The organism is Cobetia sp. 1CM21F, from assembly GCF_023161745.1.
In the GTDB taxonomy this organism is placed as follows: domain Bacteria; phylum Pseudomonadota; class Gammaproteobacteria; order Pseudomonadales; family Halomonadaceae; genus Cobetia; species Cobetia amphilecti.
This window is the reverse complement of the sequence record NZ_JALNTQ010000002.1, coordinates 1,201,418-1,310,226: the sequence shown is the minus strand read 5'-3', so window position 1 is coordinate 1,310,226 and position 108,809 is coordinate 1,201,418. Positions and strand designations below refer to the sequence as shown.

86 protein-coding genes, 6 tRNA genes, 1 rRNA gene and 1 pseudogene (1 of these 94 cut by a window edge) are annotated in these 108,809 nt (G+C 64.0%); 45 read left to right on the top strand and 49 right to left on the bottom strand.

What is annotated here, in order from left to right; translation table 11 throughout:
• Positions 1 to 183: 183 nt before the first annotated feature.
• Together rrf and rlmM are read left to right on the top strand one after the other, a co-directional pair.
• A 5S ribosomal RNA gene (gene rrf / locus MSG32_RS11310) occupies positions 184 to 299 on the top strand.
• A gap of 210 nt (positions 300 to 509) precedes the next feature.
• Positions 510 to 1,583, top strand: coding sequence for a 23S rRNA (cytidine(2498)-2'-O)-methyltransferase RlmM (rlmM, locus tag MSG32_RS11305; protein ID WP_043335379.1), 1,074 nt, complete (start codon positions 510 to 512; stop codon positions 1,581 to 1,583).
• 125 nt (positions 1,584 to 1,708) lie between these two features.
• Here the strand turns inward: rlmM and MSG32_RS11300 are convergent, their stop codons facing one another.
• Entirely contained in the window at positions 1,709 to 1,993 is a 285-nt protein-coding gene (locus MSG32_RS11300) for an antibiotic biosynthesis monooxygenase (protein WP_043335322.1), read from the bottom strand.
• A 62-nt stretch (positions 1,994 to 2,055) separates the two neighbouring features.
• Here MSG32_RS11300 and tusA point away from each other — a divergent pair, with 62 nt between their 5' ends.
• Complete coding sequence (gene tusA, locus MSG32_RS11295; protein WP_248379643.1) at positions 2,056 to 2,301, top strand: sulfurtransferase TusA; 246 nt, start codon at positions 2,056 to 2,058, stop codon at positions 2,299 to 2,301.
• Positions 2,302 to 2,336: 35 nt separating this feature from the next.
• Here tusA and MSG32_RS11290 read toward each other — a convergent pair whose 3' ends face one another.
• Both MSG32_RS11290 and MSG32_RS11285 read right to left on the bottom strand, forming a co-directional pair.
• Positions 2,337 to 3,071, bottom strand: a complete 735-nt coding sequence (locus MSG32_RS11290) for a hypothetical protein (protein WP_052384769.1) — start codon at positions 3,069 to 3,071, stop codon at positions 2,337 to 2,339.
• Between the two features lie 317 nt (positions 3,072 to 3,388).
• Complete coding sequence (locus tag MSG32_RS11285; protein ID WP_248379709.1) at positions 3,389 to 4,828, bottom strand: MATE family efflux transporter; 1,440 nt, start codon at positions 4,826 to 4,828, stop codon at positions 3,389 to 3,391.
• A gap of 378 nt (positions 4,829 to 5,206) precedes the next feature.
• Here MSG32_RS11285 and MSG32_RS11280 point away from each other — a divergent pair, with 378 nt between their 5' ends.
• From MSG32_RS11280 to MSG32_RS11260, 5 genes and pseudogenes are all read left to right on the top strand, one after another.
• Positions 5,207 to 5,779: an elongation factor P hydroxylase gene (locus MSG32_RS11280; protein ID WP_107335481.1), complete on the top strand. Its 573-nt coding sequence runs from the start codon at positions 5,207 to 5,209 to the stop codon at positions 5,777 to 5,779.
• A 236-nt stretch (positions 5,780 to 6,015) separates the two neighbouring features.
• Positions 6,016 to 7,062, top strand: coding sequence for a Fe(3+) ABC transporter substrate-binding protein (locus tag MSG32_RS11275; RefSeq protein WP_225347558.1), 1,047 nt, complete (start codon positions 6,016 to 6,018; stop codon positions 7,060 to 7,062).
• Between the two features lie 306 nt (positions 7,063 to 7,368).
• Positions 7,369 to 9,012 (top strand): iron ABC transporter permease, encoded by a 1,644-nt coding sequence (locus MSG32_RS11270; RefSeq protein ID WP_107336652.1) that lies wholly within the window; start codon positions 7,369 to 7,371, stop codon positions 9,010 to 9,012.
• A gap of 113 nt (positions 9,013 to 9,125) precedes the next feature.
• Entirely contained in the window at positions 9,126 to 9,662 is a 537-nt protein-coding gene (locus tag MSG32_RS11265; protein WP_043335366.1) for an HPP family protein, read from the top strand.
• Positions 9,663 to 9,878: 216 nt separating this feature from the next.
• Positions 9,879 to 11,003: pseudogene (locus MSG32_RS11260) on the top strand (DEAD/DEAH box helicase); the annotation flags it as partial.
• Positions 11,004 to 11,652: 649 nt separating this feature from the next.
• On the opposite strand, the gene MSG32_RS11255 reads toward MSG32_RS11260, so the two are convergent.
• Both MSG32_RS11255 and MSG32_RS11250 read right to left on the bottom strand, forming a co-directional pair.
• Positions 11,653 to 12,219, bottom strand: a complete 567-nt coding sequence (locus MSG32_RS11255; protein ID WP_225347560.1) for a hypothetical protein — start codon at positions 12,217 to 12,219, stop codon at positions 11,653 to 11,655.
• A 48-nt stretch (positions 12,220 to 12,267) separates the two neighbouring features.
• Positions 12,268 to 13,218, bottom strand: a complete 951-nt coding sequence (locus tag MSG32_RS11250) for a TatD family hydrolase (protein WP_248379641.1) — start codon at positions 13,216 to 13,218, stop codon at positions 12,268 to 12,270.
• Between the two features lie 326 nt (positions 13,219 to 13,544).
• Between MSG32_RS11250 and MSG32_RS11245 the strand changes: the two genes are divergently transcribed.
• Entirely contained in the window at positions 13,545 to 15,482 is a 1,938-nt protein-coding gene (locus MSG32_RS11245; RefSeq protein WP_107335478.1) for an ATP-binding cassette domain-containing protein, read from the top strand.
• A 167-nt stretch (positions 15,483 to 15,649) separates the two neighbouring features.
• Here the strand turns inward: MSG32_RS11245 and MSG32_RS11240 are convergent, their stop codons facing one another.
• The gene (locus MSG32_RS11240) at positions 15,650 to 16,102 is read right to left on the bottom strand and encodes a universal stress protein (RefSeq protein ID WP_043335309.1); all 453 of its coding nucleotides are present in this window, start codon (positions 16,100 to 16,102) and stop codon (positions 15,650 to 15,652) included.
• Positions 16,103 to 16,311: 209 nt separating this feature from the next.
• On the opposite strand from MSG32_RS11240, the gene MSG32_RS11235 reads away from it, so the two are divergent.
• Complete coding sequence (locus MSG32_RS11235) at positions 16,312 to 16,860, top strand: hypothetical protein (protein ID WP_054555152.1); 549 nt, start codon at positions 16,312 to 16,314, stop codon at positions 16,858 to 16,860.
• Positions 16,861 to 16,990: 130 nt separating this feature from the next.
• Here MSG32_RS11235 and slyA read toward each other — a convergent pair whose 3' ends face one another.
• Both slyA and MSG32_RS11225 read right to left on the bottom strand, forming a co-directional pair.
• On the bottom strand, positions 16,991 to 17,437 hold the full coding sequence (gene slyA, locus MSG32_RS11230; RefSeq protein WP_248379639.1) for a transcriptional regulator SlyA: 447 nt from the start codon (positions 17,435 to 17,437) through the stop codon (positions 16,991 to 16,993).
• A gap of 216 nt (positions 17,438 to 17,653) precedes the next feature.
• The gene (locus tag MSG32_RS11225) at positions 17,654 to 18,766 is read right to left on the bottom strand and encodes a DUF5924 family protein (protein ID WP_248379633.1); all 1,113 of its coding nucleotides are present in this window, start codon (positions 18,764 to 18,766) and stop codon (positions 17,654 to 17,656) included.
• Between the two features lie 425 nt (positions 18,767 to 19,191).
• On the opposite strand from MSG32_RS11225, the gene fadB reads away from it, so the two are divergent.
• The 3 genes from fadB (at position 19,192) to MSG32_RS11210 (ending at position 23,751) form a co-directional block, all read left to right on the top strand.
• A complete protein-coding gene (fadB, locus tag MSG32_RS11220; protein ID WP_153635130.1) occupies positions 19,192 to 21,342 on the top strand; it encodes a fatty acid oxidation complex subunit alpha FadB in 2,151 nt (716 codons plus the stop codon).
• A 93-nt stretch (positions 21,343 to 21,435) separates the two neighbouring features.
• Entirely contained in the window at positions 21,436 to 22,614 is a 1,179-nt protein-coding gene (gene fadA, locus MSG32_RS11215; protein WP_043335293.1) for an acetyl-CoA C-acyltransferase FadA, read from the top strand.
• Between the two features lie 204 nt (positions 22,615 to 22,818).
• On the top strand, positions 22,819 to 23,751 hold the full coding sequence (locus MSG32_RS11210; RefSeq protein ID WP_107335475.1) for an amidohydrolase family protein: 933 nt from the start codon (positions 22,819 to 22,821) through the stop codon (positions 23,749 to 23,751).
• 176 nt (positions 23,752 to 23,927) lie between these two features.
• On the opposite strand, the gene MSG32_RS11205 is transcribed toward MSG32_RS11210, so the two are convergent.
• The 4 genes from MSG32_RS11205 to leuS all read right to left on the bottom strand — a co-directional run bounded on the left by MSG32_RS11205 (position 23,928) and on the right by leuS (position 29,022).
• Positions 23,928 to 24,278: a hypothetical protein gene (locus tag MSG32_RS11205; RefSeq protein WP_248379630.1), complete on the bottom strand. Its 351-nt coding sequence runs from the start codon at positions 24,276 to 24,278 to the stop codon at positions 23,928 to 23,930.
• Between the two features lie 21 nt (positions 24,279 to 24,299).
• Positions 24,300 to 25,358 (bottom strand): DNA polymerase III subunit delta, encoded by a 1,059-nt coding sequence (gene holA / locus MSG32_RS11200; RefSeq protein WP_043335288.1) that lies wholly within the window; start codon positions 25,356 to 25,358, stop codon positions 24,300 to 24,302.
• A gap of 332 nt (positions 25,359 to 25,690) precedes the next feature.
• On the bottom strand, positions 25,691 to 26,236 hold the full coding sequence (gene lptE / locus MSG32_RS11195) for an LPS assembly lipoprotein LptE (protein WP_225347566.1): 546 nt from the start codon (positions 26,234 to 26,236) through the stop codon (positions 25,691 to 25,693).
• Between the two features lie 185 nt (positions 26,237 to 26,421).
• Positions 26,422 to 29,022: a leucine--tRNA ligase gene (gene leuS / locus MSG32_RS11190; RefSeq protein WP_248379627.1), complete on the bottom strand. Its 2,601-nt coding sequence runs from the start codon at positions 29,020 to 29,022 to the stop codon at positions 26,422 to 26,424.
• Between the two features lie 320 nt (positions 29,023 to 29,342).
• Here leuS and MSG32_RS11185 point away from each other — a divergent pair, with 320 nt between their 5' ends.
• Together MSG32_RS11185 and MSG32_RS11180 are read left to right on the top strand one after the other, a co-directional pair.
• Positions 29,343 to 30,023 carry a zinc ribbon-containing protein gene (locus tag MSG32_RS11185; protein WP_348983975.1) on the top strand — a complete coding sequence of 227 codons (681 nt, stop codon included), beginning with the start codon at positions 29,343 to 29,345 and terminating at the stop codon, positions 30,021 to 30,023.
• Positions 30,023 to 31,240, top strand: a complete 1,218-nt coding sequence (locus tag MSG32_RS11180) for a hypothetical protein (RefSeq protein ID WP_248379624.1) — start codon at positions 30,023 to 30,025, stop codon at positions 31,238 to 31,240. Before MSG32_RS11185 ends, MSG32_RS11180 begins: the two co-directional genes overlap by 1 nt.
• Before the next feature lie 124 nt (positions 31,241 to 31,364).
• Here MSG32_RS11180 and MSG32_RS11175 read toward each other — a convergent pair whose 3' ends face one another.
• The 6 genes from MSG32_RS11175 to miaB all read right to left on the bottom strand — a co-directional run bounded on the left by MSG32_RS11175 (position 31,365) and on the right by miaB (position 38,387).
• On the bottom strand, positions 31,365 to 32,117 hold the full coding sequence (locus MSG32_RS11175; protein ID WP_043335281.1) for a YdcF family protein: 753 nt from the start codon (positions 32,115 to 32,117) through the stop codon (positions 31,365 to 31,367).
• 103 nt (positions 32,118 to 32,220) lie between these two features.
• Positions 32,221 to 33,738, bottom strand: coding sequence for an apolipoprotein N-acyltransferase (gene lnt / locus MSG32_RS11170; protein ID WP_248379621.1), 1,518 nt, complete (start codon positions 33,736 to 33,738; stop codon positions 32,221 to 32,223).
• Between the two features lie 86 nt (positions 33,739 to 33,824).
• Positions 33,825 to 34,733, bottom strand: a complete 909-nt coding sequence (locus tag MSG32_RS11165) for a transporter associated domain-containing protein (RefSeq protein WP_052384764.1) — start codon at positions 34,731 to 34,733, stop codon at positions 33,825 to 33,827.
• A 128-nt stretch (positions 34,734 to 34,861) separates the two neighbouring features.
• Positions 34,862 to 35,554 (bottom strand): rRNA maturation RNase YbeY, encoded by a 693-nt coding sequence (ybeY, locus tag MSG32_RS11160; RefSeq protein ID WP_282460357.1) that lies wholly within the window; start codon positions 35,552 to 35,554, stop codon positions 34,862 to 34,864.
• Positions 35,555 to 35,667: 113 nt separating this feature from the next.
• Positions 35,668 to 36,777: a PhoH family protein gene (locus MSG32_RS11155; protein WP_248379618.1), complete on the bottom strand. Its 1,110-nt coding sequence runs from the start codon at positions 36,775 to 36,777 to the stop codon at positions 35,668 to 35,670.
• 260 nt (positions 36,778 to 37,037) lie between these two features.
• Complete coding sequence (gene miaB / locus MSG32_RS11150; protein ID WP_248379616.1) at positions 37,038 to 38,387, bottom strand: tRNA (N6-isopentenyl adenosine(37)-C2)-methylthiotransferase MiaB; 1,350 nt, start codon at positions 38,385 to 38,387, stop codon at positions 37,038 to 37,040.
• Between the two features lie 834 nt (positions 38,388 to 39,221).
• Between miaB and MSG32_RS11145 the strand changes: the two genes are divergently transcribed.
• Both MSG32_RS11145 and tmpT read left to right on the top strand, forming a co-directional pair.
• A complete protein-coding gene (locus MSG32_RS11145; protein WP_082388145.1) occupies positions 39,222 to 39,920 on the top strand; it encodes a TIGR04211 family SH3 domain-containing protein in 699 nt (232 codons plus the stop codon).
• Between the two features lie 40 nt (positions 39,921 to 39,960).
• Positions 39,961 to 40,632 carry a thiopurine S-methyltransferase gene (gene tmpT, locus MSG32_RS11140; protein ID WP_225996460.1) on the top strand — a complete coding sequence of 224 codons (672 nt, stop codon included), beginning with the start codon at positions 39,961 to 39,963 and terminating at the stop codon, positions 40,630 to 40,632.
• 136 nt (positions 40,633 to 40,768) lie between these two features.
• On the opposite strand, the gene MSG32_RS11135 is transcribed toward tmpT, so the two are convergent.
• From MSG32_RS11135 to ggt, 3 genes are all read right to left on the bottom strand, one after another.
• Positions 40,769 to 41,374 carry a YajG family lipoprotein gene (locus MSG32_RS11135; protein ID WP_052384762.1) on the bottom strand — a complete coding sequence of 202 codons (606 nt, stop codon included), beginning with the start codon at positions 41,372 to 41,374 and terminating at the stop codon, positions 40,769 to 40,771.
• A gap of 230 nt (positions 41,375 to 41,604) precedes the next feature.
• On the bottom strand, positions 41,605 to 42,888 hold the full coding sequence (locus MSG32_RS11130) for an MFS transporter (RefSeq protein WP_248379608.1): 1,284 nt from the start codon (positions 42,886 to 42,888) through the stop codon (positions 41,605 to 41,607).
• A 165-nt stretch (positions 42,889 to 43,053) separates the two neighbouring features.
• Complete coding sequence (gene ggt / locus MSG32_RS11125) at positions 43,054 to 44,814, bottom strand: gamma-glutamyltransferase (RefSeq protein WP_213114581.1); 1,761 nt, start codon at positions 44,812 to 44,814, stop codon at positions 43,054 to 43,056.
• Between the two features lie 352 nt (positions 44,815 to 45,166).
• Between ggt and rpe the strand changes: the two genes are divergently transcribed.
• Together rpe and MSG32_RS11115 are read left to right on the top strand one after the other, a co-directional pair.
• Positions 45,167 to 45,874 (top strand): ribulose-phosphate 3-epimerase, encoded by a 708-nt coding sequence (rpe, locus tag MSG32_RS11120; protein ID WP_043335268.1) that lies wholly within the window; start codon positions 45,167 to 45,169, stop codon positions 45,872 to 45,874.
• A gap of 4 nt (positions 45,875 to 45,878) precedes the next feature.
• Positions 45,879 to 46,214 (top strand): GIY-YIG nuclease family protein, encoded by a 336-nt coding sequence (locus MSG32_RS11115; protein ID WP_348983974.1) that lies wholly within the window; start codon positions 45,879 to 45,881, stop codon positions 46,212 to 46,214.
• 87 nt (positions 46,215 to 46,301) lie between these two features.
• Here MSG32_RS11115 and MSG32_RS11110 read toward each other — a convergent pair whose 3' ends face one another.
• Positions 46,302 to 47,603 carry an NAD(P)/FAD-dependent oxidoreductase gene (locus MSG32_RS11110; protein WP_043335266.1) on the bottom strand — a complete coding sequence of 434 codons (1,302 nt, stop codon included), beginning with the start codon at positions 47,601 to 47,603 and terminating at the stop codon, positions 46,302 to 46,304.
• 251 nt (positions 47,604 to 47,854) lie between these two features.
• On the opposite strand from MSG32_RS11110, the gene MSG32_RS11105 reads away from it, so the two are divergent.
• From MSG32_RS11105 to trpC, 5 genes are all read left to right on the top strand, one after another.
• Positions 47,855 to 48,559, top strand: coding sequence for a phosphoglycolate phosphatase (locus tag MSG32_RS11105; protein WP_248379605.1), 705 nt, complete (start codon positions 47,855 to 47,857; stop codon positions 48,557 to 48,559).
• A gap of 187 nt (positions 48,560 to 48,746) precedes the next feature.
• Positions 48,747 to 50,234 carry an anthranilate synthase component I gene (trpE, locus tag MSG32_RS11100; RefSeq protein ID WP_043335326.1) on the top strand — a complete coding sequence of 496 codons (1,488 nt, stop codon included), beginning with the start codon at positions 48,747 to 48,749 and terminating at the stop codon, positions 50,232 to 50,234.
• Positions 50,235 to 50,556: 322 nt separating this feature from the next.
• Entirely contained in the window at positions 50,557 to 51,192 is a 636-nt protein-coding gene (locus MSG32_RS11095; RefSeq protein ID WP_248379602.1) for an aminodeoxychorismate/anthranilate synthase component II, read from the top strand.
• 77 nt (positions 51,193 to 51,269) lie between these two features.
• Positions 51,270 to 52,316, top strand: a complete 1,047-nt coding sequence (gene trpD, locus MSG32_RS11090) for an anthranilate phosphoribosyltransferase (RefSeq protein WP_043335260.1) — start codon at positions 51,270 to 51,272, stop codon at positions 52,314 to 52,316.
• Positions 52,316 to 53,140, top strand: a complete 825-nt coding sequence (gene trpC / locus MSG32_RS11085; RefSeq protein WP_248379599.1) for an indole-3-glycerol phosphate synthase TrpC — start codon at positions 52,316 to 52,318, stop codon at positions 53,138 to 53,140. Before trpD ends, trpC begins: the two co-directional genes overlap by 1 nt.
• A gap of 153 nt (positions 53,141 to 53,293) precedes the next feature.
• On the opposite strand, the gene MSG32_RS11080 is transcribed toward trpC, so the two are convergent.
• The 7 genes from MSG32_RS11080 to ugpB all read right to left on the bottom strand — a co-directional run bounded on the left by MSG32_RS11080 (position 53,294) and on the right by ugpB (position 60,580).
• Positions 53,294 to 54,112, bottom strand: a complete 819-nt coding sequence (locus MSG32_RS11080) for an HAD-IIB family hydrolase (protein WP_107335461.1) — start codon at positions 54,110 to 54,112, stop codon at positions 53,294 to 53,296.
• A 105-nt stretch (positions 54,113 to 54,217) separates the two neighbouring features.
• Positions 54,218 to 55,039, bottom strand: a complete 822-nt coding sequence (locus MSG32_RS11075) for a DeoR/GlpR family DNA-binding transcription regulator (RefSeq protein WP_248379596.1) — start codon at positions 55,037 to 55,039, stop codon at positions 54,218 to 54,220.
• On the bottom strand, positions 55,036 to 55,863 hold the full coding sequence (locus tag MSG32_RS11070; protein WP_248379592.1) for a glycerophosphoryl diester phosphodiesterase: 828 nt from the start codon (positions 55,861 to 55,863) through the stop codon (positions 55,036 to 55,038). The genes MSG32_RS11075 and MSG32_RS11070 overlap by 4 nt, the downstream gene beginning before the upstream one ends.
• Before the next feature lie 180 nt (positions 55,864 to 56,043).
• Complete coding sequence (locus MSG32_RS11065; protein WP_248379589.1) at positions 56,044 to 57,183, bottom strand: sn-glycerol-3-phosphate import ATP-binding protein UgpC; 1,140 nt, start codon at positions 57,181 to 57,183, stop codon at positions 56,044 to 56,046.
• A 102-nt stretch (positions 57,184 to 57,285) separates the two neighbouring features.
• Positions 57,286 to 58,131 (bottom strand): sn-glycerol-3-phosphate ABC transporter permease UgpE, encoded by an 846-nt coding sequence (gene ugpE / locus MSG32_RS11060; protein ID WP_043335925.1) that lies wholly within the window; start codon positions 58,129 to 58,131, stop codon positions 57,286 to 57,288.
• On the bottom strand, positions 58,131 to 59,006 hold the full coding sequence (gene ugpA / locus MSG32_RS11055; RefSeq protein WP_043335922.1) for a sn-glycerol-3-phosphate ABC transporter permease UgpA: 876 nt from the start codon (positions 59,004 to 59,006) through the stop codon (positions 58,131 to 58,133). The genes ugpE and ugpA overlap by 1 nt, the downstream gene beginning before the upstream one ends.
• Before the next feature lie 203 nt (positions 59,007 to 59,209).
• Positions 59,210 to 60,580 carry a sn-glycerol-3-phosphate ABC transporter substrate-binding protein UgpB gene (gene ugpB / locus MSG32_RS11050; RefSeq protein WP_248379587.1) on the bottom strand — a complete coding sequence of 457 codons (1,371 nt, stop codon included), beginning with the start codon at positions 60,578 to 60,580 and terminating at the stop codon, positions 59,210 to 59,212.
• Between the two features lie 365 nt (positions 60,581 to 60,945).
• Here ugpB and MSG32_RS11045 point away from each other — a divergent pair, with 365 nt between their 5' ends.
• Positions 60,946 to 61,533, top strand: a complete 588-nt coding sequence (locus MSG32_RS11045; RefSeq protein WP_054555137.1) for a hypothetical protein — start codon at positions 60,946 to 60,948, stop codon at positions 61,531 to 61,533.
• A gap of 139 nt (positions 61,534 to 61,672) precedes the next feature.
• On the opposite strand, the gene MSG32_RS11040 is transcribed toward MSG32_RS11045, so the two are convergent.
• From MSG32_RS11040 to betI, 4 genes are all read right to left on the bottom strand, one after another.
• Positions 61,673 to 64,141, bottom strand: coding sequence for an acyl-CoA dehydrogenase (locus MSG32_RS11040; RefSeq protein WP_248379584.1), 2,469 nt, complete (start codon positions 64,139 to 64,141; stop codon positions 61,673 to 61,675).
• A gap of 397 nt (positions 64,142 to 64,538) precedes the next feature.
• On the bottom strand, positions 64,539 to 66,254 hold the full coding sequence (betA, locus tag MSG32_RS11035; RefSeq protein ID WP_248379582.1) for a choline dehydrogenase: 1,716 nt from the start codon (positions 66,252 to 66,254) through the stop codon (positions 64,539 to 64,541).
• A 401-nt stretch (positions 66,255 to 66,655) separates the two neighbouring features.
• Positions 66,656 to 68,137, bottom strand: a complete 1,482-nt coding sequence (gene betB / locus MSG32_RS11030; protein WP_248379569.1) for a betaine-aldehyde dehydrogenase — start codon at positions 68,135 to 68,137, stop codon at positions 66,656 to 66,658.
• Positions 68,130 to 68,786 carry a transcriptional regulator BetI gene (betI, locus tag MSG32_RS11025; protein ID WP_248379567.1) on the bottom strand — a complete coding sequence of 219 codons (657 nt, stop codon included), beginning with the start codon at positions 68,784 to 68,786 and terminating at the stop codon, positions 68,130 to 68,132. Before betI ends, betB begins: the two co-directional genes overlap by 8 nt.
• 470 nt (positions 68,787 to 69,256) lie before the next feature.
• Here betI and MSG32_RS11020 point away from each other — a divergent pair, with 470 nt between their 5' ends.
• From MSG32_RS11020 to MSG32_RS11000, 5 genes are all read left to right on the top strand, one after another.
• Positions 69,257 to 70,153: a choline ABC transporter substrate-binding protein gene (locus MSG32_RS11020; RefSeq protein ID WP_225996482.1), complete on the top strand. Its 897-nt coding sequence runs from the start codon at positions 69,257 to 69,259 to the stop codon at positions 70,151 to 70,153.
• Between the two features lie 86 nt (positions 70,154 to 70,239).
• A tRNA-Met gene (locus tag MSG32_RS11015) sits at positions 70,240 to 70,316 on the top strand.
• A gap of 174 nt (positions 70,317 to 70,490) precedes the next feature.
• Positions 70,491 to 70,566, top strand: a tRNA-Asn gene (locus MSG32_RS11010).
• A 78-nt stretch (positions 70,567 to 70,644) separates the two neighbouring features.
• Positions 70,645 to 70,720: transfer RNA gene (locus MSG32_RS11005), tRNA-Asn, on the top strand.
• Between the two features lie 108 nt (positions 70,721 to 70,828).
• A tRNA-Asn gene (locus MSG32_RS11000) sits at positions 70,829 to 70,904 on the top strand.
• Positions 70,905 to 71,421: 517 nt separating this feature from the next.
• On the opposite strand, the gene MSG32_RS10995 is transcribed toward MSG32_RS11000, so the two are convergent.
• Positions 71,422 to 73,530 carry a carboxy terminal-processing peptidase gene (locus MSG32_RS10995; protein ID WP_248379565.1) on the bottom strand — a complete coding sequence of 703 codons (2,109 nt, stop codon included), beginning with the start codon at positions 73,528 to 73,530 and terminating at the stop codon, positions 71,422 to 71,424.
• Between the two features lie 293 nt (positions 73,531 to 73,823).
• On the opposite strand from MSG32_RS10995, the gene MSG32_RS10990 reads away from it, so the two are divergent.
• On the top strand, positions 73,824 to 75,152 hold the full coding sequence (locus MSG32_RS10990) for a M18 family aminopeptidase (protein ID WP_248379562.1): 1,329 nt from the start codon (positions 73,824 to 73,826) through the stop codon (positions 75,150 to 75,152).
• 213 nt (positions 75,153 to 75,365) lie between these two features.
• Here the strand turns inward: MSG32_RS10990 and MSG32_RS10985 are convergent.
• Together MSG32_RS10985 and MSG32_RS10980 are read right to left on the bottom strand one after the other, a co-directional pair.
• Positions 75,366 to 75,442, bottom strand: a tRNA-Met gene (locus MSG32_RS10985).
• Positions 75,443 to 75,523: 81 nt separating this feature from the next.
• Positions 75,524 to 76,858: a D-amino acid dehydrogenase gene (locus tag MSG32_RS10980; RefSeq protein WP_248379559.1), complete on the bottom strand. Its 1,335-nt coding sequence runs from the start codon at positions 76,856 to 76,858 to the stop codon at positions 75,524 to 75,526.
• 182 nt (positions 76,859 to 77,040) lie between these two features.
• Between MSG32_RS10980 and MSG32_RS10975 the strand changes: the two genes are divergently transcribed.
• Positions 77,041 to 77,991, top strand: coding sequence for a LysR family transcriptional regulator (locus tag MSG32_RS10975; RefSeq protein ID WP_248379557.1), 951 nt, complete (start codon positions 77,041 to 77,043; stop codon positions 77,989 to 77,991).
• A 185-nt stretch (positions 77,992 to 78,176) separates the two neighbouring features.
• Here MSG32_RS10975 and ychF read toward each other — a convergent pair whose 3' ends face one another.
• From ychF to MSG32_RS10935, 8 genes are all read right to left on the bottom strand, one after another.
• On the bottom strand, positions 78,177 to 79,268 hold the full coding sequence (gene ychF / locus MSG32_RS10970) for a redox-regulated ATPase YchF (RefSeq protein WP_107335448.1): 1,092 nt from the start codon (positions 79,266 to 79,268) through the stop codon (positions 78,177 to 78,179).
• Positions 79,269 to 79,566: 298 nt separating this feature from the next.
• Complete coding sequence (gene pth, locus MSG32_RS10965) at positions 79,567 to 80,151, bottom strand: aminoacyl-tRNA hydrolase (RefSeq protein WP_043335900.1); 585 nt, start codon at positions 80,149 to 80,151, stop codon at positions 79,567 to 79,569.
• Positions 80,152 to 80,180: 29 nt separating this feature from the next.
• The gene (locus tag MSG32_RS10960; RefSeq protein ID WP_248379555.1) at positions 80,181 to 80,816 is read right to left on the bottom strand and encodes a 50S ribosomal protein L25/general stress protein Ctc; all 636 of its coding nucleotides are present in this window, start codon (positions 80,814 to 80,816) and stop codon (positions 80,181 to 80,183) included.
• A 179-nt stretch (positions 80,817 to 80,995) separates the two neighbouring features.
• Positions 80,996 to 81,937 (bottom strand): ribose-phosphate pyrophosphokinase, encoded by a 942-nt coding sequence (locus tag MSG32_RS10955; RefSeq protein WP_024951375.1) that lies wholly within the window; start codon positions 81,935 to 81,937, stop codon positions 80,996 to 80,998.
• Between the two features lie 72 nt (positions 81,938 to 82,009).
• A tRNA-Gln gene (locus MSG32_RS10950) sits at positions 82,010 to 82,084 on the bottom strand.
• Between the two features lie 29 nt (positions 82,085 to 82,113).
• Positions 82,114 to 82,986, bottom strand: a complete 873-nt coding sequence (gene ispE, locus MSG32_RS10945; RefSeq protein WP_248379552.1) for a 4-(cytidine 5'-diphospho)-2-C-methyl-D-erythritol kinase — start codon at positions 82,984 to 82,986, stop codon at positions 82,114 to 82,116.
• 56 nt (positions 82,987 to 83,042) lie between these two features.
• Complete coding sequence (gene lolB / locus MSG32_RS10940; protein WP_248379549.1) at positions 83,043 to 83,687, bottom strand: lipoprotein insertase outer membrane protein LolB; 645 nt, start codon at positions 83,685 to 83,687, stop codon at positions 83,043 to 83,045.
• 122 nt (positions 83,688 to 83,809) lie between these two features.
• Positions 83,810 to 85,576 carry a DUF6584 family protein gene (locus MSG32_RS10935; RefSeq protein WP_248379547.1) on the bottom strand — a complete coding sequence of 589 codons (1,767 nt, stop codon included), beginning with the start codon at positions 85,574 to 85,576 and terminating at the stop codon, positions 83,810 to 83,812.
• A gap of 598 nt (positions 85,577 to 86,174) precedes the next feature.
• On the opposite strand from MSG32_RS10935, the gene hemA reads away from it, so the two are divergent.
• The 5 genes from hemA to moeB all read left to right on the top strand — a co-directional run bounded on the left by hemA (position 86,175) and on the right by moeB (position 90,997).
• Positions 86,175 to 87,446: a glutamyl-tRNA reductase gene (gene hemA, locus MSG32_RS10930; RefSeq protein ID WP_192838326.1), complete on the top strand. Its 1,272-nt coding sequence runs from the start codon at positions 86,175 to 86,177 to the stop codon at positions 87,444 to 87,446.
• Entirely contained in the window at positions 87,443 to 88,528 is a 1,086-nt protein-coding gene (prfA, locus tag MSG32_RS10925; protein ID WP_043335881.1) for a peptide chain release factor 1, read from the top strand. Before hemA ends, prfA begins: the two co-directional genes overlap by 4 nt.
• 1 nt (position 88,529) lies before the next feature.
• Positions 88,530 to 89,378 carry a peptide chain release factor N(5)-glutamine methyltransferase gene (prmC, locus tag MSG32_RS10920; protein ID WP_248379545.1) on the top strand — a complete coding sequence of 283 codons (849 nt, stop codon included), beginning with the start codon at positions 88,530 to 88,532 and terminating at the stop codon, positions 89,376 to 89,378.
• Positions 89,379 to 89,665: 287 nt separating this feature from the next.
• Positions 89,666 to 90,166: an Lrp/AsnC ligand binding domain-containing protein gene (locus MSG32_RS10915; protein WP_043335877.1), complete on the top strand. Its 501-nt coding sequence runs from the start codon at positions 89,666 to 89,668 to the stop codon at positions 90,164 to 90,166.
• Between the two features lie 72 nt (positions 90,167 to 90,238).
• Positions 90,239 to 90,997, top strand: coding sequence for a molybdopterin-synthase adenylyltransferase MoeB (gene moeB, locus MSG32_RS10910; protein WP_248379542.1), 759 nt, complete (start codon positions 90,239 to 90,241; stop codon positions 90,995 to 90,997).
• 94 nt (positions 90,998 to 91,091) lie between these two features.
• Here moeB and gatB read toward each other — a convergent pair whose 3' ends face one another.
• From gatB to gatC, 3 genes are all read right to left on the bottom strand, one after another.
• A complete protein-coding gene (gene gatB / locus MSG32_RS10905) occupies positions 91,092 to 92,546 on the bottom strand; it encodes an Asp-tRNA(Asn)/Glu-tRNA(Gln) amidotransferase subunit GatB (RefSeq protein ID WP_248379540.1) in 1,455 nt (484 codons plus the stop codon).
• A complete protein-coding gene (gene gatA, locus MSG32_RS10900) occupies positions 92,546 to 94,024 on the bottom strand; it encodes an Asp-tRNA(Asn)/Glu-tRNA(Gln) amidotransferase subunit GatA (RefSeq protein WP_248379537.1) in 1,479 nt (492 codons plus the stop codon). The genes gatB and gatA overlap by 1 nt, the downstream gene beginning before the upstream one ends.
• Positions 94,025 to 94,154: 130 nt before the next feature.
• Entirely contained in the window at positions 94,155 to 94,442 is a 288-nt protein-coding gene (gatC, locus tag MSG32_RS10895; RefSeq protein WP_043332578.1) for an Asp-tRNA(Asn)/Glu-tRNA(Gln) amidotransferase subunit GatC, read from the bottom strand.
• Positions 94,443 to 94,771: 329 nt separating this feature from the next.
• Between gatC and MSG32_RS10890 the strand changes: the two genes are divergently transcribed.
• The 7 genes from MSG32_RS10890 (at position 94,772) to tldD (ending at position 105,676) form a co-directional block, all read left to right on the top strand.
• Positions 94,772 to 95,809 carry a rod shape-determining protein gene (locus tag MSG32_RS10890; RefSeq protein WP_043332576.1) on the top strand — a complete coding sequence of 346 codons (1,038 nt, stop codon included), beginning with the start codon at positions 94,772 to 94,774 and terminating at the stop codon, positions 95,807 to 95,809.
• Between the two features lie 64 nt (positions 95,810 to 95,873).
• The gene (mreC, locus tag MSG32_RS10885) at positions 95,874 to 96,851 is read left to right on the top strand and encodes a rod shape-determining protein MreC (RefSeq protein WP_348983980.1); all 978 of its coding nucleotides are present in this window, start codon (positions 95,874 to 95,876) and stop codon (positions 96,849 to 96,851) included.
• The gene (gene mreD / locus MSG32_RS10880) at positions 96,851 to 97,333 is read left to right on the top strand and encodes a rod shape-determining protein MreD (RefSeq protein ID WP_043332574.1); all 483 of its coding nucleotides are present in this window, start codon (positions 96,851 to 96,853) and stop codon (positions 97,331 to 97,333) included. Before mreC ends, mreD begins: the two co-directional genes overlap by 1 nt.
• Positions 97,334 to 97,543: 210 nt before the next feature.
• Positions 97,544 to 98,224, top strand: a complete 681-nt coding sequence (locus MSG32_RS10875; protein WP_248379535.1) for a Maf family protein — start codon at positions 97,544 to 97,546, stop codon at positions 98,222 to 98,224.
• Positions 98,225 to 98,409: 185 nt separating this feature from the next.
• Positions 98,410 to 99,873: a ribonuclease G gene (gene rng / locus MSG32_RS10870; RefSeq protein ID WP_043332570.1), complete on the top strand. Its 1,464-nt coding sequence runs from the start codon at positions 98,410 to 98,412 to the stop codon at positions 99,871 to 99,873.
• A gap of 80 nt (positions 99,874 to 99,953) precedes the next feature.
• Positions 99,954 to 104,219, top strand: a complete 4,266-nt coding sequence (locus tag MSG32_RS18095) for an AsmA-like C-terminal region-containing protein (RefSeq protein ID WP_248379532.1) — start codon at positions 99,954 to 99,956, stop codon at positions 104,217 to 104,219.
• Complete coding sequence (gene tldD / locus MSG32_RS10860) at positions 104,216 to 105,676, top strand: metalloprotease TldD (protein WP_248379529.1); 1,461 nt, start codon at positions 104,216 to 104,218, stop codon at positions 105,674 to 105,676. The genes MSG32_RS18095 and tldD overlap by 4 nt, the downstream gene beginning before the upstream one ends.
• Before the next feature lie 137 nt (positions 105,677 to 105,813).
• Here tldD and yjgA read toward each other — a convergent pair whose 3' ends face one another.
• Positions 105,814 to 106,317, bottom strand: coding sequence for a ribosome biogenesis factor YjgA (gene yjgA / locus MSG32_RS10855; protein ID WP_043332563.1), 504 nt, complete (start codon positions 106,315 to 106,317; stop codon positions 105,814 to 105,816).
• A 76-nt stretch (positions 106,318 to 106,393) separates the two neighbouring features.
• Here yjgA and pmbA point away from each other — a divergent pair, with 76 nt between their 5' ends.
• Positions 106,394 to 107,764: a metalloprotease PmbA gene (gene pmbA, locus MSG32_RS10850; RefSeq protein ID WP_153635169.1), complete on the top strand. Its 1,371-nt coding sequence runs from the start codon at positions 106,394 to 106,396 to the stop codon at positions 107,762 to 107,764.
• Positions 107,765 to 107,869: 105 nt separating this feature from the next.
• Here pmbA and mgtE read toward each other — a convergent pair whose 3' ends face one another.
• Positions 107,870 to 108,809, bottom strand: the 3' portion of a protein-coding gene (gene mgtE, locus MSG32_RS10845) for a magnesium transporter (RefSeq protein ID WP_043332561.1). 416 nt of this gene lie beyond the right edge of the window; 940 of the gene's 1,356 nt are visible here — the last part of the coding sequence; its start codon lies beyond the right edge, outside the window; the stop codon is at positions 107,870 to 107,872.

Genomic DNA, 108,809 nt, shown 5'->3' with positions numbered 1-108,809 from the left:
CAATGTGTTGAGCTAACCAGTACTAATTGCCCGTGAGGCTTGACCATATAACACCCAAGGGGTTTGCGCAGGCAAACGCCGGGATTGCGACAGGATCGAGACATATCGGTCAGCATGATTCATATTGCGAGTCGCGAGGCCACAAGCCTCGAGACTCAGGCATCGCAAGATGCCACCGTTTCGCCTGACGACCATAGCGAGCGTGAACCACCCGATCCCATGCCGAACTCGGAAGTGAAACCGCTTAGCGCCGATGGTAGTGTGGAGTTTCTCCATGTGAGAGTAGGTCATCGTCAGGCACTTATACTGAACCGCCCCTGCAGCCTTGCTGCAGGGGCGGTTCTCTTTGTGGTGAGGAAAGTTGCGCAAAGCAAGAGATGTACGCGCTTCGTGAGGCGTCTGCTGCGCCCATGACTACGGCCTGAGCGTTGTCACAGCCCCATCACGTACATGCACGCTTGTAGAAGGCAGCGGTGAGAAGCTAGACTCCCCAGCCTTCTGTATTGGAGATGATGATGCAACCTCAAGAACTGTTGCTGTATTGCCGCCCTGGCTTCGAGGCCGACCTGGCCTCAGAAGTCAGCGAGAAAGCGGCGTATATCGGCACGCCGGGTTATCCGATTGCGGCACGCGACAGTGGCTTCGTGCGTTATGTGGTGACGGGTGATGAGCCCGCCAACGCCCTGCATCGTGACATGCCGCTACAGGCGTTGGTCTTCGCTCGTCAGACCCTGGTGGCACTGGAGCCGCTGGTCGGCATGTCGCGGGAGAATCGTGTCTCGCCGATTCTGCAGCAGGTGGTCGACGCCGGCTGGAGCTTCGAGGAGATCCGCCACGAGATGCCGGATACCAATGATGGCAAGGCACTGTCGGGGCTGGGCAAGGCCGTCGGTCGTCCGCTGGAATCCGCGCTCAAGAAGCGGGGCGCCCTGCGCCGCAAGGCCGGTGGTCGGGCGTTGCATGTCTTCTGGACAGATGGCGATGAAGTCCAGCTGGGCATGAGCTTCCCGGGCAACCGCAGCGAATATGCTAATGGCATTCGTCATCTGCGTTCGCCGAGTCGTGCGCCCAGCCGCTCCACGCTCAAGCTGGAAGAGGCGTGGCACGAATTCGTGCCGCGCGATCAGTGGGAGCGTCGCATCGCCACTGGCATGCAGGCAGCGGATCTTGGTGCCGCCCCGGGTGGCTGGACCTTCCAGCTGGTCGAGAAGGGCATGTTCGTGTTCGCGATCGACAATGGCCCGATGAACAAGGACCTGATGGCGACAGGGCAGGTCGAGCATCTCAAGGAAGACGGCTTCACCTGGGAGCCGCCGTTGCGCCTGGATTGGCTGGTCTGCGATATCGTCGACAAGCCGATTCGTGTGACCGAGATGGTCGAGCGTTGGCTGAAGAAGCGCTGGTGCAACGAGGCCGTCTTCAATCTCAAGCTGCCGATGAAGCAGCGCTGGAAGGAAGTCTCTCGCTGCCTCGACTATCTGGCCGCCAGTCTCGAGCGCTCCAACGTCGGTGCCGAGATTCGCTGTCGTCATCTGTATCACGACCGTGAAGAGGTCACTGTGCACGTGCGCATCACGCACTGATTGGCTGTTGCTCAATCAGCATGCACGAGTGGCACATGCCCCATACAAGAACCCCACGGCCTGTCCAGGCCGTGGGGTTCTTGTATGGGGGGCGTCTGATGCCTTCGCTCGCCGGAGAGGCGCGCTCAGGTATGCTCCAGCAGGATTATCCGCTCCGGTTGGGATAGCATGGGCGCCAGGCGCGCCATCATGCGATCTCTGGCCGGACTGACCGACCATTCCTGCCACGCTCGCGCATCGCGCCATGAGGTGATCAGGATGCGGTGACCCGCGCGGCCGGTTTCCATCAGATTCTCGCCCGAGATGAAGCCCGGGACATGCGTGGCCTCGCGTACGACTTCACGCGAGGCCTGTTCGTAATCCTGTTCCAGTCCCGGCATGATATGCCGTTCGATCAGAACCTTGATCATGCCTGTCTCCCCTTTTTTGTACGTGCCGCCAGCCAGGGCGGCAGGATTGTCAGGAGTCTTCGATGACCGATATCACATTGCCCGAGCCCGATGCCGAACTGGAAACCAGTGGCCTGTATTGCCCGGAACCCATCATGATGCTGCACAACAAGGTGCGTGAGCTTGCCTCGGGTGACCTGTTGCGGGTAGTGGCGACCGACCCTGCCACCACCCGTGATGTGCCCAAGTTCTGCGCCTTTCTCGGCCACACCCTGGAACTGAGCCACGAGACGCCGGAACAGTTCCTGTATTACATCCGCATCAGTTGAGCCGCATCCGCTGAATCGCTGGCCATGACTGGCCCTCAGGCTTCGCGGTCATGGACCTCGACGCAGACCTGATCGCTCTCGCCGGTCATCATCAGCGCGAGAGCCTCCAGCGTCGCCGGGTCCTGCTCGCGAATCTGATTGGCGATGGCGCGCTGGAAGAAATAGACCACATCATGCCGGCTGCGCCCCGGGTACAGGCAGTCGTCGCCGGCCAGCACCGGTGTCTGGGTGACGCGAGCCTCATCGACCAGCAAGGCCTCGATGTTGCCATCGCTGTAGAGACGCCAGCCGAAGACCTGCTTGAGCTGCCACTGTGTCTCGCCGTTGGTCATGCACAGCGCGTGGGTACCCAGCGTGTCCGGCAGTTGCTGCAGCAGCGTCGTCTTGTCCGAGACTTCATAGTCGTAATAGGCCGCGGCATGTTCGAGCTCGAACACCTTGTGGTCAGGCGCCAGCATGAAGACTTCGTCGGTTTCCGGGTCGCGATAGCCGACGAAATGCCCCTGCTGCGGGTCTTCCAGCTCGTGGCAGGGCATCAGTCCCTCCATCCACGGCACCATGCCGACGACTTCACCATCCTCGCGCAGCCCCCAGGCCAGCACCGGAATGCTGTAATAGCTGTCCGGATCGCTGTCGAGCTGATAGAGCATTTCCAACCCGTCGTGTTCCGGCGCCAGCCGGAGAATACGACGTCGTGCACGCATCCTGTCACGCATGACACTCAGGTCGATGACCTTGGCGGAGCGGGGGGAAGATACTGGTACGCCCATGACGAACCCTCCTCAGCAGCTTGTCGATCGTCCTCGGCGTGTGCTGGTGCGTTCTCTCGCTTCTGCCATGTGTGTCGTCAGCGAGAGAGCACTGCCTTGAATAACCATTAGCACAGCCAGAGCCTTGACGGTAACCCCTCCTTGGACGAAATGACCGTCTATCAGCTTTTTCGTGTTTAAACGCAAAAGCCCCGCGTCACCCTGTCGGGTGTCGCGGGGCTTGCTCATCAAGGCGTTTCAGGCAGCTGTCAGCCCAGTATCCAGGCCGAGCTTCCTGTTGGGATGCAGGCTGAGATGCAGGTGCTATCCGTCAGACATCACTGGCTCGCCAATGCCTCGTCACGCACGCCACGGCGCGCAATGATCCACAGGCGCCAGCCAAGCAGCAGCGCCGCCACGGTCAGGCCGGCCACCATGCCGATCCAGTAGCCATAGACGCCCATCTGCTCGATGGGCCAGGGCGAGATCGGAAAGGCCTCACTGCCGACACCCAGCAGGTGTCCGCCTCCCAGCCCGACCACCCAGTAGGCGAACATGGTGATCAGCATGATGATGCGCGTGTCCTTGAAGCCGCGCAGTGCCCCTGCCATGGCGACCTGCAGGGAGTCCGAGACCTGATAGAGCATCGCCAGGGTGATCAGCGACATGGCCAGGACCTGGACCTTGAGGTTGCTGGTGTAGAGCGCCACGGCCGGCTCGGCCAGTACCCAGATCACGATGTCATTCACCAGCGCCACCACCAGCGAGAAGGCCACGCCATTCCAGGCCACGAAACGTGCTTCGCGCATGTCGCCGCGGCCGATGGTGTGGCCGACGCGCACGGTAAGGGCCATCGCCATCGACAGCGGCAGCATGAACAGCAGCGAGGTGAAGTTGAGCGCGACCTGGTGGGCCGCGACCTTGATCTCGCCGAAGCTGGCCACGAACAGGGCGATGACCGTGAACAGCGTGACCTCGAAGAAGATCGCGATCCCGATCGGCAGGCCGACCTTGAGCAGTTCGCCCATCTGCTTGAAATGGGGGGCGCTGGGCTGGCACCACAGCGCCACGGCGCGATACGCGCTGCTGTAACGCGTGTAGGCGAACATGCTCAGGCACATGATCCACATCGCAAGGCCGGTGGCGATACCGCAGCCGGCGGCGCCCATGGCCGGAATGTCGCCCAACAGTCCCGGCAGGGTGATCCCCAGCAGGTCATCCACGCCCGCAGACCCGTAGATCAGCACGTAATTGAGCGGGATGTTCGATATCAGGCCGATCAGGCTGATGATCAGTGCCGGGCGGGTATGGTTCATGCCGTCCGAGTAGGCGCGCAGGACCTGATAGAAGGCGGCACCCGGCATGCCCCAGGCGATGGCCATCAGGTAGAGGGTCGCCTGCTCGGCCACGGCCTCAGGCACCTCCATCAGGGTGAAGATCGGCGCGGCCAGATACCACAGCGCAAGCCCGGACAGGCTGCCGAGCACCAGCGAGATCCACAGCGATTGATGCACGTTGCCACGCACCTCACCGCTGCGATTGCCCCCCATCAATTGCGCGACCACCGGCGTCAGACCCATCAGGGTGCCCGCCATCAGCAGCAGCAGGGGCACCCACAGGCTTGAGCCCACCGACACGGCTGCCAGGTCCGTGGCCGAGGAGCGTCCCGTCATCAACACGTCCACGGCACTCATGCCTGCCTGAGCCAGCTGCGCGCCACAGATCGGCAGCGCCAGGGTCAGCAGGCGTGAGGTTTCCGCTCTGACGCGGGGAATCAGTGGCGGAGGCGGAGAACCGGGGGCCGTCTGAGGCTTGGAGGGGGTGGATGAATCGGCGGGGGGCACGGCAGGCTCCTGCTAGTAATCGAGAATCATTCTTGCTTGGCGCGCCATCCTAGCAGATAAGCAGGTTTCATGAACGCAAGCTGATGAATTATCACGGCTGTAAGCGACACTGTCAGCTGAAATGACGCGCTATACGCTAGCCACGTACAATGAGCCATCCGACAGAGCAGGTTTTCCTGCCGCCATCGAATGCCCACACACTGCCAGCGCTTGCCGAGAATTGCCGTGTCGTCCCATGAGTCCCTACCTGCCGTCCATTGCTCTGATTCCGCCAGCGGGAGTCCCCGTCGTGCGCATGACCTCGCCACCTTGATGGCATTGTTCGACGGCCTGTTCGGCGACACCTTCAACACCTTGCTGCGCTGTGATCCCGAAGAGCCACTGTATCTTCCGGCCGGCATGCAGGGGGAAGGCAGGCATGTCCCGGAATCAGAGCTTGGCTATCACCGCATCTATCTGGCACGTGGCTTCTTTTCCAGCGCGCTGCATGAGATCAGCCATTGGTGCATCGCAGGCGCCAGACGGCGGCTCGAGGAAGATTACGGCTACTGGTATGCACCGGATGGCCGCGACGCCGAGCAGCAGCGTGCCTTCGAGAGTGTCGAGGTCGCGCCGCAAGCGCTGGAACTGCTGTTTCACCGGGCGGTGGGCAAGCCGTTTCATGTCAGCGTCGACAATCTTGAGCTGGAGGTGGATCGAGACGCCTTCGCGCAACGTGTGATGCAGCGCGCTGCCGATGTCGAGCAGCGCGGCCTGCCCGCCCGCGCCGCTGCCTTCCGCCACGCACTCGCCGGTGTCTGGCAGCAGGGGATGCCGCTTGAGCAGGCCATCGCCCATGCCAGGCCCCTGTTGCCTGCGGTGGGGGAGGACGGCCGACTGGCGTGATGCCTTGTCTGCGCATGCCAGTCGGCAGTGGCGTCGCCCGCTGGGCTTGCCTCCCGGAACTCGCCTACCTGAGCCGGATTGCATTATCTGCAAATCAGCGTTGCACTCACGTTGCAGGTGTCAGGGCTTTGTGATTAGAATGATTCGCATTGACACAATGGTTCCGCTTTTACTGGCCTGCAGGTCTGCAAATGGCAGTCCTCGTCAGGACAGGACACCTTGAACAGGGGTATTCGATGACTGCTGTATCCATGATTTCTGCATCCTCCGCTCGCAAGCTGTTGTTGAGTGCGCTGGTCGGCGTGACGGCTGTCACGGCCATGCCGGCGCAAGCCCAGGAAGAGGTGAACGTCTACTCCTATCGTCAGGCCTATCTGATCGAGCCGTTCCTCAAGGAGTTCACCGAGGAGACCGGCGTCAAGGTCAACGTGGTATTCGCCAAGCAGGGTCTGGCCGAGCGTCTCAAGCGTGAGGGTCGCAACACGCCGGCTGACGTCCTGCTGACGGTGGATATCGGTCGTCTGCAGGAGCTGGTCGACGAAGAGCTGGTCAAGAGCGTCAATGACGACGTCATCGAAGCCAACCTGCCCGAGCAGTATCACGGTCCTGACAACCAGTGGTTCGGTATCACCACCCGTGCCCGCGTGCTCTACACCAGCGTCGAGCGTCTCGAGGCCGGTCAGGTCGCAAGCTATGACGACCTGGCGGACCCGAGCCTCAAGGGCCGTGTCTGTTCGCGTGCCGGTGATCACCCCTACAACGTGGCATTGATCGCCTCGCGTATCGCCCACAACGGCGAGGAAGCGACCCGCGAATGGCTGGAAGGCTTCAAGGACAACCTGGCGCGCAAGCCGCAGGGCGGGGACCGCGATCAGATCAAGGCGATTCGTGACAACGTCTGTGACGTGGCCATCGGCAACAGCTACTACTACGGCAAGATGCTCGACAACGACGAGCAGCGTCCGTGGGCCGAGAAGGCACGCATCGAGTTCCCGGACCAGAACGGTGTCGGCACGCACATGAACATCTCCGGCATGGCGATGACCAAGTACGCGCCGCACGAAGAGAATGCGCTCAAGCTGATGCGCTTCTTGACCGAGAAGACCGCCCAGCACATGTATGCCGAGGTCAATTTCGAGTACCCGGCCAACCCGGCTGCCGAAAGCTCGGAGCTGCTGACGTCCTGGGGCGAGTTCAAGCAGGATGACCTCTCGCTGACCGAGGTCGCCAAATACCGCAAGCGTGCTGCTCAGATGGTCAATGAAGTCGGCTTCAACCAGTAACGGCACTCACCGCTGGCGTAAGCCATCGGGTGGGATGTCATGAACGAAGAGGGGCTGTCGCGATGCGACAGCCCCTCTTCGTTTGAGTGAACAATGTAAAATAGACGCAATTGCAGTTGGCAGGTCAGTGAGGAAGAACAGATGACGCAAGGCAAGCGGCTGTTGGCAAAGCGAGGTGCGAGCCTTGAAGAGGGAGCCTGCACGGCAACCAGCGCGACGGAGCTCGCCCTGGAGCGCGCGACTCACAGCACGTCAGGCGCCGAAGACGCGGCGATAAGACGCCGTCAGCGGCGCCTGGGCACGCACATGGGGTGGTTCGCGACGGCCTGGGGGGTCGCCGCGCTGGTGGTGATGCCGGTGCTGGCCGTCATCTGGCTGGCGTTGTTCGGCGATGATGGCAGTGATCAGGCCGGTGACGGCATCTGGCCGCACCTCGTCTCCACCGTGCTGCCTGACTACGTCATGACGAGTCTGGCGCTGGTGGCCGGCGTGGCGGTGCTCAGCGGCAGCATGGGCGTGGTGTCGGCGTGGCTGACCACCATGTATCAGTTCCCGCTGCGGCGTACCTTCGAGTGGTCGTTGCTGCTGCCGTTCGCGATTCCCGCCAACGTCATCGCCTACATCTACACCGATGTCTTCGAATATGCCGGGCCCTTCCAGGGCGCGCTGCGTGCGCTGTTCGGCTGGGACTCGCCGCAGGATTACTACTTCCCCGAGATACGCAGTCTGGGCGGCGCCATCCTGATGCTGTCGCTGGTGCTGTTTCCGTATGTCTTCATGCTGGCGCGCTCGGCATTTCTCGATCAATCACCGTCACTGCGCGATGCCAGCCGCACCCTGGGCTGCAATGGCTGGCAGAGCTTCTGGCGCGTGGCGCTGCCCAGTGCACGCCCGGCGATCGCCGTCGGCCTGGCGCTGGCGATGATGGAGGCGCTCAACGACTTCGGCACCGTCGATTACTTCGCGGTGCGTTCGCTGACTGCCGGTATCTTCAATGTGTGGCTCAACATGGGCAGCCTGCGGGGCGCGGCCCAGATCGCGCTGTGTCTGATGATCTTCGTGGTCACGCTGATCTGGCTGGAACGGCATGCCCGGCGCCGGCAGCGTCAGTTCGGCAAGGGCGATCGCTATCGTCGCTATCGTCGCCCGACCCTGCATGGCTGGCGCGCCGGACTGGCGACACTGGCCTGCCTGCTGCCGCTGCTGTTCGGCTTCCTGTTGCCGGTGGGGCTGCTGACGCGGCATGCCATTCGCTACTTCGAGGAGTCGTGGACGCCGGACTTCGCCGGTTACGCGCTCAATAGCCTGATGCTGTCGGTGAGTGCTGCCGTGCTGACGCTGATCATCGGGGTGCTGCTGGCCTACGCCAAGCGGCTGGATCGCACCGCCAGCGTACAGCAGGCGCTCAAGCTCTCGAGTCTCGGCTATGCCATGCCGGGGGCCGTGCTGGGGCTGGGCGTGCTGGTGCCGCTGTCCGGTTTCGACAATGCGCTGGACAGCTTCCTGCGCGCCAACTTCGGGTTCTCCAGCGGCCTGCTGCTGACGGGGACGATGGGCGCGATCATCATCGCCTATGTGGTGCGCTTCCTCGCCATCGCCGCGGGCTCCATCGAATCGAGCCTCGACAAGGTCACGCCCTCGATGGACATGGCGGCGCGCTCGCTGGGCGAGAATACCTTCTCGACACTGCGCCGGGTGCACCTGCCCTTGATCCGTCCCGGCTTGCTGACCGCGGCGCTGGTGGTCTTCGTCGATGCCATGAAGGAGCTGCCGGCCACCTTGCTGCTGCGGCCCTTCAACTTCGACACGCTCGCCACCCACGTCTATCAGTACGCCTCGGATGAAATGCTCGAGCAGGCGGCGCTGCCGGCGCTGGTGATCGTGGTGGTCGGCATCCTGCCGGTGATCGTGATCTCGCGCACCATCGTGGCCTCGCGCAGCGAGTCATGATGAAGACAGCGTCGGCATCAGCTTATTGCCAAACGGGAGTTGTTCCTCGTGTGGAGATCGCCTAGGGTGCAGCGCTCGACACTGACATGACAACGCCGGAGATGGTTCGCACGATGCTCAAGCCTTACGTAGCCAAGATGCGTGGTGGCCCCCTGAAGCGGGGCAGGCCGCATGTTGCCGATGCCCTGTGGTCGTGGCTCGGGGCCTTTCTGGGCATGGCGTTGATCGGCTGGCTGTCCTCGCACTACCTGGCGGTCAGCTCGCTGTTGCTGGTGGGGTCCTTCGGCGCGACCTCGGTGCTGCTCTACGGCGCGCCGCACAGTCCGCTGGCCCAGCCGCGCAATGTACTGGGCGGCAACATGCTGTCGGCACTGGTCGGTGTCGCCTGCTATCACTGGCTGGGCGATGGCTGGCTAGCGGCGGCCATGGCGGTCTCGGTGGCGCTGCTGGTCATGCAGCTGACGCACACCCTGCATCCGCCGGGTGGTGCCACGGCCTTGATCGCGGTGATCGGCGGTCAGCCGCTGCACGAGCTGGGCTACTGGTACGCCCTGTTGCCGGTGGGGCTTGGCTGCTTGGCGATGCTGGTGCTGGCGGTGTTGATCAACAATCTGGCGCGTCATCGTCGCTATCCGCTGCACTGGCATTGAGCCCATCGGATGCGCGTTTCTGCAGGCGACGGCGGAAGATGGTAGACTGGGCTATCGCCTGACGCGAGCGACTGGCAGCAGCCGGATGAGGTCCCTCTGACCGACTCTTTCTTCTCTGCGCCTGATACGCCTCGCTCCCTCTCCCGGCACGTGCCCGGCCAGGCGCCATTCCTTAATGATCGACCAGCACGTGGCCGGTCAGCCGAAGAGATATTGATGACTGAGACTACTGCCAATTCCGTCCCGGCGTTTGCCTCCCTGGGGCTGTCCGCTCCTGTCCTGAAAGCGATCGCCGAGATGGGCTATTCCACGCCGTCTCCCGTCCAGGCAGGTGCGATTCCTGCCGTGCTGGAAGGCCGTGATGTGATGGCTGCCGCGCGCACCGGTACCGGTAAGACTGCCGGTTTCGCCCTGCCGCTGGTCGAGCGCCTCTCGCAGAGCGCTCCCGCGGGTGCCCGCAAGATCAAGGCCCTGATCGTCACGCCCACGCGTGAACTGGCCGCGCAGATTGACGAGAACGTCACTGCCTATTCCCGTCACCTGAAGCTGCGCAATGCCGTGGTATTCGGTGGCGTGAAGATCAACCCGCAGATCAGCCGACTGTCCTCTGGCGTCGAGATCCTGACCGCCACGCCGGGCCGTCTGCTGGACCTGCACTCCCAGAAGGCCATCGACTTCTCCGATCTCGAGACGCTGGTGCTGGATGAAGCGGACCGCATGCTGGACATGGGCTTCATCCACGACATCCGTCGTCTGCTCAAGCTGCTGCCGACCAAGCGTCAGACGCTGCTGTTCTCCGCGACCTTCTCCGATGAGATTCGCGGCATGGCCAACAAGCTGCTGAATGACCCGGTGGCGGTGGAAGCCAGCCCGCGCAACACCACGGCCGAGAAGGTCGAGCAGCATATCCACACCGTGGAGAAGAGCCACAAGCCTTCACTGCTCAAGCACCTGATCATCAAGGAAAACTGGCACCAGGTGCTGGTCTTCACCCGTACCAAGCACGGTGCCAACCGTCTGGCGACCAAGCTCGAGAAGTCCGGCATCAGTGCCGCGGCGATTCACGGCAACAAGAGCCAGAATGCGCGTACCAAGGCACTGGCCGGCTTCAAGAACGGCGAAGTGCGCGTGCTGGTCGCGACAGATATCGCGGCGCGTGGTCTGGATATCGAGCAGCTGCCGCAGGTCGTCAACTACGAACTGCCCAACGTGCCGGAAGACTACGTGCACCGTATCGGGCGTACCGGCCGTGCCGGCGCCAGCGGGCGTGCCATCTCGCTGGTCTCCAGCGATGAGCGCAAGGAACTCGGCGGCATCGAGCGTCTGCTCAAGGGCAAGCTCAAGCGCGTCGAAGTGGAAGGTTTCGTGCCGGAAGTCGATGTCGAGCCGGAGCGTGAGCCGCGTCAGCCGCGTGGTGGTCAGCGCTCGGGCGGCCAACGTACTGGCGGCAAGCCTGCCGCTGAAGGCCGTGGCAATGGCGGCCAGCGCTCTGGCGGCCAGCGTACTGGCAGCAAGCCTGCCGGTGAAGGCCGTGGCAATGGCAGCCAGCGTTCTGGCGGCCAGCGCACTGGCGGCAAGCCTGCTGGTGAAGGTCGTGGCAATGGCGGCCAGCGTTCTGGCGGGCAGCGCTCTGAAGGTCAGCGTTCTGGCGGCGCGCGCTCGGGCGGCCAGCGCACTGGTGGTCAGTCTCAGCAGACCGCGCGTGTCGATGATGACAACCGCGGCAACCGTGCACCGGTGCAGCGTGAAGTCGATGGCAATCGCGTCGCGCCGCAGACGGAGGTGAACGGCAACCGTGCGCCGAATGCGCCGAGCAATGATGAGCGCCCGCGTCGCCGCTCACGTGGTGGTCGCAACCGCTCCAGCGGTGGCAACGGTGGTGGCCGCTCCAACGGCTGAGCCGCGCCGTAGAGGCCAAGGCTGGAACGCAAACGCCCCGACAACCTTGCGGTTGTCGGGGCGTTTGCGTGTCAAAAGCAGGAGCGTCTGATCAGACGTCTTCTTCCCAGTCGATCTCGTAATCCGGGCCAGTGCCCTGGATGTCCTGCTCGCCACGCACGCCATCACCGCGCAGGCGGGTATGGATGGCCAGCATCACCAGCACCTCGTTGTCCGGGCGGAACGGCTGCAGGCCCTGTTCGAACAGCATGTTGTTGCGCTCGCGCGCCCAGTCACCTGGGGCAAGCTCAGGGTAGAGGCCTTCCGCCGGCGCGAACTCGATGAAGGGGTCCATGTTGTAGGCGTCGAACAGGCGGGCCAGTGCCTGCTCGTCATCCATGACGCCGGTGGTATAGAGCGTGGTCTGGTAGTAGTCCTGCTCCAGCTCCTTGAGCACATCGAGGGGGCTGACGCCGAAGCTGCGCAGGTCGTCCAGGCTGTAGTCGCCCAGCTCCAGCATCTCGCCATCCAGCCATTCGTCATCCGGCTGGATCAGCACATGCTTCATCTGGCCATCGGGCAGCGCCCAGGCGATGGCCAGCGGCAGACTGGAGTCCTCGCCGGTCTCGACGGCGATGAAGGCGGGGAAGTCCCCTGTTTCGGGTTCATATTCGTGCATGGTGATGTCCAGAGCAGGGAAGCGTGCAGGGAAAGTCGTTGATGCCGATTACAGGCGGAAGAAGCGTGTGGCAGTGGCGGTGGTGGCCTCTGCGAGCTCTTCCATGTCGATACCACGCAGCGCCGCGACCTCTGCCATGATCCACACCAGCAGTGAAGGTTCATGACGCCGCCCCTTGAGCTTGGCGGGCAGATTGCGCGGTACCAGATAGGGGCAATCGGTTTCCAGCATCAGGCGTTCGAGGGGAATCTCGCGGCACAGGCTGCGCAGGTGTTCGCCTCGGCGCTCATCACACAGCCAGCCGGTCAGACCGATGTGCAGATCGAGATCGAGATAGCCGTAGAGCGTCTCGCGCTCACCGGTGAAGCAGTGCACGACGGCGTGGCTGATATCGTCGCGCCAGTGCTTGAGCATCTCGAGCATCTGGCGACCGGCGTCACGTTCATGCAGAAACAGCGGCAGGCCTGTCTCGGCGGCCAGCGTCAGCTGCGCTTCGAACGCTCGGGCCTGTTCGGCGGGCGTCGAGAAGTTGCGATTGAAATCGAGGCCACATTCCCCCACCGCGACGACCTCCGGCTGCGCCAGTAGCTCTCGGATGCCGCGTTCGACGCCATCGTTCCGCTGGCTGGCATCATGCGGATGCACACCGGCGGTGGCAGAAAGGCCACGATAGCGTGCCGCCAGCGCCTGGGCCTCACGCGAGCCATCCAGGCTGGTGCCGGTCAGGATCTGCTGGCTGACGCCCGCCGCGCGTGCTCGCAGCAAGGTGCCCTCGACGTCGCGCGCGTAGCTCTCATGCGTCAGGTTGACGCCGATGTCGACCAGCGCAGAGGGGCTGGCGAAACGCAGCTCCGGTGCCAGCAGCGTCAGCGCGGCCGCGATATCGGCCTCGCCGAGTTCAAGGTCGTCACACAAGGCGGCAAGCGTCTCGTCGGACAGCCGCTCGCTATCATAGTAGGGCAGGGAGGCAGGATCGGCATGCGGGGGAAGCGCGGACATCGGACACCCTTGGGATCGCGGGGAGGGAGAAGACACGTGACAGCGCAAGGTCGGGCAATAGCCCGTCGGCCTGGCACTCGATAGCGCTGCATGACAGGCGGGCCTTGGCAGTGCAGGGCACGTGACGTGATTTCAAGCGGTCGGCCATTCTACCCAAGGCGCCGGCGTCTTTCAGCCCTTGCGGCGTCTTCCATCGCCTGCACGCTGCGCCTCGGGTAGAATGGCAGCATTCTCCGGCGCGCGTCGCTGGCGGCGGCCTGTCCGCCTGACTCCCACTTCCTCCGTGGCCTTCCCGGCCGTGGACCCGTCACGAGTTGCTGCTGCACATGGCATTGTTACGACTGGAAAATCTTCAGCTGGCCTATGGCCATCACGTCTTGCTCAACGGGGCGGACCTTGTCGTCGAGCGCGGCGAGCGTCTGGCGCTCGTCGGCCGCAACGGCACCGGCAAGTCGACCCTGCTCAAGCTGATCACCGGCGAATTCCAGGCCGATGCCGGTGAGCTGTGGAAGGCACCGGGCCTCAAGATCGGCGTGCTCTCGCAGGACTTGCCGGCCGCCGAAGGACGCACCATCTTCGATATCGTCGCTGAAGGCCTGCCGAAGGCGGGCGCGCTGCTGGCGGAATATCATCACCTGATCAGCGACCCCGAGCCGGACCTCAAGCGTCTCGAGCATGTGCAGGTCGCGCTGGAAAGCGTCGATGGCTGGCAGTTCCAGCAGCGTATCGATACCGTGCTGACCCGCCTGGGCCTGCCGGAAGACACCATGATGGAAGACCTGTCCGGCGGCTGGCGCCGTCGTGTCGCACTGGCGCGTGCGCTGGTGTCCGACCCGGACCTGCTGCTGCTCGATGAGCCGACCAACCATCTGGATCTCGATACCATCGCCTGGCTGGAAGAGCAGGTAGCGGCCTTCTCCGGCGCCGTGCTGTTCATCACCCACGACAGGGCCTTCCTGAAGCGCCTCGCGACCCAGATTCTGGAGCTGGACCGTGGCCGTCTCGGGCGTTACCCGGGCGATTACGCGGCCTACCAGGCCCAGAAGCAGCACGAGATGGATGTCGAGGCCAAGGAGAACTCCGAGTTCGACAAGAAACTGGCCCAGGAAGAGACCTGGATCCGCCAGGGGGTCAAGGCGCGTCGTACCCGCAATGAAGGCCGTGTGCGTGCGCTGGAGAAGATGCGTGCCGAGCGTGGCCAGCGGCGTGAAGTGCAGGGCCGTGCGCGTATCGCCGTCGACTCCGCCGAGCGCAGCGGCAAGCGGGTCGTGGAGCTGGAGAACGTCAGCTATCGCTACGACGAGGCGCAGGAGCAGTGGGTCATCCGTGACCTGAGCGTCGAGATCCAGCGCGGCGACAAGGTCGGCCTGCTCGGGCGCAACGGCGCGGGCAAGACCACGTTGCTGCACATTCTGCTCGGTCAGCTGGAAGCCAGCGAAGGCAAGCGCATCGAAGGCACCAAGCTGCAGATCGCCTACTTCGATCAGCTGCGCAAGGGCCTCGACATGGAAGCCACCGTCTACGACAACGTGGCGCGCGGCAGCGACCGTGTCACGGTCGGCGGGCGTGACATGCACGTGATGAGCTACCTGCAGAACTTCCTGTTCACGCCGGACCGCGCGCGTCAGCCGGTTCGTTCGCTGTCAGGGGGCGAGTCCAACCGCCTGCTGCTGGCGCGTCTGTTCACCATGCCGGCCAACGTGCTGGTGCTCGATGAGCCGACCAACGACCTGGATGTCGAGACGCTGGAGCTGCTCGAGGAGCTGTTGCTCGACTTCGACGGCACCGTGCTGCTGGTTTCCCACGACCGTGCCTTCATGGACAATGTGGTCACCAACATCCTCGCCTTCGAGGGCGACGGGGTCGTCAAGCCGTATGTCGGGGGCTACAGCGACTGGATACGTCAGGGCGGGCATCTGCCGCCAGCGCCGTGGGAAGTCGAGCGTGAGCGCGAGGAAAAGCACCGTCGTGATGCCCAGGCAGAAGACGAGCGCCGCAAGCGTGAGGCCGCCCAGGCGCAGCAGGCCAACAAGAAGGTCAAGCTGCCCTACAAGTTCCAGCGCGAGCTGGACCTGATTCCGGCGACCATCGAGAAGCTGGAAGCGGAGATCGCGACGCTGGAAGCCGAGATCGCGGCACCGGAGTTCTACACCGGGGATGCCAAGGCGGTGAAGAACACGCTGGAGAAGCTCAGCCACAAGCAGCAGGTGCTGGAAGAGACGATGGAACGCTGGATGGAACTTGAGGCCATGCAGGAAGGCTGAAGCCGCAAGTGACGGTCATAAGTGACGATGCTTGATGACCGTGCCGTGCAGAAAGCCCGTCAGCTGAACACACAAGAGGGCTGCCCATGGGCAGCCCTCTTGTCGTCCCTCACATGTCATCGACGTGAGGTGTCGTCTGGCATGAGGTGTCGTCTAGCCGGCCGCCATCATTCCTCGCTGTCATCCGCGCCGACGCGCACCGCGAGCACGTCACACTGGGCACCGTGCAGGACACCCGTGGAGGTGGAGCCCAGCAGCAGCGCAAAGCCATGTCGACCATGCGAGCCGACCACGATCAGGTCCACGTCGTGTTCGGCCGCGAAGCGATGAATCTCGCTGTCCGGCATGCCGACCACCACGTACTGGTCTTCGGCGGCGATATCATGAGGGGAGGCAATCTCGCCAAGCCGTTCACGGGCGTGGGAATCCAGCTGGTCCTGGATGCTGGTCAGATCCATCGGGATATCACCGCCATAGGCAAAACCCAGCGGTTCCAGCGTATGGATGATGGAAATCTTGGCGCCGTTGCGCTTGGCGATCGGCAGTGCCCGCTCCAGCACCAGATGGGAATCCTTGGTCAGGTCGACAGCGACCAGTACATGCTTGTATTCGTTGCTCATCCTGAGGTCCTCCCGCAGAGGTTGGCCATTCGAGTGGCGTCGTGCACCTGCTTCCATGCTAGGCTTGCCGCCCCCTTAAACACAATGACTTACATCAACGTAATGGCAGTGCGTGATACGCAACACTGCGGGGCTGCATAGCCTATCCTGCGCTTTCACGCCACGTCCTGCTTGATGAAACCCTTGAATAGACAACCGTTGGATAGACGATGACGACTGCGCTGATCATCATTTTTGTCGTGCTGGCGATGCTGTCGCCGCTGACCTGGCTACGCCCCAGTAAACGCGAGACGCGCACTTCACTGGTCCGCAAGGCGGTGATCGCCGATGGCATGCGGGTGGATCTCAAGGCGCCGGCGCTTTCTGATGCGCCCAAGGGCATCGTCGGTTACCGCCGCCCCTGGCCGACCGAGCGCGATGTCACGCCCTTCATTCTGGTGCAGGATGAATGGGCCAGTGATGCCCTGCGTGAAGCAGTGCCGGGCTATCGCTGGCGCGAAGAGAGTCGCCTGGCGGATGACCCTGATGTCGCCGCGGCGCTGCTGCGCTTCACGCGCACGCTGCCGGAGGATGCCCTGATGCTGGAGTCGTCGCTCTCCGGTCTGACGCTGTGGTGGGGCGAGAGTCTGGATGTGGAGAGCTGCCACGACTGGCGGCGCGAATTCGAGGCCTTGCATGCGCTGTTGATCGACAAGGCGCCTATCTCGCACAAGCGTCGACCGCTGGTGGGCACCGAGCCGAAGATGCCGGACGCCTGACACGCGCAGCCTTCCTGCCCGCAGAAAAAAGCCCCCATCGAGTCACTCGATGGGGGCTTTTTCATGTCCCGCTTGCGTTCATGTCCTGCTGGCGCGGCCGGCCATTTCCGGTCGGCGTGTTGGCTCTGGCTCAGGCGCTCTCCGGCACCTTCTCGGAGATTTCCAGACCATTGCGCTCCATGATGCGCAGGCATTCACAGAATTGATCGACCTGCGCCTCGCTCAGGCCCTCGAGCATCTCGATGCGAGTCTGCTCGGCGATGGCATCGATCTTCTCGATCAATGGCAGCGCCTTGCGGGTCAGGAAGATGCGCTTGGTGCGGCGGTCTTCCTCACAGGCACGGCGCTCGACCAGGCCCTGTTCGGTCAGTTGGTCCAGGGTGCGAACCAGCGACGGGGCTTCGATACCGATGGAGCGAGCCAGATCACATTGGGGCTGACCATCGCCCATGCGCCACAGGTGTACCAGCGTCATCCAGCGAGTCTGGGTCAGCCCTAGTGGGGACAGTCGCTGGTCCAGAATGGCGCGCCACAGGCGCGGCAGGCGGGAAAGCTTGAGTCCGATATCTTCATGCATGGATAGGTCGTCCGCTGAGTGCAAATGTGAAGGGGCTTTTGTCATTGGCGCGCGTCCAGTATCACTAAAACCTGAATGAGACTGATTCCTGCGCGCGCCGCCCTTCACATCAGCATGCTAGGCAGTCTGGATAATTACAAGCCTGCGAACGAATTTTACGTCCAAGGTCGAGTAACTCAGCGTTCCCGCTTGCAAAGTGACTCATGATGGCGACTGTCACAAACCCGGAATCAGGTTGGTAATACGCCAGCCGGGGATGCCGGGTGGCTGGCTGATGGTGCTGTCGGCCAGGGTCGCCTGCTGCGGATCATCGCTGACCACGAAGCGCAGACTGCCGATGCGCTGTCCGTTCATCGTCTCGACATCGATGCGCCACTCGCCCTCGCTGCCCTGCGGGAAGGCCGTCTTGTGCGTCCAGGCGCGGTAGCCTTCGCTGCGCCCGCCGTTGATGTTCAGTGCGATGCGATCGACGACTTCGCCGTCATGCCGCCAGACGTGATAGACCTTCTCCGACAGGCCGCGCGGGGCGCGGATGGCCGTGAAGGCGTAGAGGCCTCGGGCGGAGAGTTGCGTAGGCGTCAGCTGCATCTCGCCACGCGGTGCGCGCGCCGCGGTATCGAAGTCCGGCGACAGGCTGCTGGCATTGATCCACAGCGTGGCGGGCGGAATCCAGGCGCGTGCCCCCCATGCGCCTACCCCGAGCATCACGCTGATGCCGATCATCGCCAGCCCGCCGACCACCCCGCGCGCGATGCGCAGGTTGGCGACGCTGGGCAGCGCGAACAGGCTCATGGCGGCACAGGCGGCCAGCAGGCTCTCACCCGTGGTCAGCTCCAGCAGCAGGGGCAGGGTGACCAGTACCACCACGAACACGCACAGGGCGTGGAAGCCGAAGTACAGCCAGCGATGGCGCTCGGCCAGCCGGTAGTAGAAGGGATCGAGAATCGACAGCAGGGTCGCGCCGCACAGCAGCAGCGTGAAGCCCGCCTGGCCGCTGGCCCAGTCGGTGGTCGCCAGGAAGAACGGCAGCGTGAAACACAGTGTCTCCTGCTGGATCAGCTGGGCCACGAAGGTCGCCAGCTTGCGGGGCAGGGCATTCTGGCCGCGATGGCGGCGCAGACGGCTCCACAGGCCTTCGGCGATCAGGATCAACCAGGCCAGCATCATGCCCAGCGCCAGCATGCCGCCCAGCCATTGCTGACGATTGACGAGGAAGAAACTGCAGATGCCGGCGGCGAAGCCGATGGGCGGCCATAGCCAGTGCCAGCGCTTGGTGCGTTCGACAAGGCCGGTCAGGCGCAGATACAGGGCGGTGAGAGTGCTGCTCATGAAAGCATGATATCGATGAGGCCTTTGAAAGCCTGCTGGCGCGCGAGGAGGTGTCGCGGCCAGCCTGCGGGTTGGGAAAGCGTTCAGGGTAACGCGGCTGCCTTGCGCGGTGTAGCGTCGATCTTTGCCTACATCGGCTGTTGATGGCGTGCGCCAGTCAACCCGGGCCAGTATACAGACGGCTCGTGACCCCCGACCTTTCGCTAATGTCCGCAGGCTTGATCTTTGCCCGTCACTGGCCCAAGCTGGCTGTATTCAAACGCTTGTATGAAGCGCTGTGATGAGAGATGACTCTCGCGCGGTGCCTCAGCCAGCGGCGAGTCCGGCGAGGCCGGTTGCCAGCGCCCTCATGGCCAACGCCAAATGGCAGTGACCCTCGAGCGCCCGGCAGCCCCTTCACCTCTTTCTCTTGTGGAGATCCGTGGATGATCTATTCAGGCAAAACGCTAACCGTCGAGGCCAATCAGGACGCCATCGCCCTGTTGACCCTCGATCTTGAAGGCGAATCGGTCAACAAGCTGGCCAGCTACGTACTCAAGGAGCTGGGAGAGGCGGTCGAGGCCATCAAGGCGACGGCCGATCTCAAGGGGCTGGTCATCCGCTCCGCCAAGGAAGCGTTCGTGGTCGGTGCCGACATCACCGAGTTCCATCAGATGTTCGAGAAGGATGAAGCCTTCCTCATCGACATGAACATGAACATCCATGGCATCTTCAATGCCATCGAGGACCTGCCGTTCCCCACCGTCACTGCCATCAATGGGCTGGCGCTGGGCGGTGGCTGCGAGATCACCCTGACCACCGATTTCCGGGTCATGGCCGACAGCGCCAAGATCGGCCTGCCGGAAACCAAGCTCGGCATCATCCCCGGCTGGGCGGGCTGTGTACGCCTGCCGCGTCTGATCGGGGCGGACAACGCCATCGAGTGGATCTGTGGTGGCACCGAGAACCGTGCCGACAAGGCGCTGGCAGTGGGCGCCGTCGATGCCGTCCTGCCGGTGGCCGAGCTGGACGCGGCGGCACTCGATATTCTGGCGCGTGCCAACGCCGGTGAGCTGGACTATCAGGCGCGTCGCCTCGAGAAGACCTCGCCGCTCAAGCTCAATGCCATCGAGCAGATGATGGCCTTCGAGACCGCCAAGGGCTTCGTGGCCGGCAAGGCCGGTCCGCACTATCCGGCGCCGGTGGAGGCCATCAAGGTCATCCAGAAGGGGGCGGGGGAATCGCGTGAGCGTGCCCAGGCCATCGAGGCCAAGACCTTCGCCAGGATGGCGCTGACCGACGTGGCCTTCAATCTGGTCGGCCTGTTCATGAACGATCAGGTGGTCAAGAAGAAGGCCAAGGGCTACGAGAAGCAGGCCAGCGAGATCAAGCAGGCCGCCGTGCTGGGGGCCGGCATCATGGGCGGCGGCATCGCCTATCAGAGCGCCAGCAAGGGCACGCCGATCCTGATGAAGGACATCAACGGCGAGGCCATCGAACTGGGCCTCAAGGAGGCTCGCAAGCTGTTCGGCAAGGGCGTCGAGCGCGGCAAGCTGACCACCGAGAAGATGGCGCAGGGCCTGTCCAACATTCGCCCGACGCTGTCCTACGGTGACTTCGGCAATGTGGACCTGGTCGTCGAGGCGGTGGTCGAGAATCCCAAGGTCAAGGCCTCTGTACTGGCCGAGCTCGAGGACAACGTCGCCGAGGACGCCATCCTGACCTCCAACACCTCGACCATCTCCATCACGCGGCTGGCCGAGTCGCTCAAGCGTCCCGAGAACTTCTGCGGCATGCACTTCTTCAATCCGGTGCACCGCATGCCGCTGGTCGAGGTCATCCGTGGCGAGAAGTCCAGCGATGCGGCCATCGCCGCGACCGTCGCCTATGCCCGCCAGATGGGCAAGACGCCGATCGTCGTCAACGACTGCCCGGGCTTCCTGGTCAACCGCGTGCTGTTCCCCTATTTCGGTGGCTTCAGCCTGCTGGTCGAGAAGGGCGCCGACTATCAGCGCGTCGACAAGGTGATGGAGAAGTTCGGCTGGCCGATGGGTCCGGCCTACCTGCTGGATGTGGTCGGCATGGATACCGCGGTGCACGCCAATGCCGTGATGGCGGAAGGCTTCCCGGACCGCATGGCGCGAGACGGCAAGACCGCCATTCAGGTGATGTACGACAACAAGCGCCTCGGCCAGAAGAACGATCTGGGCTTCTACCGCTACGAGGAAGACCGCAAGGGCAAGCCGAAGAAGCTGGCGGATGATGAAGCTCAGGCACTGGTGGCCCAGGTCGTCAGCGAGACGCGCGAGTTCTCCGATGAAGACATCATCGCGCGCATGATGGTGCCGCTGTGCATGGAAACCATCCGCTGCCTGGAAGACGACATCGTCGGCAGCCCGGCCGAGGCCGACATGGCCTTGATCTACGGCATCGGTTTCCCGCCGTTCCGTGGTGGCGCGCTGCGCTATGTCGATGCCATGGGCGTGGCCGAGTTCGTCGCGCTGGCCGACAGCCTGGCCGATGAGCTGGGGCCGCTGTATCGCCCGACCGAGGCGCTGCGCGAGCGCGCCAAGCGTGGCGAAGCCTTCTACTCCTGAGCCTTTGATGGCTGAGCGCCCGAGTGGCCGCCAGCACTATCCGACCAGAATTTTCGGCCCTCGCGACAGCGAGGGCCATGAGGGAGCCAGACAATGAATCTGAATCCGAGAGATGTGGTAATCGTCGATGGCGTGCGTACCGCCATGGCCAAGGCCAAGAACGGCGCCTTCCGACACGTGCGCGCCGAGAATCTGTCCGCCGCGGTGATGCAGGCGCTGTTCGATCGCAATCCCGGCCTGGTGCCGGCCGAGGTCGACGACATCATCTGGGGCTGCGTCAACCAGACCCTGGAGCAGTCCATGAACATCGCGCGCAATGCCGCCATCATGACCGGCATTCCGCGCACTGTGCCGGCGCAGACGGTCAACCGCCTGTGTGGTTCCTCGATGAGCGCCCTGCATATCGCCACCGCCAACATCAAGGCCGGCATGGGTGACTTCTATATCATCGGCGGTGTCGAGCACATGGAGCACGTGCCGATGGCACACGGGGTCGACGTCAACCCGGCGGCCAGCAAGCATGCGGCCAAGGCGGCGATGATGATGGGCCTGACCGCGGAACTGCTCGGCAAGATGCATGGCGTGAGTCGTGAGCAGCAGGATGAGTTCGGCGTGCGCTCTCACCAGCGTGCCCAGGCCGCCGCCGATGAAGGTCGCTTCGATGACGAGATCATCGGCGTCGAGGGCCATGATGCCGAGGGGCGTCGCGTGATGGTGACTCGCGATGAGGTCATCCGTGGCGATGCCAGCATGGAATCCATGGGCAACCTCAAGCCGGTGTTCGATCCCAAGGGCGGCAGCGTGACGGCGGGCACCTCTTCCGCGCTGTCGGTGGGCGCCTCGGGCATGGCGGTGATGAGTGCCGAGCGCGCCGAAGCGCTGGGCCTCAAGCCCATCGCTCGTGTGCTGTCCACTGGCGTGGCAGGCTGTGACGCCTCCATCATGGGCTACGGGCCGGTGCCGGCCTCCAAGCAGGCGCTCAAGGCGGCAGGTCTGACCATCGAGGACATCCAGACCGTCGAACTGAATGAGGCCTTCGCGGCGCAGTCGATTCCGGTACTCAAGGACCTTGGCCTGCTGGAGCGTGTCGATACGGCGGTCAACCTCAACGGCGGCGCCATCGCGCTGGGCCACCCGCTGGGTTGCTCCGGTTCGCGTATCTGCACCACGTTGCTCAACGTCATGAAGCAGCAGAACACGCGCCTGGGCCTGGCGACCATGTGCATCGGCATGGGCCAGGGCGTCGCGACCGTGTTCGAGCGTCTCGACTGAGCGTCAGCGCCTTCGGTCAGCGTCTTCGACAAGCGATCAGGCCTCGCCTGATACCTCAAGCGGCATGTCTTCGGACATGCCGCTTTTTCGTCGGCAGGCTTTTGTCTGGAAACGAGAGGGGCGGCGCAGTATCGTGGCAATGGGCGATCGAGCGTCACGTCGCCCCGGGCTTGATGATTGAGGTTAAGCGAGGGAGTCGCATCGATGGACTGGAATCATGTCGAGCAGGATCTGCCGCGCGCCACGCCGCCCAGACCCTTGCCACACCCCCTGACCTTCCGGTTGCCGGCGGGCAGTATAGATTGTCACCTTCACCTGTTTGGTGACCCGGTGCGTTACCCATTGGCGGCGGACAGAACCTATGACCCGGCCCCCGTGGGGCTCAATGAAGCACTCGAGATGCATCATGCACTGGGCGCCAGCCACGGCGTGCTGATACAGCCCAGTGTCTATGGCTATGACAATCGCCTGCTGTGCGACAGCCTGCAGAGCTGTCGTGAGCGTGGGCTGGATTACCGTGGCGTGGCGGTTGTCACCCCCGACATCAGTGATGCCGAGCTTGAGCGGCTCTCCGAGCTGGGTGTCTGTGGCGTTCGCCTCAACCTGATCTTCGCCGGCGGGTTGCGCTGGCGTGATGTGGTGCTGCTGGCGGATCGCCTGGCACGCTTCAAGTGGCATCTGGAATGCCTGATCGATGTCTCGACCTTCCGTGACATGGAAGCGCGCCTCGGCAGCTTGCCGGTGCCGGTGGTGATCGACCACATGGGCCATCTGGCGGCCACGCGTGGCCCTGAATGCCCCGGCTTTGCCGCGCTGTGTCGACTGCTCAAGCAGGGGCGCACCTGGGTCAAGCTGTCGGCGCCTTACCGGCTGACCACGCGCGGACGCTTGCCTTACTCCGATGTCACGGCGCTGGTGCGGGCGCTGGTGGCGGCCAATCCGGAGCGCGTCGTGTGGGGCAGTGACTGGCCGCATCCCTATATCGGCGTCGAGATGCCGGAAGAGGACACCCTGGCCGAGCTGATGCAGCGCTGGTTGCCGGAGCGCGAGATGCGCGAGAAGATCTTCCGCGACAATCCGCGCAAGCTTTATGGCTACAAGGCGTTCGTGAAGTCCAAGGCGGATGCGGCGCACTGAGCGAAGAGTTGCCACGCTTGCAGGGCGCAATTGAGTGGCGCGGCATCACTTGTATAAGCCGCATAAGCCGAATGACAAGACGCCCCCATCAGCCTGCTGGTGGGGGCGTCTTGATGATTGGCGAAGAAAGACAAGAGGGGAGCAGGGGGAAAGACAAGCGAGGAGGCCCGCAGCGTCTAGCGGGTCTGGAAGGCCACGCGCGTGCCATGGGCCAGCAGGCTGGCATTGTCGATCGGCGTCGTGGGCAGGCCGATCATCTCATCCTGTACTTCCGCCCAGGTCTGCACGCCGTGGGTCAGCCCCAGCGGCAACAGCAGGCGACTGATCCACTGGGTGCCGGTGAAACTCAGGGACTGGCCGTTGTCATCGACCAGACGACTGATGCCAGCGGCGTGGTGCAGGCGAACCACATGAAGCCCCTGATCCAGCGTCTGCACTTCCACTGTCAGGGTATTGCCCTCGGCGAGCCACAGCCGCAGGGTCTCGACGTCGACGGCTTCGCCAAGCGTGCTGGAGGAAGTATGCATGCGTTCTCCCGGGTGTCTGAATCACACCACCTTGTAGGCGTGAGGCAGCTCGGCCAGTGGGCCGCGTCCGCCGGCGAGCGTCAGGGCGAGATCGACCATCCCGTCCCAGATGGGCAGCGTCATCCCGCCCTTGATCGCCATGTCGAGTCGCTGCGAGAACAGCAGCAGCTTGTGCAGGCGCTTGTGGGGCAGACGGTTGAGCGCCTGTTGATAGAAGGGGCGACGCTTGTCGAAGATCATCGGCTTCTGCGCCTTGCAGGCATGCTCGAAGCTCTGGCCTTGATCGAGGTGCTGGCGCAGCGAGAGCAGGGTGCGCAGCTCGCGGGTCAGCGCCCACAGGATCACCGGCGGCTCGACGCCTTCTCCCCGCAGCCCGAGCACGATGCGGCCACTGCGCTCGACTTCCCCCTTCAGACACGCATCGGCCAGCGTGAAGACATCATAACGGGCATTGTCCTCGACGCCCTGGACGATGGCATTGCCATCCAGGCGTGCGCCCGGCGGGTGCAGCAGCGCCAGCTTCTGCAGCTCCTGATCCGCGGCCAGCAGATTGCCCTCGATGCGCTCGGCCAGCAGGCGAGCGGCGTCCTGATTCAGCTCGAGGCCGTGACGACGGGCGCGGTCGCGAATCCAGAAGCCGAGGCGGGAATGGTCCACCGGCCACACCGCGATGAAGACGCCGACCTTCTCCAATGCCTTGAACCACGCCGTCTGCTGCACCTTGCGATCGAGACGCGCCGCGGTGATCAGCAGGATGTCGCCATCCTTCTCGATGCGCTCGGCGTAGGCCTTGAGGACCTTGCTGCCTTCCTGGCCGGCACTCTGGGTGCCCATGCGCAGCTCGATCAGCTTGCGCGAGGCGAACAGTGACATGCTGGCGGCAGACTCGGTCAAACGGCCCCACTGAAAGCCGTTCTCGACATGCAGTACCTCGCGCTCCTCGACACCGGCAGCGCGTGCCGCACGCCGGATGGCGTCGCAGCTTTCCTGGTGAATCAGCGGCTCATCACCGGCCACGATATAGACGGGAGACAGGCGCTTGTTGAGCTGCTCGTCGAGCTTGTCGGGATAGACCTTCATGAATGTCCTTCGATACTGCGCGGGTCTGGTGGGCAAGTGCGCCTAAAGGCTCGGGCGGCCAGTCACGAGCAGGGTGCTAGCCCCGGCGTGATGGTGGCCCTGAACAGGCACGGCCCCATGATGATCGGTTGCCCGATATCGTGGAGCCGTGCCTGGCGAACGTTGCGATTTCCAATCTCTACCAATCTCTACCAATTGCTGCCAGCTTCCTTCCACTTCTCCCGGCTTCGCCTGTCGTCAATCGGCTTGTCGTCAATCGTCTGGCCTTTCAGCACTCATGGATCACGACTCATGACTTACGAACGGGGCGCCTCACTGCGGGAGCGTGGAGCTCAGGGCTTGATCGCGCGCAGGCGCTCAAGCAACTGACGGCTCAGATCACGATTGACTTCCCTGGCCGCACGCTCACGCAGGTCATCGGTGTTGAGCAGGTCGTCATCGTTGGTGTAGTAGAAGCTGCTAGCCTGCAGCTCCTGCTGGTTGGCCAGGTAGGCCCCATCGGACTTGCGCTGCAGCGAGTAGGTCAGGCGATAGGTCAGCTCACGCTTGATGCTGCCGGCATCGCCGTAGGTGATCTGCTGCACGTTCTCACGGACCTTGCCCAGGTTGAGGGTCAGCGGGGCGCTGTCGCTCAACTGGACGTCGGCGCGCTCGAGGGCGTCTCGCAGGGCGTCGTGGGTCTTGGTGATCGGTGCCTGGACGTCCAGCTCGGTGATGGCCATCGGCGCATCGTTCACGCCGCGCAGCTGGAAGCCGCAGCCGCTCAGTGTCAGCGCCAGGCCGACGCCGAGGGCGGCCAGCACACGACGGCGGCCAAGGCCGCGGGATGCATGCTCTGATGTGTCTGCTGAAACACTGGAAGACTTCGCTTGCGTCACCGTGACCTCCTGTCATGAACGAGTGTCATGAATATCTTGCGAGAGCGCTGCGTGGGGCCTGTCAGCATCACGCAGCGCACGGAATATGGCCGTCAGAGACCGACATCCTTCCAGCTGCCTGTCGGGCTCTGACGGGACCGGCGACCCGGGCCGCCGGTATCTTGCTCGATCTGGTCGGGTCGCTATCAGTTGGCGACGATATTGACCAGCTTGCCCGGCACCACGATCACCTTGCGCACCGTCTTGCCATCGGTGTGCTTGGTGACATTGGCATCTGCCAGCGCCGCGGCTTCGATGGCGTCGCGATCGGCATCGGCGGCGAAGGACAGACGCGCACGCAGCTTGCCGTTGACCTGCACGACCAGCTCGATGCTGTCCTTCTTCATCGCCTCGGCATCGGCGGCCGGCCAGCTGGCGTCGATCACGGCTTCGTCGTGGCCCAGTGTCGCCCACAGCGAGTGGCTGGCATGCGGGATGATCGGCGACAGCAGCAGCACGCAGGCCTCGACGGCTTCACGGCTGACGGCCAGGCCCTGCTCGGAGGTGTCCTCGAAGCGGCTGATGGCGTTGACCAGCTCCATCACGGCCGCGATGGCGGTGTTGAAGGTGGTGCGGCGGCCGATGTCGTCGCTGCACTTGGCGATGGTCTCGTGTGTCTTGCGACGCAGCGCCTTCTGATCATCGTTCAGGGCAGTCACGTCCAGCGCGCCCGGAGTGCCGGCGGCGACATGCTCGTGGACCAGACGCCAGACGCGCTTGACGAAGCGGTGTGCGCCCTCGACACCGGAATCGGACCATTCCAGCGACTGCTCAGGCGGCGCGGCGAACATCATGAACAGGCGCACGGTGTCGGCGCCGAAGCGGTCGATCATCGACTGCGGGTCCACACCGTTGTTCTTGGACTTGGACATCTTCTCGGTGCCACCGATTTCCACCGGCAGACCATCGGACTTCAGCACGGCCTTGATGGCGCGGCCCTTGTCGTCGGTCTCGACGTCCACGTCCAGCGGGTTGAACCAGTCACGGCCACCCTTGGCGTTGATGCGGTAGTAGGTATCGGCGACCACCATGCCCTGGGTCAGCAGCTGCTTGAACGGCTCGTCACTGTCGACCAGGCCGAAGTCACGCATCAGCTTGTGGAAGAAGCGCGAGTAGAGCAGGTGCAGGATGGCGTGCTCGATGCCGCCGATGTAGTAATCGACCGGCAGCCAGTAGTTGGCGCGCTCGTCCAGCATGGCATCCTGGTTGTCCGCGCAGCAGAAGCGCGCGTAGTACCAGGAGGACTCCATGAAGGTGTCGAAGGTGTCGGTCTCGCGCTGCCAGCCATCGCCCAGGTCACTGAAGGACGGCATCTTCTTGATCGGCGAACCGCCGGAAGCGTCGAATTCGACTTCCAGCGGCAGAGCGACCGGCAGTTCGTCGTCGGTCAGCGGGATGGATTCACCGTTCGGGCCATTCTTGACCGGAATCGGCGCGCCCCAGTAGCGCTGACGGGAGACGCCCCAGTCGCGCAGACGGAAGTTGGTCTTGACCTCACCACGGCCCTGCTCGACCAGGCGCGCGGCGATGGCATCGAAGGCGCTCTCGAAGTCGAGGCCATCGAAGTCGCCGGAGTTGATCAGCACACCGTGCTCGGTGAAGGCGGCTTCGCTGACGTCAGGCGCATTGCCGTCGGCATCGGCGATCACGGCTTCGATCGGCAGGTCGTACTTGGTGGCGAATTCGTGGTCACGCTCGTCGTGGGCCGGCACGGCCATCACGGCACCGGTGCCGTATTCCATCAGCACGAAGTTGGCGACGAAGACCGGCACTTCACGGCCGGTCAGCGGGTGGATGGCCTTGAAGCCGGTGTCCATGCCGCGTTTTTCCATGGTCGCCATGTCGGCTTCGCTGGTGCCGCCACGCGCGCACTCGGCGTTGAACTCGGCCAGCTCCGCATTGTGCTCCGCCGCGGCCTTGGCCAGCGGGTGAGCGGCGGCGACGCCGACGTAGGTCACGCCCATCAGGGTGTCCGGACGGGTGGTGAAGACGGTCAGGGATTCCTGCACCTGGCTGGCCTTGGCATCGAGGCCGAAGCTCAGCTCGACACCGCGTGACTTGCCGATCCAGTTGCGTTGCATGGTCTTGACCTGCTCCGGCCACTCGACCTTGTCGAGGTCGGCCAGCAGCTCTTCGGCGTAATCGGTGATGCGCAGGAACCACTGCGGGATTTCCTTGCGCTCGATCAGCGCGCCGGAACGCCAGCCACGGCCGTCGATGACCTGCTCATTGGCGAGCACGGTCTGGTCCGCCGGGTCCCAGTTGACGATGGAACTCTTCTTGTAGACGACACCCTTCTCGACCAGCTTGGCGAAGAACCACTGCTCCCAGCGATAGTATTCCAGGTCGCAGGTGGCGAACTCACGGCTCCAGTCGTAGGCGAAGCCCAGCGCCTTGAGCTGATCGCGCATGTAGGCGATGTTCTCGTGGGTCCACTTGCCCGGCGCGACGTTGTTCTTCATCGCGGCGTTTTCCGCCGGCAGGCCGAAGGCGTCCCAGCCCATCGGCTGCATGACGTTCTTGCCCTGCATGCGCTGGAAGCGCGAGATCACGTCACCGATGGTGTAGTTGCGCACGTGACCCATGTGCAGCTTGCCGCTGGGGTAGGGGAACATCGACAGGCAGTAGAACTTCTCGCGGTTGGCATCTTCCACCGCCTTGAAACACTGATTTTTCTCCCAGTACTGCTGGGCAGCCTGTTCGATCTGATCGGGAGCGTACTGTTGAGAAGTATCCTGTGAATCCATCGGGTCCGTCACTACCTTGGCATTGGCCGCTACCCGTCACCAGGGACAGGCAGGGCGTGAAGAGGTGGGCGGTCACATCCGGGATGGGCCGCCGCTGTCTGCGATGGGGTCAAGTCTACCCCAGACGCCAGGACTCAGGTAGGGGAGGCGAGTGCTGTGGCGCCAGGCGAATGCGCTTCATGCTGGCAGTGTCACGCGCTTGATGCGTGTCAGGGAGTGGAAGCGTGTGGCTTGTGTCGCAACGCCAACGCCACCATGCTGAAGGTAGAGCGCCATGCCCTCCCGCAGTACGGGAGAAGGTGAAGACACAAGGAGAGTCCATGAGCCAACCACGTGAACCCCGCGATCCCCATGAGCCGATCAGCGCCACGGATCGTGATACGGCTGCCACGTCCTCGCATGACAGTGGCTTTGAAGATACGCCGATGCCCTCGCGCTCAGCCTCCAGTCAGCCGCAGGGCGAAGGTGAAGGGCGTCTCGGCGATGCCTATGGGCGAATCCTGTCGCGGCTGGAAGACAGCAGCGGTGAGCTGTCGTGGGATGGCCTCAAGGCCGAGCTGGATGAAGCGGTCAAGTTCGAGGCCGAGGTCGAGGAATTCACGCTCGACGAGCTGGCGCTGCTGCGTGCCTGGGTCGAGCGTGACATGCGTGAATTCCGCCGCCATCTGGCGACCGGTGGAGAAGGGATCGCCAGCTGGCTGGGGATCGACCTCTCGGTGCTGTCGCGCAGTGTCAGTTCCGCGCTGATGTCGATCGCGGACCGCACCGTGGTGGACCGCGCCCACTTCGAGGAAGACCTCGAGGCCGCGCGCGCCGACTACACCAGCGGCGAGGTCATCGCGCCGGGGCTATTGCATTGCGTGCACTGTGAGTCGACCACCACACTCACGCGCCCCAGCGTGCTGGAACCCTGCCATGCCTGTGGACATCGTTTCTTCTCGCGTGGCGCGCCGCCCGTCACTCGTCAGCCTCCCGCGGCCGATGAGAGTGATCAGGGCTGATGGCGACACCGTCAGACTGGTTCGCCCCGGCGCATGCCACCTGGAGCGCCGGTCAGCGCCACAAGGCGTTGCAACAGCTGATCGATCACTTCAATCAGCGCCCGCGTCCACGTGAGGCGGGCCTCTTCAAGCAGATCTCCTATTATCTGTTTCTGCTCGCGGATTATCGCTCGGCCAGCCAGATTCTGGCCCAGGGGCATGTGGAGTGTCCTGCCGATGAAGAGATCGCGCTTAATCAGGTGGTGTGTCTGTCGCGCGCCAATGATGCCGCCGGCTCGCTGGCGGCCGGTGAGGCATTGGCCGCACGAGGCTGTCTCAATCCGGTGCTGTTCGACTCGCTGGCCAGCAGTGCGGCCAGACTCAAGCGCCATGACGAGGCACGCGAGCATGGCAGTCGCGCCTTGGCGCTCAAGGACGAGCAGCATGGGGGCCTGGCGTTGGCGAAGGGCTGGCGACTGCCCGCTGAATCCCCCTCGGCAGTCGCCGCCGGCAAGACGCGCGTGCTGTCCTTTGGCCTCTGGGGCAAGGGGCCGCGCTACTTGAACGGCATGCTGCATAACCTGCTGTTGGCGCCGGTGCTGTATCCGGGGTGGCGGGTTCGGCTCTATCACGATGACAGCGTGCCCGATGATTTCCTGGCTCTGGCGCGGGAACTGGACGCCGAGCTGATCGAGCGTCCCTCCAGTGACACCCTGAGACAGCGGCTGTGTTGGCGCTTCGCGGTCGCCGATGACCCGACGGTGGGCTACTTCGTGGTTCGCGACTGCGACAGCGTCATCAGCCTGCGCGAAGTGCGTGCGGTGCAGATGTGGCTGGCGTCCGGGCGCTTCTTCCATGTCATGCGTGACTGGTGGAGTCATACCGATCTGGTGCTGGCGGGGCTGTGGGGCGGGGTGGCCGGAGTCCTGCCGCCACTCGAGACATTGCTGGCCCAGTGGCAGCCACAGCATGTCGAGACGCCGAATATCGATCAGTGGTTCATGAAGGAATGCGTGTGGCGCTACCTGCGCGAAAGCCTGGTCAGCCACGACCGGTGTTACTCGCTGCTGATCAAGGGTCGCGACAGCCTGAAGTTCCCGGACGACGTGTTGGGAGAAGCGCCTGGTGGCACTGCGCATGTCGGCAGTGACGAGTGGACGCGCGATCGCGCCTTCCAGCTCCGCCAGCTGGGGCCATGGCTCAAGGAGGCCAGCTGGATGCGTGACAGCGAGGTCTGAGCGCAATCCTGCGATAAGCGTCTGCTGAGCGGGTTATATAGACACACGAAGGGCTGCCCATGGGCAGCCCTTCGTGTGTCTTGCCAGCAGTCCTTCGCTTGTCTTGCCAGCAGTGCTGTCGGGGCTAGCGACCCACCAGCCAGCCGATCCATTCGTGCAGTGCCCAGCGTGACTGGGTCAGCGCGGAGCTGTTGGGGATCCAGGCATCGATGCCCAGTCCGGACACCGTGGTGTAGCCCACCGGCGCCGGAATGATGGTACGGAAGCCCTGGTTCTGGAAATTGCGCATCGCGCGCGGCATGTGCCAGGCGCTGGTCACCAGCACGATCTTGTTGATGTCGTCCTGCTCGAGCATCTCGCGCGTGAAGAGCGCATTCTGCTGGGTGTTCTCGCTGCGGTTCTCCAGCCAGCGCGCCGGGTAGTCGAATTCATCGATCAGCGAGCGCTGCATCAGCTCGGCGAGGGTGCCGTCATCGGAGGACGATACCTTGCCACCGGTGAGCAGAATCGGCAGCTCCGCGTTGCGGGCCACGCGGACGCCTTCGTCCAGGCGGCTGAGCGTCTCGCCGTTGATGCGATCGCGGCCCTGCAGCTCCGGGGCGTCGTAGTAGCGTCCGCCGGAAAGCACCACCACGGCCTGCGCCTGGATCCACTCTGCCGGCTCACTGGGCTGAATGCGCTCCAGCCCTGACATCAGGCGCGTGGAGACGACAGGCGAGGACAGCAGCCACATGCCCAGAATGGCCACGACCATCATGGCGCGTGCCAGGCCCGGCCAGCGCTTGAGCACGAGCATGGCCAGAAACAGCAGCAGGAGAGGCCCGCCGGGCGGCAATACCAGGTCCTTGATGATGCCGAGTAACTCGGTGATGCCCATTGTGGTCTCGCTTGTGCAGAGGCAGTGCCGGGCATCGGCCCGGCAACGGGTAAGGTTGAGCGTTCAAGCGTCTGAGGCCCTGGGGACTCACACGTTCTGGCCCTCAGGCGTCCTGCGGGCGTTGACGGCGCGCCTTGAGGCATTCGTTGATGCCCAGCACAAGGCCCGGCGCCAGCAGCAGCGCGATCAGGATCCACACCGGCAGCAGGCCGTAGTGCATCCAGGGCGTCATGCCCAGTTGCAGGCGGATATCGCCAGTGACGGTAGCCTCCTCGAACTGGGGTGCCTGGGCGATGATCTCCCCCTGCGGCGAGATGATCGCCGTCACGCCATTACTGGTGGCACGCAGCAGATAGCGGCCGTTTTCCAGCGCGCGCAGCTGAGCCATCTGCAGGTGCTGCAGCGGGCCGATGGAGTGACCGAACCAGGTGTCATTGGAGACGGTCAGCAGCACGGTAGAGCTCAAGGCGCGCTGGCGGACCAGCTCCGGATAGACGATCTCATAGCAGATCGCCACGCCGATACGCAGACCGCTGACCATCAGTGGCGGCTGCTGGCTGTCGCCTGACTGCATGCTCGACATCGGCAGGTCCAGGAAGCCGATGATGCCCCGCAACCAGCTTTCCAGCGGCACATACTCGCCGAAGGGCACCAGGTGCTCCTTGCGATACTGGGACGACGGGTCATCGATGGGAATCACGCTGTTGTAGAAGCGATTGTCGGCGTCACGCTCGACGATCCCGGTGATCAGACCGGTCTTGGGCGGCAGAGTTGCCTGGATGCGCTCGAGGAAGGGCTCGGCCTGATCGCGCAGCATCGGCAGTGCCGTCTCCGGCCAGACGATCAGGTCGGCATCGTCCTGCACGGCGCGCGTCATCGCGGCGTAGGTATTGGCCGCACGACGCTGCCCTTCGGCACTCCACTTGATCAACTGCGGCAGGTTGCCTTGCAGCAGGGCGACGCGTGCCGGCTGGCCGCCGGACTGCGTCCAGCTGGTCGGCAGCAGCAGACCCGCGCTCCACAGCACGAGTAGCGGCGCGATCGCCCACCAGCGGCGACGCAGCGCCAGATTCCACAGCAACGCCCCGGACAGCGCGATGATCAGCGAGATACCGTAGACGCCAAGCACCGGCACCCAGCTGGCCAGCGGCGAGCCTACGGCGCTGTTGCCCAGCAGCAGCCACGGGAAGCCGGTGAAGGCCCAGGTGCGGAACAGCTCGCTGAGCACGAATACCGCAGCAAATGACAGTACATCGAGCTTGCGTGAGCAGAAGCGCTGCCACAGGCCCATCCACAGCATCGGGAACAGCGCCATGCAGGCCACGAACAGCATCGTCAGCAGCACCGCCAGCGGCATGCCGGTATAGCCATAATCATGGATCGAGACGTAGACCCAGCTGGCTCCGCTGCCGAACAGGCCGACCCCGAACCACCAGGCGCGCAGTAAGCCACCGCCTTCCATGCGCAGCGCCCCGTAGAGCAGGCCTGCGCCGATCGGGCCCAGCCACCACTGCTCGAAGGGGGCAAAGCTCAGGGTGACCAGTACCCCGGCAATGATCGCCAGTACATTGGCCAGCAACGAGGCGCCCGGGAAGCTCCTCGCGCGGGGGGAATCTGACATGCCGCTCTCCTTGTAAAATGCCAGACACATCGGCGGATGTGTCTGGCATTGTCCTCTATCGGGTCAGCCTGTGATCAGGCCATGAATCACTCGCCGCTGATATGCGCACGATGCTCGGCCGAGGGCGGCGCGTCACCGGTGGCATCTTCCAGACGACATACCTGTACCTGACGAATGCGACGATTGTCCGCATTGAGCACCGTGAAACGCCAGCCGGCGAAATCGGTGGATTCCTGACGGCGCGGCATGTGACCGAAGCGCTGAATCATCAGACCGCCGATGGTGTCGAATTCTTCATCGGAGAAGTCGGTATCGAAGTGCTCATTGAAGTCATCGATGGTGGTCAGCGCGCTGACGGCGAATTGGCCATCGCCCAGCTCGCGGATGTCCTCATCCTCATCGGTGTCGTGCTCATCCTCGATATCCCCGACGATCTGCTCGAGGATATCCTCGATGGTGACAAGGCCTGCCGTGCCGCCGTACTCGTCGATGACCACCGCCATGTGATTGCGGGTCTCGCGGAATTCCTTGAGCAGGCTGTTGAGGCGCTTGGATTCGGGGATGAACATCGCCGGACGGATCGCTTCGCGCAGATCGAAGCGCTTGCGCTCGCTGTCATTTTGCAGAATCAGCGGCAGCAGGTCCTTGGCCAGCAGGATGCCGAGCACCTCGTCGAGGTTCTCGTCGATGACGGGATAGCGGGAGTGAGCCGATTCGAGAATCAGCGGCAGGTACTCCTCCGGGCGCTGATCGACCTGAATGGCCTGCACCTGGGAGCGGGGGATCATCACCTCGCGCACCTGCTGGTCGCTGATTTCCAGCGCGCCTTCGATGATGGCGATGGCGTCCTGATCGAGGTTGAGGCGTGGGCCTACCTCAGCCAGAAACTGGAGCAGCTCGCTACGGGAGCTGGGTTCGTCGGTGTCGCTTGAGAAGGCGCCGAACAGCTTATCGAGCCAGGTTTTCGATTGGCTTCCCGATCGGTCTTCGCTCATGCGTTAGTTTCTCTTTTCCTCGGTGGCGATACCCCATCGTCGTGGTGGTATCGGGGCAGCCGAGTGACCCGGGGACAAGCCCCGAGTCACCCGACGGCGGGTGCTGCCGATGCGCAGGGGCGCCGGCATCAGTGATTCTCTTCCCGGTAGGGGTCGGCGATGCCGAGCCCTGCCAGCACATGACGCTCGAGCGCTTCCATGCGTTCGGCTTCATCGTCCTCGATATGGTCATAGCCGAGCAAGTGCAAGGTGCCATGAACCAGCATGTGGGCGAAATGATTTTCCAGCGACTTGCCCTGTTCCCGCGCTTCGCGGGCGACGACATGCACGCTGATGATCAGGTCGCCCAGAAAGCGCTGCTCATCAAGAGCTTGTTCATCAAGAGCCTGCTCAGCCGCGGTCTCGGTGGCCGCAGAGCCGAGGGCAGAAGACGCGGCGCCAGAAGTCGAGGCATCAGAGACGTCTGCCTCGTCAGCTTCGCTCATGGCGTCTGACGCCAGCATGACATCGTCGCTGTTGTGACCGTCGAGACCTTCCTCTTCGCCGGCGTCCAGATCGCCCTCCGGCATGCCCGCAAGCGGCAGGCTGTCGTCATCGCCTTCCTCGGCGAAGCGCGCAGCCAGTTCCGGCGGCAGGGCGAAGTCGTCCAGATCCAGCGGCTCATGCGGGAAGGACAGCACGTTGGTCGGGGAGTCCTTGCCGCGATAATCGCGGTTGAGGCCCTGACTCTCGGCTTCTTCCACCAGACGCACGGTCAGCTCGTACGGCGCCGCGGTGGCGCTGGCATCGCGCTCCAGCGCACCATCTTCCGCGGCGGCCAGCAGCGCAGCCGCCACCCAGGCTTCCAGCTGATGGCTGGCCGGCAGCGGCTGGCCATCGAATTCACTCTCGCCGATGGCCAGTTGCAGGTCCACGACGACTGCGGGGGCTTCGCTCACTGGCTACCTCCCGCCGGAGTGCTGGCAGGCGGCACGTTGCTCTGGGCATTCAGCGCCGCCATGCGGGCTTCGCGCTCGGCCTGACGCTGCTCGCGACGCTCACCTTCCTGCTGTTCTTCCGCGGCTTCGAAGGTGTCGTAGGCCTCGACGATGCGCTGCACCAGCGGGTGACGCACGACGTCCTTGGCCAGGAAGCGCGTGATGCTGATCCCCGGGGTGTCCTTGAGCACTTCCAGAACATGCGCAAGGCCCGACTGGGTGCCGCGCGGCAGATCGACCTGCGAGACGTCACCGGTGATGACGGCGGTGGAGCCGAAACCGATGCGCGTCAGGAACATCTTCATCTGCTCGCGCGTGGTGTTCTGGGACTCATCGAGAATGATGTAGGCGTTGTTGAGCGTCCGGCCGCGCATGTAGGCCAACGGCGCGATCTCGATGATCTGACGCTCGATCATCTTGTTGACGTGCTCGAAGCCGAGCATCTCGTACAGGGCGTCGTAGAGCGGGCGCAGGTAGGGGTCGATCTTCTGGGCCAGGTCTCCCGGCAGGAAGCCGAGCTTCTCGCCGGCCTCGACCGCCGGACGTACCAGCAGGATGCGTCGCACTTCGTTGTTGTTGAGCGCTTCCACGGCAGCGGCGACGGCAAGATAGGTCTTGCCGGTACCGGCCGGGCCGATGCCGAAGTTGATGTCGTGATTGCGCATCTCGGTGACATAGCCCTGCTGATTGAAGCCGCGCGGGCGCACCAGCACCTTGGGCGTGCGGATCACCACATCACCGTAGGTGGCGCCCTGGTCCTCGGCGGCCTCGACCAGCGCCTCGACGCCGGATTCCTGCAGGAACAGATGAACGGTCTCGGCATCGACTTCGCCGGCGCCGGTCTCGCGATACAGATGCTCCAGCACGTTGGCGGTCGCCTTCACGGCGGCCGCGGGGCCTGCGATCTGGAAGTCATTGCCGCGGTTGCGCAGGGTGACACCGAGCCGGGATTCGATCAGCTTGAGATGCTCGTCGCGCTGGCCGGTCAGGCTGGCCAGACGCTGCGGGTCTGCCGGCTCAAGCGTCATGTTGAGAATGCGATTGGCTTGCTGTGACTGGTGGCTCAAGGCGTCGAATATCCTGATAGTGATGAGTGACGATGAGGGGCAGCCGCGATGGCGGATATCTGCGCGTAATGTACGGGGCGCTCTGCCCGCCACGGCGCATGACGGCGCCATTTCAGTGTCAATGGTGACGCGTTGCCGAAGTCTCAAGAGAGCTTAATGCGCGATGGCCGTACAGGGCAATTGTCCTGTACGGCCAGCGTGGCTATCTGCTTGATAGTGGGGGCTGATGGCGCCTCGTCAATGTCGTGAGCGACGAGCGATCAATAGCGGTAGGGCGAGCTGAGCTCACCGCGCAGCGAGTTGGGGTAGGCCTCGGTGATCTCGACATCCACCAGGTAGCCGATCAGCTCGGTCGGGTTGGCGGCGCGGAAGTTGACCACCCGATTGTTCTCGGTGCGCCCTGACAGCAGGCCCGGGTCACGCGGCGAGAAGCCGGAGACCAGGATGCGCTGGGTGGTGCCGACCATCTTGCGACCGATCTGCATCGCCTGCTGGTTGATGCGCTCCTGCAGGATGAGCAGGCGCTCCTTCTTCACTTCTTCCGGAGTGTCATCGTCCAGATTCGCCGCCGGGGTGCCCGGACGTGCGGAGTAGATGAAGCTGAAGGAGTGATCGAAGCCGATCTGGCCGATCAGGTCCATGGTGTCCATGAAGTCCTGATCGGTCTCGCCCGGGAAGCCGACGATGAAGTCGGAGGAGAAGCTGATGTCCGGGCGCAGCGCGCGGATGCGTTCGAGCTTGTCGATGTAGAGGTCACGCTCGTGGCCGCGCTTCATCGCCGCCAGGATGCGGTTGGAGCCCGACTGCACCGGCAGGTGCAGATGGCTGACCAGCTCCGGGATCTCACCGAAGGCCTCGATCAGCGAGTCCTTGAACTCCAGCGGATGCGAGGTGGTAAAGCGGATGCGGTCGATGCCCTCGACCTGCGCCACGCAGCTGATCAGCTCGGCGAGGTCGATCTCCTCACCCAGCTGGTTGAGACCGGCGTAGGCGTTGACGTTCTGGCCCAGCAGGTTGATCTCGCGCACGCCCTGGTCGGCCAGGTGGATGACTTCATCCATCACCTTTTCGAAGGGGCGCGAGACTTCCTCACCGCGGGTGTAGGGCACCACACAGAAGGTGCAGTACTTGGAGCAGCCTTCCATCACCGAGACGAAGGCGCTGGCACCGTCGCTCTTGGGCGCGGGCAGGTTGTCGAACTTCTCGATCTCGGGGAAGGTCACGTCGACGACGGAAATCTGCTTGAGGCTGTCGCGGCGGGTGTCGAGCATCTTCGGCACGCGGTGCAGGGTCTGCGGGCCGAACACCATGTCCACATGCGGGGCACGCTTGCGCAGGTTGTCGCCTTCCTGACTGGCCACGCAGCCGCCGACGCCGATCACCAGCTCCGGGTTCTTTTCCTTGAGCTTCTTCCAGCGTCCCAGCTGGTGGAACACCTTCTCCTGCGCCTTCTCGCGGATGGAGCAGGTGTTGAGCAGGATGACGTCTGCTTCGGATTCGTCGCTGGTGACTTCCATCTGATGCGATTCGCCGAGCAGATCCGCCATGCGCGCGGAGTCATACTCGTTCATCTGGCAGCCGTGAGTCTTGATGAAGAGTTTCTTCGCCATTGCCTTGTGTGAACGCTCTGAGCTGCGCGCCCGGGCTTCGTGCGCCTCGCGCCCGGGCACATGGTGGCGGCGGGCAGCGTCAGCGGTCAGGAGAAGCGGGCGCGACTTGTAATGAATGAGCCCCGGCGCCGATGGCTGGCCGGGAATCGAGGGCGCGACGATACTGTGCCAAGCGGCACGCTGATCGGGTCGAGGCCAAAATCGGGACGGCACAGTATAGGAGTCTGCCGGCCATGCGGCCAGCCCTGTCGCATCGCTGTCAGCAATGAGGAGGATGCCTGCCAACCACCGGTTCAGCCTGATGGTGGCTGTGGTATCCTCACGAGAAAGCCCGCGCATGCCCTGACGCTACAACAGGGGCTTGGCATGTTTCATAGTTATCAGGCAGGTGTTGCGCAACGCACATCAGGCTGTCAATGGCTTGATTTGTTGAGGTTTTCATGCCGATAGCCCGGCTGCCTGAGCTGGTTAAAATTTGATCGATTTGTTGGCGGGGCAGGCATTTCGCCGTGCGCAGACCTGCCCCTTTGAGGTTGTCCCAAGACTTATCCACAGAAAGTGTGGATGTCTGAAGACACTGAAATGACAGTCTCGGATTTTTCTCGCGGCAATTTCGTTACCGTACGTCCAAGCGCGACAGCGATGCCAGGCAGGACGCCTTGCATTGCGCAACCTGGCAGACACCGCATGGGCAGACAGGGCGAGCCTTCCTTCGCCCAAAAGCGGTCGATCATGTTCGGCATGTGGGGACGCAGGATTCAGCGCGCTTGCTCCTCGTGCCCACACGCCTGACACGGTCGGCTTACGCCCTTAGACAGCCATGAAGAACACGATATGACGCGATTCTCCATTACCAGCACCCCTTCATCTTTCGGTCTCCTGTCACCCCGATCGCCGTGTTCGACGCTTGCGCGCTCACTGCGCCGTGTGGTGCTGGGGGCTGGCGTCGCCGGCAGCCTGCTGCTGGGCGCACCGCTGGCCAATGCGGCCACCGACCGCTGGGTCGCCGATGACCTCACCACCTTCGTGCGCAGTGGCCCGACGGATGGCTACCGCATCGTGGGCACGGTGGAAGCCGGCCAGCCGGTCGAGCTGCTCGAGGTCCAGAATGACTACAGCAAGATCCGCACCGCCAGCGGTGACGTGGTGTGGATTCCCTCCGCTGACCTGCAGGACACCCAGAGCGTCAATGCCCGGGTGCCCGAGCTGAGCGCCAGGGTCAAGGAATTGACTGCCAAGCTCGACGGCATCAATGAAGAGTGGGAAACCCGTGTCGAGGACATGAAGACCGGCCTCGAGACGCGTCAGGCGCGCATCGAAGAGCTTGAGCAGGCCAGCAACAGCCAGTCAGCCGAGCTTGCCCAGGCGCGTAGCAAGATGCAGGACATGGAAACCAAGCTCGATACCAAGAAGCAGGACCTGCTGATGCGCTACTTCATGTACGGCGGTGGCGTGGCGGGTGTCGGCCTGCTGGTCGGCCTGATCGTGCCGCACCTGCCGCGTCGCAAGAAGAAGCGTCACGGCTTCCTGTAAGGCATCCCGGTAACCGATAGCAGAGGGAGTGCGCCAGCTCATGTCGGCACAAGACACGACGATGGACGCGACGCCGGCCAGTGACCCCTGGCTGGCGCGATGGCAGGAAGGGCGGATCGGCTTTCATCTGCCCGCCACGCATTCGGCGCTGGAGCGCTGGTGGCCGCGGCTTGAGATCGCGGCGGGCGCCAAGGTGCTGGTGCCGTTGTGTGGCAAGAGTCTCGACATGCGCTGGCTGGCGGCGCAGGGCTATCCGGTGCTGGGCATCGAGCTTGCGCGCCAGGCCTGCGAGCAGTTCGTCGCCGAAGGCGCCGGGGATGTCTCGCGCTATCGGCTGGAGCACTTCGAATGCTTCCGCCAGGGCATGGTCGAGCTGTGGTGCGGAGACTTCTTCCACTTCCATATCGACCATGTCGATCATCTGGATGCTTTCTATGATCGCGCCGCGCTGATCGCCTTGCCGCCGGCCACCCGGCAGCGCTACGCCTTCCATCTGGCGCAGCTGCTGCCCCCGGGCGCGCGTGGCCTGTTGATCAGTCTCGAGCGGCAGACGGAGCAGCATCAGGGCCCGCCGTTCCATGTCGCCGAAGACGAGATTCGTCAGCTGTTGAGCGCCAACTTCACGCTTGAGGTACTGGAGCGTCGTGCCCCGGATGAGCGCGGTTTGCGTGAGACGGTATGGAGTCTGGTGCGCAAGGGACCGCGTCGCTGACGACTCAGGGGTGACCTTGTCAGTCAGGTCCAGTCTTCTTGAAGGTCCAGTCCTCATGAAAAACGCCACCGCCGCCCAATGGGCGGCGGTGGCGTTTTCGTTGGTGGCGAGCTGCTGTCGAACTTACTGATCGAGCCTACTGGTCGAGCTGGCGGATCAGCGTAGTGTCCTGGAAAGCGCGAGTCAGCGCATCGCCGATCACCTCAGAGACCATCTCGGTGTTCTTTTCCTGGCTCGGCTTGAGGGCATAGCCCTGATCACGCGTCGCGGTGTAGCTGCCGGTATAGCGCTGCTTGCCGGACACGGCGACGGCCTTGATCACGCCATTGAGTGTCGCGGTATCGGTGATCAGGCCGCCACGCTTCACGCCATAGGCCAGCTCGGTCAGCGAGATGGTCAGCTCTGCTGCGCCCTGGTTGGCCTGTTCGGCGGACACCGGCACGAAGCCCATGCGGCGCAGGGCGCTGACGGTCTGGGCCTCAAGCTTGGGTGTCAGGTCGCCGGTCGGCACGACCAGATAGCTCGAGGCATTGGTGGCGCCATCGCGAGAGCCGATGCGCTCTGACGGACGCTCATCGAGCACGTCCACCACCACCTGTTGCCCGTGGCCGACCACGCCCATCTCGCCGACCTGCGGATTGACGTACAGGCGCTGCGGGCTGGTGCCGCAAGCGCTGAGAAGTGCCGCCGTGGCGATCAGTGCCACGCTCATGCAGGTGGTGCGCAACTTGTGCATCATCATCGGGGTTCCTGGGCCTGAGGCCGGTTGTCATGGGAGTCATCTCGGCCATCCGTTGCCAATATCTCGCCTGCCGCGCGGGATGGCCGGAGCACAATGGCGCGAGTATAGGGCCAGAATGGCGCCTGAGCGTAGTGGAAATTCAGGCTCACCGCTGTCCTCTGCAAGCGACAGTGGTCGAGGTTCATGGCCCGTAGCCCGTAGCCCATGGTCCATGGCTCATAGCTCATGACTCATGCGCCGTCGACGCGCCTGCTCAAGGCCAGCAGGCCCAGCAGCGGGCCGGGCAGCAAGGCCAGCAGCAGCAGGCTACCGTGGCCGGCGATCAGTGGCGTGAGCAAGGCGATCGAGACCAGCGACAGGCTGAAGCCGAAGGCATTCATCATCGCCAGGGCGCTGGCCTGCAGCTCGACCGGGGTACCGCCCGCGGCGAGCGCCGAGAACTGCGGCGAGTCGATCACGGCCAGAAGGCTCCACAGCGCCAGCAGTGCCAGCAGCACGCCGTAACCGGCCTCAAGCTGCGTGGCGGCGACGAAGACCAACGTCAGCGTCACCGAACCGGCGAGCCCGAGACGCGCGACCCACAGGCTGCCTCGGCTGCGCGAGAGCCAGCCCCCGATGACGCAGCCGGGCGCGCCGATGGCGATCACCAGGAAGCTATGCCAGGCCAGGCTGGCAGGAGAGAGCGTCACGCCTGTCGCGCTGGCCATCTGGGTCAGCAGCAGAGGCGTCAGGGCCCACAGGGTGTACAGCTCCCACATGTGGCCGAAGTAGCCCAGTGCGCCGCGTACGAAGCCGGGATATTGCCAGGCTGCCAAGCCTCGTGTAGCACGTGCGAGAAAGGTGTTGCGGCCGTCTTTCGCCGCTGGTGCTTGGCGGGGCGCCGAGGTGGCTTTCGCCGCCGGTGGGGCCAGCAAGGCGACCAGACCGGCACCGACGATGGCCAGCAGCGAGGCAGTGCTGATGGCTGCGCCCCACGGCAGCTGCATGCCTTCGCCCTGTTGCAGTGCGGCCAGTGCATGCGGCAGCCCGGTGCCAAGCACCAGCATGCCGACCAGCCAGGCGAGCGCGGCACCGGCACGGTCCGGTGCGGTCTGCACCATCAGCTTCAAGCCGATGGGGTAGATGCCAGCCAGTGCCAGCCCCGTCAGCACGCGCAAGCCTGAGGCGCTCAGCAGGCCCGGCGCGATCAACAGCGCCAGATTGGTCAGCGCGCCCAGCACGCAGGAAGCCATGAACAGATGGCGCGCCGCGAAACGGTCCGCCAGGCCGGCAAGCCCCAGCCCCAGGGTGCCGACGATGAAGCCGCCCTGCACCGAGGAGGTCAGCTGGCCGAGTGCCGAGGCGCTATCGCCGGCGAAGCCCCAGCTCGCCAGCATCGGCGTGAGTACTGCATTGGGGGTGAACCACAGGCTGGTGCCGAACAGCTGCGCCAGGGCGATCAAGGCGACCGGATAGCGGTTGGCCCATTGCCGCCAGCCAGAGATGGGCGGCGTGAGTGACTTGGTTGAGGACACGAGGGCACCTTGTAGGGCTGATGGCGTGATGGCACGGCAAGACGCGAACGGGCGACACCGAAGTGTCGCCCGTCACAGATAGCCCGTCCCAACAATGGGGTCAAGGCGTCATTGATGGGGCAGCTCGGCGATGCGATGCAGAGACTACCCCGTCGCAGCCGTCGTCTACAGCCCCATGGCCGAAGAGGTGGAGCGACGCGGGTCAGCACCGCCGTAGAAGGTGCCGTCGTCGATCATGATCGACTGGATGGCGCCCATGGCGTCCTTGGTCACCACCTTGTGGCCCATCGCCTCGAGCAGACGGATGGTGTCCTTGCTGATGCCCGCCTCGATGCGAATCTCGTCCGGCAGCCACTGGTGGTGGATGCGCGGCGCACTGACCGCCGACTGGATGTTCATGCCGTGGTCGATCACGTTCATGATCACCTGCAGCGTGGTGGTGATGATGCGCGAGCCGCCGGGGCTACCGGTGACGAGGAAGTTCTTGCCATCCTTCATCACGATGGTCGGGCTCATGGAGGACAGCATGCGCTTGTTCGGCTCGATCTTGTTGGCGACGCCGCCGATCAGGCCATAGGCATTCGGCACGCCCGGCTTGGCGGAGAAGTCATCCATCTCGTTGTTGAGCAAAAAACCTGCGCCATCGACCACGATCCCGGAGCCGTAGCTGAAGTTGATGGTGTAGGTATTGGAAACGGCCAGACCATTGCCATCGGCAATCGAGAAGTGGGTGGTCTGGTTCGACTCATACGGCTGCGGCTTGCCGGGCTTGACCTCACTGGAGGGCGTGGCCTTGTCGAGCTCGAACTGGGCGCGCAATTCCTTGGCGTAGTCCTTGGAGATGATGCCCGACAGCGGCACATCGACGAAGTCGGTGTCGCCCAGATACTCGGAGCGGTCGGCGTAGGCGCGGCGCATCGCTTCCGCCATCACGTGGAGGGTGGCGGCGGAATTGAAGCCCATCGCCTGGATGTCATCGCCTTCGAGCATGTTGAGAATCTCGACGATGTGCGCGCCGCCGGAGGAGGGCGGGCTCATCGAGAAGATGTCATAGCCACGATAGGTACCGTGGACCGGCTCGCGGATGGCCGGCTCGTAGGCCTTGAGGTCATCCAGCGTCATGATGCCGTCGTGGCGCTCCATCTCGGCGACGATCAGCCGGGCGGTCTCGCCCTCGTAGAACTCGCGCGGTCCATTGGCGGCGATGCGCTTGAGGGTCGCGGCCAGTTCCGGCTGCTTGAACAGCTCACCCGCTTGATAGTTGCTGCCATCCGGCTTGTAGAACACCTTGGCGGTGCTGTCCCACTTGGCCAGGCGGTCCTTGGCATCGCTCAAGCCCTTGGCGAAGCGCGTCGGAATCACGAAGCCGTCTTCGGCCAGCTTGATGGCCGGGGCGAGCGCCTGCTCGAGACTCAGGGTGCCGTAGTCTTCCAGCGCCTTGGCCAGGCCAGCGACGGTGCCGGGCACGCCTGCCGCACGGTGGGTGAAGCGTGACCACTCGGAGACCGCCTCGCCATTCTCGTCCTGGAACATCGTCTCGCTGGCCGCCGCCGGGGCCTTCTCGCGGTAGTCGATGGCCACCACTTCGCCGGTCTTCTCATCCGACACCAGCATGAAGCCGCCGCCACCGATGTTGCCTGAACGCGGCTGGGTCACGGCCAGCGCGAAGCCTGCTACCACGGCGGCGTCGACGGCGTTGCCGCCATCGGCCAGCACATCGCGTGCGACCTGAGAGGCCAGATAGTGGCTGGTCGCGACCATGCCGTGCTGGCCTTCCTGGGGGTGGAAGCGCTCGCCTTCCAGAATCGCGGAAGACTCGGCGAAGGCGGCGGGAATCGCCGTCGGCAGCAGGCCGGCCAGCGGCAACAGTGCGGCGGCGGCCAGCGCCTTGAGATGTCTGCGGTTTGCGAGAGAGGTGTCGAACATGAGAGGTGTCGGTTCCTGTTATCGTTATAAGAGATGCGACATGACGCGTGCAGTGCGAGGAACATGCGCAGAAGGCCAGCGAGCTGCTCACTGGGCCGAGAGAACAGCTTAACTATCAGTTGCTAATGCACCAATTTCAACTTTGCACGGCAATATTCTTGTTGGTGTCTGATCTGGAAGGGGATGAGGTCCTGGTGTGAGGGCGGCTTGAGGGTGTGGGTCGCAGTGGAGTGCTTGGCGTGGGCCGGCGGCGACGGACCGGCAGGCTGGCGGTGCACATTCACACAGCGCCTGTCTTTTGTGAGAGGGTGGCGTAAAATGCCCCTTCCACTTCTCGCTGGCGCCTGATGACATGTCTGAACTACTGCCGAATGACTTCAAGATTGCCCCGTCGATCCTCTCTGCTGACTTCGCCCGCCTGGGGCAGGAGGTCGAGGATGTGCTGGCCTCCGGGGCCGATATCGTCCACTTCGACGTGATGGACAATCATTACGTGCCCAACCTGACCATCGGGCCGATGGTGTGCAAGGCGCTGCGTGACTACGGCATCAGCGCCGAGATCGATGCCCACCTGATGGTCACGCCGGTCGACCGCATGATCGGTGACTTCGCCGAGGCCGGTGCCAGCTACATCACCTTCCACCCGGAAGCCTCCGATCACGTCGATCGCTCGCTGCAGCTGATTCGTGATGCGGGCTGCAAGTCCGGTCTGGTATTCAATCCGGCCACGCCGCTTTCCTACCTCGACTACGTGATGGACAAGGTCGACATGATTCTGTTGATGAGCGTCAACCCGGGTTTCGGCGGCCAGTCGTTCATCCCCGGTACCCTCGACAAGCTGCGTGAAGCGCGTCGTCGCATCGATGCCTCCGGCTACAACATCCGCCTCGAGATCGATGGGGGCGTCAAGGTCGACAACATCGCCGAGATCGCGCGTGCCGGTGCCGATACCTTCGTGGCCGGTTCCGCCATCTTCAATGCGCGCAGTGACAGCGATGCCAACCGCTACGACAGCGTATTGGCGAAGCTGCGTGCCGAGCTTGCCAGCGTGCGCAGCTGATCGCGTGACGGATGACAGCGCGCGAGCTGGCGAGGCAGTCGACGGCTCGGCTCACGCCGCGGCGCTCAGCGAGTGGTCGCTGTATGTGCTCGAGACGGCCCAGGGGCGCCTCTACACCGGTATCAGTACCGATGTGGCGCGCCGCCTGAGCGAGCATGAGGGCGGCAAGCGCGGTGCGCGGGCGCTGCGCGGCAAGGGGCCGCTGACGCTGTGTTATCAACAGGTGGTCGGCGATCGCTCGCGGGCGCTCAAGCTTGAGTATCGCGTCAAGCAGTTGAGTGTGGCGGCCAAGCGCCGCTTGATCGCCGGTGAGCTTGCGCTGGACAGCCTGCTCGACTGACGATCTGCTTGATTGAATGCGTGAAACGAAAACGCCCCCAGCGGAGACCGCTGGGGGCGTTTTACGTTTTGCGTTACTGGCGAGCGATCAATGCAGTTTCATCTTCGGACGCAGGTAACGGTTCAGGCCATCGACCACCACCGTCATGCCGGTCTTGACCACGCCGTGGATCGCCATCTGGTGCATGCGATACAGCGAGGCGTAGAAGAACTTGGCCAGGCGACCTTCGATGAACAGCGAACGCGCCGAGGCACCGCGCATCAGCGAGCCGACGGCATCGAAGTGCGCCAGCGAGATCAGCGAGCCGTGGTCCTTGAACACGAAGTCCTTGAGCGGCTTGTTGGCCATCGCGGCGCGCAGGTTCTTGACCATCAGGCTGGCCTGCTGGTGAGCGGCCTGGGCGCGCGGCGGGACGCGCTTGTCATCCGGCTGCGGGCAGCTGGCACAGTCACCGAGGGCAAAGATGAACTCATCATCGATGCTCTGCATGGTCTGGTGCACCTTGACCTGATGGTTGCGCTCGGTGGACAGACCCAGCTCGGACAGGAAGGCGGGCGCACGGATACCGGCGGCCCAGACGCTCAGGTCGGCTTCGATCAGGGTGCCATCGGCAGTGGTGATGCCGCGTGAGTCGGCGCAGGTCACCCGGGTATCGACGTGGATATCGACGCCCAGCTTGGTCAGCTCCTTGGCGACCGGCTTGCCGATGCGTTCCGGCAGGGCGGGCAGGATGCGCGGTGCGGCCTCGATCAGGTGGACCTTGACCTGGCGGTCTTCCAGCGAGGAGAAGCCGTAGCTGTGCAGCATCTTGGAGGCATCGAACAGCTCGGCGGAGAGCTCGACCCCGGTAGCACCGGCGCCGATGATGGCGACGTTGAGCTGCTGGCGCTCACATTCCTCGCCGTTGGCGCTGAAGCGCAGGAAGGTGTCGAGCATGTCGCGGCGGAATTTCTCGGCCTGCTGCGGGCTATCCAGGAAGTGGCAATGTTCGGCGACGCCTTCGGTGCCGAAATCATTGGACACGCTGCCCAGTGACAGTACCAGATAGTCATAGCTGAGCTGGCGGGCGGGCAGCAGCACGTTGCCCTTGGCATCGTGGATGGCGGCCAGGGTCAGCTGCTTCTCTTCACGCTCCAGGCTTTCCAGGGTGCCGCGCTGGAACTTGTAGCCGTGGGCCTTGGAATGGCCCTGGTAGGAGACTTCATCGAGACCGGAATCCAGCACGCCGGTGGCCACTTCGTGCAGCAGCGGCTTCCAGATGTGCGTGGAGTTGCGGTCGATCAGAATGATCTCGGCTTTCTTCTTGCGGCCCAGCTTGTGGCCCAGTTTGGTGACGAGTTCCAGACCGCCGGCGCCTCCGCCAACGACTACGATGCGGGGAATGGCCATTGAGTGCTCCTCAGTGACAAGATTGATGGGAAGGTGTGAAAAGTGTCGGCCGGCTATCGAGTCAGGACATGCAAGGCCCGGAGTCGATAACTGGCGTCGCGATACCGCTATGATAACAAGATAATGAGCGTGCTAAATAGTGCTGCATGCGCGAAATGTCGTTATTTTACGTATATTCGCCATGAGCACGCGAGAACTCGGTGTTGCGCTTTTGGCACCTACACGAATTCTGTCGCTGAAAAGGAGCAAGGATGCACGATCATCCCACATTCACAGGTCCGGTACATCCGTCGCTCAGGGCGATCGAGATGGTCGCCTTCGACCTCGATGGCACCCTGATCGACTCGGTGCCGGACCTCGCCCATGCGATCGACTGCATGCTTGAGCAAGAGGGGCTGACGGCGCTGGGGGAGGCGCGGGTACGCGACTTTGTCGGCAATGGATCGCGGGTGCTGGTGGAGCGCGCCCTGGCAGCACATGGCCTGGCGACCGATGACCTGGCGCGGGTCGAGCAGGCGCATCAGAGCTTTTTGGCACATTACGCCGCCGACCCCAGCTCGCGTACGCGACTCTATCCCGGCGTGCGGGAATGCCTGGAGGGGCTGCGCCAGGCCGGGATCCCGCTGGTGCTGATCACCAACAAGCCGGAAGCCTTCATCGAACCGCTGCTTTCGCACTTCGCGCTGAGCGAGCATTTCGCGCTGGCGCTGGGCGGCGATAGCCTGCCGACGCGCAAGCCGGACCCCGCGCCCCTGCTGTTCGCCGCCGAGCGGCTGGGAGTGTTGCCGCGTCAGGCCTTGATGGTCGGTGACTCGCGTCATGATATCGCGGCAGGCCGCGCCGCCGGCTTCCGCACCCTGGCGGTGCCTTACGGCTACAACCATGGCGAGCCGATCTCGCGCAGCCACCCGGACTACCTCGTCGACTCACTCGCCGAGCTGGTCGTGGCTGGCTGAGTGACGCTGATTGATGGGAATTGACAGAGCGAGGCTGGTGTCCCGCTCGGGCGCACAGTGAGGCATGAGATGGCAGAACTTGCCTCCACCAGCGCTGCCGCCAGCGACCCGCGATGATAGACTGAGTCCCAGACAAGCCGGCCCCGTGTCGGCAACGCACCCTCCGTGGAAGGAACTGCAGGTCATGATGACCCCACAACACTTCGCTGAACTGGCCGAGGCCGGTTACAACCGCATTCCCGTCACCCGTGACGTGCTGGCGGATCTCGACACGCCACTGTCTACCTATCTCAAGCTGGCCGACATGCCGTGGACCTTCCTGCTGGAGTCCGTGCAGGGCGGAGAGAAGTGGGGGCGCTACTCCATCATCGGCTTGCCGTGTCGTGAGCGCATCGAGGTGCGTGGCCAGGTGGTCTCGCATCTGATCAATGGCGAGCAGACCGGCATGACCGAGGTCGAGGACCCCCTCGACTGGATCGAGCAGTTCCAGACCCGCTTCCGCGTGCCGGTCATCGACGGTGCGCCGCGCTTCAATGGCGGCCTGGTCGGCTACTTCGGCTATGACACCGTGCGCTATATCGAACCGCGCCTGCGCGGCGTCGAGAAGCCGGACCCGCTGGGCGTGCCGGACATCCTGCTGATGGTCGCCGACGAGCTGGTGATCTTCGACAACCTGTCCGGGCGTCTGACGCTGTTGACCCACGCCGACCCGGCAACGCCGAACGCCTACGAGGCCGCCTGCGAGCGTCTCGAGCGCCTCGAGATCCAGCTGCGCAGCGCGACGCTGAACACCGTCAGCCCCGGCACCGGCGGCGAGCCGGTCAAGGAGACCGACTTCACCTCCGGCTTCACCGAGGAAGGCTTCAAGGGCGCAGTGGAGAAGATCAAGGAATACGTGCTGGCCGGTGATGTCATGCAGTGCGTGCCGTCGCAGCGCATGTCGATTCCCTACCGCGCCGCGCCGCTGGATCTCTACCGTGCACTGCGCAGCCTGAATCCCTCGCCGTACATGTTCTTCTTCAACCTGGATGACCACCATGTCATCGGCTCGTCGCCGGAGATTCTCTCGCGTCTCGAGGATGGCGAGGTCGCGGTGCGCCCGATCGCCGGTACCCGTGTGCGCGGCGCCACCGAAGAGGAAGACCTGGCGCTGGAGAAGGACCTGCTGTCAGACCCCAAGGAGGTTGCCGAGCACCTGATGCTGATCGACCTGGGTCGCAATGACGCCGGTCGCATCAGCCAGACCGGCAGCGTCAAGGTGACGGACCAGATGGTGGTGGAGCGCTATTCCCACGTCATGCACATCGTCTCCAACGTCACCGGCAAGCTGAAGGAAGGCCTGGGGCCGATGGACGTGCTGCGGGCCACCTTCCCGGCCGGCACCCTGTCCGGCGCGCCGAAGATTCGCGCGATGGAGATCATCGACGAGGTGGAGCCGGTCAAGCGCGGCATCTATTCCGGCGCAGTGGGCTATCTCTCCTGGCACGGCAACATGGATACCGCCATCGCGATCCGCACCGCGGTGCTCAAGGACAAGGTGCTGCACGTCCAGGCCGGCGCCGGTATCGTGGCCGATTCCGTGCCGCAGTCCGAGTGGGACGAGACCCTCAACAAGGGGCGTGCCCTGTTCCGTGCCGTGGCGATGGCGGAGCGCGGTCTGGACAACCTGGACTGATCGGCGCGCCACGCATTTCGGGAGTGACTCGCCAGTGTTCGCGGGTCACTCCCTGCAACGGCGCATGTGATTGACACTCCTGGCAGCTCAACGCACTATTGACCCATGACGCTACGTAACCCGCACGACCTCAGCCAGCAGTGGTGGCGCTCCTGACAAGGGGGCGGCTTTCGCATGTCTGAAGTTCGAGGACGTACGACCAGAAGAATGCCGCCGACCAGGGCGGCATTTTTGTTGCTGGACGGCGGGAACGACACCACAGGAGAGCGGGCAGGCCGGTCAATCACGGCGCATGATCCGCTCCCGAGAATGGACACTGACCATGCAGACATTCACTTCGCAGGACGCCAGCACGCCACGCGTGCTGATGATCGACAACTTTGACAGCTTCACCTACAACATCGTCCAGTATCTGAGTGAGCTGGGCGCGGAAGTGCTGACCGTGCGCAATGACGCCATCACGCTCGAGCAGATCGAGGCGCTCGGTGCATCACATCTGGTGCTGGGCCCGGGGCCGTGTACGCCCAACGAGGCCGGCATCACGCTGGAAACCATTCGCCACTTCGCCGGCAAGCTGCCGATTCTGGGCGTGTGTCTCGGTCACCAGGCCATCGGTCAGGTCTACGGTGGCAAGGTGGTACGTGCGCCCCGGGTGATGCATGGCAAGACCTCCGCCGTGCGTCACGACAACAGCGGTGTCTTCGCTGCGCTGGCCGAACCGCTGGAAGTCACGCGCTATCACTCGCTGGTGGTCGATCGTGAGAGCCTGCCCGAGTGTCTGATCGTCACCAGCTGGACGGATGATGACGATGTCACGCCGCAGTTGATCATGGGCCTGCGCCATCGCGAGCTGGATGTCGAAGGCGTCCAGTTCCACCCTGAGTCGATCCTGACATTGCAGGGTCATGAGCTTCTGGCTAACTTTCTGCGTCGCGGCGAGGCTGCGAAAGCCGCCTGAACGGGCGTTGATCGCAAGAGTCACATCCTATTTTTTCATGCGTCAGCCGCCGAGGCTGGCGCCTGCGGAGACACAACATGCAGATGCGTGAGGCGATTGGCGCCGTGATGCGCCGCCAGCACCTGAGCTACGACGACACTCATGCGGTCATGACGGCCATTATGACCGGCGAGGCGACCCAGGCGCAGATCGGGGCCTTGTTGATGGCGCTGTCGATGAAGGGCGAGACCGTCGATGAGCTGGCCGCCGCCGCCCAGGTGATGCGTGAGCTGATGACGCGCGTCACGGTGCGTGCCACCGATGCAGTGGATATCGTCGGCACCGGCGGTGATGGTGCCAACCTGTTCAATGTCTCCACGGCGGCAAGTTTCGTGGTGGCGGCCGCCGGTGGCCATGTGGCCAAGCATGGCAATCGCAGTGTCTCGTCATCGTCCGGCAGTGCCGACCTGCTTGAGTCGGCCGGCATCAATCTGGCGCTGGATGCCGAGCAGGTCGCACGCTGCATCGATGATATCGGGGTCGGTTTCATGTTCGCGCCCAATCATCACGCCGCCATGAAGCACGTGATCGGCCCGCGCCGCGAGATGGGTGTGCGTACCATGTTCAACATCCTCGGTCCGCTGACCAATCCGGCCGGCGCCACCCGTCAGGTGCTGGGGGTCTATGACCCGGCGCTGGTGCCGCTGATGGCCGAGGTGCTCAAGCGCCTCGGGGCCGAGCATGTGCTGGTGGTGCACAGCGATGATGGTCTGGACGAGATCTCGCTGGCGGCACCGACGCTGGTCAATGAGCTCAAGGATGGCGAGATCCGCGAATACCGTATCGCGCCGGAAGACTTCGGCATCGCGCGCCAGTCGCTGGAAAGTCTGGCGGTGGAGACCTCGGACGCCAGCCTCAAGCTGGTGCAGCAGGCGCTGCGCGGTGACGAAGGCCCGGCCAGTGACATCGTGGCACTCAATGCCGGTGCGGCCCTTTACGTGGCGGGCATCGCGGACAGTCTCAAGGAGGGTGTCAGCATTGCCGAGGACGTGCAGGCCAGCAAGCTGCCGTTCGAGAAGATGAAGGAATTGGCGGATTTCACCCGTGTCTACGCCCAGGTCAATGATGAAGGAGCGACCCGCTGATGAGCACCGAGCAGACGACTGACAAGGCATTGCCGACCATCCTGGCCAGGATTCTGGCGCGCAAGGAAGAAGAGATCGCCGAGCGCAGCGTCGCGGTGAGCGAGGCGGACCTGCAGACCCTGATCGAGAAACAGAGCGCGCCGCGCGGCTTCATCGAGGCGCTGACGTCGCGCATCGACCGTGGCGAGCCGGCCATCATCGCCGAAGTGAAGAAGGCGTCACCCTCCAAGGGCGTGATCCGTGAAGACTTCGTGCCCGCCGAGATCGCCGTGGCCTACGAGCAGGCCGGCGCCGCCTGTCTGTCGGTGCTCACCGATGCCGACTTCTTCCAGGGGCATGAGGACTTCATGATCGAGGCGCGCGACGCCGTCTCGATTCCGGTGATTCGCAAGGACTTCATCATCCACCCGTATCAGGTGCTGGAAGCACGTGCCATCGGTGCCGACTGCATCCTGTTGATCGTTGCGGCGTTGGACGATGCGCGCCTGAGCGCTCTGTATCGTCAGGCGCGTGAGCTGGGCATGGATGTGCTGGTCGAGGTGCATGACGGCGAAGAGCTCAGGCGTGCACTGGCGCTGGGCATCGAACTGGTCGGCATCAACAACCGTGACTTGCGCACCTTCGAGACGTCGCTTGAGACGACGCTGGACCTGCTGAGCGACATGCCGCAGGGCGTGCGTGTGGTCACCGAATCCGGCATCCATACCCGTGACGACGTGGCGAAGATGCGCGACGCCGGTGTCCACGGCTTCCTGGTGGGAGAAGCCTTCATGCGCTTTGATGATCCGGGGGAAGGTCTGCGGGGATTGTTCTTCGTGGATTGATGATCGATTATTAGTGTTATTTGTTATCCAAAGGATAACAAAAGCCCGCATGGCATTGCCATGCGGGCTTTTTCATGCCTGTCTGCTGACTTCTGTCCAAAGGCCTTTGGCCATCATCCTGCTGGAGGTCTATGGCCGCCATCAGTCACAGGGTCAGGCGTCTGTCTTGACGCTCTCGACTCCCTTGCGTGCCGTGAGCAGGGCTTCGGCGATTTCCTCGACCCCGGCGCCATGACTGTGGCGCGTCACCCAGCTGGGCTCCCAGCCGAGTGCCGCACGGTGCTGGATGATGTTGGCCACGCCCACGGTATGGCGGAAGGTGGCGAACATCGGCGCATCATTGGGGGCATCGCCGACGTACATCACCTCCTGCTCCAGCTGCATGCGGTCCAGGCCGAAGGTCTCGGTGAGGACCCGCACCGCCATGCGCGCCTTGTCGAACTCGCCCTGCCACGCATTGATGTGGATGGAGCTGGCACGCGCCTGAATACCGGCGGCCGTGAAGCCGGCGATGATGGCGCGAATCTCGCTCTGGGCCAGCGGGCCGACCGCCTGGCAGTGGTCCACCGCGACATCGGCGAAGCGGAAGGGCTGGTCCTGGGCCAGTGCCGCGCGCGGATGGTTGAGCAGCAACTGGCGGGCGACGGTCATGACGTGGCGCTGGCGAGCGCGCAGGCGCTGCTCGTCTTCCCACCAGGTGGTGAGGATGCGCTGCCCCTGACGGCGGAAGGCAAAGGCGCCGTTCTCACCGATCACGCTGGCGACCGGCCAGGCGCGTGCGATGTGATCACACCAGCCCGCACAACCGCCCGTGACGGGGATGACCTTGATGCCGGCGGCATCCAGGCGCTCCAGCGCCGCCAGCGTCGATGCCGCGAGACGCCCTTCATGGGTGAGGGTGTCATCGATATCGGTCAACAGATACCGGATACCCGACAGGGTGCTGGCAGGACAGTGGGCGAAGGCTTGCATGGTGATTCCAGAAATCCTCAGAAGGTAAGCGGGCGCGCGGCTGTCATCAGTCGCGTGTCCCTTCAGTATCGTCGATGCGTGCCGGCTTGCGCGACGCGCCTCGGTTCAGGCAGTGAAGCGCACCGACAGGCTCTGCTGGCTGGCAGCCTCCAGCGCGCTGCGATAATCGGGCTGATGGGGCAGCTCATCGGTGACCAGCAGGTCGATCTCCTCGAGCGGGGCGATGCGGCACATGGCGGCGCGCCCCCATTTGCTGGCGTCGGCGACCAGAATCCGGCGCTGGGCGTGATGGACCAGCGCACGGCTGACCGCGGCTTCTTCCGGGTCGAAGTCGAGCAGCCCACCGGCATCGAGGCCGCCACAGCCGAGGACCGCGATATCGACCTGGTGACGCGCGAAGAAGGCCACGGTGGCGCTGCCGACCACATCGAGGTCCTGCGGGCGCAGTTGTCCTTCCGCCAACTGGACGGCGACATCCGGGTGGGTCGAGAGCGCCTGCGCCACCTGCAGATTGTTGGTGATCACGCGCAGGCCGCGCCGGGCAAGCAAGGCTTCGGCGACCGCCACCACGCTGGTGCCGATGCCCAGCGCCAGGGTGGCGCCATCGGGAATCTCGGCGACCACGCTGGCGGCCATGGCCTGCTTGGCAGTGCGCGCCAGCATGATGCGCTGGGAATGTCCCAGGTTGTAGCCGCCCGGCGGACGCTCGATGCCGCCGTGGCGCCGACGCGCCAGCCCGCGCTCACACAGCACGCCCAGGTCACGCCGGATGGTCTGGGGCGTGACGTCGAAGGCGTGGGCCAGCGGGTCGACGGCCAGCTGGCCCTCGCGGGCCAGTCGCTCGAGTATCTGTTGCTGGCGCGGCGTCAGTGCATCATTGCTTGCGTGTTCAAAGCTGCGACTGTCGCGCTCGATGCCCGGGGTCATGTCTTGGGTAGCCCTTGCGTGGTGGTGTCGTTCGGCAGAGTGGGCTCGCGATCCTCCTCGCTGAAGATGGCCGGGTCATCGCTGATGACGGCATCCACACCCCAGGCCCAGCGCGGCGCGAAGGCGGCCGCATCATTGGGCGTGTAGCAGAGCAGCTTGTGGCCCCGGCTGGTGATGGCACTGGCCGCGGCGCGCGTCAGGGCGCGCCAATCGGCATGCACGGAACTTGCGTTCAGCTCATCGGCCAGGCTCTGCCAGTCGTCGGGAATGTCATCGTAGAGCAGGCCGATATGCACCTGCGGGTCGCGTTGACGTGTCAACCGCAGCGCCTGGGGATCAAACGACGAGATGATCAGGTGTGAGGCGGGCAGATGGGCGCTGGCCATCGGGATGGCAGCATCGACCAGCGCCTGGGCATCGTGGCCAGGGCTGAGCTTGAGCTCCAGATTCAGGCACATGTCCAGGCGTGCGATCAGCTCCAGCGCCTGCTTGAGCGAGGCCATGCGCTCACCGGCAAAGCACGCATTGAACCAGCTGCCGACATCGAAGGTCTGCACGCTGTCCCAATCGAGATTCTTGAGCTTGCCACGCCCATCCGAGCAGCGATTCACGCCGGCGTCGTGCCAGATGACCGGCGTGCCATCGCCCAGCAACTGCACGTCCAGTTCCACCCATTGAAAGCCGGCCTCATGCGCCGCCTGAATGGCGGCCAGGGTGTTTTCCGGCGCATAGGCCGACAGGCCGCGATGTGCGATCGCCAGGGGCAGGGGCAGGACGCTGTCAGTTGAATGTGATGCGTCGGCTGAATGTGACGATGAAACCATGGTGAATCCTCACAGAAAGAATGGCATGTCTGCCCGCCACGCAGCTGTGGCGCTGATCGGTCGAGGCGGATCACTGATGCTCAGACGCGAGACGGATCAGGGCAGGTCTCAAGCATTACCATCCAATGATGACGTTATCAGGGCAAGGGGTTCCGTCGGCCCGCGACAGGACGCAAGCGCTCATTCGATGGCCGCTGTCGCCTGCTCGCGGGTTGCCAGCCGCTTGCCGTCGGCGCCGAACAGATGGGCACGCGCCGGAAGGATGGCCAGGCGCAGCGTCTGTTCTTCCGCGACGGCGTGCTCGCCATCCAGTCTCACCACCAGCGGCTCGCTCTGGCCTTGCAGTCGGCAGTACGCCAGGGTGTCCGCGCCCAGCGGTTCGACCAGCTCGATGCGCGCCTCAAGCTCCGCGGCCCCTGCGGGCAGGGCATCGGCTGCTCCCAGTACCTGCAGGTGCTCGGGGCGAATGCCGAGGGTCAGCTCAGCGCCCGTGGCCAGGCCTTCGCCCTTACCCTCACCCTCACCCTCACCCTGCAGGGCAATGGTTGCGCCACACGGCAGCGCAAGGCCTGCCTCTGCCTGGGTGGCGCTCAGGAAGTTCATCGCCGGCGAGCCGATGAAGCCGGCGACGAACTGGCTGGCGGGCTGATCGTAGAGCGCCATCGGCGTGCCGAACTGCTCGACATGGCCGCCATTCATCACCACCAGACGATCCGCCAGGGTCATGGCCTCGGTCTGATCATGGGTCACGTAGACGGAAGTGACCTTGAGACGCTTCTGCAGACGGCGGATCTCGAGACGCATCTGCACACGCAGCTTGGCGTCCAGATTCGAGAGTGGCTCATCGAACAGGAAGACCTGCGGCTTGCGCACGATGGCGCGCCCCATGGCGACACGCTGACGCTGGCCGCCGGAGAGCTGCTTGGGGCGGCGATCGAGCAGCTCGGTCAGGCCCAGCAGCTCGGCGGCCTCGCTGACGCGCTGCTGGATCTCATCCTTGGGCGTGCGCCGGTTCCTGAGGCCGTAGGCCATGTTGTCGAACACGCTCATGTGCGGGTAGAGCGCATAGTTCTGGAACACCATCGCGATGTCGCGCTCGGCGGGTTCCAGCTCATTGACGCGCTTGCCGTTGATCTCCAGATCGCCCTCGGAGATGTCCTCCAGGCCTGCCAGGGTGCGCAGCAGGGTCGACTTGCCACAGCCGGACGGGCCGACGATGACGATCAGCTCGCCTTCGCCGAAGGCCAGGTCGATGCCATGCAGGGCCTGGTAGCCGTTGGGGTACTGCTTCTTGAGCTGCTTGAGCGCCAGTGTTGCCATGAGTTGTGTATCCAGAGCGGTGGCGTGACGGGCAAGTCTGTCCATCACGGCGTAACGGAATCAGGGGGCTTGGGGCGAGGTGTCGCGGGTCGGAGCGCGAGATCACTTCTCGCTGTCCACCAGGCCCTTGATGAAGTAGCGCTGCATGAACAGGATCACCAGTACCGGCGGGCCCATGGCCAGTAGCGTGGTGGCGGTGACGTCCTGCCACGGCACCAGACCATCACCGGTGGTCAGCATGCGCTTGAGGCTGACGACGATGGTCAGATAGTCGGCATCGGTGGTGATCAGCAGCGGCCACAGATACTGGTTCCAGCCGTAGATGAACATGATCACGAACAGCGCCGCGATGTTGGTCTTCGACAGCGGCAGCAGGATGTCCTTGAGAAAGCGCCACGGCCCGGCGCCATCGATGCGCGCGGCCTCGACCAGTTCCGCCGGAATGGTCAGGTAGAACTGACGCAGCAGGAAGGTCGCGGTGGCGCTGGCGATCAGCGGCAGGATCAGACCGGCGTAGCTGTCCAGCATGTTGAGGTCGGCCACCACCTTGAAGGTCGGCAGGATACGCACCTCCACCGGCAGCATCAGGGTGATGAAGATCAGCCAGAAGCACAGCTTGCGGAAGCGGAACTCGAAGAAGACGATCGCGTAGGCGGCCAGCACCGAGATGATGATCTTGCCGATGGCGATGCCCAGTGCCATCAGCATCGAGTTGAACAGCAGGGTCATCACGTCGGCGCCGAGACTGCTGACCGGGTCTGCCAGCAGCTGGCGGTAGTTGTCCAGGCCAGCCTCGCCGATCCAGACGGGGGCGACGTTGGAGTAGAGGTCACCCATCTCGTGGGTACTGGCGCTGAAGGCGATCCAGACCGGCAGGAAGAACAGTGCGCAGCCGACGATCAGCAGGGCATGGCTTGCGATATCAAGCCCGGGGCGGTTGTAGCGCATCAGTACTGCACCTTCTTCTCGACATACTTGAACTGGATCAGCGTCAGCACGCCGACGATGACCATCAACAGCACGGACTGGGCAGCACTCGAGCCCAGGTCCTGCCCGACGAAACCATCTTCATAGACCTTGTAGACCAGGGTGCGGGTCGAGCCGGCCGGACCGCCCTGGGTGGTGGCATCGATGGTGCCGAAGGTCTCGAAGAAGGCGTAGACCACGTTCATCACCAGCAGGAAGAAGCTGGTCGGCGAGAGCAGCGGGAAGGTGATGGTCCAGAAACGTCGCCAGGGGCCGGCGCGGTCCATCGCGGCCGCTTCCAGCAGGCTCTTGGGGATCGCCTGGAGGCCGGCGAGGAAGAACACGAAGTTGTAGCTCATCTGCTTCCAGATCGAGGCCAGCACCACCAGCAACATGGCCTGATCGCCATTGAGCTTGTGGTTCCAGTCGATGCCGATGGCGGACAGCAGCTCCGGCAGAATGCCCAGCGTCGGGTCGAACAGGAACAGCCACAGCACCCCGGCCACGGCGGGCGCCACGGCGTAGGGCCAGATCAGCAGGGTCTTGTAGGCGTGTGCGCCGCGCAGCACGCGGTCGGCCAGTACGGCGAGCCCCAGCGCCAGTGCCATGGCGCCGAAGGCCACCGCAAAGGAGAAATAGGTGGTCGTCCATAGTGTCGTCAGATATTCCGGCTCGCTCAGCACGCTGACGAAGTTGCTCAGCCCGGTGAATTCCCGCGAGAGCCCGAAGGCATCCTCGACATAGAAGGCCTGTTCGATGGCCTGGTAGGCCGGCCAGAAGAAGAACACGGCCACGATCAGCAGCTGAGGCGCCAGCAGTATCCAGGGCGTGATGGGGTGTCGATTGAAATGGGCCATGCAGCAGGGGTCTCGCAAGCAAGGAGGGACTGGGTGGTTCCGTCGGTAGCACGGAGTCGGCAAGCCTCGGCCGCTCCTGCGCCATCAAGCCGTGAGAGAAGGGAAAGCACACCGGATGTCGGATGCGCTTTCCGCTCTCTGGCTGGAGAAAATAGCGGGGGGGGGGCGAGCCCGGCATGGGCCCGCCCCCGGTGTGGCGATGATCAGCCGTTGGCGCGTTCGAACTTCTCGAGCAGCGAATCGCCACGCTTGACGGCGTTGTCGAGACCGTCCTGCACGCTTTCCTTGCCGGAGAAGATCTTCTCCAGCTCTTCATTGATCACGTCACGAATCTGCACCATGTTGCCCAGGCGCAGGCCCTTGGAGTTCTCGGTCGGCGTCGCGGAGGTCATCTGGGTGATGGCGACGTCGGTGCCCGGGTTCTCGGCGTAGAAGCCCTGTTCGCGCGTCAGCTCTGCCGCGGCAGTGGTGATCGGCAGATAGCCGGTGAACTGGTGCCAGTCGGCCTGCACTTCGGGCTTTGAGAGGTACTGGAAGAACTTGGCGACGCCCTGGTATTCCTCATCGCTGTGACCGGACAGCACCCACAGCGACGCGCCACCGATGATGGAGTTCTGCGGTGTCTCGATCACGTCGCTGTCATAGGGCAGCGGTGCCACGCCGAACTCGAAGCCCTTGGCGCTTTCCTTGACGCCGGCATAGCTGGCGGAAGAGCCCATCATCATCGCGCACTCGCCGGAGTAGAACTTGGGCGCCGCGTCATCGAAGCGACCGCCGAACACGAAGCGCTTGTCGGCCTGCCAGTCATCGAGACGCTGGATGTGATCGACCACGGCGGTCTTGTTGAATTCAAGGCGGGTATCGGTGCCGGCGAAGCCATTGGCCTGGCTGGCGAAGGGCACGTCGTTGCGCGCCGAGAAGTTCTCCAGCATCACCCAGGACGGCCAGGTGGTGGTCAGGCCACAGCTGGCGGCGCCGGAATCGACGACCTTCTTGAGCGCAACGCCCATTTCCTGCCAGGTCTGCGGGAGGGAGTCGACGCCGGCCTTGGCCAGCACGTCCTTGTTGTAGTAGGTCACCGGCGTGGAGGAGTTGAACGGCATCGACAGCATCTTGCCGTCGGTGTCGGTGTAATAGCCGGTGACGGCAGACAGGTAGGCGTTCGGGTCGAAGGCGGTGCCTTCCTGCGGCGCGAAGTCTGCCATCAGCTGATGCACCGGGACGATCGCGCCCTTGGCGCTCATCATGGTGGCGGTGCCGACCTCGAAGATCTGCACGATGTCCGGGCCCTTGCCGGCGCGGAAGGCGGCGATGGCGGAGGTCATGGTCTCGGAGTAGTTGCCCTTGAAGACCGGCTTGACGACGTAGTCGTCCTGGCTTGCATTGAAGTCGGCCGCGATCTCGTCGACCTTCTTGCCGAGCCCGCCCCCCATGGCGTGCCACCATTCCACCTCGGTGGCGGCGAGGGCACTGGCGGAGGCGGAGGCGAAACCGATGGCCAGCGCGAGGCTGGCGAGGCGACGAGTCGCGGTGGCAGTCGTGCGGGTGCTTGCATGATGAGTCGGGCGGCGCATGGTCAAACTCCTGAGAGGTTCCCCTGGCCAGCTTCCGCAACAAAGAAGAAGGACGCTGGCCGCTGACGATCGATGGCGACGATCAAGTGAACATTTTCTTGTTCTTTTGATGATCGTCCGAAAAGCGTAGACGACTCTATAGCGCCCGCCTTACAACTTTGTGACAGGAAGATGTTCATTCGAGCGAGGCTGAACTTATGACTGAACTTATGGCTGAACTTGTGACTGAGCAGCGAGTGTGTGGCGTCGCCAGCTCGGCTCAGGCTGGCAAGCAAGGCGCCGGGGGCAACTCAAGGCCGGAATAAGCGGCCGGCGAGCGAGTGTGCTAGTCTTGCGCGCTGAAAATGCCTGTGGCGGAGAACGCGATGAAAGTGGTTGAAGTGAGTGCCGGTGCCCGACGTGATGCCTGTCTGGCGATGCTGTGCGCCGAAGTCCATGGCCGCGAAGGGGGTCTGGATGCGCTGGTGAGTTACGCCGGCGTGCGTGGGGTGTGGTTCGAGAATGAGATGGCGCGCCTGTTCGCGCTGGTCGACGATGCCGAGCGCATCCACTCTGCCGCGCTGCTGGTACTCGACGAGAACGCACGTGGCCTGAATCTGGCGCTATGGGCGACGCCGACGGTGCATCGCGGTCACGACCACGGCATCGCGCTGGTCTCCCAGCTGTCCGATCACGGCCGCCTGCAGGTGCGCATCACCGACAGCTCACTGGTCAGCGTGCTGCGTCGCGCCGGCATCAACGACTGGCTGGAGGCCGAGGCCGAAGGCGATCAACCGCGCGAGCTGGTCGGCATGAATCCGGCGGCGCGTGTCGGCAACCTGGCGGCCCTCGACGCGCCGTTGCGCCTGGACCGCGAGCGCATCAAGCGCTCCTTCAAGGCGCGCCCGAAGGACTTCGAGACCTACAAGAACGCCTTCGTGCGTGACCTGGAGCACTTCGCGCGTCATATCTGAGGATGAGATGACGCAAGCGAATGACATGCTCACCAAGACAAAGGCCCCGCTCATTGAGCGGGGCCTTTGTGGTTCAGCGATCAGTGATCAGTGATCAGTGATCAATTCCTGCGCCGATCAAGCGGGCGTCGGCCAGTCATCAGGCGGCGTCCTGCTGCGGGTTGGAGGCGGTGCCGTCACTCGCCATCGGCTTGCGCACGAAGGCGTCGAATTCGAAGTGGTCGACGGTCAGCATGTCGAGTACCTCGGCTTCGAAGACGCGCATGAAGTCGCCATCCTCGGCGGACAGGATGCCTGCCTCGACCGCCGCTTCGATACGCGCTTCCGGTGACAGTGCGTCGGCCGGAATCTCGCCCTTGTGGTAGGCCTTGGCCAGCGCCTTGTAGATCGGCTCGGCGCGCGGGTAGTCCTTGAGCAGCGCGTTGTAGCGGGCGAGGGCGTTGTCCTGCTGGCCTTCGTCCTGGGCGTCCCAGGTGTTGTCGGTCAGCTTGGCGCGCAGTGCAGTGTCGGTGGAGACGGCACGGGCGATCTCGCGGGTCAGGCTGTCCCTGGGCATGGCGAACTGACGGCCACGCGGCAGGGCGATCACGCGCAGGGCAGTGCCCAGCGCACGGTTGGGCAGGTTGGCGAACAGCTCATCCAGTGCCTTTTCCGCGCGGTGCAGCAGCCACTGCATGCTGTAGTGGAACAGCGCCTCTTCGTGTTCGCAGGCCTCGGATTCGTGCCACTGCTTGAGCGTCAGTGACGCCAGGTAGAGGTTGGAGAGCACGTCGCCCAGGCGCGCCGACAGCATCTCGCGCGCCTTGAGGCTGGAGCCGAGACTTGCCATGGCTGCATCGGCAGACAGCGAGAAGGCGGCGCTGAAGCGGTTGATGTGGCTGGCGTAGGGCGTGGCGACGGCGTCGAAGCCAGTGGCCTTGCCGCCGATGCCGAAGCTCTGGGTGAAGGCGCGTGCCGCGTTGCCGAAGATCAGGCCGGCATGGCGGAAGAAGGCCTTGTCGAAGGCGTTCAGGTCATCGGCGTCCTTGGCGGCCAGCTCTTCCAGCACGTAAGGATGGCAGCGGATCGCGCCCTGACCGAAGATCATCAGGTTGCGGGTCATGATGTTGGCGCCTTCCACCGTGATCGAGACCGGAGTGCCAGCGTAGGCCACGCCGATGTAGTTGCGCGGGCCAAGCGTCACGCCGCGTCCGCCGTGGATGTCCATGCCATCGGCCAGCAGCGAGCGGGCCATCTCGGTCAACTGGCTCTTGAGGATGGCGGAGGGCACCGCCGGCTTGTGGCCGTTGTCGATCATGTTGGCGGTGTGCAGCACCGACGCCTGGCTGATGTAGTTCATCGCGGCCATGCGGGCCAGCGGCTCCTGAACGCCTTCCATCTCGGCCACCGGCAGATTGAACTGACGACGGATGCGCGCAAAGCCGGCGCTCCAGCCCAGTGCGTAGCGCGAGATGCCCGCGGAACCGGACGGCAGGGTGATGCAGCGACCCACCGACAGACACTCGACCAGCATCTTCCAGCCCTGGCCGGCCATCTGCTCACCGCCGATCAGATAGCTGAGCGGAATGAAGACGTCCTTGCCGAAGATCGGGCCATTCATGAATGGCGCGCCGATCGGGTGGTGACGACGGCCGATGTCCATGCCGTCGGTGTCACGCGGAATCAGGGCGCAGGTGATGCCGATGTCTTCCACGTCACCCAGCAGGTGCTCGGGGTCGAACATGCGGAAGGCAAGGCCGACCACGGTGGCGACCGGCGCCAGGGTGATCCAGCGCTTCTCGAAGTTCAGGCGAATGCCGACGACTTCCTCGCCGTCATGCATGCCGCGACACACGATGCCGGTGTCCGGGATGGAGGTCGCGTCACTGCCGGCACGCGGGCCGGTCAGGCCGAAACACGGAATCTCGCGGCCATCGGCCAGACGCGGCAGGTAATGGTTCTTCTGTTCTTCGCTGCCGTACTTGAGCAGCAGCTCGCCCGGGCCGAGGGAGTTGGGCACGCCGACGGTGACCATCAGCGTCTCGTTGACCGCCAGCTTCTGCAGCACCAGCGACTGCGCCTTGGCCGAGAAGCCCAGGCCGCCATATTCCTTGGGAATGATCATGCCGAAGAACTTCTCGCGCTTGAGGTATTCCCACAGCGCTTCGGGCAGATCGGCACGCTCACGCGCGATCTCCCAGCTGTTGGTCATGCCGCAGGCGACAGAGCATTGATCGTCGATGAAGGCCTGCTCTTCGCTGGAGATGCCGTCGTTGCGCTGTGCGGTCAGGGTGTCCCACTGCGGCTTGCCGGAAAAGAGCTCGGCGTCCCAGAACACGGTGCCGGCTTCCAGCGCCACCTTCTCGGTGTCCGAGACCTTGGGGGAGACCTTCTTGAACATCGCGAACAGGCGCGGGCTGAGCCACTTGCTGCGCAGGGCCGGCAGGCCACACACCGCGACCAGTGCCGCGCCGATCAGCAGCAGGCAACCCAGTACCGGCGCGTCGACCGCCAGGCCGACGATACCGATGATGGCGAGAACGCCGATGGCCGCGAGGGCCCCGGCTTCGCGTGCCATGACGGTCAACAGACCGGCAACGGCGACAAGGATGAGGATGAGCTGCGTCATGGCAGGATCTCCGGGTGGCGAGGGATGGTGTCTTTGCATGGCGTTTCTACAGCGTAGCAGCCATGCGTTTAGAACAGTTGTTTGAATTCTCTTCAGCGTATCCCATGTTGCCCGACCCTGCAGTACGTCCAAGGTCTAAGGTGTGCGGATTCATTCTCGAAAAGGGCAGTCGCCCGGGGGAGGCAGTCGGCGAGCGCCAGACCGGGCTGAGTGAAAGCTGTCTGGCAGGCATGAAAAAGGCCCCGCAATGCGGGGCCTTGGACGATCGATAGCGCTTGCGTGCGTGAGGTCAGACTACCTGTCGCAGGCGTTGACTCGCACGGGCTCTGGCGTTGATCAGTGCTCAGCCATTGATCAGTGCTTAGTCATTGATCAGTGCTCAGTCATTGATCAGTGCTCAGCCATTGATCGGAGCGGAGTCGATCTTGCGCTTGGCGGGCTTCCTGGCCGGCGTGCCGGGTTCGATCACGAAGTAATCGGCGTCGGAGGGCGGCAGCGGCGCGCGGCCACGAATCTTGTCGGCCATCTTCTCGGCCAGCATGATCGTCGGCGCATTCAGGTTGCCGGTCGGGATGACCGGGAACAGCGAGGCATCGACGACGCGCAGGTTGTCGAGGCCATGCACGCGACCGGCACCATCGACCACTGAAGTCTCGTCACTGCCCATGCGGCAGCTGCCACACGGGTGGTAGGCGGTCTCGGCGTGGTTGCGCACGTACTCGTCGAGCTCGGCGTCGGTCTGCGCCTGGGCACCCGGTGCCAGCTCGCGGCCGCGGTAGGGGTCCAGCGCGGGCTGGGCGATGATCTCGCGGGTCAGGCGGATGGCGGCGCGGAACTCTTCCCAGTCACGCTCCTCGGCCATGTAGTTGAAGAAGATCGACGGCGCGGCCTTGGGATCGAGTGAGGTCAGGCGTACGCGGCCCTTGCTCTGGGAGCGCATCGACCCGACGTGCGCCTGGAAGCCGTGGCCCTGCACCGCGCTCTTGCCGTTGTAGCTGATCGCGATCGGCAGGAAGTGATACTGCAGGTTCGGCCAGGCTTCGTTGTCATCGCTGCGAATGAAGCCGGCGGCCTCGAACTGGTTGCTGGCGCCGACACCGGTGCCCTTGAGCATCCATTCCAGACCGATGGGCGGCTGGTTGTACCACTTGAGGGACGGATACAGCGAGATCGGCTGGGTGCACTCGTACTGGATGTAGAGCTCCAGGTGGTCCTGCAGGTTCTCGCCCACGCCCGGCAGGTGGTGGACCATCTTCACGCCCAGCGGCTCGAGATGTTCACGGTTGCCGACGCCGGAGCGCTGCAGGATCTGCGGCGAGGCGATGGCGCCGGCGCACAGCAGCACTTCCTTGCGCGCACGCACGCGGTGGTCCTGGCCCTTGCGCTCGTACTTCACGCCGACCGCCGTCTTGCCTTCGAACAGGATGACGTCGGTGGTGGCACGCGTCTCGATGGTCACGTTGGAGCGCTTCTTGGCGGTATCCAGATAGCCGCGCGCGGTGGAGGCACGACGGCCTTCCCTGGTCACGAAGCGGTCCATCGGGCCGAAGCCTTCCTGCTGGTAGCCGTTGACGTCTTCGGTGGCCGGGTAGCCTGCCTCGATGCCTGCCGCGATGAAGGCATGGTAGAGCTCGTTGTTGCCCTGCTTGGGCGTGGTGACCGACACCGGGCCGTCGCCGCCATGGTAGTCATTCGGGCCGATATCGCGCGTCTCGCACTTGCGGAAGTAGGGCAGGCACTCACGATAGTTCCAGTCGGCCAGGATGGGGTCCTTGGCCCAGTTATCGTAATCCAGCGCGTTGCCGCGGATGTAGCACATGCCGTTGATCAACGAGGAGCCGCCCAGACCCTTGCCGCGACCACATTCCATGCGACGGTTGTTCATGTGCGGCTCGGGATCGGTCTTGAAGTCCCAGTTGTAGCGCTGACCCTGCAGCGGGTACGCCAGCGCTGCGGGCATCTGGGTGCGGAAGTCGAAGCGGTGGTCGCGGCCACCGGCTTCCAGCAACAGCACACTGACATCGGCGTCTTCGCTCAGGCGGGTGGCCAGCACGTTGCCGGCGCTGCCGGCGCCGATGATGACGTAGTCGTATTCACGCTCGAATTGGCTCATGGAAGGTCCTCTCGTATCGGGTGCCACATGCGGGCACATGACGCCCCGTTCACGACGGGGAGTGGCCACTGCCGGGCTGCTGGATACGTTTGCTTGTCTGTGGTGAGCCGTCGGGGCACCGCATGACAGCAAGCTGCCATCGGTGACTCAACGACTCATCGGGATTCGGGCACTGCGCGCGGCGCTGGCGAACGACGCGGCGTGCAGCCGGCATGGCGAGTGTTCGACATGCCGGCAGGTGGGGCATCTGGCGCGTTGTCGTACTTGAGGTCCGGTGCTTAGGCCCGGTGCTTAGGCCCGGTGCTCAGGCCCCGTGCTTGAGGTCCGGGCTTGAGATCCGGTACTTCAGCCTCTGGCGCCAGAGGGTGCTGCTGTCATCAGGCCTTGTGGCCAGTGATGGCTCAGAAGGCGGACTCGAACGGGCCCATCTCGATCAGCACGGACTTGGTCTGGGTGTAATGAGACAGCGTCTCGACACCGTTCTCGCGACCGATACCGGACTGCTTGTAGCCGCCGACCGGCATTTCGGACGGCGACTCGCCCCAGGTGTTGACCCAGCAGATGCCGGCTTCGAGCTGGTGAATCACGCGATGCGCGCGGTTCAGGCTCTCGGTGAACAGGCCAGCCGCCAGGCCATAGGTGGTGTCGTTGGCGCGACGGATGACTTCCTCTTCACTGTCGAAGGACAGGATGGACATCACCGGACCGAAGATCTCTTCCTGCACGATGCGCATGTCATCGCTGCAGTCGGTGTAGACGGTCGGTGCGACCCAGGCGCCCTTGGCGAAGTCGCCTTCGCTCATGCGCTCGCCGCCGACCAGCAGACGTGCGCCGTCCTGCTTGGCGATCTCCAGATAGGAGACGACCTTGTCCAGGTGCTCGAAGCTGACCAGCGGGCCGAAGGTGGTGGCGCGGTCCTGCGGGTCGCCGGCCTTGATGCGCGCGACGCGCTCGACGATCTTGGCTTCGAAGGCGTCCTTGACGCTGGCTTCGACGAACACGCGGGTGCCGTTGGTGCACACCTGACCGGAGCTGTAGAAGTTGGCCATCATGGCGCCGTCGGCGGCACGGTCGAGATCGGAGTCGGCGAACACCAGCAGCGGGGACTTGCCGCCCAGCTCCATGGTGACTTCCTTGAGGCTGGAAGAGGCGGACGCGGACATGACCTTCTTGCCGGTGCCGGCTTCCCCGGTGAAGGAGATCTTGGCGATATCCGGGTGCTCGGTGAGCATCACGCCGACGCGGGCATCGCCCTGCACGACGTTGAACACGCCGTCCGGCAGGCCGGCTTCGGTGAAGATCTCGGCCAGCTTCAGTGCGCTCAGCGGAGTGACTTCGCTGGGCTTGAAGACCATGGCGTTGCCGGCGGCGAGAGCCGGGGCAGACTTCCAGCAGGCGATCTGGATCGGGTAGTTCCAGGCACCGATGGCGCCGATGACGCCCAGCGGCTCCTTGCGGGTATAGACGAAGGCTTCCTGGCGCAGCGGCATCTGGCTGCCTTCGATGGCCGGCGCGAGGCCCGCGTAGTACTCGAGTGCATCGGCACCGGTGACGATGTCGACCGCTTCGGTCTCGGACAGCGGCTTGCCGGTGTCGAGTGTCTCGAGCAGCGCCAGTTCGTCGTTGCGCTCGCGCAGCAGGTCCACGGCGCGACGCAGGATGCGTGAACGCTCCATGCCGGTCATCGCGGCCCACACCTTCTGACCCTGCAGGGCGCTTTCGACGGCGGTATCGACGTCGGCACCGCTGGCCTGCTGGATCTCGGCGATGACTCCGCCGGTGGCCGGGTTGACGGTCTCGAAGGTCTCGCCGGAGGTAGCCTCGACCCGACGGCCACCGATGTAGAGGGTCTGGGTCGGGAAGCTTGCGTTGCCGTTAGCCATGCGTGCGCTCCTTACTGGGTTCAGGGGAAGTGGGGGAGTCTGTCGCGTTCAGGGATGCTGCCATGTGACGTGTCAGCTGGTAGTCGACATATTCGTAGGCGAGGCGGCGTGCGCGCTCGACATCGAGGCCGGTCGGGTCCAGCGTACCGCGCAACCACAGGCCGTCGATCAAGGCGGCCAGTCCGGCCGCGGCATCACGTGCCTCGTTCAGCGGCATGCAGCGGCGGAACAGGGCACACAGATTGGAGATCAGCCGCCTGTCGTTGACTCGCTGCAGGCGTTCCAGCGGAATGCGGTGCATGCTGGAGGCCCAGAAGGCCAGCCAGGTCTTGGAGACGCTCTGATTGACCTGGCTGCGGTCAAAGTTGCCGTCGATCACCGCGCGCAGGTGGCTGCGGACGTCATCGTCGGCCAGTGCGGCGCGACGCTCACTGACGGCGCTGCGCAGGTCAGTGAGAATCTGGCGCATGGTGGCTTCCATCAAGCCATCCTTGCCGCCGAAATAGTGGCTGATGATGCCGGTGGACACACCTGCGTGACGGGCGATACGGGCCACGGTCGCGTCGGCGAGTCCTGCCTCATCGATGGCTTGCATGGTGGCCTGGATCAACTGGCGGCGGCGGATAGGTTCCATTCCCACTTTGGGCATCAACGGAGTCCTTTTCGTATATCGGGTCGGTGTGACACTTGGTGTGGCCATGGTACTGGATCATCACCGGTTTGCCGCGAGCGCTGCACCATGCTGTCGTGCGCAAAGTTTTTATTGAACGTTCAATTAACAAAAAGTGTAGAGGCTGGTTCCCGATGCGTCAAGTTGAGGCAAGGCGGGGCAGTCAGGGGGGCGGTTCGGAGTCAATCAAAGGGGAGGCGCACTAGGAAACAAGGGCCGGTGGCAGCCAGTGACAGGCGGGCGTTCAAGACTGTGGGTTGGAGAGTCCGGTTGGTAAAAGCGCTACAGTGCGGTAGAACATGGAGGGGCAGCATGTCGATCTCAACGTAGGTTGAACGTTGCGCCGATGGTCGAGAGTTGAATGACAACGAACAATAAAACAAGGGGTTAGCATGAAACGATCACCTGGTAAGGTGCTGTTGGCACTGGGCGTCTTCGCCGTGCCGGTCATGGCGAATCAGGCTCAGGCCGCCGTGTCGGAGGAATGTCGCACGGTGCGTTTCGCCGAAGTCGGCTGGACGGACATCACGGCCACCACCGCCCTGACGCGTGCCGTGCTGGAGGGGCTGGGCTATGAGACGACGTCTGACACCATCTCGGTGCCGATCGCCTATGCCGGCATGAAGAATGATGACTTCGATGTCTTCCTGGGCAACTGGATGCCCTCGATGGCCTCCATCAGTGACCCTTACATCGACAAGGGGCAGGTCGATCGCCCGCGCGCCAATCTCCAGGGCGCGAAATATACCCTGGCGGTGCCGCAGTATGTGCTGGATGCCGGCGTGACCTCGGTGGCGGACCTTGCCGACAATCTCGAGAAGTTCGATGGCCGCATCTACGGGATAGAGGCGGGTAACGACGGCAACATGATCATTGCCGACATGATTGATGACGACGCCTTCGGCATGGGCGAGTTCGAGATGATCGACTCCTCGGAAGCCGGCATGCTGGCGGAAGTGAAGTCGAAGATTGCCGCCGAGGAGTGGGTCGTGTTCCTCGGCTGGGAACCGCACCCGATGAATACCCGCTTCGAGATGGGCTATCTGGAAGGGGCCGATGATTACTTCGGGCCGAATCTGGGTGGTGCGACGGTGTATACCAATACTCGTGCGGGCTACAGCGAGGCATGCACCAACGTCGGGGCCCTGCTTTCCAATCTCGAGTTCACCCTGGAGATGGAAAACCAGCTGATGGGCGACATCATGGATGGCGGCGAAGACCCGGACGATGCGGCGGCCAGTTGGCTCAAGCAGAACCCTCAGGTGCTGGAGGCCTGGCTCAAGGGAGTCGAGACCGTGGAGGGTCAGCCTGGCCTTGCCGCGGTGAAGACATCGCTGGGGATCTGATCGGCCCGTCAGGCTCGTCTGTTGAGCTTTTGATAAAAAGTGCTTGCAATTCAGCAGCCTGACCTGCAATATACGCCTCGTCGTGTGGCTACATAGCTCAGCTGGTTAGAGCACATCACTCATAATGATGGGGTCCCCTGTTCAAATCAGGGTGTAGCCACCAGTGATTCCAAGGCCTGCATCCGTGCGGGCCTTGTCACATCTGGATGTCGCTTCGTGCGCTTTCGGAGGTGGATCCGGCAGGAGGAATCGAACGAGTTCTGCGGTGGTCTGAATGGCCGAAGGTGGTTGACGCCATTGAGTATTTCCGTATAATTCGTCGCGTGTTCAAGGTTGTTCCTCGATAGCTCAGTTGGTAGAGCAAATGACTGTTAATCATTGGGTCACAGGTTCGAGTCCTGTTCGAGGAGCCAATAGCACATGCAGCATGCTTGAAATGTCAGTCTGATAGCATCCATGATGATGTCACTGACAGATGGATTTCCGGTAGTTCCTCGATAGCTCAGTTGGTAGAGCAAATGACTGTTAATCATTGGGTCACAGGTTCGAGTCCTGTTCGAGGAGCCAATCCAAGGCTTCCTGCCAATGCCGGAAATGACGCTGATGGATGAGTTCCTCGTCATCAGCTTCGATATCGCCCTGATATCGCCCTGATATCGATCGATATTTTGTTGTTCCTCGATAGCTCAGTTGGTAGAGCAAATGACTGTTAATCATTGGGTCACAGGTTCGAGTCCTGTTCGAGGAGCCAATATCACTTCCCTGCTTCCCTCCGTGTTCTCTGTTGGTCGCACCATCGCTGCCTGAGCTTTGCTTGTTGGCCCTGACCGCAAGTGCTTTTTCTGATCTCTGTTCGCAAACCCTGCTTCCTCAGTTCTGCTCGCCAGTCCGCTCCTGCTCCGCATCTTGCTTTGGTATTTCGTGCTGCTTCGGCATTTCGTGCTTTCTGCCTCGAGAGTATGTTCCCGCGTCGCCAGCATTCTGCTGTCATCCTCTGCGCGGCAGCTGCCTGGCGTTGCGATGCTAGCCATTTCGTTTCTGCTGCTACGTTTTCTGTCTTGTCGTTGCTCCGTATGTGTTGCTTCGTATGTGTTGCTGCCTGTGCATTGTTGTGCGCGCGTTGCTGCCTCGCGCGGCCGTGATGCTGCGTGCCACAGGCTTTCTTTGTGGCACGAAAAAAGCCCCTGCGCTCGGTGTTGCATGAGAGCAGGGGCCTTGGCTGTCGACCGTGTCCGTCAGGTGGTGGCCGTGGTGTGAATCACGAGAGTCTAGCGATCACCGGTGAGGTGGGCGTAGTCGAGCAGGATCTCGGCACTTTCCTGAAGCTGGGCCTGATCGATCGGGTCCTTGGCTTCCTTGTCGGTGCTGCCTTCTTCGATATCGGCTTCCTGCTGCGGGTCACTCTCGGGGGAAGAGATGTGGTCGCTGGCGGCATCGAGTTCGGCAAAGCTTGTCAGTGGCTCGAGATTGAGGGCACGACGGCGCTTGTTTTCCAGTGCCAGCTGCTCGGCTTCCTGGGCATCCATCTCGCGTTTGCGCTGCTCACGATTGAGGCTGATGCTGGTCTGCTGCGCGCGCAGTGCCTTTGACAGCGCGACTTCGCTCTTCAGGTAGCTGAAGTTGGGGTCCTGTTCGACGCGGCTCTGGTGGCGGGCGCGCAATGCGGCCAGGTAGCGTGCCGGATCACCGTAGCGGCGATACTTCACCGGGCGCACCTGGTCCCAGGGCAGCGCGTAGTCGAGGCTGGATTCGCCGATCTCCTGCGGGTCGATGACGCTGGGGAAGGCGATGTCCGGCTTCACACCCTTGTTCTGGGTCGAGTCGCCGGAGATGCGATAGAACTTGGCGCGGGTCAGCTTGATCTCGCCTTCGCTCAGCGAGGAGATGGTCTGCACCGTGCCCTTGCCGAAGGTCTGGCTGCCGAGAATCGGGCCGCGGCCGTAGTCCTGGATCGCACCGGCGAAGATTTCGGATGCCGAGGCCGAGAGGCGGTTGACCAGCACGGTCAGCGGGCCGTCATAGTGGGTGCCGGCGTCGGTATCGCCGTAGAGGCTGATACGGCCGCGTGCATCACGCACCTGCACGGTGGGGCCGCGATCGATGAACAGGCCGATCATCGAATTGGCTTCCTGCAGGGCGCCGCCGCCGTTGTTGCGCAGATCGAGAATGATGCCTTCCACCTGCTTGGCCTTCAGTTCGTCGATCAGGCGCGCCACGTCGCGAGTGGTGCTGCGGTAGTCGTCTTCACCGGCCTGCCAGGCATCGAAATCGACATAGAAGGCGGGCACATGAATGACGCCGATCCTGTGGACGCCGTCATCGCGCTTGACGTCGATGACCTTGGCATTGGCAGCCTGGTCCTCGAGCTTGACGGTGTCGCGGGTGATGTCCAGTTCACGCGTCTTGGTGACATCCAGCGACTGGGCCGGAATCACTTCCAGGCGCACGACGGAGCCCTTCGGGCCGCGGATCAGGTCCACGACGTCATCCAGGCGCATGCCGACCACGTTGGTCCACTCACTGTCGCCCTGACCCTGGCCGACGGCCACGATGCGATCAGCCGGCTTGAGCTCGCCATCCTTCTCGGCAGGGCCACCGGGCACGAGACTCGAGACCTTGACGTATTCGCCTTCGGATTGCAGCAGGGCGCCGATGCCATCCAGCGACAGCTTCATCTGGATATCGAAGGATTCGCCCTGGCGCGGCGAGAAGTATTCACTGTGCGGGTCGATGCTTCCGGTCACGGCATGCATCACCAGCGTCAGGATATCTTCATCGTTGGTCTGCTTGATGCGCTTGAGCTGGTTGGAATAACGCTCGCTGAGCGTCTTGGCGATCTCGTCATCGCTCTTGTCGGACAGCGACATCGATAGCCAGGCATTCTTGAGGCGCTTGCGCCACAGCTCGTCGAGCTCCTGTTCGCTATCGGCCCATGGGCTGTCCTTGCGGTCCAGCGCCAGGCGATCGTCCTTGTCGAAATCGAAGCTCGGCTTGGCGTCCAGCGTCTTCACCAGCCAGGTGAGGCGTGCGGTGAGGCGTTGCTGATAGCGCTCGTAGAGGCCATAGATACGCTCGAGATCACCATCGACCATGGCGTCGTCGAAATCGTGACGCAGGTCGCTGAACTCGCTGATGTCCGCATCCAGCAGATAGGCTTTCTGGGGGTCGAGAGTCTTGAGGTATTGCGTAAAGGCGCGGTTGGCCCAGTGGTCATCCAGGGTCACATCTTCGTAATGCCCATAGCGCAAAGACTCGGCAACTTCGCGAGCAGCCTGTGCATCGGCGTCAGTAGGGGTGACCGCGGCACTGGCAGGGCCGGCCATGGCAAGACACAGGGCAACGAATGCCGTGCGCCGGACGTTTGCGAACAGGCTCATCAATGAAGCACTCCCGATTCATGTACACTCTGCTCCCTGAACGACCTCCCCGCAGGGGGTCGAGCGGGCATTGTAGCAGTCTCACGCACCATACACAGTTGTCTGGCGTTGATGCGTTGGGGTTGTGAAAACTCCGTCAGCGCAGGGCTTTGGCTGGCATGCCGCGCTTCTCGACGCCCCGCTGAATGGTGACTGGATGGCAGTCATGTCATCGAAGGGTCGTCACAGGTTTTCCCCATCATGTTTCTTCTTATACAGTGCCTTGCATATATCTTCGAGGACCAGACGCCATCATGACTCATGCGATTGCGGATTCCCGCGTTCCCGCACTGCTCGACTTCCTGTCTTCTTCTCCCACGCCGTGGCACGCGACGGCTTCCATGGCGCAGCGTCTTGAACAGGCGGGCTATCGTCGCCTCAGCGAGACGTCTTCCTGGCAGCTGGCGCCCGGTGAGCGCGCCTATGTCACGCGCAATGATTCCTCGTTGATCGCCTTTCAGCTCCCGAAGGGTGATACGTCACTGAGCTCACTTCGGATGATCGGTGCGCACACCGATTCGCCCTGTCTGCGCCTGAAGCCCAATCCGGCGCAGGCCAGTCAGGGCTGGTTGACGCTGGGCGTCGAGACCTATGGCGGCGTGTTGCTGAGCACCTGGTTCGATCGCGATCTGGGCCTTGCGGGCCGTGTCCAGGTGCGGCATGCGGACGGTCGTCGCGAGACGCTGCTGCTGACGGTCATGCGTCCGTTTGCCTGCGTGCCGAGCCTGGCGATCCATCTGGATCGTGACGTCAACAGCGGGCGTGCCATCAATGCCCAGACCCAGATGTCAGCCGTGGTCATGCAGCTTGGGAAAGAGGCCGGGACGCCCGCGGAGGCCTTCAATGCGCTGTTGATCGAGCTGATCGAGGAGCAGCACGGCGTGCGAATCGCGGATGTCGTCGACTTCGAGCTGGGCCTGCATGATCTGCAGCCGGCGGCGCAGTCGGGGCTGAAGGGTGAGTTGATCACCAGTGCGCGCCTCGACAATCTGCTGTCCTGCTTCGTCGGTCTCGAGGCTCTGCTGGAGGCTGATGGCAGTCAGGGGGCGCTGTTCGTCACCACCGATCATGAGGAAGTCGGCAGTGCCAGCGCCTGTGGTGCCCAGGGGCCCTTCCTGGCTGATGTGCTCAAGCGCATCAATCACTACGTCGGCTTGGACAGCGAAGAAGGCTATCAGTGCCTCGTGCAGCGCTCCTTGATGATTTCTTGCGATAATGCCCACGCCGTGCACCCCAATTTCGCGGACAAGCATGATGCGGGGCATGGGCCGAAGTTGAATGCCGGGCCGGTCATCAAGGTCAATGCCAATCAGCGTTACGCCACCAACAGCACCACGGCCGGGCTGTTCCGTGAGATGTGTCGCGAGCAGGATGTGCCGGTGCAGACCTTCGTCAGCCGTGCCGACATGGGCTGTGGCAGTACCATCGGGCCGATCACCGCCAGTGAGGTGGGGGTGCCGACCCTGGATGTGGGGCTGCCGCAGTGGGGCATGCACTCGATTCGTGAGACATCCGGCAGTGCCGATGTCGCCATGCTGATCAAGGTGCTGGTAGCCTTCTGCAATCGCGAGCAGCTGGATTGAGTCGAGCCGGATTGTGCTGAGAGAGCGGGCGCTTATCGTAATATCGTAAAAAGACGAGCCTGGAAAAAGGGCGGCCTGCGGGTCGCCCTTTTTGATGTCTGTGACCTGGCTCGAGGATTGCGGCGCAGGGCGCTGGATGCGCGAGTCTTGCGTATGGATCGCGCACAACGAAAAAGGCCTGACTGCAAGCAGTCAGGCCTTTCGAATCTTGGTTGGTGGCTACACCCTGATTTGAACAGGGGACCCCATCATTATGAGTGATGTGCTCTAACCAGCTGAGCTATGTAGCCGTCCAACGGAGGCGAATATTACGGATTGCCCGTGATGTTGTCAACGCATCAGCGCGAAAAAGTGGCAGGGAATTCATCAGGCTAGCGTCCAGGCCGCGCAGCGAGGGCATCAGGTAGGCTGTCGGAGAGAGAGCTGGGGAGAGCCTCTCGCGAGATGGCGCGTGCGATGAGGTCGCCACTGGCGCAGGCCAGCGTGAAACCCAGACTGCCATGGCCGACGTTCAGCCACAGATTGTCCGGGCTGTTCGTTTGCCGGGGACGGCCGAGGATCGGCGGCCCCTTGGGCGTACTGGGGCGCAGTCCGGCCCAGGGAGTGGCCTGCGCGAAATCGCCGGCTGCGGGGAAGGTGGCGCTGGCCAGCTTGCGCAGGGCGGCAATGCGCTGCTCATCCAGTTCGGGGTGGAAGCTGTCGCGTTCCTGCTGGCCGATATCCACCATCGCCGCGACGCGCAGCTGGCGCGATGCCGACGACTCCAGGTCGGCATAGACCACCTTGCGTGCCGAGTCGGTGACGCTGATGCGCGGCGCGGCCGTCTCGGGGGTGTCAGCTGCCAGTGGCAGGGTGAGGCTATAGCCCTTGAGCGGCTGCAGGGGCAGGCGGATGCCCAGTGGGCGCACCAGCTCGGCGGCATGATTGCCGGCCGCGATGACGACCTCTTCGACGGCATGGCATTCTCGGCGGCCATCAAGGTGTCTGAGCTCGAGTTGCTCGATGCGGCCGTTGCGTGCGCTCAGCGCGGCGACGCGCGTGTTGGCGATGCGCGTATAGCGCCCGGAAGCCTGCAGCTTGCGCTCCAGCGCCTGACAGAAGGCATGGCAATCCGCCGTCTCGTCCGAGGCGCTGAAGATGCCGCCTGACAGATGGGCTTGCTGATGGGCCAGTGAGGGCTCCAACGTGATGCATTGGCGCGCATCGAGCACCTGCTGGTCCTGCGGGGCGACGCGCGCGGCGGCCGCCTTGTCGAGCGCCTTGGGATCACGGTGGATCACCAGCTTGCCGCGCTGCTGCCAGGCGAAGTCGCCGAGCGCATCTCGAGTGCGCCACTCGCTCATGATCGCCTGGCTGTGCAGAGCCAGCGAGAGCATCTGCGCTGCGCTGGCCTGATGGGTGCGGTGATTGCAGGCGGCCACAAAGCGGGCCATCCAGCGCCATTGTGCGGGGTCCAGATTCGGGCGCAGTTTCAGCGGTGCCTCATTGCCTGCCAAAAGCCACTTGATGGCCTGGCGGGGCACGCCGCTATCGGCCAGTGGCGCCACATAGCGATAGCTCAGCTGGCCGCCATTGGCGTGGCTGGTCTCACTGGCGACCTCGGCATGGGCGTCGATCAGGGTCACGCAGTGGCCGGCGCGTACCAGGGCGTGGGCACTGGCGAGGCCGATCACGCCGCCTCCGATGACGGTCACGTGGCGTTGCATGCTGGGCTCCCGGGTCGTGAAGGTCGTGTTGCGTTGTGTTCGAGCTTGCCGGTCGCTGGCGTGAGTGGCGAATGAAAAGGATGTGCTGCGCCATAACCCGAGGTTATGGGGTAACCTGATGCGCAGGCGCTCAAGTGCGCCCTCAAGTTAGCCCTCTAGACAACCGGACAGGGAGATAGCGCATGCGGCTCAGGGACCTGGAGATCTTTCACGCCGTCCTGCAGGCCGGTAGCGTGACCGGCGCGGCGCGGTTGCTGCATATCTCCCAGCCAGCGGCGAGCAAGGCGCTGCAGCAGGTCGAGCGCCAGTGGGGCATCACGCTGTTCACGCGCAGTGCAGGGCAGCTTCATCCCACCGAGGAGGCGCGCAAGCTGGAAGCGGCCAGTCAGGGAATGCTCGGTCAGCTGAACGATGTGAGACGGCTGGTCGATGGCTTGCGTGAGGGCGAGGCACGCACGCTCAAGGTGGTGGCAACGCCTGCCATCGCCCAGCAATTGTTGCCGCAGGCGCTGGGTCAGTGGCGCCGGCGTCAGCCGCGGGTCAGCTGTGAGCTGGCGACCCAGCATACCCGCGAGATCGTCGATGCCCTGTTGCTGCATGAGGTCGATATCGCCTTCACGCTGAGTGCGCCGACGCATCCTGCGCTGATGACGCGTCCGCTGGTGCGCATGCCGCTACTGGTGCTCGGGCCCGCAGGGTATTGGGCACAGGACTGTCAGCAGACGCCGATGACGGTGGCGGAGCTTGCCGGTCAGCGCCTGATCGCGCTGGGAGCGCACGACCCGCTGGCGCGGCGACTCGATGGTCTGCTGGCGAGCGTGGCGCAGGAAGCTTCAAGCGCTTTGCCATCCTCACCGCGCATCGTGACGCGTGTGCAGACCTATCCACTGGCGGCGGCGCTGGTTCAGGCGGGGGAGGGGCTGGCGGTGGTCGATGCGATCACGGCGCATGCCGCCACTACGGAGCGCGGCTTGAGCGCTCGTCAGCTGCCCCAGGCGGGTGAGCTGGTGCTGAGTGCCGTGTGGCGACGCGAGGCGGGGCGTTCGCGGCTGGCGCAGTCACTGGCGGACCAGCTCGCCAGGCAGGCCGCGCAGTGGCTGCAGGTGCCGCTGGCAGAGCCCTCAGCGGTCTGAGCCCTTCGCTGGTTGAGCTCTCTGTTGGTTAAGACCTCCACGGCTTGATCGGTGCCCCTGATTGAACCGTTTGCCGCACCACAACGCAGAACGGCCCTGACCTCGTGAGAGATCAGGGCCGTTCTGTCAGGACAGGCTGTCAGGGCGTCAGCTGGGCCTGGGCGTCGCCGGGCACCGGTGAGCCATCAGACATTGAAGCGGTAGTGCACCACGTCGCCATCCTTGAGGATGTAGTCCTTGCCTTCCAGGCGCCACTTGCCGGCATCCTTGGCGCCTTGCTCGCCCTTGTAGGCGATGAAGTCGTCATAGGAGATGACTTCGGCACGGATGAAGCCTTTCTGGAAGTCGGTGTGGATGACACCAGCGCCTTCCGGTGCGGTAGCGCCGATCTTGACGGTCCAGGCACGCACTTCCTTCACGCCAGCGGTGAAGTAGGTCTGCAGACCCAGCAGCTCGTAACCGGCGCGGATGACGCGGTCCAGGCCCGGCTCTTCCATGCCCAGCTCGTCGAGGAACATCTCGCGCTCTTCCTCGTCCAGCTCGGCGATCTCGGCTTCGATCTTGTTGCATACCGGCACGACGCTGGCGCCTTCGTTGGCGGCAATGCCGCGCACGATATCGAGGTAGGGATTGTTCTCGAAGCCTTCCTCGCTGACGTTGGCGATGTACATGGTCGGCTTGAGGGTCAGGAAGCCGAAACCGCGCACGATCTTCAGGTCGTCATCGCTGAGACCGAAGCTGCGCAGCGGCTGGCCTTCGGCCAGGTGCGGCTGGATGCGTTCCAGCACGGCCTTGGTGGCGATGGCTTCCTTGTCGCCGCCCTTGGCGACACGGGCCAGACGCTGGATGCTGCGCTCGACGCTGTCGAGATCGGCCAGGGCCAGCTCGATGTTGATGGTCTCGATGTCGGCGGCCGGGTCGACGTGGTTGGCGACGTGGATGACGTTGTCATCCTCGAAGCAACGCACCACGTGGGCGATGGCGTCGGTCTCGCGGATGTTGGCCAGGAACTTGTTGCCCAGACCTTCGCCCTTGGAAGCGCCCGCGACCAGACCCGCGATATCGACGAATTCCATGGTGGTCGGGATCACCTTCTCCGGCTTGACGATCTCGGCCAGCGCGTTCAGGCGAGGGTCAGGCATCGGCACGATACCGGTGTTCGGCTCGATGGTGCAGAAGGGGAAGTTCTCGGCGTCAATGCCCGACTTGGTCAGTGCATTGAAGAGAGTGGACTTGCCGACGTTCGGCAGGCCGACGATGCCGCAATTGAAACCCATGGCGCTAGATCCTGGTGTGACGTATCGAATGGGGCGTGGCACTGGCAGTCGTCTCGACCAGCAGGCTCTGAGTGCACGGGCACTGGGCATGCGGGGAAACGAGTGGGCAGGCACGGAATGAAGACAGGCGGGAAGTGTAAGGCCTCATGCCGCCGAGGTCATCCATTGGGCGCATGTCGCGCGACAAATGATGCCTTTTGCTGCTGATCGCGTGGCGAGATGCGCGCACGCAAGCGAGGTGATGCGCTGAGCGAATCACCGAAATTCGGAGAGGGGTGGTACCGGGTGATGCAGAGGTTCAGCTCTTGAAGGAATGCAGGCGATTCATGGCCCGTGCCCATTCGCCACTGATGGCGTCGGGGAGGGTCATCACCACTTCGTCGATGGCGTCGTCGATGGCCTGGCGTTCAGCCTTGCCGGGACGTCCGAGCACGAAGTTGGTCACCAGCTTGGCATTGCCGGGGTGGCCGATGCCGATGCGGGCACGATGGAACGACTTGTCGTTGCCCAGTGCACTGATGATGTCGCGCAACCCGTTGTGACCGCCATGGCCGCCACCCTGCTTGTAGCGGGCGGTGCCGGGGTCGATGTCCAGCTCATCGTGGGCGACGAGCAGCTCATCCGGGGCGAGCTTGTAGAAGTTGCACAATGCGGCCACGGCCTGACCGCTGCGATTCATGAACGTCGATGGGAACAGCAAATGCAGATCCTGACCGGCGAAGTGGACCTTCGCGTATTGGCCATGGAACTTGCGTTCCGGACGCAACGTGGTGTGACCGTGGCGCGCAAGAGCGTCAAGGAGCCAGACGCCGGCATTGTGACGGGTGTCTTCGTATTCGTTCCCCGGGTTACCGAGGCCGATGATCGCTTTCACTCGTGACATGCGCTGTCTGGCTCCTTGGTCAGGCTGCGTTATTCTGCAGCAGGTGCTTCTTCGCCTTCAGCAGCATCTTCTGCGTCAGCAGAGATGTTCGGACGAGTGACGTTGACCACAGCGGTGTCGTGATCGGCACCGTGGGACAGGGCAACGGACTCGGCGCCTTCCGGCAGAGCGATGTCGGACAGGTGCAGGGTGTGGCCAACTTCCAGCTTGGACACGTCCAGCTCCAGGTATTCCGGCAGGGCTTCCGGCAGGCAGCTGATTTCGACGTCAGTCGCCAGGACGTGCAGGACGCCGTCCTGGTCCTTGACACCGACACAGGCTTCCTGACCAGTGATGTGCAGCGGCACGTTCATGGTCAGTTTGTGGGTCGGATCGATACGCAGGAAGTCGACGTGAGTCAGCAGCGGCTTGAACGGGTGACGCTGCAGGTCACGGATGACGACTTTCTCGGTCTTGCCTGCAACGTTCAGGGTGATGATGGAGGTGTAGAACGCCTCATCGTCAACCGCCTTGTACAGGCTCGGCTTGTCGATCATGACCGGAGTCGGAGCCTGGTCGGCACCGTAGATGATGGCCGGCACGAAGTCGTTCGTACGACGCAGGCGGCGGCTCGCACCTTTCCCCAGGTCTTCACGAACTTCAGCATTCAGTTTGAACAGTTTCATTTTGCAGATACCTCAAGGGTCTAATGAGAATCCGGTAGCCCCCGCGACCAGAGCGCTACCGGATCCATGAGGCCGGCCCGGAGATTTCCGGGCCGGCCGCTTGTCGGCGGATGATGGATCATCCGCCGTTGTCAGTGCCTGTTCCGCGAGCAGCGGCGAGCAGGGCCCGCCGGCAGGACTCAGTGGAACATTGCGCTGACGGATTCTTCGTTGCTGACGCGACGGATCGCCTCGGCGATCAGGCCAGCGACAGTCAGCTGGCGGATCTTGCCGGAACGACGCGCGGCGTCGGACAGCGGGATGGTGTCGGCAACCACCACTTCGTCGAGGACGGAATTGGTGATGTTGTCGACCGCCGGGCCGGACAGGATCGCGTGGGACGCATAGGCCACGACGCGGTTGGCGCCATGATCCTTGAGTGCCTCGCCCGCCTTGCACAGGGTGCCGGCGGTATCGATCATGTCGTCGACCAGCACGCAGGTGCGGCCCTTGATATCACCGATGATGTTCATCACCTGGGCCTGGTTGGCCTGGGGACGACGCTTGTCGATGATGGCCAGCTCGCAGTTGAGCTGCTTGGCGATGGCACGGGCACGTACCACGCCGCCCACATCCGGGGAGACGACGATCAGGTTGTCATAGTTCTGACGTTCGATGTCGTCGAGCAGGATCGGTGAGCCGTAGACGTTGTCCACCGGCACATCGAAGAAGCCCTGGATCTGGTCGGCATGCAGGTCCATGGTCATGACGCGATTGACGCCAGCCTTGACCATCATGTCCGCGACCACCTTCGCCGAGATCGGCACGCGCGCAGAGCGCACGCGGCGGTCCTGACGGGCGTAGCCGAAGTAGGGTACGACCGCAGTGATACGCGCCGCAGACGCACGACGCAACGCATCCACCATCAGGATCAGCTCCATCAGGTTGTCGTTGGTCGGTGCGCAGGTGGACTGCATGATGAAGACGTCCTTGCCGCGAACGTTTTCGTTGATTTCTACCGCAATCTCGCCATCGCTGAACTGACCGACGGTTGCATGGCCCAGGCGGGTATCGAGGGCTTCAGCTACCTTGCGGGCGAGAGCGGGATTGGCATTCCCCGCGAATACCATCAGTTTTGACACGCGCAGCCACCTTTGGAGTCTTGTGGGATCTCGGGAGTGGAGAATTCCGGGTTGACCGGGAACGGCCAGGATTGGCTGGGGTACCAGGATTCGAACCTGGGAATGTCGGTACCAGAAACCGGTGCCTTACCACTTGGCGATACCCCAGCAACGTTCACTTCAACCAGTTGCTGTGCTCAGGCCGAAGCCAGAGCGGCATGTAGAGGGGAGATATTGCAACCGCGTGCCGAGAAGGCGTGCCACATCGGGCGCTCGAGTTCGAGTCGACCCAGCACCTCGCTGGCCTGTCGTGCGTCGTCAAACGCACAGAACACACAGGCGCCGGTGCCCGTCAGTCTGGCGGTGCCGAACTGGTCCAGCCAGTCCAGGGCGTCGGCGACTGCCGGGTACAAAGTGCGCACCACGACTTCACAGTCGTTGCGGCCCCCCTGCAGTGCGCGCGCCATACTAATCGCGAGGCTGGAACGTGTCAATTGCGGGTGGCCGAACACGGCGGGTGTCGCGACCTCGACACCGGGGTGGATCACCACGAACCATGGGGTGTCCAGCGGGGCTGGCACCAGGCGTTCACCGATGCCTTCGGCCCAGGCGGCGAAGCCGCGCACGAATACCGGCACATCCGCGCCGAGCGACAGGCCGAGCTCGGCGAGGGCGTCTTCGCCAAGCTCAAGCCCCCAGAGTCTGTCCAGCGCCAGCAGGGTCGTGGCGGCGTCGCTGCTGCCGCCCCCCAGGCCGCCACCCATCGGCAGCACTTTCTCCAGCGTGATATCGACACCGGGCAATGCGGTGGGTGACGCGACCTTGCCCTGCGCATGTGCGGCTTCTCGCAGCAGGCGCGCGGCGCGCACGACCAGGTTGGCCTCTTCGGGCACGCCTTCAATAGGCGGTGAGAGGCGGATGGCCTCATCGTCGCGCAGCGTGAAGCTGAGGCTGTCGCCGTGCTCGAGAAACTGGAACAGCGTCTGCAGCTCGTGATAGCCATCGGCACGCTGGCCCGTGATATGCAGCATGCGGTTGAGCTTGGCCGGAGCAGGCAGCGTGAGAGTCATGGGCGATGCGGATGCGGCTGTCGGGGTCGTCATGGAAGAAGGAGAAGGTGTCACGATCACAGCGCCTGCCACTGGTTGACGATCAGAGTGGCGGTGAGGTCGCCGTAGTAGAGTTTCATCTTGCGCGGCAGCCACAGGCCTTCGGCGCGGGTCCAATCCTGATAGTCCACTTCCCAGCCGTCCTGGTAGAGAGTGGTCGGGAAGCCAAGTTGATCTGTCTCGATGTCATGCTCGCCAGCGGCCGGTACGCCGCGCACCCAGTTGTCGAGGGCGCCCAGCGGCAATGACCAGCCCAGTTGCGCCAGCATCAGGCTCTCGGCATCCGGGGCCTCGAAGTCGCCCTCGGAGGAGGAGAGGCGCACACCATCGGCGTCGCGCACCAGGGCCGTGCGCCCCGCACCCAGCGGTCCGGTGATCAGCATGTGGTAGTCATCGCCGTCCTGCTGCCAGTCGAGGTTGGCGCTATGGCCTTCCTCGGGAGTGCGAATGCCGACCTTGCCTGCCAGCTGCCAGTGGGTCAGGGCGGCAAGTTGCGCGTCCTGTTGCTGCCAGTCGCCGTCGCTGCGTGTCAGATCACCGGCATTGTCGCTGGCCATCTGGCTGGCGCAGCCGCTGAGTACCAGTGTCATGGCCAGCAGGGCTGGCCCGAGCAGACGGCGTGCCTGGCTCAGCAGGGGAAGTGACAGGGGAGAAGTGATCATGACGCGAAGGCCTTCCGGATGGCGAGAAGATGAGTGACGGTGAGTGAGACTCCACTCACTGACGAGTCAGGATAATGGACTCGCCAGTGGGCAGAAAGTGCCGGGTAGCGTGGCAGTGCCCTTCAGGGCGCGTCGACGACCGGGCGCAGCTCGGGGATGTGCTGGAACAGGGCTTCGAGCTCGCTGGCTTCTTCAAAGCGCTCGCTCAGCTCTACCGCCAGGCCGCGGGCTTCATCCTCGCGGCCCAGCGCCCACAGCACCTCGATGAGATGGGCACCGATCTCGGCATCCTGCTGCTGGGCCCAGGCGGCTTCCAGCGGTGCCAGCGCATTGTCGAGGTCGTCGGTCAGATAGCGGCCCCAGCCGAGGCTATCCAGAATGGCCGCGTCGTCGGGCGACAGCGCATGGGCGCGCTCGATCAAGGCCAGTGCTTCCTCGAGGCGGTCCGTCTCCACCAGCAGGGTGTAGCCGAGCGCGTTGTAGGCGCTGGCGTTGTCGGGCTCCAGCGCGATGACTTCCCGCAGGTCTTCTTCCATGCCGCCCAGCTGATCATCTTCCAGGCGGCGGATGCCACGCAGGAACAACAGGCTGCCCAGCTCGCTTTCCAGCGTGTTGCGCGTGTCGGTCTCCTGGGCGGCGATGGCTTGCGCAAGCGCCTTGCGGCGTGTGGTGATGCTGCTGCTGAGCAGGGCATCGGCCTCGGCATGCGCCTCCTGGGAGTCGAGCAGGTCGATCTCGAAGCTGAGCAGCGTCATGGCATGACGCGGATGGCGCAGGCGTTCCACGGCCAGGAACTGACGGGCCTCGTCCGTGCGCTCATGTTCGACCAGCAACTGGGCGGCACGGGCGCGGCTGGAAATGTAGCGCTCGCCGTCCGGCACCTGACGGTAGTAAAGGATGGCGTTGTCGACATCGCCGCTGGACTCGGCGGCCAGCCCCAGCAGGGCATAGGCGGCGTCCGGTGCCGGGTCTTCGTCGAGCAGCGGCAGCAGCAGGCGATGGGCGTCCTCGGGGGAATCGGCATCAAGATAGAGGCTGGCCAGCGCCAGGCGCAGACGTGGCGCGTTGGGATGGCGGGTGATGAGGCTGTCGATGCGCTCGCGTGCCGCGTCCAGATCGCCGCTGGCCAGTTCGGTCTGCGCGGCGCTCAGGATCAGGCGACTGTCATCGGGGGCGATCTCAAGGCCTCGGGCCACCGCGCGCCGCGCCGCCTCGAGACGCCCCGCGCTGCGTTCGATCTCGCTGCGCGCCAGCCAGAGCTCCGCCAATGTGGCGTGAGCGCTTTCCAGGCGCACCAGGCGTGCACGCGCGGCTGTCTCATCGCCCAGCGCTGCCTCGAACAGTGCCGCGGCAATCTCGGGCATCGGCTGCTCGGGATGCTGGGCGATATGCGCCTCCAGCATCGCCAGCAGGGGTTCGAGCTCGGCACCGGCATCGATCGCCTGCTCGGCCAGGGTCGCCAGATTGCCGTTGCCGCCACTGGCGGTGAGCATCAGGCGCTGCTCGAGTGCGGCTTGCCAGTCGCCTCGCTCGACCGCCAGGCGGGCGCGGATGATGCCGGGCTCGCTGGCGGACTCATCGAGTTGCTGCCAGCGTTCGGCGGCGCGCTCCAGCAGGGCCGGGTTGTCGGCGAAACGGGCCGCGAGCACGGCGCGGCGCGCCAGTTCCGGGTCATCGAAGTGACGGCTGGCGGCCAGATAGCCATTGGCGGCACGGGGATAGTCACCGCGCTGTCCGGCGAGTTCGGCGCTCAGCAGCTGATTGAGGCTGTCGGCATCCAGGCCCTGCTGGATGGGCGGCGCCGTGGCCAGCGGGTCGGGCTGCGCCATCAGGGGCGCGGAGTCGCTCATCGACTGACAGCCGGTCATGCCCAGCAGCAATCCGCCCACGACGCAGGACTTCCATCCGGCGCGCGGGCGACGGGGGGCATCAAGGCAGGCGTGCGCGTGCGGGGGGCTATGTTCAGCGGCAGTCGAAGCGTGCATGCAACCTCGCGTTTGTCAGTGGGAGCAGGGTGAGGGAACGGGGCGGTCGAGCCGCAGGCCAGGTCATGCGCGCAGTGTGGCGCTGATGAAGGCGTCGTGTCTCGCAGCATAACGGCTGGCGGCGAGCGGGGATAGCGTTGCCGATGCAAGCAAGAGGCATGACCCGCCGGCCACCTCGTATGCCGACAGATACGCCGCGCGGGCTGATAGCGATAGCCTGCCAGCATCATGGAAAATCCTCATCGGCTGCGACGTGCTGCGGGGTCGCGTGGTACAGACGCTGTGGTAGAATGAGCGCGCTAATATTACGATCTCAGCCGCTTCGGCAGCCCTGTGTGCCTTTATGTCAGCCGCCTTTGTCCCCATTGAGTCGACAGGTGTAAAGGCACCGAGCCTGCGCGGATTACCTGCTGTCCTGGCCTTGGCCTCGCGGCAGGCCAGCACCGAGAGCCGCCTGACATTGACGCCGATTCCTGCCGGCCAGACCCTGACGACTGACTCCATGACCCTTCTTGCCCTTGGCATCAATCACCGCACCGCCGCCGTTGACGTGCGCGAGCGCGTTGCTTTCACGCCCGCGCAGCTCGATGCCGCGCTGGGCGAATTGAAGCGCCTGCCGGCGGTCTCCGAAGCGGCGGTGCTGTCGACCTGCAACCGTACCGAGCTCTACTGCGTGACCAGCGATGGCGCCAAGTCGGTGCTCGAGTGGCTGGGGCGTTTTCATCGCCTGCCGGTGGAGGAGCTGTCGCGTTGCAGCTATCAGCACCTGGGAGAAGAGGCGGTACGCCACCTGATCCGTGTCGCGGTGGGGCTGGACTCGATGGTGCTGGGCGAGCCGCAGATTCTGGGCCAGCTCAAGGACGCCTATCAGTTCGCGCGCAACTCGGTGGGGCTGGGCGGTGAGCTCGAGCAGCTCTTCCAGCATATCTTCCAGGTCGCCAAGCAGGTGCGTACCGAGACCGGTATCGGCGAGAACCCCGTCTCGGTGGCCTACGCCGCCGTCAGCATGGCCAGCCACATCTTCGATGACTTCTCGCGGGCCAATGCCTTGTTGATCGGTGCCGGCGAGACCATCGAACTCGTCGCGCGCCATCTCAAGGAAGCGGGCATCGCCAACCTGTGCATCGCCAACCGCACCGTATCGCGCGCCGAGCGTCTGGCCGATGAGCTGGGCGGGAGCGCCATCGGCCTGGAAGGCATTCCGCATGCCCTCGAGAATGCCGATATCGTGATAGCCTCCACCGCTTCCCAGCTGCCGATTCTCGGCAAGGGCATGGTGGAACGCGCGCTCAAGAAGCGCCGCTACAAGCCGGTGTTCATGGTCGACATCGCCGTTCCGCGCGATATCGAGCCGCAGGTCGGCGACCTCGACGATGTTTTCCTCTATACGGTCGATGACCTGCAGGAAGTGATCGACGAGAATCGTCGCCACCGCGAGCTGGCCGCTGCCCAGGCAGAAGAGCTGATTCGCCAGGGCGTCAACGCCTGGTTGCACCTCAAGCGGGTGCGCAGTGGCGGCGAAGTCATCAAGCGCTACCGCAGCCATGGCGAGCAACTGCGCGCCGAATGCGAGGCGCAGGCGCTGGCGGAGCTCGATCAGGGACGCGACCCCCAGGAAGTGGTCGCGCAGCTGGCACGCCAGCTGGCCAATCGCTTCATGCATCACCCGACGCTGGCACTGCGCCAGGCCTCGGGAGACGATCGCCAGGATATTCTTCAGACGGCCCAGACGCTTCTGCTCGCGCCGGCTGATTCATCACAGGACCCTTCATGAAAGACAGCCTCATCACCAAGCTCGACACCTTCCATGACCGCTTCGAGGAGATATCCGCACTGCTGTCGGAGCCCGAAGTGATCGGGAACCAGGCCAGGTTCCGCGACCTGTCGCGGGAGTATGCCGAGCTTGAACCATTGATCGAGGCATGGCGCCGCCATCGCGGCCTGAACGAAGACCGTGACGCCGCGCTGGCGATGGCGGAGGACAGTGATCCAGAGATGCGCGACATGGCGCGTGAGGAAGTCCGCGATACCGATGCGGCGCTCGAGACGCTGGAAGCCGAGATCACCCAGCTGCTGATTCCGCGTGACCCGGATGACGGTGCCAACGTCTTCCTCGAGGTGCGTGCCGGCACGGGCGGTGACGAGGCGGCGCTGTTCGCCGGTGACCTGTTCAAGATGTATTCACGCTACGCCGAGCTCAAGGGCTGGAAGGTCGAGACCGTCAGCGCCAGCCACGGCGAGCACGGCGGCTTCAAGGAAGTCATCGCCCGCGTGAAGGGCGAGGGCGTCTACTCGCGCCTCAAGTTCGAGTCCGGCGCGCACCGCGTGCAGCGCGTGCCCGCCACCGAATCCCAGGGGCGTATCCATACCTCGGCCTGCACCGTGGCGGTGATGCCCGAGGCCGATGAAGTCGGTGATGTCGACATCAATCCGGCCGATCTGCGCGTGGATACCTATCGCAGCTCCGGTGCCGGTGGTCAGCACGTCAACACTACCGATTCCGCGATTCGCATCACCCACCTGCCCACCGGCGTGGTGGTGGAGTGTCAGGACGAGCGCAGCCAGCACAAGAACCGTGCGCGCGCCATGTCACTGCTGGCGGCGCGCCTCAAGCAGGCCGCGGTGGACACCCAGGCACAGGCCACCTCCGATGCCCGTCGCAAGCTGGTCGGCTCCGGTGATCGCTCCGAGCGCATCCGGACCTACAACTTCCCGCAGGGGCGTCTGACCGATCACCGCATCAACCTGACGCTCTACAAGCTCAATGAAGTGATCGCCGGCCAGCTGGACGAAGTGATCGAGCCACTGGTGGTGGAATACCAGGCCGATCAGCTGACCGCACTGCAGGAGCAATAAGGTGAGAATCGATGTCACCCTGGCAGCCGCGACTGCCCGTCTGAGCGAGGCGGGCAGCGATTCTCCGCGTCTGGATGCCGAGTTGCTGCTGGGCGAGGTAATGGGACGAGAGCGCACCTGGTTCTACACCTGGGGCGATCGTGATCTCGAGAGCGAGGCCGGCGCCGAGGGCGTGGCACGTTTCGAGGCGCTGCTGGCGCGTCGCGCCGAGGGCCATCCCGTGGCACATCTGCTCGGGCGGCGTGAATTCTATGGCCTGACGCTGGCCTGTTCACCGGCCACACTGATTCCGCGCCCGGACACCGAGGTGATGGTGGAATGCGCGCTGGAACTGGCCGAGGCCACCAGCGGCAAGCTGCTGGATCTCGGCACCGGCACCGGTGCCATCGCGCTGGCCTTTGCGCGTCATCGCCCGCAGTGGCAGGTGCTGGGAGTCGATCTCATCGAGGAAGCCGTGCAGCTTGCACGCGGCAATGCCGAGCGTCTGGCGATCGCCAATGCCGAATTCCGCCAAAGTGACTGGTTCAGTGCCGTCACCGAGAGCGGCTTTGCGCTGATTACCGCCAACCCCCCTTATCTGGCCGATGATGACCCGCATCTCGCGCTGGGCGATGTGCGCTTCGAGCCGCGCTCGGCGCTGGTCGCGGCCAAGTCAGGGCTGGCGGACTTCCTGCATCTGATCGCCACTGCGCCGCAGCACCTGGCCGCAGGCGGCCACCTGATGCTGGAACATGGCCTCACCCAGGGCAATGAAGTGCGCGAGGCACTGCGTGCCGGCGGCTTCGTCGACGTCGAGACCCTGGAAGACCTGGGCGGGCGCGAACGCATCACGCTGGGCAAGCTGGCCTGATGATCGCCGGGCGCCGTCTAGCGGTGCCCGTGCGTGCTCCCCGCTGACATCCTCGCGCTTGGCACCCCTGTAGTGCATTCCACCGTTTTCAGTGGAGTCTGCGTGGAATCCTCGTCACAGTACCGCCAGTGAAGGCGTATCCCCTGTTGGCCGGGTATGATAGTAATGAACCTGCATGATTGGCATGGTCATCTGATAACCCCCTTGTTATCCGACGGCCTGACTGCACGGAAGCCAGGAGCACGGATGATCCTGCTGCAAGTCACCCTGCTGGGAAAACTATTACAATGAAAGCAAAATCACGCTCTCTGGACCGCATCGACCTCAAGATTCTGCGTTGCCTGCAAGAGAATGCTCGTATCTCCTATGTCGACCTTGCCTCGGAAGTCGGCCTTTCCACCACGCCGTGCCTGGAGCGCGTCAAACGCCTCGAGCGTGCCGGCGTCATCCGCGGTTACAAGGCGGTGCTCGACCCCAAGGCGCTCAAGGCCAATCTGTTGGTCTTCGTCGAGATCAGTCTCGAGACGCAGTCGCCGTCGGTGTTCGATGAATTCCGCCGCGCCGTCTCCAAGCTGCCGCAGATCCAGGAATGTCATCTGGTCTCTGGGCAGTTCGACTACATCCTCAAGTGCCGGATTCCGGAAATGTCCGCCTATCGTCAGCTGCTCGGCGATGTGGTGCTGACGCTGCCCGGCGTCAAGGAATCCAAGAGTTATGTGGTGATGGAAGAGGTCAAGGAGCAGTTCTCGCTGCATGTGCCCGATATCGAGGAGCTGGATGCCAAGTAATGGCAAGCCCTGTTGTTGTCGGGCAGGGCTCGTGGCTTCTCACTTCATTTACCGATAGGCGGCTTTTCTCCCATGCAAGATTCGCAATTGCTGCGCTACTCGCGCCAGATCCTGCTCCCTCAGGTCGACATCGCCGGGCAGCAGCGCCTGTTGGCGGCGCGGGTTCTGGTGATCGGGGCGGGTGGTCTGGGCTGCCCGGCAGCGCTCTATCTGGCAGCCGCGGGCATCGGCACCCTGGTGGTGGCCGATGATGACCACGTCGAGCTGTCCAATCTGCAGCGCCAGATCGCCCATGGTGACGCCGATATCGATCAGCCCAAGGCGCAATCACTCGCCGCCTCGCTGTTGGCGATCAACCCCGATGCCGAGGTGATCGCGTTGTCAGAGCGCCTGCAGGTCGAGGCACTTGCCGAGCAGGTGGCCGCCGCAGACGTGGTGCTCGATTGCACCGATCGCTTCAGCTCACGCTTCCCGATCAATGCCGCCTGCGTGGCAGCGGGCACCCCGCTGGTCTCCGGTGCCGCGATACGCTTCTCCGGCCAGCTGGCGGTGTTCGATCGCCGTGAGCCACAGGCGCCATGTTATGGCTGTCTGTATCCGCCGGATGAGCTGGGCGATGAAGAGCTGACCTGCGCCGAGAGCGGGGTCATCGCGCCGCTGGTCGGCATCATCGGCGCCTTCCAGGCGCTGGAAGCGCTCAAGCTGATCAGCGGTGCCGGCAGCGTGCATCGCGGCCTTGCGACCTTCGATGGCCTGAGCGGTGAATGGCGGCGCATGGGCCTCAAGCGCGACCCCGGCTGCCAGGTATGTGGTGGTCGTGAGCCCGCATAGGCGGCTGTTGATTGCCGTTCGATAGAGCATGAAAAAGCCCCCAGCGTCGTGATGACGGTGGGGGCTTTTTTCATTCAGCGGCTGATGGACAGGCTCAGCTGAGGCTATCCAGCTTGTCTTTCAGCACCTTGTTGACCTGTTGCGGATTGGCGGTGCCGCGCGAGGCCTTCATCACCTGACCGACGAAGAAGCCGATCATCTTGCCACGCTTGTCCGGCTCGGCTTCCTGATACTGGGTCACCTGGGCCGGGTTGTCGGCGATCACCTGATCGACCACGGCTTCGATGGCACCGGTATCAGTGACCTGCTTGAGGCCGCGCGACTCGATGATCTCGTCTGCGCTCTCGCCTTCGCCATCCCACAGCGCGGCGAACACCTGCTTGGCGGCCTTGCCGTTGATGGTCTCATCGACGATGCGCTTGATCAGGCCGCCCAGCTGGGCCGCGGAGACCGGGCTTACGGTGATGTCGAGGTTTTCCTTGTTGAGACGACCGGCCAGCTCGCCTTGCACCCAGTTGGCGGCCTGCTTGGCGTCGCCACAGACATCCTTCACTTCCTCGAAGAAGTCGGCCATCTCGCGGCTGGCGGACAGCACGCTGGCGTCATAGGCGGACAGGCCCAGTTCGCTTTCGAAGCGTGCGCGTTTCTCGGCCGGCAGTTCCGGCAGGGTCTGGCGCAGGTGTTCGATGTAGGCCTCGTCCACTTCCACCGGCAGCAGGTCCGGGCACGGGAAGTAGCGGTAATCGTTGGCTTCTTCCTTGGTGCGCATGCTGCGCGTCTCGTCGGCGTCCGGATCATACAGGCGGGTTTCCTGCACGACCTTGCCGCCGTCCTCGATCAGCTCGATCTGACGCTCCACCTCGAAGTGGATGGCGCGCTCGATGAAGCGGAAGGAGTTGACGTTCTTGATCTCCGCGCGGGTGCCGAAGGCTTCCTGACCCTTGGGGCGCACCGAGACATTGACATCACAACGCAGGGAGCCTTCGGCCATGTTGCCGTCGGAGATGCCCAGGTAGGTGACGATGGCGTGGATCGCCTTCACGTAGGCCACCGCTTCCTTGGCGGAACGCATGTCCGGCTCGGAGACGATTTCCAGCAGCGGTGTGCCGGCACGGTTGAGGTCGATGCCGGTCATGCCCTGGAAGTCTTCGTGCAGCGACTTGCCGGCATCTTCCTCGAGGTGGGCGTGGTGGATGCGGATCGACTTGCGCGTGCCGTCTTCCAGAAGGATCTCGAGCACGCCAGGGCCGACGATGGGCTGATCCATCTGGCTGGTCTGGTAGCCCTTGGGCAGATCCGGGTAGAAGTAGTTCTTGCGCTCGAACACCGAACGACCGGCAACGGCGGCATCGACGGCGAGGCCGAAGCGCACGGCCATGGCCACGGCCTGCTCGTTGAGCACCGGCAGGGTGCCCGGCAGGCCGAGGTCCACGGCGCTGGCCTGGGTGTTGGGCTCGGCACCGTAGGTGGTGGAAGAGCCGGAGAAGATCTTTGACTGGGTGGCGAGCTGAGCGTGAACCTCAAGCCCGATTACGACTTCCCATTGCATCAGGCTTGCTCCTGTCCGAATTCCGGGCGCTGGCGGTGCCAGTCGGTGATTTGCTGGAACTGGTGCGCGACGCCCAGCAGGGTCTGCTCACCGAAGTGCGGGCCGAGGATCTGCAGACCCACCGGGCGCTTGCCTGCCAGGCCAGCCGGCACGCTGATGCCCGGAATGCCCGCCAGGTTGATGGCGATGGTGTAGAGGTCCTGCAGGTACATGGACAGCGGGTCCTTGTGCGCGCCGAGATCGAACGCCGGGGTCGGCGCCGCCGGGCCCATCAGCACATCGACCTGGTCGAAGGCATCGAGGAAGTCCTGGCGGATCAGGCGACGCACCTTCTGGGCCTTGATGTAGTAGGCATCGAAGAAGCCTTCGGACAGGGTGTGCGTGCCGATGATGATGCGACGCTTCACCTCGTCGCCGAAGCCTTCCTCGCGGGTGCGCTTGTAGAGGTCTTCCAGGTCCTGCGGGTCCTTGCAGCGATGGCCGAAGCGCACGCCGTCATAACGCGACAGGTTGGAGGAGGCCTCGGCCGGTGCGATCACGTAGTAGGTCGGGATGGCCAGGTGGGTATGCGGCAGCGAGATTTCCTGCACGCTGGCACCGGCATCCTCGAAGACCTTGATCGCGGCACGCACGGAAGCTTCGACATCCTCGGACAGGCCTTCGCCGAAGTATTCCTTCGGCAGGCCGATCTTCAGGCCCTTGAGGTTGTAGTCCAGTCCTTCGACGTAATCCGGCACGCCACGCACCACGCTGGTGGAGTCGCGCGGGTCGGCGCCGGCGATCACGTTCATCAGGCGCGCGCAGTCTTCGGCGGAGCGGGCCATCGGGCCGCCCTGATCGAGGCTGGAGGCGTAGGCGATCATGCCGTAGCGCGAGACACGGCCATAGGTCGGCTTGAGGCCGGTGATGCCACAGAAGGCGGCCGGCTGGCGGATGGAGCCGCCGGTGTCGGTGCCCAGGGCGGCCGGCGCAAGGCCAGCGGCGACGGCGGCGGCACTGCCACCGGAGCTGCCACCCGGCACGGCGGACAGATCCCACGGGTTCTTGACGGCGCCGTAGTGGCTGTTCTCGTTCGAGGAGCCCATCGCGAACTCATCGAGGTTGGTCTTGCCGAGAATCACCACGCCTTCGGCCTTGAGCTTCTCGATCACGGTGGCGTCGTAGGGCGCGACGAAGTTGTCGAGCATCTTCGAACCGCAGCTGGTGCGCACACCTTCGGTGCAGAAGATGTCCTTGATGGCCATCGGCACGCCGGTCAGCGCGGCGGCATTGCCAGCGGCACGGCGTGCATCGGCGGCATCCGCATCACGCAGCGCGTCTTCGCGGCACAGGGTGATGTAGCTGTTGAGCTCGCCGTCGAGGCGTTCGATACGGGCCAGGAAGGCTTCCGTCAGCTCGCGGCTGGTGTATTCGCCGGCCTCCAGGCCTTGCGCCAGCTCACTGAGCGTCTTGTCATGTAGTGCAATGGACGATGACATGTTCGATTCCATCAGTGCAGACGATGCGCCGGGCATCGTCCGCAGAAATTCCGGGGCGGACGGGGCGTGCCGCGTGACGTGGTATCCGATGGCAGCCGGTCACGATGCGTGAGCGACCTGCCAGGCGAGATCACTCGACGACGCGCGGAACCAGATACAGACCCTGCTCTGTGGCCGGGGCCACCTGCTGAAAACGCTCGCGCTGATTCGATTCGGTGACTTCGTCGGCGCGCAGGCGTTGCGTGGCTTCCAGCGGGTGCGCCAGCGGTGCGATGCCGTCGGTATCGACCTGTTGCAGCTGGTCGACCATGGCGAGAATCCGGTCGAGATCCTCGACGTAGGCTTCGGCATCCTGCGAGGCAAGACCCAGGCGTGCGAGGTGAGCGGCACGCAGCACATCTGAATGTTCAAGGGCCATTGAAGTTTCCCTGTCTTGGCTTCGAGAGGCTTGAGGTGACGGCAGGAGTCGGAGACGACCACACGGAATCGGGCTGGCGCAAGGTGCGCGAAAGGCCGAATTCGAAAATTGTGGTGTCCCGGCAAACCCGATGCCCGTTACCCTGTAAAACAGCGCGCTTTGCAGCGATGGAGCAATCTGTCGCCGAATGCGCCGTTACAGTGTGATTCGGCGTGAAATGTACCACATCTGCGTCGCTCTGGCAGGCGTGTCAGCTTGCCGCCATGGGGTGGCAATGGTACCGTTCGCGTCTGCACAGGGTTCCGGTCTGGACTAGGTGATCAACTTCCATGTTTAAACGTTTACGTGGGCTGTTCTCGAGCGATCTGTCGATCGATCTGGGTACTGCCAACACGCTTATTTATGTGCGCGGTCGCGGTATCGTGCTCGACGAGCCCTCAGTCGTGGCCATTCGCCAGTCCGGGAATGCCCGCAGTGTGGCGGCCGTCGGTGCCGATGCCAAGCGCATGCTGGGGCGTACCCCCGGCAATATCACGGCCATCCGTCCGATGAAGGACGGCGTCATCGCCGACTTCACCGTTACCGAACAGATGCTCCAGCATTTCATCCGCAAGGTGCATCAGAGCACCTTCCTGACACCCAGCCCTCGTGTGCTGGTGTGTGTGCCGTGCATGTCGACCCAGGTCGAGCGTCGCGCCATCAAGGAATCGGCCGAAGGGGCCGGCGCGCGTGAGGTCTACCTGATCGAGGAGCCGATGGCTGCCGCGATCGGTGCGGGCCTGCCGGTGGAAGAGGCGATGGGCTCCATGGTGGTCGATATCGGTGGTGGTACCACTGAAATCGCCATCATCTCGCTCAACGGCGTGGTCTATTCCGAATCCGTGCGTATCGGCGGTGACCGCTTCGACGAAGCCATCACCTCCTATGTGCGTCGCCATTACGGCAGCCTGATCGGTGAGGCGACGGCCGAGCGCATCAAGGAAGAGATCGGTTGTGCCTACCCGGGTGGCGAGCTGCGCGAGATCGACGTGCGCGGCCGCAACCTGGCTGAGGGCATTCCGCGTTCCTTCACGCTCAACTCCCACGAGATCCTCGATGCGCTGCAGGAACCGCTGGCGGCCATCGTCTCGGTGGTCAAGAGCGCGCTCGAGCAGTCGCCGCCGGAGCTGGCCTCCGACATCGCCGAGCGCGGCCTGGTGCTGACCGGTGGTGGTGCGCTACTGCGTGACATCGACAAGCTGATCGCGGAAGAGACGGGCCTGCCGGTGATCATCGCCGAAGACCCGCTGACCTGTGTGGCGCGTGGCGGTGGCAAGGCGCTGGAAATGATCGATCAGCACACCTTCGAGCTGCTGTCGAGCGATTGACCTCGTCCGGGGCCGGGCATGCTGTGTGCTGTACGGCTGGTCCCGGCCTGTCGGAGGAAGTGCTATCAAACCCCTGTTCACGCGTTGCCCCGTGCCCGGCTACCGCATGCTGTTGTGCGCGGTGCTGTCACTCGCGCTGATGTTTGCCGAAGATCGCTTCAGCTGGATGGTCGATGTGCGCGCCAGCATGGCGACGCTGGTATCGCCCGTGCAGTGGGTCGTCAGCTTGCCGACGGAAGGCATCAGCTGGGGCGCGCTGGTGTTTGCCGACCAGCAGGAGCTGGCCGACGAGAATCGCGCGCTGCGCGAACAGCTGCTCAATCTGTCCAGCCGTGTGCAACGCATGGCGAGCTTGACCTCCGAGAATACGCGCCTGCGCGAATTGCTCAATGCCGGGCAGCGTAGCGACATCCCCTATATCACCTCCCAGTTGCTGACCCTCGATGCTGACCCGTTCTCCCACCGCATGGTGGTGGACCGCGGCGAGCAGGATGGCGTGCGCATTGGCTTGCCGGTGCTCGATGCCTATGGCCTCGTCGGGCAGGTCATCTCCACCTCGGCCTACAACAGTCGTGTGCTGATGATCAGTGATGCCAGCCACGCCGTGCCGGTGGAGATCAATCGCAATGGCCTGCGCTTCATCGCCCAGGGCAGCGGCAAGATCGACCAGGTCGATGTGCTGCATGTGCCGGACACCGCCGACATTCGTGTCGGTGATCTGCTGGTGACTTCTGGACTGGCATTGCGCTTTCCGCGCGGCCTGCCGGTGGCACGTGTCACCGAGGTCTATCATGACCCCGGCAAGCCGTTCGCCCGCGTGAGTGCCGAGCCCATCGCGCAGCTGGAGCGCTCGCGCAACTTCCTGATCCAGATGCCGCCGCCAGTGGACACCGACAACCTGTATGTCGATGACAGCCTCGATGAGTTGCCGCGTGACAACCTGGCGGCGCCCAGGCCCGAGGGTGATGATGCCGCGCAAGGCTCCGCCGAGGATGCGGCAGACGCTCAGGCACCCACCGATGCTGCTGGGGAGAACAACTGATGGCCTTTCGTCCCCAGACCACCTTGCTGTGCTGGTTCTCGCTGCTGCTGGCGCTGTGTCTGCAGGTCATGCCATTGCCGGATGTGTGGCTGATCTGGCGGCCCCAGTGGCTGGGCCTGATGCTGGTCTACTGGTGCATCGTCTCGCCGCAGAGTGTCGGTGTCTTCCACGGCTTCCTGTTCGGGCTGGCGCTGGATGTTCTGCAGGGCGCACCGCTGGGGCACAACGCCCTGGTGCTGTCGTTGACGGCCTTCATGGGCGTGCTGCTCTATCAGCGCATTCGCGCCTATTCACTGCTGCAGCAGGCGTTGCTGGTGATCGTGGTGCTGGGCATCGCGCAGTTGCTGGATCAATGGCTGCGCAGTCTGTTCGGTGCCGGCCCCGTCAGCCTGTCGTTCCTGCTCTCGGCGGTCATCGGCGGTGCATTGTGGCCGTGGCTCTATACCCTGCTGCAGATGCTGCGTCGGCGGGTCGCGGCCTGAGTGCCACTGGCGCATCGATAGCGCTTCTTGTCAGCTTCCAAAAGCCGCCTACGGGCGGCTTTCTGGTACTTGTCAGCCATGTTTCTCTTCACGAGGTCTTCCATGTCATCCAGTTCAAGGTCATCCACTTCCAGGCCATCCACACCTGACACCGAAAGCCCCACTTCCTCACTCTTTGCGAACTCTGACGCCGCGACGCAGCGCACAGTGATGTCTCAGGACGTTGCTCAACAGGGCATTGCTCAACAGGGCACTGATCAACAGGGCGCTGCTCAAGCGGAATTGATTCTGGCCTCGGGGTCGCCGCGTCGTCGTGACCTGCTGGCCAGTATCGGCATCCAATGTGAGGTGGCGCCGGTGGATATCGATGAGACGCCGCAGGCCAATGAGTCGCCGGAGCATTACGTGCTGCGTCTGGCGCGGGAGAAGGCGCAGGCCGGCTTCGCGGCCCTGGCGCAGCGGACGGCAGGCCAGACGGCGGGGCGGCGAGTGCTCGGCGCGGATACCGCGCTGGCACTGGATGGGCGCATTCTCGGCAAACCGCGCGATGAGGCCGATGCGCGCGAGATGCTGCTCAGCCTGTCGGGGCGCAGCCATCAGGTGCTCAGTGGCGTGGCGCTGTGTCATGGCGACGCCGGGCGCGACATGCGCTGCGCGAGCGAGCTGGTCGAGAGCCGCGTGACTTTTCGCACCATCACCCCAGAGGAGGCCGCGCGCTACTGGGCGACCGGTGAGCCCGCTGACAAGGCGGGTGGCTACGCCATCCAGGGGCTCGGCGCTGTCTTCGTCAGTCATCTCGAGGGCAGTTACAGCGCCGTGGTCGGGCTGCCGCTGCATGAGACCGCAGAGCTTCTGAGCAAGGCGGGCGTTCAGCCCTGGCAACCGCTCTGACGGGCGATGTTCCGCACTGCGTCAGTCGGGTGTCGAGACAGCACTCCAGCGCCATCGTGAAGGACGATGGCTTGCGTGCGTGGCACAAAATACCCGTTGCAGGAAATCCTTAGTCGATAGATCACAGCCGGGGGCTCCCTTGCTATGTCATAATCGCAAGCAACGACTTTACAAGGACTTGCGCTATGAGCGGCGAGGTATTGATCAACCTGACACCGATGGAGACCCGCGTGGCGGTGGTCGAGAACGGTGTCCTGCAGGAAGCCTTCATCGAACGCAGCGGGCGACGCGGCATCGTCGGCAACATCTACCGTGGCAAGGTGGTGAGAGTGTTGCCCGGCATGCAGGCGGCCTTCATCGACATCGGTCTCGAACGGGCCGCCTTCATCCATGCCCAGGAAGTCATGCCGGCGCACACGCCGCATGATGAGCAGCTCTCGATCCGCGAGCTGCTCAGCGAAGGCCAGCCACTGGTGGTGCAGGTCACCAAGGACCCCATCGGCACCAAGGGCGCCCGGCTGACCACGCATCTGTCGGTGCCGTCACGCTATCTGGTCTATATGCCGGACTCGCCGCATACCGGCGTGTCGCAGCGCATCGAGAGCGATGCCGAGCGTGACCGCCTCAAGGAGCTGACCGAGCAGTGCCTGACGGCGCTGGATCCGGAAGCCCCCGGCGGCTTCATTCTGCGCACGGCGGCCGAAGGCATCAGTGAGGCCGAGCTCAAGCAGGACATGCACTTCCTGCTGCGCCTGTGGCGCAAGGTCAGCGAGCGTCGCCTGACCGCCGCCGTGCCCAGCGTGATCTATGATGATCTGCCGCTGTTCATGCGCACGCTGCGCGACGTGATGCGTGACGAGATCGAGCGCGTGCGCATCGACTCGCGCGAGAACTTCATCCGGCTCAAGGAATTCGCCAGCGAGTTCATGCCGGACATGGAAGGGCGCATCGAGTATTACCCCGGCGAGCGGCCGATCTTCGATCTGTTCAGTGTCGAGGATGAGCTGCACAAGGCGATGGGCCGCAAGGTGCAGCTCAAGAGTGGCGGCTATCTGGTGATCGACCAGACCGAGGCGATGACCACCATCGACGTCAACACCGGCGGGTTCGTCGGCCATCGCAACCTCGAAGAGACCATCTTCAAGACCAATCTCGAGGCGGCGACCGCCATCGCGCGCCAGCTGCGCCTGCGCAATCTCGGCGGCATCATCATCATCGACTTCATCGACATGGAAGAGACCGAGCATCAGCGCCAGGTGCTGCGCGTGCTCGAGAAGTCGCTGGAGCGTGATCATGCCAAGAACAAGATGACCGGCGTGACCGAGCTGGGTCTGGTGCAGCTGACGCGCAAGCGCACGCGCGAGAGTCTGGAGCAGGTACTGTGCGAGGCCTGCCCGACCTGCCAGGGGCGCGGCACCCTCAAGACCCCGGAGACGGTCTGCTACGAGATCTTCCGCGAGATCATGCGCGAAGAGCGCGCCTACAGCCCGGATACCTACATGGTGCTGGCCTCACAGAACGTGGTCGATCGCCTGCTGGACGAGGAATCCGCGGCCGTGGCGGACCTCGAGAGCTTCATCGGCAAGACCATCCGCTTCCAGGTCGAGGCGCATTACACCCAGGAGCAGTACGATATTGTGCTCATGTGATCTGTCAGCCGCTGCGCCTGCGATGAAGCCGGGAGTCGCGTTATCCACATCGTGAGTCTGTCCTGTTCGGAGAACCACCAGTGACCCGTTCTACCTCACAAGAGGCGGCACGTTCTACCTCGCAAGAGGCGGCGCAGGAGGGTGTCGACGACGCCCCGTCTTCGTCAGCTGCGACGCCAGCGCCACCCTCGCGTGGGCGGCGCTGGGCGCGCGGACTGCTGATGGCGCTCGCGGTGCTGCTGGCGGTGCTGGCCATCCTGATCGGGGGCCTGCGCTGGTGGTTGACCACGCTGGATTCGCGCAGTGAGTCCATCAGTGACTTCATTGCCACCCAGACCCACTCCAATGTGGGGATGTCATCGCTTGAGGGCCGCATGGATCACCTTGATCCGGCCATCAAGCTGTCGGGTCTCAACCTCTTTCGACCCAACGAGATGCAGGCGGCGCCGCTGTTGAGCGTGTCGCATCTGGAAACCCGTCTCGATGTACTTTCCTCCCTGCGCCATCTGGCGCCTGTCTTTGATCGCGCCACCGCCACCGGCGTCATCGTCCACCTGTACCAGCGCGAAGATGGCAGCTGGGGCTGGCCGGGGCCGCCGCGTCCTCCCGAAGCGCTCGAACCCGAAGGGCAGATGAGCCTTGCGCAGACGGAGCAGGGGCTGGCGCTTTTGGCGCGTCAGCGTGTGCGGCTCGAGGACGTGCGCCTGGTGCTGCATGGTCGCAACGATACCCTCAACCTGAATGCCGCCGAGCTGCTGCTGTCGGGAGAAGGCGATCGCGCGCATCTGGAGGGCCAGTTGCGGGTCGGGGAATCGCCTCAGGCCGGTGTCAGCGCCGTGCTTGAGGTGCTGCCGGGAGACGACGGCCTCGCCGACTACTCGGCCCAGCTGCAGGTGGAGCTGGACGCCGGTGCGCTGGCGAGTGTCGGGCGTCTGATGGGCGAGCGCGACAGCCTGATGCTGCGTGACGCCGATGGCAACGCGACGCTGTGGGCGCGCTGGCGTGACGCGCGACTGGAAGATGCTCGTCTGCGTCTTGATCTCAATCGCCTGACGCTGGATCACCATGGCGCCCAGCTGGCGCTCAAGGACATTCATGCGCGTGGCCAGTGGCTGCGCGACCTGGCGGGCAGTGATCGCTGGCAGGCCTGGCTCAATCAGATCTCGGTCGGCGCCACGCAACTCGATGACGCCCCGGCGGCCGGCGCCCCGGTGGCCGGCACTCCGGTGGCCGACAGTGACGGCCAGACGCCGCAAGCGGCGTCATCGCCAGAAGTCTCCGCGGCGCTTGCCAGTCTGCCCGAGCGTATTTCGCTGTCGGGGGATCTCGCCGAGGGCAGCGTGTCGCTGGTCACCAGCAGTTTCGATCTGGAGAAGGTGGCGCGCTGGCGCAACGTGCTGGCGCTCGGCGAGCTGGGCAATGTGCTCGAGTCTCTCGATCCGCGTGGCACGGCCACCGGCCTCTCCCTGTCGCTGGCCGGGATCGGCCTCGATACCCCGCTGACCATGAAGCTGGCGCTGGGCCTGACCGGCGCCGAGGTGGAACCCTGGCAGGGCGCCCCGGGACTCGGGCCCCTGGCGGCCTGGGTCACCGCGCAGAGTCTTGATGAGGGTGGCATCGCGAGCCGGATCGCGTTTCGCGGTGACCCGGGCATGCGCTTCCACTTCCCCGAGGTCTTCGGCGACGGCTGGCAGCTCGAGGTTGCCTACGGAGTGGTCGAGGTCAAGGTCGATGACAGTGGCAGCAGCGTCTCGGGGCATGACCTGCATATCCAGCGCGCTGGCGCTGATGTGACGGGGGGCTTCGGCCTGCAGATTCCCGCACAGGACCATGACCGCTTCCAGCTGGATCTCGAGATGCGCGACGTGAACGCCCGCAGCATTCCGCTGGCCTCCTGGTTGCCGATGAAGGTGCTGGACCCGGCGCTGAGCGAGTGGTTGACGCGCGATGTCGCGGGGCAGGTCCCCGAGGGCAGCCTGCATCTCACTCAGGTGTGGGATGACGACAATGGTGAAAATGGCTATGGCCCCGGTGATTCGATGGACCTTGAGCTGGCCATCGAGGACGGGCGACTCGGTTACGCCGAGGGCTGGCCTGCGCTGGAGGGTGTGAAGGGCAACCTCGCGCTGCACGACAATACGTTGAGTGCCACGGTCGCGGCGGCGCGCTCTCAGCCGGCCACGGCGCTGGGCAGTGCAGCGCCCCTGGCGGTGCGTCAGGCCGACGTCGACATGCAGGACAATACCTTGAAGATTCAGGGTGACGTGACCGGCAGCGTCGAGGCGCTGTTCGATCTGCTCTCGCATGCGCCGCTCGAGGATACCGCTGCGCTGATCGCCGAATGGCAGGGCAAGGGCTCGGTGGATGCGACGATGGACATCCGCGTGCCGCTGGAGGACGCCGAGCAGACGCACATCACGGCGGCGGGCAAGGTCGGCGATCGCCAGGCTGCGACGCTGGCCTTCCCGGGGCCGGGCATCGAGGTTGACGGCATTCGCGGGCCGCTCGAGTTCGTGCATGACCCATCGCGCCCCGAGGGGCGCCGTGAGCAGTTGACCGGCAATCTCTCCGGCAAGCTGTTCGGTGGTGCGGTCAAGGCGGCGCTCAACATCGGGCAGGCAGATTCAAGCAGCAAGGGCGCGATCACCTTCGACGGCAAGGCGCCATTGGCGCCGGTGCTAGGCTGGCTGGGCGCGCCCGAGCACCTGATCGGCGATGCCACCGAGGACACCCGGGCCGCCTTGCAGGACGGCGAGAGCCCGCGCGCGCTGGGCGGCGAGTTCCACTACCAGGCGCGCCTGATGCTGCCGGATGACGGCGCCAGTCTGGCGCTCTCGAGTGACCTCAAGGGAGTCGCCATCAATCTGCCGGCACCCTTTGGCAAGACGCGAGAGGAGGCGGCACCACTGGCGGTGGATATCGGGCTCGCGGAGGGTGGCGGTGATGTGCGCCTCGACAATCGCGCCCGTGCACGCTGGAAAGGCGGCAATACGCGTGACGATGGCAGCACGGTGCCGATGACGGGACAGCTGTGGCTGGAGCGTTGGCCGAGTGACCCGCAGTGGCCCACCCAGACCGGCTGGGACATCGCCTGGCGCACACCGACCCTCGCCCCCGAGCTCTGGAAGCCGTGGGCGGGAGCGCTCTCCGGTGAAGGTGGCGCGAGTGGTGGGGGCAGCGACGCTGAGCAGAGTGACCCCCTGCGTGCCTTGTCACGCCTGCGCGTTGCCACCGATTGCCTGATGATCCAGTCCCGGTGTACGGGGCCGATGACGCTCGAGGCCGCGCCGCGCCAGAGCTCACAGCAGCAAGGGCTGGGGCTGGCCGCGACGCTGGATGGTCAGCTCGCCAGTGGCGAGCTGGTGTGGCAGTCAGGTGCCGCGCGACCGCTGATTCTGGACCTGGATACCCTGAATCTCGATGCCCTGTGGCCCGCGGATGCCGAGCAGGAGACGCAGACCGCCAGTGCGCCAGGCAACTTTACCGAGGCTATCGATGTCGGCATCGAGCCGACGCCGTATCCCGCCGAGCTTGCCGACCTGCCCGCGGGCAGTCTGCGTCTGGCACACCTCATCTGGCGCGATCAGCAGCTGGGGCCGATCAGTGCCGACTGGACCGCCGACAGCCAGCAGCTGGTGGTGTTGCCGCTCTCCATCACGCTGGGCAAGATCACCGCAGTGGGCAACATCACCTGGGAAGATGCCGGCGCCAACAGTCTGACGCGCGCTCGCCTGTCCGCCGATGGCAGTGACCTGGGCGGGTTGCTCGAGCGTCTCTCCCAGCCGCGCGGCATCGAGGCGGACCGCGCCCGGGCCGAGGTCAAGCTGGCCTGGCCCGGTGCGCCGCAGGACTTTGCCCTGTCGCGCTCCAATGGTCGTGTCGAGGTCAAGCTGGATGACGGACGCTTCCTGAATCTGGGCTCGACCTCTGCCCGCCTGCTGGGGCTGGTCAATGTGGATAACCTGCTGCGCCGGCTGTCGCTGGACTTCTCTGATGTCACCGACAAGGGGACGGCCTTCGACAAGGTGCGCGGCGCAGCGACGCTCTTCGATGGGCGGCTGGAAAGCGATGGCCCCTTGCGTATCGAGGCGCCGTCCACCACCGTGACACTCAACGGGCAGGTCGATCTGCTTCGCGGTACCCTTGATCAACGCATGGCCATCACGGTGCCGGTCAGCCAGAACCTTCCGCTGGCCGCCGTGCTGGCAGGCGCGCCCGCCGTGGGCGGGGCGCTATTCGTGGCCGACAAGATCTTCGGCCGCTTCATCGACAAGGTGACGCAAATTCACTATCGGGTATCAGGCCCCTGGGGCGACCCGAACATTACTCTGGAAAGTGCCGAATGACGCAAAATGCGAGTTCCGGGCGCGTGCTCGACGATGCCGCGGCCCTGTTGCTGACCCCGGGCGGGCTCAGCCTGGATGATCTGGATGCTGGCCTGGCACATGCCATGGGCCCGGGCACCGACTATGCCGACCTCTACTTCCAGCGTATCTGGCAGGAGAGCTGGGTGCTGGAAGACGGCGTCGTCAAGGACGCCAGCTACAACATCGATGGTGGCGTGGGCGTACGCTCATTGGCGGGGGAAAAGACCGGCTTCGCGTACTCCAATCAGATCGATGCCGCCGCGCTTGCCGACACTGGCCGTACTGCAGCGGGTATCTCGCGCAGCGGCAGCAGCGGCACGGTCGCGCGCTCGATCATCACCGAGGCGCCGTCCTTCTATGCGGGCATCGACCCGCTGAATGGCCTGAGCGCCGAGGACAAGGTCGCGATGCTCAAGGAAGCGGACCGCATCGCGCGCAGCCTTGACCCGTCCATCAGTCAGGTGTCGGCCTCGCTGTCGGCGCTTTACGAGGTGGTGATGGTGCGTGCCAGCGATGGCACCCTCGCCGCGGACCTGCGTCCGCTGGTGCGTTTCAACATCAGCGTGATCGCGGTGCGCAATGGCCGTCGAGAGCGTGGCAGTGCCGGTGGCGGTGGTCGTTTCCCGCTGACCCGTCTGCGCGATGAGAATGTCGCCGAGCGTTACGCGCGTGAAGCCGTGCGCCAGGCGCTGGTCAATCTCGAGGCCATCGATGCACCGGCCGGCCAGATGCCGGTGGTGCTGGGCAATGGCTGGCCGGGCGTGCTGCTGCACGAGGCGGTCGGTCATGGTCTGGAAGGGGACTTCAACCGCAAGGGCAGCTCTGCCTTCTCGGGCCGCATGGGTGAGCAGGTCGCGGCACGCGGCGTCACCGTTGTCGATGATGCGACCCTGGCCGATCGCCGTGGCTCGCTGTCCGTCGATGACGAAGGCACCCCGGGGCAGTACACGCCGCTGATCGAGGACGGCATCCTCACCGGCTACATGCAGGACAAGCTCAATGCCCGCCTGATGGGCATGGCGCCGACGGGCAATGCGCGCCGTGAGTCCTTCGCGCACCTGCCGATGCCGCGCATGACCAATACCTACATGCTGGATGGCGATCGCGATCCGCAGGAGATCATCAAGAGCGTCAAGCGTGGCCTCTACGCGGTCAGCTTCGGCGGTGGTCAGGTCGACATCACCTCCGGGCGTTTCGTGTTCTCCGCCAGCGAAGCCTATCTGATCGAAGACGGCAAGGTGACCACACCGGTCAAGGGCGCCACCCTGATCGGCAACGGGCCGGAAGCCATGGGCCGCGTCTCGATGATCGGCAACGACCTGGAGCTGGATACCGGCGTCGGCGTGTGTGGCAAGGACGGCCAGTCCGTGCCCGTCGGCGTCGGTCAGCCGACGCTGAAGCTCGATGAGCTGACGGTCGGCGGCACGCAATCCTGAGCGGGTCGCGTTCACAATGAAGCGATGAATACGACGACACCGCCGTGGCAGGGCCATGGCGGTGTCGAGGAAGCGCTTGAGGATCAGTGCATGAGGTTCAGCACGAGAGACGCAGCGCGTGAGCGGCAGAGCCCGTGTCAGAGGTCGAGTTCGGCCCGCAGCAGCTTGAAGAGCTTCTTGGCGCTGTTGGGCTGTTTGCCGGCGTCACGTTCGGCACGCGCATTGCGGATCAGCTGACGCAGGGCCTGACGGTCCACGTGAGGATAATCCTCGACGAAGATCACGAAGGCTTCATCGTCGTCCAGCAGGCGATCGCGCCAGCGTTCGAGACGCTGGAAGGAAGCATCGCGACGCACGTTCTGCTGCTCCATGGCTTCGAAGACGGCACGCACGGCGTCCAGGTCTTCCTTGCGCATCAGCTTGCCGACGTACTGCATGTGGCGACGCAGGCCTTCGTGACTACGAATGCGATGGGTCTCCTCGATGGCGGCCAGCATGTCGTCAGAGAGCGGGAACTTGGCGCGCTGGCCTTCCGGCAGATCGATGATCTTCTTGCCCAGCGCCTGCAGCTCGATCATCTCGCGCTTCAACTGGGACTTGCTGGGGCGCTCGACGAGCTCCTCGGGTCTTTCTTTACGCATGCCAATTCCAATGAGTCGGGGAAATTTGCGGCAGTATAGCACTGCCGGGCCCCCGTCTCCTCAGAAGGAGAACAACATGAGCCAGGCCTTTGATGCCGTTGCTCAGCAACAACTGCTCGAGCGTCGCGTCAGCGAAGCTCTCGAGCTTGCCCGCAGCCTGGGTGCCGACGCCTGTGAGGTCGGTGCCAGCGTCGATCAGGGCGTCAGCATCTCGGTGCGTGACGGCGAAGTCGAGACGGTCGAACTGTCGCGTGACCAGGGCATCGGCGTGACCGTCTATCTCGGCAATCGCAAGGGCAGCGCGACATCTTCCGATGCCGGCAGCGACTCGATTCGTGCCGCGGTCGAGAAGGCGGTCTCCATCGCGCACTATACCGGCGAAGACAGTTTTGCCGGTCTGGCGCCGGCCGAGCTGATGGCCACCGACTTCCCTGATCTCAAGGCGCATCACCCCTGGGCGATCAGCGTTGATGAAGCGACTGACCTGGCACTGGCCTGTGAGCGTGCCGGACTGGAAGTGGAAGGCATCGCGCAGTCCGAAGGCGCCAGCTTCTCCAGCGGTGAAGGCGTGCAGGTCTATGGCAACAGCCATGGTTTCCTGGCCAGCCAGTGCGGCAGCCGCCACTCGATGTCGTGCATGCTGATCGCCAAGGATGCACAGGGCATGCAGCGTGACTATGACTACACCAGCGTGCGCAATCCGGCGGACCTGCGTTCGCCCGAGTCGGTGGGGCGTGAGGCCGCGCGCCGTACGCTGGCGCGTCTGAATGCGCGCAAGGTCGCGACGGGGCGCATGCCGGTGCTGTTCGATCCGCAGATGTCGGCCGGGCTGGTCGGTCACTACCTGTCTGCCATCGCCGGCGGCTCGTTGTACCGTGAGTCCAGCTTCCTGTGCGATAGCCTGGGTCAGCCGCTGTTCCCCGACTGGTTCACGCTGGGCGAGAAGCCGCGGGAAGTCGGTGGCATGTCCAGCGCCGCCTTCGACAACGATGGCGTCGCGACGCGTGACAATGTCTACTTTGCCGACGGCAAGGTGCAGAGCTACATGCTGAGCGCCTACAGCGCCCGTCGCCTGAACATGCAGACCACCGGCAACGCCGGCGGCGCGCGCAACGTGCGCATCACCGCGCCGCTGACCTCGCTTGATGAGATGCTCAAGCAGATGGGTACCGGCGTGCTGGTGACCGAGCTGATGGGCCAGGGCGTCAATGGCGTCACCGGTGACTACTCTCGCGGCGCCTCCGGTTTCTGGGTCGAGAACGGCGAGATCCAGCATGCGGTCGAGGAATTCACCATTGCCGGCAACCTGCGCGACATGGCGGCCAATCTGCTGGCGGTCGGCGATGATGTCGATACGCGTGGCAGCATCCACAGCGGTAGCTGGCTGATCGATGGCATGACCGTCGCCGGCATGTCCGAAGGCGAAGACGAAGAGCTGGAAGGCTGATCGCTGACGCTTCTCTGATCGCGCGACAGGCGAGAAACAACACGGCCGCTCCCAAGGGAGCGGCCGTGTTGTTTCTGGAGCAGTCACTGGTCCCCGTCGGGCGTATTACAGATAGAGCCAGGTCGCCAGTCCCAGGAAGGCCATGAAGCCGATTACGTCGGTCACGGTGGTCAATATCACGCTGCCGGAGAGGGCAGGGTCGATATTGAGTTTCTTGAGTAGTACCGGCAGCAGCGTGCCCGTCACGGCGGCGATCAACAGATTGATCATGATCGCGGCGCCGATGATGGCCCCCAGCTGGACATCCCCGAACCACACGATGGCGATGCCGGCCACCACCACGGCCCATAACAGGCCGTTGAGCCCCGCGACGATGACCTCGCGCTTGAGTAGCCAGCGGACATTGCCGCTCTTGACGTGCCCCAGCGCGATACCACGAATCAGGACGGTGAGTGCCTGAGAGCCCGCGATGCCGCCCATGCTGGCGACGATGGGCATCAGCACGGCCAGCGCGGTGATCTTCTGGATGGTGCCTTCGAACATGCCGATCACGGCGGAGGCCATGAAGGCGGTCAGCAGGTTGATGCCGAGCCAGACGGCGCGGCGCCACGAGGTTCGCATCACCGGAGAGAAGGTGTCTTCGTCCTCATCCATCCCCGCCATCGACATCACCTGGTGCTCGGCGTCGCCACGGATGACGTCGACCACGTCATCGATGGTGATACGACCCAGCAGGTTGCCATCGCCGCCGACCACGGGCGCCGAGATCAGGTCGTGCTTCTCGAACAGCGAGGCGACTTCGGTTTCCGGCATCAGGGCCGGAATCACCACGCTGTCAGTGTCCATCACTTCGCGCACCGTGACGCCGGGGTCCGAGACCAGCAGGCGATTGATGGGCAGGGCACCGATGAATTCATCGCGACGCGAGACGACCAGCAGCGTATCGGTGGAGTCGGGCAGGCGCTCGTGGCGGCGAATGTAGCGCAGCACCACGTCCAGGGTGATGTCCGGACGAATGGTGATGGTGTCCGTGTTCATCAGGCCG

Bases quoted from the DNA above. Each gene is read 5' to 3' on its own strand.
- rlmM (WP_043335379.1), top strand. From the start codon at position 510: ATGATGATGCAACCTCAAGAACTGTTGCTGTATTGCCGCCCTGGCTTC.
- MSG32_RS11300 (WP_043335322.1), bottom strand. From the start codon at position 1,993: ATGATCAAGGTTCTGATCGAACGGCATATCATGCCGGGACTGGAACAG.
- tusA (WP_248379643.1), top strand. From the start codon at position 2,056: ATGACCGATATCACATTGCCCGAGCCCGATGCCGAACTGGAAACCAGT.
- MSG32_RS11290 (WP_052384769.1), bottom strand. From the start codon at position 3,071: ATGGGCGTACCAGTATCTTCCCCCCGCTCCGCCAAGGTCATCGACCTG.
- MSG32_RS11280 (WP_107335481.1), top strand. From the start codon at position 5,207: ATGGCATTGTTCGACGGCCTGTTCGGCGACACCTTCAACACCTTGCTG.
- MSG32_RS11275 (WP_225347558.1), top strand. From the start codon at position 6,016: ATGACTGCTGTATCCATGATTTCTGCATCCTCCGCTCGCAAGCTGTTG.
- MSG32_RS11270 (WP_107336652.1), top strand. From the start codon at position 7,369: ATGGGGTGGTTCGCGACGGCCTGGGGGGTCGCCGCGCTGGTGGTGATG.
- MSG32_RS11265 (WP_043335366.1), top strand. From the start codon at position 9,126: ATGCTCAAGCCTTACGTAGCCAAGATGCGTGGTGGCCCCCTGAAGCGG.
- MSG32_RS11255 (WP_225347560.1), bottom strand. From the start codon at position 12,219: ATGCACGAATATGAACCCGAAACAGGGGACTTCCCCGCCTTCATCGCC.
- MSG32_RS11250 (WP_248379641.1), bottom strand. From the start codon at position 13,218: ATGTCCGCGCTTCCCCCGCATGCCGATCCTGCCTCCCTGCCCTACTAT.
- MSG32_RS11245 (WP_107335478.1), top strand. From the start codon at position 13,545: ATGGCATTGTTACGACTGGAAAATCTTCAGCTGGCCTATGGCCATCAC.
- MSG32_RS11240 (WP_043335309.1), bottom strand. From the start codon at position 16,102: ATGAGCAACGAATACAAGCATGTACTGGTCGCTGTCGACCTGACCAAG.
- MSG32_RS11235 (WP_054555152.1), top strand. From the start codon at position 16,312: ATGACGACTGCGCTGATCATCATTTTTGTCGTGCTGGCGATGCTGTCG.
- slyA (WP_248379639.1), bottom strand. From the start codon at position 17,437: ATGCATGAAGATATCGGACTCAAGCTTTCCCGCCTGCCGCGCCTGTGG.
- MSG32_RS11225 (WP_248379633.1), bottom strand. From the start codon at position 18,766: ATGAGCAGCACTCTCACCGCCCTGTATCTGCGCCTGACCGGCCTTGTC.
- fadB (WP_153635130.1), top strand. From the start codon at position 19,192: ATGATCTATTCAGGCAAAACGCTAACCGTCGAGGCCAATCAGGACGCC.
- fadA (WP_043335293.1), top strand. From the start codon at position 21,436: ATGAATCTGAATCCGAGAGATGTGGTAATCGTCGATGGCGTGCGTACC.
- MSG32_RS11210 (WP_107335475.1), top strand. From the start codon at position 22,819: ATGGACTGGAATCATGTCGAGCAGGATCTGCCGCGCGCCACGCCGCCC.
- MSG32_RS11205 (WP_248379630.1), bottom strand. From the start codon at position 24,278: ATGCATACTTCCTCCAGCACGCTTGGCGAAGCCGTCGACGTCGAGACC.
- holA (WP_043335288.1), bottom strand. From the start codon at position 25,358: ATGAAGGTCTATCCCGACAAGCTCGACGAGCAGCTCAACAAGCGCCTG.
- leuS (WP_248379627.1), bottom strand. From the start codon at position 29,022: ATGGATTCACAGGATACTTCTCAACAGTACGCTCCCGATCAGATCGAA.
- MSG32_RS11185 (WP_348983975.1), top strand. From the start codon at position 29,343: ATGAGCCAACCACGTGAACCCCGCGATCCCCATGAGCCGATCAGCGCC.
- MSG32_RS11180 (WP_248379624.1), top strand. From the start codon at position 30,023: ATGGCGACACCGTCAGACTGGTTCGCCCCGGCGCATGCCACCTGGAGC.
- MSG32_RS11175 (WP_043335281.1), bottom strand. From the start codon at position 32,117: ATGGGCATCACCGAGTTACTCGGCATCATCAAGGACCTGGTATTGCCG.
- lnt (WP_248379621.1), bottom strand. From the start codon at position 33,738: ATGTCAGATTCCCCCCGCGCGAGGAGCTTCCCGGGCGCCTCGTTGCTG.
- MSG32_RS11165 (WP_052384764.1), bottom strand. From the start codon at position 34,733: ATGAGCGAAGACCGATCGGGAAGCCAATCGAAAACCTGGCTCGATAAG.
- miaB (WP_248379616.1), bottom strand. From the start codon at position 38,387: ATGGCGAAGAAACTCTTCATCAAGACTCACGGCTGCCAGATGAACGAG.
- MSG32_RS11145 (WP_082388145.1), top strand. From the start codon at position 39,222: ATGACGCGATTCTCCATTACCAGCACCCCTTCATCTTTCGGTCTCCTG.
- tmpT (WP_225996460.1), top strand. From the start codon at position 39,961: ATGTCGGCACAAGACACGACGATGGACGCGACGCCGGCCAGTGACCCC.
- MSG32_RS11135 (WP_052384762.1), bottom strand. From the start codon at position 41,374: ATGATGATGCACAAGTTGCGCACCACCTGCATGAGCGTGGCACTGATC.
- ggt (WP_213114581.1), bottom strand. From the start codon at position 44,814: ATGTTCGACACCTCTCTCGCAAACCGCAGACATCTCAAGGCGCTGGCC.
- rpe (WP_043335268.1), top strand. From the start codon at position 45,167: ATGTCTGAACTACTGCCGAATGACTTCAAGATTGCCCCGTCGATCCTC.
- MSG32_RS11110 (WP_043335266.1), bottom strand. From the start codon at position 47,603: ATGGCCATTCCCCGCATCGTAGTCGTTGGCGGAGGCGCCGGCGGTCTG.
- MSG32_RS11105 (WP_248379605.1), top strand. From the start codon at position 47,855: ATGCACGATCATCCCACATTCACAGGTCCGGTACATCCGTCGCTCAGG.
- trpE (WP_043335326.1), top strand. From the start codon at position 48,747: ATGACCCCACAACACTTCGCTGAACTGGCCGAGGCCGGTTACAACCGC.
- MSG32_RS11095 (WP_248379602.1), top strand. From the start codon at position 50,557: ATGCAGACATTCACTTCGCAGGACGCCAGCACGCCACGCGTGCTGATG.
- trpD (WP_043335260.1), top strand. From the start codon at position 51,270: ATGCAGATGCGTGAGGCGATTGGCGCCGTGATGCGCCGCCAGCACCTG.
- trpC (WP_248379599.1), top strand. From the start codon at position 52,316: ATGAGCACCGAGCAGACGACTGACAAGGCATTGCCGACCATCCTGGCC.
- MSG32_RS11080 (WP_107335461.1), bottom strand. From the start codon at position 54,112: ATGCAAGCCTTCGCCCACTGTCCTGCCAGCACCCTGTCGGGTATCCGG.
- MSG32_RS11075 (WP_248379596.1), bottom strand. From the start codon at position 55,039: ATGACCCCGGGCATCGAGCGCGACAGTCGCAGCTTTGAACACGCAAGC.
- MSG32_RS11070 (WP_248379592.1), bottom strand. From the start codon at position 55,863: ATGGTTTCATCGTCACATTCAGCCGACGCATCACATTCAACTGACAGC.
- MSG32_RS11065 (WP_248379589.1), bottom strand. From the start codon at position 57,183: ATGGCAACACTGGCGCTCAAGCAGCTCAAGAAGCAGTACCCCAACGGC.
- ugpE (WP_043335925.1), bottom strand. From the start codon at position 58,131: ATGCGCTACAACCGCCCCGGGCTTGATATCGCAAGCCATGCCCTGCTG.
- ugpA (WP_043335922.1), bottom strand. From the start codon at position 59,006: ATGGCCCATTTCAATCGACACCCCATCACGCCCTGGATACTGCTGGCG.
- ugpB (WP_248379587.1), bottom strand. From the start codon at position 60,580: ATGCGCCGCCCGACTCATCATGCAAGCACCCGCACGACTGCCACCGCG.
- MSG32_RS11045 (WP_054555137.1), top strand. From the start codon at position 60,946: ATGAAAGTGGTTGAAGTGAGTGCCGGTGCCCGACGTGATGCCTGTCTG.
- MSG32_RS11040 (WP_248379584.1), bottom strand. From the start codon at position 64,141: ATGACGCAGCTCATCCTCATCCTTGTCGCCGTTGCCGGTCTGTTGACC.
- betA (WP_248379582.1), bottom strand. From the start codon at position 66,254: ATGAGCCAATTCGAGCGTGAATACGACTACGTCATCATCGGCGCCGGC.
- betB (WP_248379569.1), bottom strand. From the start codon at position 68,137: ATGGCTAACGGCAACGCAAGCTTCCCGACCCAGACCCTCTACATCGGT.
- betI (WP_248379567.1), bottom strand. From the start codon at position 68,786: ATGCCCAAAGTGGGAATGGAACCTATCCGCCGCCGCCAGTTGATCCAG.
- MSG32_RS11020 (WP_225996482.1), top strand. From the start codon at position 69,257: ATGGCGAATCAGGCTCAGGCCGCCGTGTCGGAGGAATGTCGCACGGTG.
- MSG32_RS10995 (WP_248379565.1), bottom strand. From the start codon at position 73,530: ATGAGCCTGTTCGCAAACGTCCGGCGCACGGCATTCGTTGCCCTGTGT.
- MSG32_RS10990 (WP_248379562.1), top strand. From the start codon at position 73,824: ATGACTCATGCGATTGCGGATTCCCGCGTTCCCGCACTGCTCGACTTC.
- MSG32_RS10980 (WP_248379559.1), bottom strand. From the start codon at position 76,858: ATGCAACGCCACGTGACCGTCATCGGAGGCGGCGTGATCGGCCTCGCC.
- MSG32_RS10975 (WP_248379557.1), top strand. From the start codon at position 77,041: ATGCGGCTCAGGGACCTGGAGATCTTTCACGCCGTCCTGCAGGCCGGT.
- ychF (WP_107335448.1), bottom strand. From the start codon at position 79,268: ATGGGTTTCAATTGCGGCATCGTCGGCCTGCCGAACGTCGGCAAGTCC.
- pth (WP_043335900.1), bottom strand. From the start codon at position 80,151: ATGTCACGAGTGAAAGCGATCATCGGCCTCGGTAACCCGGGGAACGAA.
- MSG32_RS10960 (WP_248379555.1), bottom strand. From the start codon at position 80,816: ATGAAACTGTTCAAACTGAATGCTGAAGTTCGTGAAGACCTGGGGAAA.
- ispE (WP_248379552.1), bottom strand. From the start codon at position 82,986: ATGACTCTCACGCTGCCTGCTCCGGCCAAGCTCAACCGCATGCTGCAT.
- lolB (WP_248379549.1), bottom strand. From the start codon at position 83,687: ATGATCACTTCTCCCCTGTCACTTCCCCTGCTGAGCCAGGCACGCCGT.
- hemA (WP_192838326.1), top strand. From the start codon at position 86,175: ATGACCCTTCTTGCCCTTGGCATCAATCACCGCACCGCCGCCGTTGAC.
- prfA (WP_043335881.1), top strand. From the start codon at position 87,443: ATGAAAGACAGCCTCATCACCAAGCTCGACACCTTCCATGACCGCTTC.
- MSG32_RS10915 (WP_043335877.1), top strand. From the start codon at position 89,666: ATGAAAGCAAAATCACGCTCTCTGGACCGCATCGACCTCAAGATTCTG.
- moeB (WP_248379542.1), top strand. From the start codon at position 90,239: ATGCAAGATTCGCAATTGCTGCGCTACTCGCGCCAGATCCTGCTCCCT.
- gatB (WP_248379540.1), bottom strand. From the start codon at position 92,546: ATGCAATGGGAAGTCGTAATCGGGCTTGAGGTTCACGCTCAGCTCGCC.
- gatA (WP_248379537.1), bottom strand. From the start codon at position 94,024: ATGTCATCGTCCATTGCACTACATGACAAGACGCTCAGTGAGCTGGCG.
- gatC (WP_043332578.1), bottom strand. From the start codon at position 94,442: ATGGCCCTTGAACATTCAGATGTGCTGCGTGCCGCTCACCTCGCACGC.
- MSG32_RS10890 (WP_043332576.1), top strand. From the start codon at position 94,772: ATGTTTAAACGTTTACGTGGGCTGTTCTCGAGCGATCTGTCGATCGAT.
- mreD (WP_043332574.1), top strand. From the start codon at position 96,851: ATGGCCTTTCGTCCCCAGACCACCTTGCTGTGCTGGTTCTCGCTGCTG.
- MSG32_RS10875 (WP_248379535.1), top strand. From the start codon at position 97,544: ATGTCTCAGGACGTTGCTCAACAGGGCATTGCTCAACAGGGCACTGAT.
- rng (WP_043332570.1), top strand. From the start codon at position 98,410: ATGAGCGGCGAGGTATTGATCAACCTGACACCGATGGAGACCCGCGTG.
- tldD (WP_248379529.1), top strand. From the start codon at position 104,216: ATGACGCAAAATGCGAGTTCCGGGCGCGTGCTCGACGATGCCGCGGCC.
- yjgA (WP_043332563.1), bottom strand. From the start codon at position 106,317: ATGCGTAAAGAAAGACCCGAGGAGCTCGTCGAGCGCCCCAGCAAGTCC.
- pmbA (WP_153635169.1), top strand. From the start codon at position 106,394: ATGAGCCAGGCCTTTGATGCCGTTGCTCAGCAACAACTGCTCGAGCGT.